The organism is Actinoplanes sp. NPDC024001, assembly GCF_040638955.1.
In the GTDB taxonomy this organism is placed as follows: domain Bacteria; phylum Actinomycetota; class Actinomycetes; order Mycobacteriales; family Micromonosporaceae; genus Actinoplanes.
Map to the genome: position 1 here is coordinate 1 of NZ_JBEZZB010000012.1, position 96,851 is coordinate 96,851.

The following is a 96,851-nucleotide window of genomic DNA, read 5'->3' on the forward strand; positions in this document are numbered from 1 at the left end:
GGTGGCGCCGGCGGTGGCGGCGTCTACGGCGGCCAGGGTGGTGGCGGCCCGCAGCAGGGCCGCGGTCCGCAGCGCCCGCCGGGCGCCTACGGCGGCGGGCGACCGCGCTAGTTCCTCATCGAGAAAAGGTCGGCCCCTCCCACGGGGCCGACCTTTTTCGTAGCCGGATGCTCAGACGCGGCGGAGGACCGCCACCACCCGTCCCATGATCGTCGCGTCGTCGCCGGGGATCGGGTCGAAGGCCGGGTTGGCCGGCATGAGCCAGACGTGCCCGTCGCGCTGGCGGTAGCTCTTCACGGTCGCCTCGCCGTCGATCATGGCCGCGACGATGTCCCCGGCCTCGGCGTTCGGCTGCTGGCGCACCACCACCCAGTCGCCGTTGCAGATCGCCGCGTCGATCATCGAGTCGCCCTTGACCTCGAGCATGAAGACCTCGCCCTCGCCGACCAGCTCGCGGGGCAGCGGGAAGAAGTCCTCCACGGCCTGCTCGGCCAGGATCGGCCCGCCGGCGGCGATCCGGCCGACCAGCGGCACGTAGGCCGGCTGCGGCCGGGCCGCCCGCATCGCCTCGTCGTCGACCAGGTCACCGGGCGCCCGGACGTCCACGGCACGCGGCCGGTTCGGGTCGCGGCGCAGGTAGCCCTTGGTCTCCAGGGCCTTCAACTGGTACGCCACGCTGGAGGGCGAGACCAGTCCGACCGCCTCGCCGATCTCCCGGACGCTGGGCGGGTATCCGTACCGCTCCACCCAGTCGCGGATGAACTCGAGGATCCGGCGCTGCCGGGCGGTGAGGTCGGTGGCGACCGCCTCCGGCAGGTGGCCGACCGGTGTCACCGAGCGCAGCTGTGGCGCGTCCGCACCGCGGGAGCGGCTGGGGGTGCGGCGCCGCATGGCCGCCGAGGCGCCGACCGCCTCGGGTTTCCCGGTCTGTTGCTGTCGGCTAGTCCGGTCGTCGGTCGACACGTCCGCCCTCCCTGTCGGCCAGTGCCTTGCCGGCACGTGCTGCGTCGCGGAGCCGGACCGACGCCGTGGGGATGGCGTTTGTCCGGCTGACCCCTCTTGACGGAAAACCTAATAGGCGAGTGCGACATATTCAAACATCTGTACGACATTCTTCCGGCGTGTCGCTCTCAAGTGCTCGACTTCCGTACCTGTGTTCTGATAGACCGTCGTACGGGCGTTCTATCGAACGGGTGTCCGAGAAGGGGGATGACCGTCATGGTGACCAGTGGTGCGCGACACGCCGAACCGCCGCTGCGGCTCACCCGCCGGGGCCGGGTCGTGTTGCTCAGTCTGTTCTTCATGATGTCGGCGCTCGCGAGTGTCGTGTTGTTCACGACCGCCTCTCAGGGCTGACGATTGTCCTGAAGTGGTCGCCGATCGGCGCGTCGAGCCTCGTTTGCGGGCGCTCCGCGTGATCGTGACATCACCCCTGGTGGTGAGGCGCAAAATACGGCGCGTCGGCACGCCGCTGAACTTGCGTCGGCGTCCGCCGGGGCATAGCGTCTACCCCAACATCTAGTGGTTACACGGATGTAAGTCATCCACAGGTTGGGTTTCCCTCTCCCCGGTTATCCACATGTCGTCCACAGCGGCGCGATGGTCGTGACCATGGCGAAGCTGCGCTTCTGCATGTCCGGATTCCGTGGAGCGGGTGTCCGGAAGGGGTCGCGGTGCGTTGCCCGTACTGTCGTCACGCCGATTCGCGCGTGGTCGACTCCCGCGAGGCCGACGACGGTCAGCTGATTCGTCGCCGGCGGGCATGCCCCGAGTGCGGCAAGCGGTTCACCACGGTCGAGGAGGCGGTTCTCGCCGTGGTCAAGCGCAGTGGCGTCACCGAGCCCTTCAGCCGGACCAAGATCATGAGTGGCGTCCGGAAGGCCTGTCAGGGCCGTCCCGTCGACGAGGACTCGATCGCGCTGCTCGCGCAGCGGGTGGAGGAGACCGTCCGGGCCCGGGGCGCCGCCGAGATCCCCAGTCACGAGGTGGGCCTGGCGATTCTCACGCCGTTGCGTGAGCTGGACCAGGTGGCATATCTCCGGTTCGCCAGTGTCTACAAGTCGTTCGACTCTCTCGACGAATTCGAGAAGGAGATCGCGGCACTGCGCGACGCGGCGGTCGTGCGGGAACCCGGGACGCGACACGCCGTCGCGCCGCGGTCCAGCGGTCGCGCACCAAAGCTCAACGGCTGAGTACTGCCGTAATCAAGCTGGGTACTACGAGGGGGAGCACGTTCATATGGCCGGAGACGGCATCACTGCAGGTCGCCAGCGCAGCCGGACCAGCGGCGGCAACGGCGCGGCGGCCGGGGGGCTGCGTGTGGAACGGGTGTGGACGACCGAGGGTGTCCACCCGTACGACGAGGTGGAGTGGGAACGCCGCGACGTCGTCATGACCAACTGGCGTGACGGCTCGATCAACTTCGAGCAGCGCGGCGTGGAGTACCCGGCGTTCTGGAGCGTGAACGCGGCGAACATCGTCACGACCAAGTACTTCCGGGGTGCGGTGGGGACCCCGGAGCGTGAGTGGTCGCTCAAGCAGCTCATCGACCGCGTGGTCAAGACGTACCGCAAGGCGGGCGAGGAGCACGGCTACTTCGCCTCCCCGGCCGACGCCGAGCTGTTCGACCACGAGCTGACCTGGATGCTGCTGCACCAGGTGTTCAGCTTCAACTCGCCGGTCTGGTTCAACGTCGGCACCAAGTCGCCGCAGCAGGTCAGCGCCTGCTTCATCCTCTCGGTCGACGACTCGATGGACTCGATCCTCGACTGGTACAAGGAAGAGGGCCTGATCTTCAAGGGCGGCTCCGGCTCGGGTGTCAACCTGTCCCGGATCCGGTCCTCGAAGGAGCTGCTCACCTCCGGTGGCACGGCCAGCGGCCCGGTCAGCTTCATGCGCGGCGCCGACGCCAGCGCGGGCACCATCAAGTCCGGCGGCGCCACCCGGCGTGCCGCGAAGATGGTCATCCTCGACGTCGACCACCCGGACATCGAGGAGTTCGTCTGGACCAAGGCGCGCGAGGAGAACAAGATCCGCGCGCTGCGGGACGCCGGATTCGACATGGACCTGGGCGGCGCCGACATCGTCTCGGTGCAGTACCAGAACGCCAACAACTCGGTGCGGGTCAGTGACGAGTTCATGCAGGCGTACGAGGCGGGCACCGAGTTCGGTCTCCGTGGCCGGCTCAACGGCGAGGTCATCGCGACCATCGACGCCAAGAAGCTGTTCCGTGACATCGCCACTGCCGCGTGGGAGTGCGCCGACCCCGGCCTGCAGTACGACGACACCATCAACGACTGGCACACCAACCCCGAGACCGGCCGGATCACCGCGTCCAACCCGTGCTCGGAGTACATGTCGCTGGACGACTCGTCCTGCAACCTGGCCTCGCTGAACCTGATGAAGTTCCTCAAGGCCGACGGCGGCTTCGAGGTGGAGAAGTTCGTCAAGAGCGTCGAGTTCATCATCACCGCGATGGACATCTCGATCTGCTTCGCCGACTTCCCGACCGAGAAGATCGGGGTCACCACCCGCGCCTACCGCCAGCTCGGCATCGGGTACGCGAACATCGGCGCCCTGCTGATGGCGTCGGGCCTGCCGTACGACTCGGAGGCCGGCCGCGGCGTGGCCGCCGCCATCACCTCGCTGATGACCGGTACGGCGTACCGGCGCTCGGCCGAGCTGGCCGGCGTCGTCGGCGCGTACGAGGGCTACGCCCGCAACGCCGAGGCGCACCAGCGGGTCATGCGCAAGCACGCCGCCGCGAACGACGAGATCCGTCCCCAGGGCGCCGTCGCCACCGAGATCGTCAAAGAGGCGACCCGGCAGTGGCAGAGCGGCAACAAGATCGGTGCGAAGAACGGCTGGCGCAACGCGCAGGCGTCGGTGCTCGCCCCGACCGGCACCATCGGCCTGATGATGGACTGCGACACCACCGGCATCGAGCCTGACCTGGCTCTGGTCAAGTTCAAGAAGCTGGTCGGCGGCGGCTCCATGCAGATCGTCAACCAGACGGTTCCGCGCGCGCTGCGCAGCCTCGGCTACCCCGAGGAGCAGGTCGAGGCGATCGTCGAGCACATCTCCGAGTACGGCAACGTGATCGACGCCCCCGGCCTGAAGCCCGAGCACTACGCGGTCTTCGACTGCGCCATGGGCGAGCGGGCCATCGCGCCGATCGGCCACGTCCGGATGATGGCCGCGGTGCAGCCGTTCATCTCGGGTGCCATCTCGAAGACGGTCAACATGCCCGAGACGGCGACCGTCGAGGAGATCGAGGAGATCCACTACCAGGGCTGGAAGCTCGGCCTGAAAGCGCTCGCGATCTACCGCGACAACTGCAAGGTCGGTCAGCCGCTCTCGGCCGCCAAGAAGGAGAAGCCCTCCACCGAGGTCGCCGAGAAGGCACCGGAGCCGGTCGTCGAGAAGGTCATCGAGTACCGGCCGATCCGCAAGCGCCTGCCGAAGAAGCGCCCGTCGGAGACGGTGTCCTTCTCGGTCGGTGGCGCCGAGGGTTACCTCACCGCGTCGTCCTACCCGGACGACGGCCTCGGCGAGGTCTTCCTGAAGATGTCGAAGCAGGGCTCCACCCTGGCCGGCGTCATGGACGCCTTCTCGGTGGCGATCTCGATAGGCCTTCAGTACGGCGTCCCGCTGGAGACGTTCGTCAGCAAGTTCACCAACATGCGTTTCGAGCCGGCCGGCATGACCGACGACCCGGACGTGCGCATGGCGTCCTCGGTGATGGACTACATCTTCCGTCGCCTGGCGCTGGACTTCCTGCCCTACGACACGCGCTCCGAGCTGGGCATCTTCACCGCGAAGGAGCGTACCGCCCAGGCGCAGGCCGAAGCGGCCGCCGAGGCCGCGGCGGTGGATCTGGCCGGCATGGCCGCGTCCGCACCGGTCTCCGCTCCGGTCGGGGCGGCGAGCGCGCCGGCTGAGGAGAAGGCGCCGATCGTCCAGGAGCGGGAGGCCCCGTCCCCGGCGGGTTCCTCCACCGAGCTGCTGGAGATCGTCACCGGCCAGTCCGCCGACGCGCCGCTCTGCTTCACCTGCGGCACCAAGATGCGCCGCGCCGGCAGCTGCTACGTCTGCGAGGGCTGCGGCTCGACCTCCGGCTGCAGCTGATCCGAACGAAAGGCGACCGCCCGGCCCCTTCCAGGGTCCGGGCGGTCGCCCGTTTCAGCGCGACTCGCGCAGCCAGACCCCGAACTCCACCGCTGTCCGTACGCCGTGCTCCAGCACCGCCGTGTAGATGTCGATGCCGCCGACCTCGTCCGGGTACTCCGGGCGCTGGTGCCACACGGTCTTGATGGCCAGGATCGCCTGCCGTTCCTCGTCGGTCAGACGTCCGGCGAGTTCCCGGTGCCACTCGCTGACGTTGGCGTGGTCGTCGTAGAGCCAGATCGACAGGTCGACGCGCCACTCGTCGAGGGTGAGCGTCACGTGGTACCGCTCGTCCCGTTTCTCCCCGGTGGGGGACCGGGAGCCGCGCTCGTCCGCGTAGGCGAAGCCGGTCACGCCGGGGATCGTCAGTGCGCGGCCGAGCAGCGCCACCACGTCGTCCGGCGTGAAGTCGGGGCCACCGAGCAGCATCACGTCGAGGTCGCGCCAGACCATGAGCCCCGAGACATAGCTGCCCGTCGGGGTCAGTGAACCCAGGGGCTCCAGCAGCGCGAGCACCGAGCGCGCCTCCGCCTGTAGATCCTCGGGCCGGCCCATCTCGCTCTCCTCTCCGGTCGCGGACACGCGATGCCGCCGGTCCCCATTGTCGGATGTGGCCGGTCGGCGCCCGGTGACCGGTACTGCTTTAACGTGTAAGTTGAGGCGGTGGCCTCCCTCGACGTCGACCGATCACGCCTGAACTCCGCCAAGATCGCCGTCGGCGTCGCTTTCGCGATGAACGGCTTCGCGTACGCCGGCTGGCTCTCCCGCGCACCCGCCGCCCGGGAGGCTCTGGAGGTCTCCGCCGCCGGTTTCGGCCTGCTGCTGCTCTGTATGTCCGCGTCGGCGGTCGCCGCGATCCCGCTGGCCGGCCCGATCGTGCAGCGCCTGGGCCCGTCCCGCACGGTCCTGTTCAGCTGTCTCTCGCTGGTGTTCGGCATGGTCGTGCTGGCCACCGGAGTCCTCGCCGGCGAGCCTCTGCTGGCCGGCGCCGGTCTGCTCTTCGCCGGCGTGGCGACCAGCACGTGGGACGTCGCCATGAACGTCGAGGGCGCCGACGTGGAGCGCCGCCTGGGCCGCACCCTGATGCCCCGCTTTCATGCCGGCTTCAGCCTCGGCACCGTCTCCGGCGCCGCCTGCGGCGCCGCGGCAGCCGCCACCGGCCTGCCCCTCTCGGCCCAGCTCTACCTTTCCGCCGCCCTCACCGCAGTCGTCATGATCTTCGTCGTACGTGGCTTCCTGCCGCACGTGGCTCTGGAGCCGGGTGAGCGCCCCGCCATGACCATCGGCCAGGCCTGGCGCGAACCCCGCACCCTCCTGATCGGCCTGATCATGCTCGGTTTCGGCTTCACCGAGGGCACCGCGAACGACTGGCTGGCCATCAGCCTGGTGGACGGTTACGGCACGAGCGAAACCATCGGCGCGATCGGTTTCGGCGTCTTCGTCACCGCGATGACCCTGGCCCGGCTGGTCGGCGGCCACGCCATCGAACGCTGGGGCCGCGTCCTGGTCCTGCGCCTGACCGCCGCCACCGCCGCCGCCGGCCTCCTGCTGGTCGTCTTTGGCGACACCGTCCCGGTGGCCCTGCTCGGCGCCCTCCTCTGGGGCGTGGGCGCCTCCCTCGGTTTCCCCATCGGCATGAGCTCCGCCGCCGACGACCCGGCCCGAGCCGCCATCCGCGTCTCCGTAGCCGGCTCCGTCGGCTACGGCGCCTTCCTCGCGGGCCCCCCACTGATCGGTTTCGCCGCCGAACACTACGGCGTCCTCAACTCCATCCTCTGCGTCCTGGCCGCCCTCACCATCGGCCTCGCCGCCTCCCACGCCGCAAAGCCCCTACCGTCCCCCTCCCGCTAACCCATCCCAGTACACCGCCCCACCGCCGCCACCGCTTGCACCGCCACCAACACCACCGCCGTCGCCCCCACCGCCAACACCGCCGCCGCCCTCACCGCCAACACCGCCGCCGCCCCCGCCGCTACCGCCACCGCCGCCACTGCCGCCGCCACAGCCACCACCGCCGCCGATGCGCGCACCGTGTCGACTTCCCTGGCTTCCCCCTGTCAGCCGCGCAATGTGCGCCAGAAAGTGTCCGCTCGCGTTCGCAAACCGACTAGCGCCGACCTCGGTCAGCGGGCCCCTCAGTGCTGCTCAAGCGCGCACCGAGAGCCCCCGCAGCCAGCCAGTCACTCCAGCCGCACCCAAGAGTCGCCCTCGGCCGCCCCTATTCGGCGCTGATCGTCAGCCGGCCCACGCGGCCGCGCTTGAGGGTTGCTTCGGCCGCCCCGATCCGGCACTGATCGTCTGCCGGTTCGCCCGGCTGTGCCTGAGGGTCGTTTCGGCCGTGCCTATTCGGCGCTGATCGTCAGCCGGCCCACGCGGCCGCGCTTGAGGGTTGCTGCGGTCGGCGCGACTTCGACGCTGACCCTCTGCCGGTTCGCCCGGCTGCGCCTGACGGTCGTTTCGGCCGGGCCGATCCGACGCTGATCGTCAGCTGGCCCGCGCGGCTGCGCCTGGGGGTTGCTTCGGCCGGGCCGATTCGACGCTGAGCGTCAGCCGCCCCGCCCGGCTGCGCCTGAGAGTTGCCTCGGCCGGGCCGAGACGACACTGACCGCCAGCCGCCAGCCGCCAGCCGCCAGCCGCCAGCCGCCAGCCGCCAGCCGCCAGCCGCCAGCCGCCAGCCGCCAGCCGCCAGCCGCCAGCCGCCTGCCCGGCTGTGCCTGGGGCTTGCTTCGGCCGGCCCGAATCGACGCTGACGGTCAGCTGGTCCACGCGGCTGTGCCTGGGAGTTGTTTCGGCCGGCCTGAGACGGCATCGATCGTCAGCCGGTTCGTGCGGCTGTGCCTGAGGGTTGTCTCGGCCGGCCCGAACCGGCACTTACCGTCAGCTGGCCCGCCGGGCTGCACTTAGGAGTTGCTTCGGCCGGGCCGATCCGACGCTGATCGTTAGCCGCGCCGCCCGGCTGCGCCTGAGAGTTGTCTCGGCTGGGCCGAGACGACGCTGACCGCCGGCCGCCCGCCCCGGCTGTGCCTGAGAGTTGTCTCGGCTGGGCCGAGACGACGCTGACCGCCGGCCGCCCGCCCCGGCTGTGCCTGAGAGTTGCCTCGGCTGGGCCGAGACGACGCTGACCGCCGGCCGCCCGCCCCGGCTGCGCCTGAGAGTTGCCTCGGCCCGGCCGAGACGACGCTGACCGCCGGCCGCCCGCCCGGCTGCGCCTGAGAGTTGTTTCGGCTGGGCCGAGACGACGCTGACGGTCAGCCAGGCGGGTTCCACATTCGCCGACAAGCAAATGCCCCGCCGCAGCCATAGCGGTCGACCCGACCGTGACCAGCCCGGCGAGGACCGCTCGGCGTGCGATTACCGATGCTCGGCCAGGAAGTCGCCGATCACTGAGGCCAGCAGGGTCGGCTGCTCGATCACCATCGCATGCGAGGCATCCTCCAACGCCAGGTAACGCAAGTGCGGCACCGACCGGGCCTGCTGCACCAGGAAGCGACGATGCGCCTCATAAAGCTCAGCGAACGGCTCCTGCTCCGGCAGATTCCGGGTGGGTAGGACCACCAGCTCGGGACAGCTGGTCGCGGCATAGACCGGCGCCAGGTCGAGGCTGTTCATCAGGGCTCGCAGCTGGGCTGTCGTCCCGGCTGACGGGCGGATCGAGGTCTCGCCCCTCTCGTGGACCAGGTTGCGCCGGAAGCCCTCGATCCACACCTTCTCGTTGGCGCCCATGTCGCGGGCCGCCATCTGCTGGCGCTCCACCAGGTCGGGCAGCTTGGTGGCCTCGATGACCTGGCCCGCCGCGGCCTCCATGGCGTCGAAGACGGCGTGCAGCCGGGCCAACTCGGTCTCGGCTTTCTCCGGGTCGAGGCCGGGCAGGTGCTCGGGGCGGGTGGGCGGCGGGTTGCCGTCGAGGCTGATCACGCCGGGCGACTCGGGGTGGCGCTGACCCCACAGGGCGGCCAGCATGCCGCCGAGGGAGTGCCCGACCACCGCGGGCCGGTCCAGCTCGAGCTGCACGCAGACCGAGGCCAGGTCGCCGAGTGCGGCGTCCCACGTCCAGTCGCCCTCGCCGGAACGGCCGTGGCCGCGCAGGTCGACGGTGATGACCCGGTGGCGTGGTCGCAGGGCGCGCGCCAGCGTCGTCATGTGGGCCAGGTTGCCGCCGGCGCCGTGCAGGAGGATCAGCGGCGGCTCGTTGCCGCCGAAGTCGCGGACGGCGAGCGGCAGGTCGCCGGCGTCGACGAGACGGTCGTTGATCATGTGGGCTCCTCAGCCGTCGCTTGACGCAAGAGTCGGTCGCGGATGGCGGCGACCGGCACGCCACCGTCCTCGTGGCGGGGCAGCCGGCCCCGGCGCACCAGGTCGTGCACGCCCTGCCGGCTGATGCCGAGCATCGCTCCGGCCGTCGCCAGCGAGACCGACTCGGTGAAGGGATGGCCGACGCGGCGGACCACGGCCTGCCCGAGCGGCGCGCGCCACCAGTCGACCGGCGGGGCGAACGCGTGATCGTCGGGATAGAGGGTGCCGATCAGCCGGGCGATCGTGTGGACGGCGGCCGGCTCGCTCCCGTTCTCAATCGTGTCGGCCCAGTCGGCGGCCCGTTGCCGCAGCTGCTCGCGGACCGCCCCGACGGCACGGTCGTCGTCGAGCAGGATCTCGAGCGGGTCGAGCAGGCGCTGGTCGAGCAGCCGGACCAGCTGCTCCCTCAACTCACCACTCCCACCCACGCTCACATCCTTCCGCCACTTGACGCGCCCCGTCAAGTCCCATACGCACGGTAGTCGAAGCAGACATCTTTCGCTCGCGCCCTCCGGCCAGTACGGTGTGCCCGGTCACCCAGGAGGATCACGAGTGCGTACGCGTTTCGCCATGCTGGCCGCCGCGGCCGCGCTGCTGGCCGTGCCGGGCTGCAGCAAGCCGGCCGAGTCGAGCCCGCCGGTGCCTCCGGTGAAGGTCGTCGAGCCCCCGGCCGCCTCGGCGGGCGGCGCCTGCATCCTCTGGGACTGGGACTTCATCGAGGAGAAGGTCGGCATCCGGTTCTCGGTGGCCGCCTCCGACCAGATCGACGACACGTCCACCTGCGTTGTGCAGAACGTCAACGAGCCGTGGCCCGACCTGTCGCTCTCCGTGGTCGAGACGACGAAGGCGGACCCCGCGCTGTTCGTCGCCGAGCGCATGCCGGCGAAGGCGACCAAGCTCAAGGGTCTGGGCAGGGCCGCCTACCGGCTGAACTCCAAGGCGACGGGCGAGCACGGGCCGACCGTCGAGATCGGCTGGCTCAGTGAGGCGAAGCAGCTGCAGACGCTGCGCTTCACCTTCGCCAAAGGTGCCCGGGCCGACGCCGTCAAAGCCATGAACGCGAAGCTTTTCGAGCTGGCCAAGGCCATGGACACCACGAACGGCTAGCGAGCCGCGACGAACACCCGGGACGCCACCTCACGCGGCAGGCGGATCTTGTCGCCGGACCGGTCTATGGTCACCCCGTCCCGCTCCTGCGCCACGGTCACCGTGGTGCCCGGGTCGATCCCGGCGGCGTGCAGCTGCCGCAGCACGTCGGCGTTGGTCTGCACGCTCTCGCAGATCCGCCGGACCACCACGTCGCCGCTCAGGCCGGGGAAGACCAGGTTGCGCTCCCCGTTGTCGGCGGTCTCGGTGCTGTCGTCGGTCGCGCCGAGCTGCTCCAGCCCGGGGATCGGGTTCCCGTACGGCGAGCGGGTCGGCTTGTTGAGCAGCTCGTACACCCGCTTCTCCACCGCGTCGCTCATCACGTGCTCCCAGCGGCAGGCCTCCTCGTGGGCCTCCTCGTAGGGCATGCCGATGACGTTGACCAGCAGCAGCTCGGCCAGCCGGTGCTTGCGCATGACGCCGACCGCGGTGTTGCGGCCTAGCTCGGTCAGGACCAGGTGACGGTCACCCTCGACGGTGAGGAGCCCGTCACGCTCCATCCGGGCGACGGTCTGACTGACCGTGGGACCGCTCTGGTGCAGGCGCTCGGCGATCCGGGCGCGGAGGGCCGGAACGCCCTCCTCCTCGAGCTCGAGGATGGTCTTCAGATACATCTCAGTGGTATCGACGAGATCATTCACGATGCGGTCCTCCCAGCAGCGATAATACCGCGCGGCGGGGGGTTGACATCCGCCCCGAGCAAGTGCCAAGGAACCTTACCCGACCATGGACTTCGGCCGGGGGAGGGCGACGCATGGCAGCATGTCGAGCATGGCCGATGACGCGACGGCAGTGGTGTGGGACAGCGCTCTTCTCGACTACGACATGGGTGATCATCCGCTGGATCCGGTGCGGGTGGAGCTGACCATGGCGCTGGCGCGTGAGCTCGGCGTGCTCGATCGTCCGGGCGTTCAGATGATCACGCCACGGCCGGCGAGTGAAACGGATCTCACCCGGGTGCACCGTCCCGACTACCTGGACGCGGTCCGTCTGGCGCCGATCGATCCGTTCTTCACCGGCTGGGGTCTGAACACTCCGGACAATCCGGTCTTCGACGGCATGCACGACTCGGCGGCGCGGATCTGCGGCGCCACGCTCGCCGCGGCGCAGGCGGTCTGGCAGGGGTCGGCCCGCCGCGCCGTGAACGTGTCCGGTGGGCTGCATCACGCCATGCCGGCGCGGGCCGCCGGGTTCTGTGTCTACAACGATCCGGCGGTGGCGATCGCCTGGCTGCTGGAGCAGGGCGCCCAGCGGGTGGCCTATCTCGACATCGACGTGCACCACGGCGACGGCGTGCAGTGCGCGTTCTACGACGACCCGCGGGTGCTCACGGTGAGCCTGCACGAGACGCCGCTGGCGCTCTTCCCGGGGACCGGGTTCGCCGACGAGGTGGGCGGCCCGAACGCGGAGGGCACCGCGGTGAACGTGCCGCTGCCGCCGAACACCGACGACGCCGGCTGGCTGCGCGCCTTCCACGCGGTCGTCCCGTCGGTGGTCCGGGCCTTCGCCCCCGAGATCATCATCAGCCAGTGCGGCGCCGACGCCCACCACCTCGATCCGCTGGCCGATCTGCGGCTCTCGGTCGACGGGCAGCGCGCGGCGTACATCGCGATCCGTGAGCTGGCCGACGAGGTCTGCGACGGGCGCTGGGTGGCCACCGGCGGCGGCGGTTACGCCCTGGTCGAGGTGGTGCCCCGGGCCTGGACGCATCTGCTCGCCGTGGCGACCGGGGAACCGCTGGCGCCCGAGACCCGCACCCCGCCGGGCTGGCGTGCGCTCGCCGCCGAGCGGCGCCCGGACGCGAAGGTTCCGGAGACGATGACCGACGGCACCCCACCGCAGACGCAGCAGTGGTCGCCGGGCACCACGGATCCGATCGACCGGGCGATCCTCGCCACCCGTACGGCGGTGTTCCCGCTGCACGGCCTCGACCCGCACGACCCCCGGGACTGAGGCGATGGAGCGCAGCGCTGACGTCCTGCTGGCCGACGGTTCCGCCGCGCACCTGCGGCAGATCCGTCCCGAGGACGCGCCGGCCATCGTGGACTTCCACTCGCGGATGAGCGACCGCACCCGCTACCTGCGCTACTTCTCGCCCTACCCGCGGATCCCGGAACGCGACCTGCACCGGTTCGTCAACGTGGACCATCGCGACCGGGAGGCGTTCGTCACCGTCTCCGACGGCAGGATCACCTCGGTCGGCCGCTACGAACGTCTCGGCCCCGACTCCCCGGAGGCCGAGGTCGCCTTCGTGGTCGAGGACGCGCTGCAGGGCCGGGGCATCGGTTCGGTGCTGCTGGAGCATCTCGCCGACGCGGCCCGGGAGAACGGCATCACCCGTTTCGTCGCCGAGGTGCTGCCGGAGAACAGCGGCATGCTGCGCGTCTTCGGCGACACCGGTTATCAGGTGCAGCGCCGCTACGCCGACGGCGTCGTGCACCTGAGTTTCCCGATCGCGCCGACCGAGAAGTCCCGCGAGGTCCAGGAGTCCCGCGAGCATCTGACCGAGGCCCGCTCGATCGCCCGCCTGCTCGCACCGCGCGGCATCGCCATCTACGGCGCGAGCGCGACCGGCCACGGCATCGGCGCGGCGATGCTGGGCAATCTGCGCGACGGCGGCTTCACCGGCTCGATCGTGCCGGTGCACCCCACGGCCGACCGGGTCGCCGGGCTCCCCGCGTACCCGACGGCCTCTGCAGCCGGCGTCCCGATCGACCTCGCGCTGATCGCTGTGCCGGCGGAGGCCGTCCCGGAGGCCGAGGCGGACGCCGCCCGGGCCGGGGCCGGCGGCGTCGTGGTGGTCTCGACCGGATTCGCCGAGAGCGGCCGCGAGGGCGCCGCGCAGCAGCGCGGCCTGATCGAGCGGGCCCGCGCGGTCGGTCTGCGGGTGGTCGGCCCGGGCAGTTTCGGGATCGCGAACACCGACGCCGGGGTCCGCCTGAACGCCACCCTCTCGCCGCGCCTGCCCACCGCCGGCCGGGTGGGCTTCTTCAGCCAGAGCGGCGCGCTCGGCGTGGCGCTGCTGGCCGAGGCGGACCGCCGGGGTCTGGGCCTGTCCAGTTTCGTGTCGGCCGGCAACCGGGCCGACGTCTCCGGCAACGACCTGCTGCAGTACTGGCAGGACGACCCCGGCACCGACGTCGTCCTGCTCTATCTGGAGACCTTCGGCAACCCGCGCAAGTTCGCCCGGCTGGCCCGCCGGATGAGCCGGATCAAGCCGGTGGTGGCGGTCGCCTCGGCGACCCGGCCGCCGGGACTGGCCGGTGATCTGCCCGGCCCGGACGCGAACGCGGTCACCGCGCTCTTCGCCCGCTCCGGCGTCATCCGGGTGGACACCGTGCAGGAGCTCTTCGACGTCGGCATGCTGCTGGCCCATCAGCCGCTGCCGGCCGGGCGCCGGGTGGCCGTGGTGGGCAACTCGTCCGCGCTGGCCGAGCTGGCCGTGGGCGCCTGCCGCGCCGCCGGGCTGGTGGTGGCCGAGGGTTACCCCCGCGACGCGGGTCCGGCGGCCACCGCGCACGATCTCGCCGACGCGCTGGCCGACGCGGCGGTGGACGACGGAGTGGACGCGCTGATCGCGGTCTGCGCCCCGCCGGTGCCCGGGCAGCTCTCCGAGGAGGACGCCGATTTCGCCTCGGCGCTGGCGAGTGTCGCGCTGGCCGGGGAGAAGCCGACGGTGGCCACGCTGGTGTTCGGCCGGGTGCCGGCCCGGGTCCCGGTCTATCCGTCGGTGGAGGAGTCGGTGCGGGCGCTGGCCCGGGTGGTCAATTACGCCGACTGGCTGCGCCGCCCGCCCGGCGTCATGCCGGAGCTGTCCGGCATCGACGCGGCCGCCGCGGACACGGCGGAGACCGCCGAGCAGCTGCTGGCCGCCTACGGCATCCCGGTGGTGCCCTCGACCCTGGCGGCGTCCGCCGACGCCGCGGTCGCTGCGGCGGCTGAGCTGGGCTATCCCGTCGCGCTCAAGGCAGCCGGCGGCGCCTTGCGCCACCGGATCGATCTCGGCGCGGTGCGCCTCGCGCTTGCCGACGAGCATGGCGTACGAGACGCGTACGGCGAACTGTCCGCCGCCTTCGGCCCGGAGGTGCTGGTGCAGACCATGGTGCCGCCCGGTGTGGCGTGCACCGTCGAGGTCGTGGAGGATCCGGCGTTCGGCCCGGTCGTCGGGTTCGGGCTGGGCGGCGTGGCCAGCGAACTGCTCGGCGACCTGGCCTGGCGGGCCGCGCCGCTGACCGACCGGGCCGCCGAGGCGCTGGTCGACGAGCCGCGGGCGGCGCCGCTGCTGCACGGTTACCGCGGGTCCACGCCGGTGGACCGGGCCGCGCTGATCGATCTGCTGCTGCGGGTGGGCCGGCTGGCCGACGAGCACCCGCGGGTCCGCTCGCTCACCCTGAACCCGGTGCTGGCGCGCCCGGACGGGTTCACGGTGCTGCACGCGGCGGTCGAGTTCGGCGACGCCGGTGTCCGTCCGGACACCGGCCCACGGAGGTTGCGCAGCGTGTGACGCCGCGCAACCGCAAGGATCAGACCGCGTACGCCTCGAGGCGGGAGGCCCGCTCGGGGTCGCGCAGCTTGAGCATCGTGACCTTCTCGATCTGGCGGATGCGCTCGCGGCTGAGGCCGAACTCGCGGCCCACCTCGTCCAGCGTGCGCTGCCGGCCGTCGTCGAGGCCGAAGCGGAGGCGGATCACCGCGGACTCCCGCTCGGAGAGGGTGGCCAGCACGATCTCGACCTCGCTGCGCAGCTCGCCCTGGCCGGTGCCCTCGCCGGGCTGGTTCGGGTCGACCGCGGCGACGAAGTCACCGAGGGCGCTCTCGCCGTCCTCGCCGACCGCCTGGTCCAGGCTGACCGGCTCCCGGTCGTAGGAGATCAGCTCGATGACCTGGAACTCGGGCACGTCCATCGCCTTGGCGATCTCGGCGATGCTGGGCTCCCGGCCGAGCGTGGCGGCCAGGTCGCGGCGGCTGCGCACCATGCGGTTGACCTGCTCGACCATGTGCACCGGGATGCGGATGGTGCGGGCCTGGTCGGCCATGGCGCGGGTGATGGCCTGCCGGATCCACCAGGTGGCGTACGTCGAGAACTTGTAGCCCTTGGTGTAGTCGAACTTCTCGACCGCGCGGATCAGGCCGAGGTTGCCCTCCTGGATCAGGTCCAGGAACGCCATGCCGCGGCCGGTGTAGCGCTTCGCGATGCTCACCACGAGGCGCAGGTTGGCCTCGAGCAGGTGATTCTTCGCGGCCTTGCCCTCGGCGACGATGATGTGGAGCAGGGGCGCGAGGTCGGCGCCGGCGGTCGGGAGCTTCTCCTCCGCGTACAGCCCGGCCTCGATGCGCTTCGAGAGGGTGACCTCCTCGACCGCCGTGAGCAGGCGGGTCCGGCCGATACCGTTGAGATAGGCACGGACCAGGTCGGCGGAGACGCCCCGCTCGTCAGTGGCGTCCAGGTCGGCGAGCGTCTCGACTTCGTCGGGCATGCTGTCCTCGACGACGACCTTGGACTCCGACGCCTTCATGTTCAGGACCACTTTGAGTCCCCTCCCCGCGATAACGTCTCGTGCGTACCAGCCGCATCCGTGCCGGTGATGGCTAGCTTGGTCCGCGGCGCGTTAAGCGGAGGTGAGGCCAGCGTCCAGGTGGCATGAATCGGGGAGAACCCTGACGTCGCCAAGTCGACAACCCGGACGCTTGATCACTCTCCGCGGTTGTGACACCTCGATAATGTGCTTTCCCGAGGAAGGGATTGGTCTCGTGGTCTTCAAACGCATGATGCAGGCGCTCGGTGTGGGTGGCCCGTCGGTGGACACCGTCCTGGCGAACCCGAACACGTACCCGGGCGGTTTCCTGGAGGGCCAGGTGCACATCGTCGGCGGCGACCACGCCGTCGACATCGAGTACCTGGCGATCGGCCTGACCACCCGGGTCGAGGTGGAGAGCGGGGACAGCGAGTACCAGACGAACCAGGAGTTCCACCGGCAGCGCCTGACCGGCTCGTTCCGGCTGGAGCCGGGTGTTCGGCACGACGTGCCGTTCCGTTTCGACGTGCCGTGGCAGACGCCGATCACCGTGGTGAACGGCCAGCACCTGCACGGCATGACGATGGGCCTGAGCACCGAGCTGGAGGTGGCCCGCGCGGTCGACAAGTCCGACCTGGACGCGGTGTCGGTGCACCCGCTGCCGGCCCAGGAGCGGATCCTGGAGGCCCTGCTGCGGCTCGGCTTCCGGTTCAGCAAGGCCGACGTCGAGAAGGGCCGGGTCTACGGCGTCGAGCAGGAGCTGCCGTTCTATCAGGAGATCGAGTTCTACCCGCCGGCGCAGTTCGCGAGCGGCATCAACCAGCTGGAGCTGACCTTCCTGCCCACGCCGCGCAAGCTGCAGGTGGTGCTGGAGCTGGACAAGCGCGGTGGGCTGTTCACCGAGGGCCATGACGCGTTCGGCAGCTTCGACGTGGACTACGCCACCGTGGACCAGGTCGACTGGACCGCCCGGCTGGACCAGTGGCTGCGGCAGTCGGCTCAGCGCCGGGGGATGTTCTTCTAGAGTTCCAAGAGGACCGTCCGCGGTCCGACATTGACGCTTTCGACCAGCATGTGGGCCCGGAAGCGACCGGTCGCCACGGTCGCTCCCCGGGCCCGCAGTGCCTCCACGAAGGCGGTCACCAACGGTTCCGCGACCTCGGCCGGGGCGGCGGCGTTCCAGGTGGGACGGCGGCCCTTGCGGGCGTCGCCGTACAGGGTGAACTGGCTGACCACCAGCACCGGTGCGTCCTCGTCGGAGGCCGACCGTTCCTCGTCGAGGATGCGCAGCTCCCACGTCTTGCGGGCCAGCTCGGCCGCTTTCGCCGGGGTGTCGTCGTGGGTCACGCCCACCAGGACGAGCAAGCCGTCCTTGATCTCGCCGACGACGTCGTCGTCCACCCGCACGCTGGCCCGGCTGACCGTCTGAATCAATGCCCGCATCGGCTCCCCGCCGTCGACGTGGCGGCGCCGGTCGCGCCACCCGGACCTGGGACGTTAGCCGACGTGCCGGACCGGCGAAGCCGGGGGCCGTGGGGCGCGGGTGGGTGGCCGGCCAATCTCGGGCGGGTGCACCTCCGGCTGCATCGGTATGACTGGATATCGCCTCGTCGTGCTGCGGTCGATGCCAGGATTTGCCTGGTCGAGGGGAGCTCGCCGACCTACGAACTCCGGCACGGCCGGACGGCGCGTTTCCCGCTCACGGTGACCTGATGCGCACCCGCGTGCGCCGGATCCCGGAATCAGATGGGAGATCACCCATGCCCCTGACCAGTACCACTAGCGGGCGTGCCACCGACGGTTCCCGGACGGCTCGCCCGGCCGCCGCAGCAGCGCGCCCGGCGCGAGGGCCGGACTCGGACGCCACACGCAGACAGGCACGATCGGTGGCGAAACAGCAGCAGGCGGCCGAGCGGATCGCCACCGCCACCGCCGAGATCTCGGCGCAGAACGCCGAGGCGGCCGAGGCATCGCGGCAGCTCACTGATTCGATGCAGCAGATCGCCGCTGGTGCTGAGCAGGCCTCGGGCGCCACTCAGCAGAGCCTGGCCGCGATGAACCAGGTGGAGGAACGGGTCAGCCGCCAGCAGGACACCACCCGCCAGGTGGCCGACCTCAGCCAGGCCCTGCAGAACCTGCTGAACGAGACCCGCAACGGGATCAGCAACCTGCTCGCCAACGTCGACAGCGCGTCCACCCGGCAGACCAACTCGGTGGCCACCATCACTGAGCTGGAGAAACAGGCCGACGAGATCGGCGAGATCGTCAAGACGGTCGCGCACATCGCCGACCAGACCAACCTGCTGGCCCTGAATGCCGCGATCGAGGCGGCCCGAGCCCGCCAGCACGGCAAAGGCTTCGCGGTGGTCGCCGACGAGGTGCGGACCCTCGCCGAGACCAGCGAGCGCAGCGCCCGGCAGATCCGGGACCTGATCGACGAGGTGCGCAACAGCGTCACCGACATCGCCGGTGCTGTGCAGACCTCGGCCGAGACGGCCCGGGGCGAGGTGGAGAAGGGCAAGACGATCACCTCGCAGCTGGAGACCATCCGAGCCGACATGGGCACCATCATGGCCGGCGCCATGGAGATGGCGGCTTCGGCGGAGCAGGCGAAGCGGGCCGCAGCCGGTGCCAAGCAGCGGTCCGAGGAGATCGCCGCGGCGGCTGAGCAGCAGTCCGCGGCCTGCGAGGAGTCGTTGCAGACGGTCGGCCAGCAGACCCAGGCGCTGCGGCAGAGCGAGCAGGCCGCGGAGTCGCTGGCCGAGGTCGCCGAGACGCTGCGGAGCAGCACGGACATCGCGAAGAGCGCGGAGGAGGTGGCTTCGGCGGCCGAGGAGCTCTCGGCCGCGGTGGAGGAGATCAACCGGGCGGCGACCCAGATCAACGTCGCGATCAACGAGATCAACACGGGCGCGCGTACGGCGGCGGAGAAGGGCCAGCAGACCGCGGAGGCGGTCAATCAGATCGAGCAGGGCGCGCAGCTGTCGGCGAGCCGGGGAAGCTCCGCGGTGGAGCGGGCCGACGTGATCCTGGAACTGCTCGGGACCAACAAGGAAGCCGTCGACTCGATGATCCAGGCGATCGCCACGGCCGCGCGTGAGGGCATCGAGAACGTCCGCAAGGTCACCGAGCTGGAGCAGATCTCCCGGCGGATCGACAAGATCGTGGACGCCATCGCGAACGTCTCGATCCAGACCAACATGCTCGCGGTCAACGGCTCGGTCGAGTCGGCCCGGGCCGGTGAGTTCGGCAAGGGCTTCGCCGTCGTCTCCACCGACATCCGCAACCTGGCACGCGACTCGGCGGACAACGCCGACCGGATCAAGGACCTGGTGAAGTCGGTGCAGGACCGGATCGTCGAGGTCCGGGCCGACTTGGAGGAGACCAGCCGGCTCTCGCTTGCCGAGGTGGATGCGGCCAAGGCCACCACCGCGCGGCTCGAGGAGATCGAGCGCGACATGCAGCAGGTCCGCGGCGGCAACGACGAGGTACGCGAGTCGGCGGAGCAGATCGCGAGCGTGCTCGGCGAGGTGAAGGTCGGACTGGAGCAGATTGCGTCCTCCGCCAACCAGGCCGAGCAACTGGCCGGTCAGTGCTCGACCGCGGCCCGGGAACAGGCCCAGGGCGCCGAGGAGCTCGCCGCCGCGGTGGAGGAGATCGCCGCGCTCGCCGACGAGCTGCAGAACGCCGCCTGACCGCCGGGAAGGGGAGGACAGCCATGGACCTCGACGAGAGCCCGGCCGCGGACGAGCCGGACGACGACAACGCGGACTACGTCACCTTCGACATGGCGGGGGAGCGGTACGCCTTCCCGATGCGCCGGGTGCAGGAGATCATCCGCATGCCGGCCGTGGTCAAGGTGCCGCTCGGGCCGCCGTCGCTGGAGGGCCTGGCCAACCTGCGCGGCCGGGTGCTGCCGGTGGTGAGCCTGCGCCGGTGCTGCGCGATGGACCAGACCGGCCACGACGAGACCACCCGGGTGATCGTCGTCGACGGCGGTGTGCCGCTGGGTTTCGTCGTCGACCGGGTGTCCAGCGTGATCAGCATCGACCCGCAGGCCCTGGAGCCGGCCGAGTCGGTGCAGGCCACGGTCCGCTCCGACGTGCTGGTCGGAGTGATCAAGTCCGACGGCGGCGACATGACCACGGTGCTGGACGTGGACCAGCTGATCGGCACGCAGTTCTCCCGGCTCACCGAGCGGCGGGGCAACCGCGACACCACGACGGCGACCCGGATGGCGGCCGAGGCCGACGGCGAGGGCGAGCTGGACGACACGCTGGAGCTGGTCAGTTTCGCGGTGGAGGGTCAGGAGTACGCCCTCCCCATCGACCAGGTGCAGGAGATCGTGCAGGCGCCCGAGTCGGTCAGCCACGTGCCCAACGCCGGCAGCCGGGTCCTCGGCGTGATCGACCTGCGCGGCCGGCTGCTGCCGGTGGTGAGCATGCGCCGGGTCTTCGGGCTGCCGGTGACACCGCTCGAGCCACAGAACCGGATCGTCGTCGTCTCGATCGACGGCGGTGTGGTCGGCGTGGTCATGGACACCGTGCGCGAGGTGCTCCGGGTGCCGCATCAACTGGTCGCCCCGCTGCCCAGCGTGGTCACCGGCGACGGCCGCAAGACCGAGGTCGAGTCGGTGTGCCGGCTGGAGGACGGCAAGCGGCTGGTGTCGGTGCTGAGCGTGAACCGGATGTTCGACTCGCCGGAGGTACGCAACGAGATCGCCGAGTACCGGGAGGACGAGCCGGAGATGATCGACGAACGAACGGATCCCGCCGACGACGGGCGCGGCGGTGAGGAGCTCTTCGTCGTGTTCCGCCTCGACGACGAGGAGTACGCCGTCGACGTGGACGCGGTGCAGGAGATCATCCGGGTGCCGGAGGCGCTGATCCGGGTGCCGAAGTCCTTCGACTTCGTGGAGGGCCTGGTCAACCTGCGCGGCACCGTGCTGCCGGTGGTGGACCTGCGGACCCGGCTGGGCCTCGGGCGTACCGAGCGGGACGAGCGGCAGCGCATCGTCGTGCTGATCATCGGCGGGGTACGGACCGGCTTCATCGTCGACTCGGTGGCGGAGGTGGCGCGGGTCGGCCGCAACGTGCTGGAGCCGGCGCCGGAGCTCTCCGCCGAGCAGGCCCGGGTCGTCTCAAGGGTGGCGAACCTGCCGGACCAGCAACGGATGCTCCTGCTCGTACAAGTGGACCAGCTGCTCGCGGCCGAGCAGGCCGATCAGGCCGCGGAGCTCTGCGAGGCCCTCGTCGACGAGGCCCTCGCCGCCGTCTGATCGGAGTTCCCGGTGCCCCCCACCTCCGTGCTGGTAGTCGACGACTCGGCGCTGATGCGCCGCGCGCTCAAGGGCATCCTCGCCGACGCGGGTGACTTCGAGGTGCACACCGCCCGTAACGGCGTGGACGCGCTCGAGCAGCTGGACCGGGTCCGGCCCGACGTGGTGACGCTCGACGTCAACATGCCGGAGATGGACGGGCTGACCTGCCTGGCGCAGATCATGGAGCGGCAGCCCACGCCGGTGGTCATGGTCTCCTCGCTGACCGAGCACAACGCACTGGTCACGCTGGAGGCCATGCAACTGGGCGCGGTGGATTACGTGCCGAAGCCCGGCGGAACCGTCTCGCTCAACATCGAGGAGGTCTCCACCGAGCTGGTGGCCAAGGTCCGCCAGGCAGCGTCCGCGCGGCTGAAGCGGGCCGGTGGGCTGAGCGCCCGGCTGCGGGCGCAGACCGAGCGGGCGACGGCCACCGCCCCGCCGCGCCGGGAACTCGGCCGGGTCGGCGCGGTGGACCTGGTCCTGATCGGCTCGTCGACCGGGGGCCCCGCGCTCCTGTCCGACCTGCTTCCGCAACTGCCGGCGTCGCTCGGTGCGCCGGTCGTGGTGGCGCAGCACATCCCGGCCTCGTTCACCGCCGCGCTGGCCCGGCGGCTCGACGAGATCTGCGCCCTGCGGGTCCACGAGGTGGACCGGATCATGAACCTGCAGCGGGGCAACATCTACATCGGCCGGGGCAACGCCGACGTGGTGGTGGCCCGGCGTACCGAGGGGCTGATCGTCAAGACGGTGCCGGCCGCGGCGGAGTACCGGTGGCATCCGAGCGTGGACCGGCTGGTCGGGTCCGCGCGCCGCTACATCGACCCGCAGCGGCTGGTCTGCGCGCTGCTGACCGGGATGGGCGACGACGGCGCCACCGAGATGGCCGCGGTCAAGGAGGGCGGTGGCCGGACCATCGCCGAGGCCGAGGAGACCGCGGTGGTCTGGGGCATGCCGGGCGAGTTGGCCCGGCGCGGCGGCGCCACAGCGGTGCTGCCGTCGTACGAGATCGCCGAGCGCCTGGCCGACTGGGTCCGCTGACGCAAGGAGGAGGGATCACGATGGGACTCGTCCGCAAGCAGGCCCCGCAGCAGCCCGAGGAGGTGCTGCCACCGGAGAAGCCGTCCGTCGAGTCGCTGCTGCGACAGCTCGACGACGCCGATCCGGACTGCCGGCGGGAGGCGGCACTGGGCCTGGTCGGCGTGGCCGAGGCGGTGCCGGCGCTGCTCGCCCGGGTCGCCGTGGAGACCGAGACCAACGTGCGCGACGCCGTGCTCACCACGCTGGCCGCGCACGACACCGAGACCGTGGCCGGCGGGCTCGCGGTGCACCTGGCCAGCGACGACGCCGCGCTGCGGACCTCGGTGGCGGAGGCGCTGGCCACCATGCGCGGCTCGGTCCTGTCCTTGATGCCCAGCCTGCTGGCCGCTCCCGATCACGACGTCCGCGTGATGACCGCGATGGTCCTGGCCGACCTCGCCCACCCGGACGCGCCGGTCTGGCTGACCCGGATGATCGCCGAGGACCCGCATCCCAACGTGGTGACCGCGGCGATCGACGCGCTGCTGCCGGCGGCGACCGCGGAACACGCGGCGGTGCTGGAGGCGGCGGTGCAACGGTTCCCGGACGACCCGTTCCTGCGCTTCACCGTGCAGGCGGCCCTGCCCCGGCTGACCGGGACGGCGTGATGGCGAGCGCGCCCGCCACCGGTGCCGGCCTCTCGGACGCGGACTTCACCCGCTTCTGCGAGTACTTCTACAAACGGACCGGGATCCACTTCACCCCGGGGAAGCGGTACTTCGTCGACAAGCGGATCGAGAACTGCATCCGCGACTCCCCGTACGACACGTTCGGGAGCTGGTTCGCCGCCCTGCGGATGAGCGACAAGTCCGCGATGCTGCAGGACCTGATCAACCAGCTGACCGTCAACGAGACCTATTTCCTGCGTGAGGACTACCAGTTCGACGCGATGCTCAGCACGGTGCTGCCGAACGTGCTGAAGGATCGCGGCGGGCTGGGCCGGATCGTCGGCCCCGTCAAGATCCTTTCGCTGCCCTGCTCGACCGGCGAGGAGCCGTACTCGATCGCGCTGCGCCTGCTGGAGGAGTGGGAGCAGATCGACCACGTGGACGTGGAGATCCACGGGGCCGACATCGACAGCGAGGTCCTCGCCAAGGCGGCCCACGCCAGCTACGGCGAGCGGTCCCTGCAGCGGGTGCCGAAGCCGTGGATCAACAAGTACTTCAATCCGGTGGGCTCCGGCCGCTACCAGGTCGACGAGGGCATCCGCAGCGCCGTCACGCTGCACCGGGTGAACGTCTGCGACACCGCCGCGATGCGGGCGTTCCGCGACTTCGACGTGATCTTCTGCCGCAACGTGCTCATCTACTTCGACGAGCTGTCCAGCCGCCGTGCGGCCGAGAACCTGTACGGCGCCATGCGCCCCGGCGGCTACCTCTTCCTCGGGCACTCCGAGTCGATGAGCCGGATCTCACCGATCTTCACCCCGACCCGCCTGCCGGAGGGCATCGTCTACCAGCGACCGACCGGAGCCAAGTGATGACCGCGGATACCAGACCTCGGGTGCTCGTCGTCGACGACGCCGCCACGGTGCGGCTCTACCACACCAGCCTGCTCACCGAAGCCGGCTTCGAGGTGGCCGAGGCCGCGAACGGGCTGGAGGCCGTGGAAGCGGCTCTCAGCACGGAGTTCGACCTGTTCGTCGTGGACGTCAACATGCCGAAGATGAACGGCTACACCTGCGTGGAGACGCTGCGCTCGGAGACCGTCGGCACCGCGGCGCCGGTGCTGATGATCAGCACCGAGGACCGGCCCGGTGACGCGGACCGGGCGTACCAGGCCGGCGCCAACCTCTACCTGGTCAAACCGGTGGCCGGGGACCGGCTCGTGCGGATCGCCACCATGCTGACCACGGGCAAGGAAGAGTAAGCATGAATCCGTTGCTCGCCCAGTTCCTCGCCGAGGCGAACGACCTGCTCGCCCAGGTCGACGAGGGTCTGCTGCAGCTGGAACGCGACCCCGGCGACCCGGAGCTGGTCAACGAGGTGTTCCGGGCCGCGCACACCTTCAAGGGCTCGTCCGGGCTGTTCGACTTCCCCGAGCTGACCCGGCTGACCCACGCGGCCGAGGATCTGCTGGACGCGGTCCGTGGCGGCCGGCTGGGTCTCGACTCGCAGATGGCCGACGACCTGCTTGCCTCCTTCGACCTGATCCGTGGCTGGCTGGCGCACGTCACCGCGCACGAGCGGCTCCCGGCCAGCGCCGGCAACGACGCGGCCGGGCTGATCACCAAGCTGCGGGCCCCGCTCGGCGGCGAGGCGGCGACCGCGACCCAGACGGTCGCCGGCCCGGCCCGGACGATCGACGCGGCCCCGGAGTGGCTCGCGTGGTTCGATGCCGAGTGGCTGACCGAGACCGCCTCGTGGCTGGCCACCACCTCGTCGACGATGCGGTTCGTCCGGTACGCCCCGGACTCCGACTGTTTCTTCCGGGCCGAGGATCCGCTGCACCTGGTTCGCCAGGTGCCCGGCCTGGACCGGTTCAACGTCGTGCAGCCCGAGCAGTGGCCCGCACCCGACGAGTACGACGAATACGTCTGCCTGCTCTCCTTCGTAGTGGCCACCCGGGCCGCGACCGGGGAACTGGAGTACCTGTTCCGCTACGTTCCCGACCAGGTGCAGATCGTCGAGCTGGACGCCGACGCGATCACCCGGCACCTGAGCGGGGAGCCGCCGCTGCACGCCGATGAACCGGTCACCGTCGCCGTCACCGAGGTGGTCGACTCCGCGATCGCCGCCGACGCCCGGGCGGTCCTGACGGCGGCGGAACGCTCCCTCGCCGTCAACACCGGGGAGGGTGCCCAGCTGCGGGCGGTCGCCCGTACCGTGGCTGCGGCGGCGCAGGCGCTCGGCGTACCGATGGATTTTGAAGAGGGTGATCGGGCGGCGATCGCCGCGGCTGTCGAACGGCTGCTCGCCGAGGCCGCGCCCGCACCGGTCGGATTCGTGCCGGAGCCGGCGTCGCGGCCGGCGGCACCGGCGGCACCGGCCGCCCCGGCCGAACCCACCGGGCGGGCCGACGACCCGGGCGGGCAGGTCGGCACCCGGGTTCTCAAGGTCGACCAGGAGAAGGTGGACCGGCTGATGGAGCTGGTCGGCGAGCTGAACGTGGCGAAGAACGGGCTCACCTTCCTGGCCGACTCGGCCGAGGAGGAGTTCGGCAGCCGGGTGCTCAGCCGGCGGATCAAGGATCAGTACGCCGGCCTGCACCGCATCGCCGAGGAACTGCAGGCCGCGGTGATGGACGTCCGGATGCTCCCGCTGTCGGTGGCCTTCGGCCGGTTCCCGCGCCTGGTCCGGGACCTGAGCCGGCGGCTCGGCAAGACCATCGAGCTGGTCACCGAGGGCGAGGACACGATGGCCGACAAGGACGTCATCGAGGCGCTCGGCGACCCCCTGGTGCACCTGGTGCGCAACAGCCTGGACCACGGCATCGAACCGTCCGACGAGCGCACCGCGGCCGGCAAGCCGCCGGCGGCGAAGCTCACCCTGGCGGCCGTCGCGGACGGCGACGCGGTGATCGTCGAGGTCTCCGACGACGGCCGCGGCGTCGACCCGGAACGGGTCAAGCGCAAGGCGTACGAGAAGGGCCTGATCACCGAGGAGGAGCTGGAGACGCTCTCCGACAACGACGCCGTCGACCTGGTCTTCCGTCCCGGATTCTCCACCGCCGACCAGGTTTCCGATCTCTCCGGGCGGGGAGTCGGCATGGACGCCGTCCGGGCCAGCGTGGAGAAGCTCGGCGGCAGCGTGACCATGCGGTCCCGGCTCGGCCACGGCACCTCCACCCGCCTGCGGCTGCCGCTCTCGATGGCGGTCACCCAGGTGATGGTGGTCAGCGTGGCCGGCCAGCGGTTCGGCATCCCGGTCGACCTGGTGGTCGAGACGGTACGCGTGCCCGCCGCCGAGATGGGCCACGTGCTGCACCAGGAGGTGGTGGTGATGCGCGGTGAGGTGGTGCCGGTGATCGACCTGGCCCGGGCGCTGGACATGCCCTGGTCGCCGGAACCCGGCGCGGATCGTGCTGTCCTCGTGGCGAACGTGAACGGCCAGCGCGTCGGACTGCTAGTCGAGCAGTTCCACCGGGAGGTCGACGTGATCCTGAAACCGATGGAGGGTCTGCTCGCCTACGCCGACGAGTTCTCCGGAACCGCCCTGCTCGGCGACGGCCTGGTCCTGCTCGTGCTCAACATGAAGGAGGTGCTGGGTCTTGCCGCTCGAGTTGCATGACGACAGCGCCACGCTGATCGGCGTGGTCACCGTCGACGAGGTGGAACAGCTGACCGGCTGGCTGCGGGCCGCCCAGAAACCCAAGGTCAGCCTGCGGCGATGCAACCATCTGCACACCGGCGCGCTCCAGGCTCTGCTGCTTTTCCGGCCGAAGATTTCTTCAGCACCGAAAGACACCTTCCTGGCGTCCCAGGTGCTGCCACTGCTCAACGGGAGCAGCGGCCTTGCCAGCCGACAGGGAAGCGAACCTCCATGACCACTGTGATGCTCGTCGACGACTCCGCCACCATGCTCATGAGCCTCAAGTCGATCCTCACCAAGGCCGGATACGCGGTCGAGACCGCGGGCCACGGCAAGGAGGCCCTCGACAAGCTGAGCAAGGGCGTCAAGCCCAACCTGATCATCAGCGACGTCAACATGCCGCAGATGGACGGGATCACCTTCGCCCGCGAGGCGCGCAAGGCCCCCGGCATGCGGTTCACCCCGATCCTCATGCTGACCACCGAGTCGGAGCAGAGCAAGCGCACCGAGGCGAAGAACGCCGGCGCCACCGGCTGGCTCGTCAAGCCGGTCGGACCGGACCAGCTGCTCGGTGTGATCAAGCAGGTGCTGCCCGGCGCCTGACGCAGTCGAAGTAACGGAGGTTTCGCATGCCCAGGCTTCTCCGCAAGGTCTCGCTGTCCCCGGTCGAGCCGGACGGCGGGGCGGTGCGCGGGGACGTCGTGGCCGATGCGCTGGAGCCGATCCCGTCGTTCTGCGAGGTGATCGACGGGCACGTCCGTGACGTCATCGACCAGACCGGGGAGGCCGCGCAGGCGATCGTCCAGCAGCTCGTCAAGGTCGACTCATTGGCGGAGGTGATGGCCGGCGACGTGTCACAGCTCGCCGGCACCCTCAGCCGCACCGAGTCCGAGCTGAGCCAGGTCAGCACCTCCAACGACCAGCTCGTCGGGCGCCTGATCGCCTACTTCCTGCACCGCGACTCCCAGATCCGGACCCTGGTCGACCAGATGCGCGAGCTGGACCAGCACGTCAAACAGATCGAGGAGGTCAGCCGCGCCACCAACATCCTCGCCCTGAACGCGATGATCGAGGCGGTCCGGGCCGGCGACGCGGGCGAGGGCTTCTCGGTGGTCGCCGACGAGGTACGCAAGCTCGCGCACCGCTCGGCGGAGGCGGCGCAGGGCATCGGCAGCAGCATCACCGACCTGACCAGCCGGCTCGACTCGGTGCTCTCCGACGACACCCAGTTCGACCGGGGCGGGGACTTCCCGGAGATGACCGAGGAGACCGCGATGACCCGCCGGCTCGGCGGCATCGCCAACGCACAGCGGGAGATGTCGGCGATGGTGTCCGGCATCCTCAAGGACACCGTCAACGCCGCCGAACAGGTGCAGCGCAGTTCCGACGCGCTCATCTCGGAGACCACCGGCGCGGTCGGGCACGTGCAGTTCCAGGACATCAGCCGGCAGATGCTGGAGCACGTGGCGGAGGCGGTCGCCGACGTCCGCCGCCAGTCGGAGAACGTCGCCGCGTACGCCCGGGGCGAGCGCGGCGAACAGGAACTCACCGCGGACTCCATCAGGGTGGAGGATCTGCGGGCCAAGCACGTGATGTCCCGCCAGCGGTCCACGCACGCCCAGCAGACGGGCGGGGACGTCCAGGCCGCCAGCGAACCTCTCATCGAACTGTTCTGAACAACCCACATCGCCACCCGAGAGGGGCCTGGATGGCCAGGATCGAAGAGTTCGGCCAGGACGTGCCGACCGAGAAGGACGCGGTGAAGGCACTCGCCGATCTGATCGGCCCGCAGATGGCCGAGGGCCTCTGGGGCCTGTCGGTGCAGGCACTCGGCCTGCACCGGCCGGTGACGGCGCCGTCGGACCTGCGCCGGGTCGCCGAGCACGTGATGGAGGTCGGTGAGCTGAGCCGGGTGGCCGGACGGTCGCTCAAGGTCCGCATCATCACCTATGAGGCACTGGCCCGGACGGTCCAGGCGTGAGGCTGCCGGCATATCCGCAGCTCCACGATCCCGGGCGGCTGCGGGAGGTGGCCCGGCTCGGCGTCGACCGGGAAGTGGAACGGGCCTACCTGGCCGACATCGTGGACACCGTCGCGGACCGGCTCGACGCCCCGTTCGCCATCGTGACCGGGCTGCTCAGCGACGCGCAGGTGTTCCTGGCCGGCCGTGGACCGGTGCCGGCCTGGATCGCCGAGGTCGGCGGCACCCCGATCGAGTGGGCGTTCTGCTGCCCGCTGCTCAGCGAGCGTGCCGCCCGCACGGTCAGCGACTTCACCACCGAGCCGGAGTTCCGCGACAACCCGCTGGTGACGGTGGAGGGGATCCGGTCGTACGCCGGCGCCCCGCTGATCTCCGGCTCGGGACTGGTCCTCGGCGGCCTCTGCGCCCTGGACGTCCGGCCCCGCCAGTTCGGCACCCACCTGGCCGAACTCCAGGAGCTGGCGGACGAGGTGGTCCGCCGCATCGAGGCCGAGGCCGAGGCGTCCGCCGCCTGACCGGGCATGGGACCATGCAGCCATGGGCTTCCAGATCGCCAACGAGCCAGAGGCTGACAAAGTCCTCGATCAGTACCCGTTCGCTGTCGTGGTCGGCATGATGCTGGACCAGCAGTACGGGATGGAACACGCTTTCCGGGGCGGCTGGAAGGTGCTGAGCCGGTTCGGCACGCTCGAACCGGCCGCCATCGCGGCCGCCGAGCCGGAAGCCTTCAAGGAGCTCTGCAGCCGGCCTCCGGCGATCCACCGGTTCCCCGGTTCGATGGCCGCCCGGCTGCAGGAGCTCGCCGCCCTGGTCGACTCCAGGTACGCCGGTGACGTCACCCGGCTGTGGACCGAGCCGGCCACCGGCAAGGAGCTGTTCAAGCGGGTCCAGGAGCTGCCCGGCTTCGGCAAGCAGAAGGCGCAGATCTTCGTGGCGCTGCTGGCCAAGCAGCTCGGGGTCCGCCCGGAGGGCTGGGAGGCGGTCGCCGGGGACTACGCGCTGGACGGCTACCGCTCGGTCGCCGACGTCGTCGACGCCGCGTCCTTGCAGAAGGTCCGCGAGTTCAAGCAGCAGAAGAAAGCGGCTGCAAAAGGCGCCTAGGTGGGCATGACCCCCTTGACGGTGCGAGGATGGCGGGGTCGATCGGAGACCTCGCGTGAAGAAGCAGCCGGAACGCCCGGTGTTGATCACCGACGCCGCTCGCAGCCAGGACGATCAGCTCCGCAGCAGGCAGATCCGCTACGTCACGATGATGAGTGTCCGTGCGGGCTGTCTGATCCTCGGCGGGGTGCTGATCAGCGCGAAGGTGCCGTTGCTGCCGCTGTGGCTGGCCCTGTGCGCTCTCGGCATGGTGCTGCTGCCGTGGATGGCGGTGCTGATCGCCAACGACCGCCCACCCAAGACCAAGGCCGAGCGCGCCGCCGATCAGGCGGCGCGCGAGGACACGCGGCGGGCACTGAGCCAGCAGGCTCCCGCCGAGCCGGAATACATCACCATCGACTCCGAGGTGGTCGACGAACCGGCCGAGGCGCGCCGCCAGGGTCAGTGACCCGGGCGGGCGCCGATCCGTGCCACGGCGGCGGCGCCCAGCGCGGCCCCGGCGGCCAGGGCCGCCTCCGGCCCGTTGCCGGAACACCATGCGGCGAGCAGGCCGGCAGCGAAGGCGTCACCCGCGCCGGTCGGATCCTTGACGGGTACGCGTGCGGACGCCCATGACGCCACCACCCCGTCCCGCCCGCTCCACCGGGCGCCGGCCGCCCCCTGCTTCACCACCGCGTTGCGGACGTGCGCGGTCAACCGGCTCGCCTGATCCTCCGCGGCGCCCGGTCCGGCGAGCACGTCCGCCTCGTCCTGGTTGCACAGGAGCAGGTCGGCGTCGCGTACCCAATCCAGGAAGGCCGGCGCACCGGCGGCGCGCAACGGGGCCGCCGAGGCCGCGTCGACGCTGACCGTGAGTCCCCGGCGGGCCGCGGCCGCGAGGGCCGCGAGGCCCGCCGGGCGCGACCCGGCGTGCAGCAGCGGATAGCCGGACAGGTGCACGTGCCCGCCGGCCGGAGCGGCGGAGATCACCTCGGTCACGTGCTCCGGGTCGAGCAGCAGCGAGGCGCCCCGATCCGTGATCATGGTCCGCTCGTCCGGGCTGGTGAGGACCACCACGCTGCCGGTGGCGACGTCCGGGTGGACGCGCACCGCGCAGCGCACGCCGGACGCCTCTAGCTCGGCCACCCGGTCCCGGCCGGCCACGTCGTCGCCGATCGCCGCGATCAGCGTCACCTGCCGCCCGGTGTGGGCGAGCCAGGCCGCGGTGTTCGCGGCCTGGCCCCCGCCGGCGATCCGGATCGCCGCGCCGGTGTCCGACCCGACCTGGATCGGGCCGTTCTGCTCGACCAGGACGTCGGTGACCAGATCCCCGACGACGATCACGCCGGTACGGCGAACCCGACCGGCGCCCCCGAACCGGCGGTGGTGGCCGCCGCGATCCTGGCCGCCAGCGCCGAGTTGCGCAGGATGATCCGGATGTTGACGTCCAGGCTCCGGCCCTCGGTGCTGGAGTGGAAGTGCGACAGCAGGAACGGGGTGACCGCCTTGCCGGTGATGTTCTGCTCGGCCAGCAGGTCCAGGCCGGTCGCCAGGGTCCGGTCGTGCAGCGCCGGGTCGAGCTGCTCGTCGGTGGGCAGCGGGTTCGCCAGCACCAGCGCGCCCTCGCTCACGCCCTGCTCGGAGCGGGCCTTGATGAAGTCGGCCACCTGCTCCGGCGAGTCCAGCTGCCAGTCGACGTCGAAGCCGCCGTCGGTGATGAAGAAGCCGGGGAACCGCCGGGTCTGATAGCCGGCCACCGACACCCCCAGCGTCTCCAGCCGCTCCAGGGTGGCGCCCACGTCGAGGATCGACTTGACACCGGCGCAGACCACCACGATCGGCGTGCGGGCCAGCGCGGTCAGGTCGGCCGACTCGTCGAAGGTGACGTTTGCCTCGCGGTGCACACCGCCGAGGCCGCCGGTGGCGAACACCCCGATGCCCGCGGCGGCGGCGATCGCGCTGGTGGCGGCGACCGTGGTGGCTCCGTCGGCGCGCCGGGCCGCGGCGATCGCGAGATCACGGACCGAGAGCTTGGCCACGTCGCCGGCGAGCGCCAGATGCTCGATCTGGGTGTCGTCCAGACCGACGACCACCTCTCCACCGATCATGCCGATGGTGGCCGGCACGGCCCCGTTGTCCCGGACGGTCTGCTCGATCTCCCGGGCCACCCGCAGGTTGTCGGGGTGCGGCAGGCCGTGCGAGATGATCGTGCTCTCCAGGGCCACCACCGGACGGCCGTCCCGGCGGGCGCGGGTCACGTGCTCGCCATAACGAATTGCGAAGTCAGTCACGCCCCTTAACGTACGGCGCTCACCGGCTGCGTTGCCGTTGGACCGACCAGGCGTGAGCTGTCAGACTTGTGGGCTGGAGCCTCGCCCCACCACTGGAAACTTTCTGAAGGGCAGATAAACGTGAGCACCCAGATCCTGGAGCGTCCGGAAACCAAGGATGCCGACACCGGTCCGGAGATGTTCCACTACGTTCGCAAGGAGAAGATCGCGGAGAGCGCGGTCATGGGCACGTACGTCGTGGCCCTCTGCGGCGAGAAGTTCCCGGTGACCAAGGCGCCCAAGCCGGGCTCGCCGGTCTGCCCGCAGTGCAAGGAGATCTACGAAGCCATGAAGGCCTGATCGGCGCGTGACGGGCGGATATCCCCTGCTCGTCGCGGACCTGATCGGCGTGGCGGTCTTTGCCGCCTCCGGCGCCTCGGCCGGCGTCGCGAAACGCCTCGACCTGTTCGGGGTCGCGTTCGTCGGCTTCGTGGCCGCGCTCGGTGGCGGCATTCTGCGTGACCTGGCCATCGGCGCCGTGCCGCCGCTGGCGTTCGCGGACTGGCGATACGCGGTGACCGCGGTGCTCGCCTCGGTCGCGGTCTTCTGGCTGCATCCGACGCTGAACCGGGTCCGCCGGACCGTGCTGCTCCTGGACGCGGCCGGCCTGGGCCTGTTCACCGCGACCGGCACCCTGAAGGCGCTCGACGCCGGCGTGCCGCCGGTCGGCGCCTGCCTGCTCGGCATGCTCACCGCGATCGGCGGTGGGGTGGCCCGCGACCTGCTCACCGGGGAGATCCCGGTGGTGCTGCGGCGCGAGATCTACGCGGTGATCGCGCTGGGCGGTGCGGTTCTCGTCACCATTCTGGCCAAGCTGGGTTTCACCGGCATTGTTCCGCTGGTCAGCGCCGCGGCCCTGATGACCGGGGTGCGATTGATCGCGCTGTACCGCCGCTGGTCGGCTCCGGTGGCGGTGCCGTAACCCCGCTTCGCAACCGTCCGCGGCTATGCTGGGTTCCGCCTCCGCGCCGGGAAATCGCGGGGGTTTTGTCTTGAATGAGCACTGCCATGGACGAAGGGATCACCGGAGCTTGAGCCCGCCTGTGCCGAACCTGGAGATCTTCCCCCCGCTGCGGGACTGGCAGCGCAAGGCGATGGTGACGTACCTGCGTCGCCGTTCCGAGGACTTCATGGCGGTGGCGACACCCGGCGCCGGTAAGACCACCTTCGCGCTGCGGATCGCCGCCGAGATGCTCAATGACGGCACCTGTGACGCGGTCACCGTGGTCTGCCCCACCGAGCACCTCAAGACCCAGTGGGCGCTCGCCGCGGCCCGGGTCGGCATCCAGCTAGACCCGAAGTTCCGCAACTCTGACGTGCACTCGTCGCGCGACTTCCACGGCGCGGTCCTCACCTACGCGCAGGTCGGCATGGCGCCCGCGGTGCACAAGCGGCGGACCATCACCCGGCGCACCTTCGTCATCCTCGACGAGATCCACCACGCCGGTGACTCGCGGACCTGGGGTGACGGGGTCAAGGACGCCTTCGAGCCGGCCGTGCGCCGCCTGCTGCTGACCGGTACGCCGTTCCGCTCCGACGAGAACCCGATCCCGTTCGTGACGTACGAGCGGGGCCAGGACGGTGTGCAACGGTCGAGGGCCGACTCGGTCTACGGCTACGCCGACGCGCTGCGCGACCGGGTCGTGCGCCCGGTGCTCTTCATGGCCTACTCCGGTGAGACCCGGTGGCGGACCAACGCCGGTGACGAGCTGGCGGCCCGGCTCGGCGAGCCGATGACCAAGGATCTGATCGCCCAGGCGTGGCGAACCGCGCTGGACCACCGCGGCGAGTGGATGCCGCAGGTCATGCGGGCCGCCGACGCCCGCCTCACCAAGATCCGCGAGCACGGCATGCCGGACGCCGGGGGCCTGGTCATCGCGAGCGACCAGACCGCCGCCCGGGCGTACGCGAAACTGCTCCACGAGCTGACCGGCGAGCCGGCCACCGTCGTCCTCTCCGACGACGAGGGCGCCTCCGGCCGGATCGCCGAGTTCGCCGCCTCGGAGAAGCGCTGGATGGTCGCGGTGCGGATGGTGTCCGAGGGCGTCGACATCCCGCGGCTGGCCGTCGGGGTCTATGCGACCAGCGCCTCCACTCCGCTCTATTTCGCCCAGGCGATCGGCCGGTTCGTCCGGGCCCGGCGCGAGGGTGAGACGGCGACGGTGTTCCTGCCCAGCGTCCCGCACCTGCTCGGGCTGGCCAGCGAGATGGAGGCTCAGCGCAACCACGTGCTCGGCGCCCCCAAGGAGAAGGACGGGCTGGACGACGACGTCCTGGAGCGCGCCCAGAAGACCGAGGACGCCCTCGGTGAGCTGGACAAGATGTTCGAGGCGCTCTCCGCCACCGCCGAGCTGGACCAGGTGATCTACGACGGCACCTCGTTCGGGATGGCCGCGCGGACCGGGACGCCCGAGGAGGCGGACTACCTGGGCCTGCCCGGCCTGCTCACCCCGGACCAGGTGACCACCCTGCTGAACAAGCGCCAGGCCGAGCAGATGGCCGCGCAGAAGCGCCAGCAGCAGGAGGACTCCCGCAACCAGGTGCCCGAGCAGCGCGAGCCGGTCGTGCCGATGAGCGCGGGGGAGCGGCGCAACAGCCTGCGCCGTCAGCTGAACACCCTGGTGGCGGCCCATCACCACCGCACCAACCTGCCGCACGGCAAGATCCACGCCGAGCTGCGCCGGCTGTGCGGCGGGCCGCCGAGCGCGCAGGCCACGATCGAGCAGCTGGAGGAGCGGATCGCCACGATCCAAACGTTCTGATGTTAAGTCCACTTGACGTCAAGTCGACTTAACATCAAGATGGACACATGACGACGACGATGCTCGATCGGGTGGTGCGCTGGAACCTGGACCTCGACGGCGACATCTACGGCGACGAGCGCGAGCGCTTCCGGTGGTATGAGGGGATCGTCACCGCCGCGTCGGTGCAGCTGCTCGTGGTGCCGTGGGCCGCGGTGATTCTGGTCTGGACCCTGGGCCGGCCGGCGGTCCTGCCGCTGGCCGTCATGCTGGCCGCCTTCCAGCTGCCGATGCTGCTCTGCACGGCCTACATCCGCAGTCGCCGGGTCGAGGTGGTGCAGCGCCGCACCCGCAAGCGGGCCCTCGCCTCGGTCCTCAGCGGCCTGCCCATCGTGCTCTTCGTCCTCGGGGCGGTGTACTCCTACGGCAGCCCCGGCAATCGCGGCATGGGCGGTGCCCTGATCGGCGCCCTCGTCGGCGGATCCGTCGCCTACGGCGTCGTGGCTTGGCGGACCAGCCGTCGCCGGGGCCGGGAAAGCGCCGTCATCGAGGACGAGGACGACGTGGTGACGGCATGACGGCGCGCGGAAGGGCGGGCTGATGGCCCCGGCCTCCGGCCCGGTGCGGGCCCCTGAGGCGGGCGGCGCGGCCGGCGCCCGGATCCGCAGCGCCCGCAAGGAAGCCGGCCTGACCCAGCAGGGGCTGGCCACGGCAGTCGAGGTGAGCCGGCAGACCATCATCGCGATGGAGACCGGCGATTACGCCCCCTCGGTGTATCTGGCCATCAGGGTGGCCCGGACCCTGCACCGGCCGGTCGAGGACCTCTGGGGCTGACTGAGGGCACGCAGAAGGGGCGCTCCTGGAGGGAGCGCCCCTTCTTTTCACGCGTCAGTCGGGGGACCGCTGCTACTGCTAGTTGGTGGAGTTCATCTTGACCGCACCGCGCCAGGTGAAGTCCGGGTCAGCTGCATACTGAACCGCGATCTTGACCAGGTCGTCGGCATAACGGTTGGCGTGGTGGCCGCAGAACACGAGCTCGCCACCGCCTGCCAGGGTCAAACGGAGCTTCCCTGCTGCATTGCAGCGGTCGCACCGTTCATCGGCTGCTAGGCCGGCCAGGCTACCCGCCGGCGGCGTGAGGGTCGGGGTCATCGCCTTCCTCCTCTGTTCGTCACCGATGAACATGTTCCTCGGCTACTGCTCACACATCGTGCAACACCCTGCACCGTTGCAGCCTTCCCAACGTGCCCCGGGGGGACCGAAGTCACACGTTGGTCTGGCTAGTGTGCCGTGATCCAAGGGTGCCACGTCAACGATCACTTCTGCACAACGGTCTGATCACCACCCGTTGATGTACGGGTGGTGACCATTTGGACACGTAATGTTGACTTACTGTCCTAGTCCAGGTAGTCGCGGAGCACCTGGGACCGGGACGGGTGTCGCAACTTCGACATCGTCTTCGACTCGATCTGCCGGATCCGCTCACGGGTCACCCCGTAAACCTGGCCGATCTCGTCGAGGGTGCGGGGCTGGCCGTCGGTCAGACCGAAGCGCAGCCGGACCACGCCCGCCTCACGCTCGGAGAGCGTCTGCAGAACCTGCTGGAGCTGGTCCTGCAGCAGCGAGAACGACACCGCGTCGACCGCGACGACCGCCTCGGAGTCCTCGATGAAGTCACCGAGCTGGCTGTCGCCCTCGTCGCCGATCGTCTGGTCCAGGGAGATCGGCTCACGCGCGTACTGCTGGATCTCCAGCACCTTCTCCGGCGTGATGTCCATCTCCTTGGCCAGCTCCTCCGGGGTGGGCTCACGGCCCAGGTCCTGGAGCAGCTCGCGCTGGATGCGGCCGAGCTTGTTGATGACCTCGACCATGTGCACCGGGATGCGGATGGTGCGGGCCTGGTCGGCCATGGCGCGGGTGATGGCCTGCCGGATCCACCAGGTGGCGTACGTCGAGAACTTGTAGCCCTTGGTGTAGTCGAACTTCTCGACCGCGCGGATCAGGCCGAGGTTGCCCTCCTGGATCAGGTCCAGGAACGCCATGCCGCGGCCGGTGTAGCGCTTGGCCAGCGAGACCACGAGCCGCAGGTTCGCCTCGAGCAGGTGGTTCTTGGCCCGCTCGCCGTCCCGGTTGATCCACTTCAGGTCACGCTCGAAGTTGCGCTCGAGCGTCTCCTCGCCCTCGTCGGCGGCGCGCAGCCGCTCAGCGGCGTAGAGGCCGGCCTCGATCCGCTTGGCGAGCTCGACCTCCTGCTCCGCGTTGAGCAGCGGGACCTTGCCGATCTGCTTGAGGTAGGCGCGGACCGAGTCGGCCGACGCGGTCAGCTCCGCGTCCCGACGGGCCTGCTTGAGCGCCTCGGACTCCTCGTCGTCCCACTCGAAGTCGCCCTCGGTGGCCGAGCTGGCGGCGTCGGTCGCCGCGGCGGCGACCATCGCGGCCGGCTCCTCGACCACCACGTCCTCGATCTCGGCGGCGAGCTCCTCGGGATCGATCTCCTCGCCGGGGCCCTCCTCGCCGGGCTTCGCGGCCTTGGCCGGCGTGGCCTTGGCAGCCGCGGTGGCCTTGCGGGCCGGGGTGGCCTTGGCGGCGGCCACCGCTGCCTTGCGGACCGGAGCGGCCTTCTTCGCCGCGCCGGGCACGTCGCCCTCGGCGGCCGGAGCGGCCTGCTTCGGAGCGGGCGCCGCCTTCTTGACCGGAGCGGTCTTGGCGGTGGTCGCCTTGGACGCGGGCGTGGCGGACCGGGCCGCGGCGACCTTGCGACGGGTACTGGCGGAACCGTCGACGACGACGGTGATGCCGGCGTCCACCAGCCCGCGCAGGATCTTCTTGGCCTGCGCCGGGTTCACCGCGGCGGACTCGAGCGTGTGCGCGACCTGCGCCGATGTGAGTTGCCCGCCCGCACCCTGGGCATGGGTGATCAAGGCCTCGGTGAGAGAGCGAACGTCGGCACCGTTCTGGTGGGCTTCTGTCACGAATGACCTTCCGGAGGCGATGTGGTTGGGCACGGCCAGGATCCAGCGCAGCACGCGGGGGCGAGGCTCGCTGGAGTCGGTTTGGGAGCCCTCGGGACACGGACCGTCCCGCAGGTGAGAGTCCGTGAAGCGTGGGCAGGGGTGAATTGTAGCGCCGCTGACCGAGATCCTCCGCCTCCAGCACGCCGCGAGGGCCCGACGACCTCGTCAGAGACGCTCGGCGCAAGAATGCTAACGGTGGAAAGGACCCATACGTGAGCGAGTTTTCGACGGTATCGACGCCGGACGAGTTGCTGGCGGTCGCCGTGCGGGTGGCCCGGGAGGCGGCGGCGACCGCGCGGCGGATGCGTGACGAGGCGATCGGCGACGTGCAGACCAAGAGCACCGACACCGACGTGGTCACCGCGGCCGACAAGGCGGTCGAGCGGCAGGTGGTGGACGCGCTGCTGGCCGAACGGCCTGGTGACGGCGTGCTGGGGGAGGAGTACGGGGACTCCGTGACGGTCGCCCCCGGCGCCGTGCGCTGGATCCTGGACCCGATCGACGGCACCGTGAACTACCTCTACGGCCTGCCCCAGTACGCGGTCTCGCTGGCCGCTGAGCGCGACGGCGTGGTGGTGGCCGGAGTGGTCGTCAACGCCGCCACCGGCGACGAGTGGACGGCGACCCTGGGCGGCGGGGCGTGGCGGGACGGCCGCCGCCTGACCGGCTCGGCGCGGACCACCCTGGACCAGACGCTGGTCGGCACCGGGTTCGGTTACGACCCGCGGCGCCGGGCACATCAGGGTGCGGTGCTGGCCCGATTGATCACCCGGGTGCGTGACATCCGCCGGCTCGGCGCGGCGGCCCTCGACCTCTGCCTGGTCGCGGAGGGCACGCTGGACGCCTACTACGAGAAGGGGCTCAACCTGTGGGACCACGCGGCCGGGGGCCTGATCGCGGCGGAGGCGGGACTCACCGTCGCCGGCCTCTCCGGGGAGCCGGCCGGCAAGCCGATGCTCGTGGCGGCGCCCCCGGCGATCTTCCCCGCGCTGCACGACGCGCTGGTGGAGCTGGACGCGGCGGGCGGGCCGTAGGCTCAGCCCGCGTCCTCGGTCTTCTCGGCCTTCGCCTCGACCGGCTTGAGGCAGGCACCCGGCGGCAGGGTCGGCTCGCCGACCTGGACCAGCGACTGGTTGACCTCGGTCGTGGTGGCCAGCTGCTGGAACTCGTTGCCGAGCACGATCTCGATCGTGGCGCCCTTGCGCTTCGGGCTGTAGACCATCTCGGACTGGGCCAGGAAGTACGCCCGCAGCAGCTGAGCCTTGCCGACCGCCTCCGGGCCGAACCGGATCTCCGCGACGCCCTTGAACTTGGTCTTGCTCTTGGCCGGCTCCTCGACCGTGAACCGGCGGTTGCGGAACTGCTCGGTGACCTGCTCGGCGAGCCCCGACTTGCTGGTGCCGTTGAGGACCTTGACGGTGACCTCGGCCGGGTCGTCCGGGAGCCGCACGTCGGCGAGCGGCGCGCCGGCCGGGCAGTCGCTGCCACTGGCGAGATCGCGCTGGGAGTCGCGGACGAGCGCCACGACGACGAAGACCAGCGCGGCGACGGCGAGCACTCCGACGACGACGAGCGCTCGGACGCGCGCAAAGCTCATGGGGCTGGCTCCAGGATTCCGACGGAGGGCCCGGGTAGCGTCGCCGGGCTTGTCGAGAGGTTAGCGTCTGTCCGCCAGCCGCGCGGAAACAGGGAATGCTTCCGGCGCGTTGACGATGATCCAGACGCTGGTGCCCCTACTTTGATGTCGCCTCAATCACATCGGGAACAATGTGCCGCCAGAACGCGTACAACCCTGCCGCAGCGGCGGTAAGGTTCCGCGCTCGCCGGGGTAGTTCCTGGTGTCAGAAATCGTCCAGCGGAACCGGGAACCGAAACCTTGTCGCAAGCGTTACTAACGCCAAGCGACACATCGATACAGGAGAGTGAAGACCGATGGCCACCGACTACGACGCCCCGCGTCGCGATGAGGTCGACCTCGGCGAGGACAGCCTCGAGGAGCTCAAGGCCCGTCGCGCCGACTCGCAGTCGGGCGCAGTGGACGTCGACGAGGTCGAGGTGGCGGAGAGCTTCGAGCTGCCCGGCGCCGACCTGGCCGACGAGGAGCTGACCGTCAAGGTGCTGCCGATGCAGACCGACGAGTTCCGTTGCGCCCGCTGTTTCCTGGTGCATCACCGCAGCCAGCTGGCGGTGGAGCGCAATGGGGAACTGATCTGCCGCGAGTGCGCCTGAGCGCACTCGCGCGCAGCGCGCCACACCCGATCGCGGCTGACGCGGTCGGGCGTACGGCGTTCGCCACGGGGGTTTGACACGGGGTTTGACCCTGGGGCGTGACCGGGCACAGGTACCGGTAACGGCCGAAGGGGAGGACGACGATGAACCACGCGGATCGTGCGACCGAACCCGTCGACGGGTCCGGTGCCGGCACCGAGTTCGACCCTGCCCGGACCACACCTGCCCAGGAGCCGGGGACCGACGTCGAGCTCGGCCGGACGGCCGCGGCACTCGCCGACGACGACCTGGAGCCGGCCGGCCGGCGACGGCTGATGGGCCGGCTCATCGGCGACATCCGGGCGCGTGGCGTCGGCCAGCTGTTCCGCCCCAAGGCGGCGCTGCGCTGGATGGCCGACATGGTCGCCGACGTGGCACCGCACGTCCCGGTCCGCGACCGGGTGACCCTGCAGCGGCACTTTCCCGGCATGGACGACGAGGAGCTGGCGGAGCGGCTGATCCGCAACGCCACCCGGGCCACCGCCGGGGTCGGCGCGGCCGGCGGCGGGATCGCCTCGGTCGAGTGGGTGGCGACGCCGACGCTGCTGTCCGCGCCGGTGCTGCTCGCCGCCGAGACGGTCGCCGTGGTGGCGATCGAGATCAAGCTGCTCGGAGAGCTGCACGAGGTGTACGGGCAGCCGATCACCGGCGGCGCCCCGGAACGCGCCCTGAAGCTGATCGAGTCCTGGTCCGGGCAGCGCGGGGTGAACCCACTGATCCCGGGTGTGGGGGTGGCGACCGTGCTGGGCACGGCCACCCGCAAGGAACTCCAGCGCACCCTGCTCAAGCGGTTCGGCCGCAACCTCACCACGTTCGGGCCGATGCTCACCGGCGCGGCGGTGGCGAGTTACCTCAACCGCCGGGCCACCCGGGCGATGGGCGACAAGGTCCGCGAGGACCTGCGCAAGGAGCGCGGCAAGCTCAGCTCGGCTGCCCGGCCCGCTCTCGACGGCTGACCTCGAGCAGCGCGGTCGCCAGCTCGACCGGGTGCCGGGTGCTGACCACCCAGTACGGCGTGGGGTCCGCGGGGTCGTCGAGCAGGACCTGGACGGCCGGGCCGATCCACGCCCGCTGCACCACGAAGGCCAGCGGATGCGCACCGACGCCGAGCGCCTCCTTCTTGCCGGCGGTGTCGAGCGCGACCACGTCGGAGATCACCGAGACCGGCAGCCGGGCGTCGTCGACCTGGAACTCGTCGGCGGTGACCGCCACCCGGATCCGGCCGGCCGGGACGAGCAGCAGCAGCGACAGCGGCAGAACCACCGCGTACGGCAGCCAGCCGGGCAGGCCGGGCAGGCCCAGGGCCAGCTCGGTGGCGACGATCGCGCCGGTGGTGAGGGCGGCCGGCCACGCCCACCAGGGCAGGCGGAGCCGTTCTCGGTAGGCCGGGAGCGTGCGGGCGCCAGACTCGGGTGTCACCCTCGAAGGGTACGGCGCGCCTCCGTTGCCCGGCGCGGCAGGATGGCAGGGTAGGTGCCGCCCGCTGTACCCGTACCCGTACCCGTGAGGATTCCTCGTTGTGAGCGATGTGGTCATCCAGGTCCGCCGGATCGATCCGGACCTGCCCCTGCCGGCGTACGCCCATCCTGGTGACGCCGGTGCGGACCTGGTCGCGGCCGAGGAGGTGGAGATCGCCCCGGGCGGGCGGGCCAAGGTCCGTACCGGGCTGGCGATCGCGCTGCCGGAGGGCTACGTGGGCCTGGTGCATCCCCGCTCCGGGCTGGCCGCTCGCCTCGGCGTGACGGTGCTCAACGCGCCCGGTACGGTCGACGCCGGTTACCGTGGTGAGATTCTGGTGATCCTGATCAATCACGATCCGGAGAACACCGTCAAGATCTCTCGTGGCGACCGGATCGCCCAGCTCGTCGTCCAGCGGGTGGAGCGGGCCGTGTTCCACGTGGTGGAGACGCTCGACGACACCTCCCGCGGAGCCGGTGGGCACGGTTCGACCGGCGGCCACGCAGCGCTGCCCGGGCAGTAGACGCAGGACTGAAAGACGGAAGGTGGAGTTGATGTTCTCCCGTAAGCGCGGTGGCGCGAAGCACGTTCGTGCGGCCGACGCGCCGCCCTCCAAGGCGCTCGCCGACAGCCTGGCCGCCGACGGTGAGGCGCCGGCGCCCGAGTCCGGCCCGTGGGACGTCAAGCACGCGCCGGGCGGGGTGCAGCGCCTCGACCTGGGCAGTCTGCAGATCCCGGCGGTCGAGGGCGTCGAGGTGCGGGTGCAGGCCAACCCGGACGGCGGCGTCGAGCAGATCGTGCTGGTGGACGGCGAGAGCGCCCTGCAGCTGGGCGTCTTCGCGGCGCCCAAGACCGAGGGCATCTGGGACGAGGTGCGCGCCGAGATCGCCGAGGCGATGGCCTCCGACGGGGTGACCCCGCAGGAGATCGACGGGAAGTACGGGATCGAGCTGGCGGCCCGGGTCAACACCCCGGACGGCCCGGCCGACGTGCGTTTCGTCGGGGTGGACGGGCCGCGCTGGATGGTCCGTGCGCTCTACCAGGGCGCGGCGGCCTCCGACCCGGCACGTGAGGGCGTGCTCGGCGAGGTGCTGTCCGGGCTGGTCGTGGTCCGGGACAACGAGCCCCGCCCGGTGCGCGAACCGCTGCCGATGCGGCTGCCGCGGGAGATGGCTCAGCAGGGTCCGGGCGAACAGGCCGAATAGTCAGGCAGTGATCCATGTCACCCCAAGGTCTCGGGCGTACCGTGGACCTCGGGCACGCGAGCACACTGTGCCGTCCGAGACCCATGCGGCGTCGAGGAAGGGTGACAGCGACGTCATGACTACCGAGGAACGCACCGGGCTGCGCAAGCTTCTCAGTCGGTTGACCGCGACCGAGGAGGAGCTCGACGCGCAGGAGCTGCAGCGGGACAGCGCCAAGTGCGGCGCCGTCCCGGCCGGGCAGTGTCAGCGGGGACAGGTCGTTTCGGTGTCGGGCCGACTGCGGACCGTGGCGTACACTCCTCGCACCAACCTGCCGACGCTGGAGGCCGACCTCTACGACGGCAGCGACGTGGTCACGCTCGTCTTCCTGGGACGCCGGTCGATCGCCGGCATCGAGCCCGGGCGACAGCTCACGGCACGTGGCCGGATCGCGATCCGGGACGACCGTAAGGTGATCTACAACCCGTACTACGAGCTGGAGGCGCCCCGGTGAGTGGCAGCGAGCCGCGCCACGCCGCGCACGAGTCGGTCGAGGAGCGGATCGCCGAGGAGGTCGTCGAGGAGCTCGAGCTGCACCCGGTCCGCAAGGACGACGAGGAGGAGCCGCTCCCGTCGATGAGCGAGCAGATCGCCGAGCAACTCGGCGGTGTGCGCGGCCTCATCGAGTCGAGCCTGCCGGTGCTGGCCTTCGTCCTGCTCAACGTGCTGCTCGGCGACGTGCTGGAGCTGGCGAAGCGGGAGGCCCTGCTCTGGGCGATCATCGGGTCGGTCGGCTCGGCGGTCGCCATCGGCGCGGTCCGCCTGATCCGCCGGCAGCCGATCCGGCACGCGGTGAACGGCCTGTTCGGCATCGCGATCGGCGCCTGGCTGGCGTGGCGCACCGGCGAGGCCAAGAACTTCTACCTCCCGGGCATCCTGCTCACCTTCGGGCAGGCCGCGGTGCTGCTGCTGTCGGTGGTGTTCCGCAAGCCGCTGATCGGTTACGCCTGGGGCATCATGGCGAACAAGGGCCGCCAGGACTGGTTCGGCAACTCCCGGCTGTTCCGGACCTTCCAGTGGCTGACCCTGCTCTGGGTCGCCTCGCTGAGCCTGCGCGCCGGCATCCAGGCGTACCTTTACGCGATCGGGGACGCCAACGCCATCGGCGTGGTGCGGATCCTGGTGAGCTGGCCGGTCTACGCGGCCACCTTCGCCTTCACGGCGTGGGCGATCCACCGGGTGACGTCAGCCCAGCGTCGAGAGGCCACCGTCGCCTAGCACCACGGCGCGGATCTGCTCCTCCACGTCACTGGTGCACACGAAGATCAGCTCGTCGCCGGCCTCCAGCGGGTCGTCCGGGGTCGGCACGAGGACCCGCTTGCCCCGCAGGATGGCGACCAGGGCGGCGTCGCGGGGCATCGGCACGGAGCGCAGGGGCTTTCCCTCGTACGGGGCGTCGCGCGGCAGGGTGATCTCGACGAGGTTCGCCTCGCCCTGCCGGAAGGTCATCAGCCGGACCAGGTCGCCGACCGTCACCGCCTCCTCGACCAGGGCGGCCATCAGGCGGGGCTTGCTGACCGCGACGTCGACGCCCCACTGCTCGGTGAAGAGCCACTCGTTCTCGGCGCGGTTCACCCGGGCCACCACCCGGGCCACCGCGAACTCGGTCTTGGCGAGCAGCGAGACCACCAGGTTGGCCTTGTCGTCGCCGGTGGCGGCCACCACCACGTCGCAGGACGCCAGATCGGCCTCCTCCAGGCTGCTCAGCTCGCAGGCGTCGGCGAGCACCCACTGCGCCTGGGGCACCCGCTCCGGGCAGAGCTGGCGCGGCTGCCGCTCGATCAGCATCACGTCGTGCCCGTTGCCGATCAGCTCCTGCGCGATGGACCGGCCGACGTTGCCGGCCCCGGCGATGGCGATGCGCATGGTCTACAGGCCTTCCTTGTCGGCGTGCTCGGCGATGTCCAGCACGTTGCCGACGCTCTCGTCGGTCACCAGCATGAAGACCTGGTCGCCGTCCTGGAGCACGGTGGACGGCTGGGCGAGCAGGCCCATCCCGAACCGGGTGAGGTAGGCGACCCGGGCGCCGGTCCGCTCCTCCAGCGACTTCACCGTGCGGCCGATCCAGTCCCGGTGCAGCGGCGCCTCGACGATGCTGACCACGCTGGTCGGGTCCCGGAAGACCTCGACCCGGTCCTCCGGCACGAGATAGCGGAACATCCGGTCGGCGGCCCACCGGATCGTCGCGATCGTGGGGATGCCGAGCCGCTCGTAGACCTGGGCGCGCCGGGAGTCGTAGATGCGGGCCACCACGCGGGACACGCCGAACGTCTCCCGGGCCAGCCGGGCCGAGATGATGTTGGAGTTGTCGCCGCTGGAGACCGCCGCGAACGCGTCCGCCCGCTCGATGCCGGCGGCCTGCAGCACGTCCCGGTCGAAGCCGATCCCGTTGATCGTGACGCCGCCGAAGTCAGCGCCGAGCCGCCGGAACGCCTCCGCGTCCCGGTCGATCACGGCCACGTGATGACCTTGCGCGTCGAGCTTCTGGGCCAGCGTGGAACCGAGCCGCCCACACCCCATGATCACCACGTGCACGGTTCGTGCCCTCCCGAATCACTACGGACCAGTGTGAGCCTGCCATGTGCCTGTCGGCGGCCGTGTCCGGGGCGGGGTACGGGCGATGCGGTCCGCCCGTACTCTTGGCACTCGTGGCAAGTACCACCTCCCTAGCCAAACGGCTGCTCCTCGGCCGGCCGTTCCGCTCGGACAGGCTCAAGCACACGCTGCTGCCGAAGCGGATCGCCCTGCCGGTCTTCGCGAGCGACGCGCTCTCCAGCGTGGCCTACGCACCGGACGAGATCCTGCTGACCCTCTCCATCGCCGGTGCCGCCGCCTACATCTACTCGCCCTGGGTGACGCTGGCGGTCGCGGTGGTGATGGTGACGGTGGTCGCCAGCTATCGGCAGACCGTGCACGCGTACCCCTCCGGTGGCGGCGACTACGAGGTGGCCACGGTCAACCTCGGGCCGAAGGCCGGGCTGGGGGTGGCCAGCGCGCTGCTGGTCGACTACATCCTTACCGTCGCCGTCTCGGTCTCCTCCGGGGTCAGCAACCTGGGTTCCGTGGTGCCCTGGGTGGAGGAGAACAAGGTCGGCGTCGCGGTCGGCGCGGTGATCCTGCTCAGCGCCCTCAACCTGCGTGGCCTGCGCGAGTCCGGGACCGCGTTCGCGGTGCCCACCTATCTGTTCATCGTCGTCATGGTCGGGATGATCGTCACCGGCCTGATCCGGGTCTTCGTGCTCGGCGAGGACCTGCGGGCGCCGAGCGCCAGCCTGGTGATCGACGCCGAGGAGCATCACCTCACCCAGATCGGGTTCGTCTTCCTGCTGTTACGCACGTTCTCCTCGGGCTGTGCGGCGCTGACGGGCGTCGAGGCGATCTCCAACGGGGTGCCCGCGTTCAAACCGCCGAAGAGCCGCAACGCCGCCACCACGCTGATGCTGCTGGGCAGCCTCGCCATCGTGATGCTGTTCGGCATCATCACCCTGGCCCGGGCGACCCACCTGCAGTTCGTCGAGGACCCGGCCCTGCAGATCCTCTCCGGCCCGGCGAACTACGTGCAGAAGACGGTCACCACCCAGCTCGCCGAGACCGTGTTCGGTCCCGGCTCGATCATGCTCCTGGTGGTCGGCGGGGTCACCGCGATGATCCTGTTCCTGGCCGCCAACACCGCGTTCAACGGCTTCCCGGTGCTCGGCTCGATCCTCGCCCAGGACCGCTTCCTGCCCCGGCAGCTGCACACCCGCGGCGACCGGCTGGCCTTCAGCAACGGCATCCTCTTCCTGGCGGTCGCCGCGATCGTGCTGATCGTGTCCTTCCACGCCGAGGTCACCAAGCTGATCCAGCTCTACATCGTCGGCGTCTTCGTGTCGTTCACCCTGTCGCAGGCCGGCATGATCCGGCACTGGAACCGCCTGCTGCGGACCCAGCGGGACCCGGACCGGCGGCGCCGCATGATCCGTTCGCGGGCCATCAACACGTTCGGCATGGGCCTCACCGGGGCAGTACTGATCATCGTGTTGATCACGAAGTTCCTGCTCGGGGCCTGGATCGCCATCACCATGATGGTGGTCATCTACGGGCTCATGGTGGCCATCCACCGGCACTACACCCGGGTCGCCGAGGAACTCAAGCCGACCGACGAGCGGCCCGTGCTGCCCTCCCGCAACCACGCGATCGTGCTGGTCAGCAAGGTGCACATGCCGACGCTGCGGGCGATCGCCTACGCGCAGGCGACCCGGCCGGACACGCTGACCGCGGTCACCGTGAACGTGGACGACACCGACACCCGCAACATCCAGCAGGAGTGGGAGCGACGGCAGGTGCCGGTGCCGCTGACCGTGGTCGACTCGCCGTACCGGGAGATCACCCGGCCGATCATCGACTACGTGAAGAGCGTGCGCCGCTCGTCGCCGCGCGACGTGGTGACCGTCTTCGTGCCGGAGTACGTGGTCGGCCGCTGGTGGGAGAATCTGCTACACAACCAGAGCGCCCTGCGGATCAAGGGCCGCCTGCTCTTCGAGCCGGGCGTCATGGTCACCAGCGTGCCCTGGCAGCTGCGGTCCAGCCAGGACCGCGACCTGGAGCGGCTGGACCGCGGCCTGAGCCGGGCCCCGGCCCGCGGGCCGCGCAACCGCGGCGACGATGAGGAGAGCGCCGAGCGCGCCGACAGCGGAAGCGGGCAGTCATGAGCCGGCCGGTGCCGACCGGGGTCGAGGACGATCTGGTGGAGGGCGACCGGGTCGAGCTGACCGTGGGCGCCCCGGCGCACGGCGGGCACTGCGTGGCCCGCATCGACGGACCGCACGGCCGGGTGGTCTTCGTCCGGCACGCGCTGCCCGGCGAGCGGGTCACCGCCGAGATCACCGAGCGGCACCGGGGTTATCTGCGGGCCGACGCGGTCGAGATCCACGAGGCCTCCCCGGACCGGGTCACGCCGCCCTGCCCGTGGTCGCATCCGGGTGGCTGCGGCGGCTGCGACCTGCAGCACGTCGCCGACGACGCGCAGCTGCGGTGGAAGACCGCGGTGGTCCGGGAACAGCTCACCCGGTTGGCCGGGCTGAGCCCGGAAGATCAAGACCGGATCTTCGTACGGGTGGAGCCGCTGCCCGGCGTGACCGGCCCGGCCCGCCTGCTCGGCTGGCGCAGCCGAGTCCGGTACGCGGTGGACGCCGCCGACCGCCCCGGCCTGCTCCAGCACCGCTCGCACGAGGTGGTGCCGATCGACCGGTGCCGGATCGCGCACCCGGCCGTCCAGGACCTCGACCTGCTCGCCCGCACCTGGCCGGAACAGGACTCGCTGCAGGCGGTCGCCACCACCGGCGGGGACGTGGCGGTGCTGGCCCGCCCGGCCGGGAGCCAGGCGCCGGCGCTCGGGGACGAGCTGGCCGACGCGCCGTCGGCCGGGGGACTGGTCCGGCTCTCGGGGCCGCCGGAGGTCACCGAGATCACCGGGGGCCGTGCGTGGCACGTACCGGTGGAGGGTTTCTGGCAGGTGCACCCGGCCGCCGCCGACACGCTCGTCGGTGTGGTGCTGAAGATGTTGCGACCCGCCGAAGGCGAGGTCGCCTGGGACCTGTACGGCGGGGCCGGCCTCTTCGCGGCGGCCCTGGCCGCGCGCACCGGGGCCCGCACGACGGTGGTCGAGTCCTCGCCGGTCGGGGTGGCCGCGGCCCGCGCCAACCTCGGCGGCCTGCCGAACGTCGAGGTGGTGGCCGCCCGGGTGGACGCCGCGCTGAGCCGCCGGCGGGTCACCGGGCCGGTCGACCTGGTGGTGCTGGACCCGCCGCGGGCCGGCGCGGGCGCGAAGGTGGTCCGGGCGGTCGCGGCGGCCGGACCGCGGGCGATCGCCTATGTGGCGTGCGATCCGGCCGCGCTGGCGCGGGACCTGGCGACGTTCCGGTCGGTGGGCTGGGCGGCGACGGAGATCCGGGCCTTCGACTGCTTCCCGATGACCCAGCACGTCGAGTGCGTCGCCCTGCTCCTCCCCGAGCCCACGGCGTGAAGCCGGGGCGCGCGGGGCGCCCCGGCCGCACGGGGTGAATCAGGCACGCTCAGCGGCGGTTACGGCGTTGCGGAAGAGCATGGCGACCGTGGTGGGGCCCACCCCGCCGACACGCGGCGTGATGGCGCCGGCGACCTCGGCGCACGACTCCTCGACGTCCGGGAGCAGGCGGCGGCCCTCGTAGCGGACGCCGGCGCCGATCACCACCGCGCCGGGCTTGACGTGCTCGGGCTTGATGATGCCGGGGACGCCGGCGGCGGCGATCAGGATCTCGGCGCGCTGGGTGTAGCGCGGCCAGTCCTTGACCCCGGTGTGCACCACGGTGACCGCGGCGTTGGCGGTGGGGCGCTTCTGCGCCAGCAGCATCGCCAGCGGCCGGCCCAGGGTGGCGCCCCGGCCCAGGATGACCACCTCACGGCCGGAGACCGGGATCTCGTGGAAGGCGAGCAGCGCCTCGATGCCGGCCGGCGTGCAGGGCAGCGGCCCGGGCAGGCCGACGGCCAGGCGGCCCATGTTGAGCGGGTGCATGCCGTCGACGTCCTTGTCCGGGTCGAGGGTCTGCAGGGCCGCGTCGTAGTCCAGGTGGCCGGGGATCGGGTACTGGATCAGCACGCCGTGCACGTTCTTGTCGTCGTTGAACTCGGCGATCACCCGGAGCAGGTCGTCCTGGGTGATGTCGCCGCTCAGGTGCCGGTGCGGCGACTCGAAGCCGAGCTCGGCGGCCTGCTTCTGCTTGATCCGGATGTAGCCCGCGCTGGCGTCGTCGTCGCCGACCAGGATGGTGGCGAGGCTGGGCCGGACACCGCGCTCCTTGAGGGCGGCGACCCGCGCCTTGACGTCGTCGAGCACGGACTCGGCGACGGGCGCGCCGGGAAGCAAACGAGCAGACATACGCGACTCCTCAGCCGGGGAGCCCAGGCGGTCGACTCCTCGTGACGAGCTCCCCGATGGTTCGACCATCCCTGTGCCGCCAGTCGCTGCGTGCCTACCAGGATGCCCGACGCGCGGCGCGGCCGGCCAACCGGGGTGGCCGGTCGGTGGATGTGGAAATTGTGTGGAGGGATCGGCTCTGACCGTTCGCTCCAGTCGCGCTTCGGCGTGGCACGGATAGACTCCACGCTCATGAGCGACTCCCCCTCGACCCCGGCCGGCCTGCTGAGCAGCATCACCGCTCCCGGTGATCTCAAGCGACTGACCGCTGAGCAGTTGGACCTGCTCGCGGCCGAGATTCGTGACTTCCTCGTGGCCAAGGTCTCGCGTACCGGCGGGCACCTCGGTCCGAACCTCGGTGTGGTCGAGCTGACCCTCGCCCTGCACCGCGTGTTCGACTCGCCACGCGACCGGATCCTGTTCGACACCGGCCACCAGGCCTATGTGCACAAGATCGTCACCGGCCGGCAGGACGGCTTCGATCTGCTCCGCCAGCGCGGTGGCCTCACCGGCTACCCGAGCCAGGCGGAGAGCGAGCACGACCTGATCGAGAACTCGCACGCCTCCACCGCCCTGTCCTACGCGGACGGGCTGGCCAAGGCGTTCACCCTGCGGGGCGAGGACCGGCACGTGGTCGCGGTCGTCGGTGACGGCGCGCTGACCGGTGGCATGTGCTGGGAGGCGCTCAACAACATCGCCGCCACCCGCAACCGGCTGGTCATCGTGGTCAACGACAACGGCCGGTCGTATGCGCCGACCATCGGCGGGCTCGCCGACCACCTCTCCACGCTGCGCCTCAACCCGGGTTACGAGAAGGTGCTCGACCTGGTGAAGGACGCGCTGGGGCAGACCCCGGTGGTGGGCAAGCCGGTCTTCGAGGTGCTGCACGCGGTCAAGAAGGGCATCAAGGACGCGGTCAGCCCGCAGCCGATGTTCGAGGACCTGGGCCTGAAGTACATCGGGCCGGTGGACGGCCACGACCAGCAGGCGATGGAGTCCGCGCTGCGCCGGGCCAAGGGCTTCAACGCCCCGGTGATCGTGCACGCGGTCACCCGCAAGGGCTACGGCTACCGCCCCGCCGAGCAGGACGAGGCGGACTGCCTGCACGGTCCGGGCGCGTTCGACCCGCAGACCGGCGCGCTCACCGCGAAGCCGTCGCTGAAGTGGACGGCGGTGTTCTCCGACGAGCTGGTGAAGATCGCCGACGAGCGGCCGGATGTGGTCGGGATCACCGCCGCGATGGCCGAGCCGACCGGCATCGCCGCCCTGGCGGCGAAGTACCCGGAGCGCACCTACGACGTGGGCATCGCCGAGCAGCACGCGGCGACCAGCGCGGCCGGTCTGGCGATGGGCGGCCTGCACCCGGTGGTGGCGGTCTACGCCACCTTCCTGAACCGGGCGTTCGACCAGGTCCTGCTGGACGTGGCGATGCACAACCTGCCGGTCACCTTCGTGCTGGACCGGGCCGGGATCACCGGGCCGGACGGGCCGAGCCACTACGGCATGTGGGACATGAGCGTCTTCGGCGTGGTGCCCGGCCTGCGGATCGCCGCGCCGCGCGACGAGGCCACGCTGCGCGAGGAACTGCGCGAGGCGGTCGCGGTGGACGACGGCCCGACCATCGTGCGCTTCGCGACCGGCGCGGTCGCGCCGGCCACCCCGGCGCTGCGCCGGGTCGGCCAGGTGGACGTGCTGCGTGAGGACGAGCGCAAGGACGTGCTGCTGGTCGCGGTGGGCTCGTTCGTGGGCCTCGGCCTGGAGGTGGCCGAGCGGATGGCCGAGCAGGGTTACGGCGTGACCGTCGTCGACCCGCGCTGGGTCCGTCCGGTGCCGATCGAGCTGACCGGCCTGGCCGCCCAGCACCGGTTCGTGGTCACCGTCGAGGACGGGGTGCGGGCCGGCGGTGTCGGTGACGCCGTGGCGAGCGCGCTGCGCGACGCCGGTGTCACCGTGCCGCTGCGCGACTTCGGTGTCCCGGTCGGTTTCCACGCGCACGGCACCCGGGCGGAGATCCTCGCCACGCTGGGCCTGACCGCGCAGGACATCGCGCGGGACGTGACCGGCTGGGTGTCGCGGGGCGAGACCGCCGACGCGGTGACGGAGCCGCGGACCACGGTCTGAAGGTCCCACCCGCCTCACCGGGCGCTTTCGTTACGCAGTCGTTACCTTTGAGGAATGGGTGCGGACACGTACGGCGGGCCGGTCGTCATCGATCTCGGCCTGGAACGCGGGGAACCGGAGTCCTATCACCGACCAGGGCGGCGCACGACGTCACCCTGGTTCGGTCCGGCCCTCGTCGTGCTCTTCCTGCTCTTCGGTGTGACGTCCGCGGCGTCTCCGCCCGCGCCGCCGCTCACCGAGGTGCTGCGGGTGCCGATCGGGCCCGGCGATCCGTACACGATCGACGACGACGGCCGGCTGCTGATCCAGGCGGCCGGCCGGCTCAGCTCGTACCGGCTGGCCGACGGTGAGCGGCGCTGGCAGATCGACCAGAACCAGCCGGTCTACCGGCTGCGGACCGGCAGCGGGATGCTGCTGCTGCGGCCCTGGAGCGTGGGCCGCGACGAGCCCGGCACCTCGGCGATCTCCCTGGAGACCGGCGCCCGGCAGTGGTACCACGAGCGCAACGTGGTGTCGTTCCCCGGCACCGCGCTGCTCTTCGCCGTCGAGGGGGTGCGCAGCACCTCCGGCAGCGGCCGCCGGGTGCAGAACGCCGTCGAGGTGATCGACCCCGCCGTGGGCCTGGCCCGCTGGCGCGTCGCGGTGCCCAACACCGCGGTGCTGCTCAGCGTGCCCGGCGGCATGTCCCGGATCATGCTGGTCCGCGACGACCAGACCGCCGACCTGTACGACGTGCCGACCGGCGCCCACCTCGCCAGCCAGATCTTCCCGATGACCGACTACGACCCGGAGAACCCGGTGGTCGTCGGTGAGGCGGTGCTGCTGCGGCATCCCGGGCCGCTGGGCATCGAGGTGTCCGCGTACGACCCGGTGACGCTGCGCCTGCTGTGGAACGGCCCGGCCCCGGCCGTCCAGCGGGTCCGGCCGTGCGGCGAACTGGCCTGCCTGCTCGGCCCCGGCGGCGTCCGGGCGATCGAGCCCACCACCGGGATCGAGCGCTGGAGCCGGCCCGGCTGGCGGACCGTCGAGCAGTACGGGTCCCGGCTGATCGCGTACACCTCCACCGGCCCGAGCGACCCGGCGGCCGTGGTGGACCCGGCGACCGGCCGGGAGCTGACGAACCTGACCGGCTGGCGCCCGGTCGCCGGGACCACCGCCGGCGGCGAGCTGCTGGTGACCCGGGAGATCGGTCCCGGCGCGCGTACCATGGTCGCGGTCGTCGCCGAGGGCCTTGATCGCCCGCGTCTGCTGGCCGACCTCCCGGAGGGCACCGGCGACTGCCAGACCGCCCCGGAGCGGCTGGTCTGCCGGTCGATGTACGGCGAACTGCTCGTCTGGGCCTACCGGACGACCACGAGAGCGGGCTGACCGCGTACCGGTGAAGGGTGGGGCGTGACGCTGATCGACCTGGACCGCGACGCCCCGCTCGACCCGCGGCCCAGCCGGCGCCCCCCGCCGTGGCGTTACCGGCACGCCGGCCTGCTGGTGGCCGCGGTGCTGCTGCTCGCCCTCGGCGGCGCCGTCCCGGCGGGCCGCACGCTCTGGCGCGACCTGGGTTTGGTCGAGGCGGCCGGCGTCGTCGAGACGCCGCTGCGGCTGGTCGGCGGGCGGCTCTACACGGCCGCTGTGGACGGCCCGGAGCGTGAGCTGATCGCCTGGGCGCCGGAGCAGCCGCCGCGCCGCCTGTGGACCGCTCAGGTGCCGATCGGGATGAGCTACGACCCCGCCGAGGGGGTGTTCGGCGCGTTCTCGATCCGCCGCTCCGGCGATGTGGTGCTGCTCTCCGAGGGGTTCGCCGCCACCACCGCGATCGACGCCCGTGACGGCCGGGTCCGGTGGAGCTCGCCGATCTCGGTCACCCCGCTCACCAGTGGCGGGCTCGGCGTGGTGGTGGACCGGATCTTCCGGCCCGGCACCGAGTACGACCAGGCCTCCGGCGACCCGGGCCTGCTCTACTTCTCGGCCGACGGGGTGCCGCACACCGAGCCGCCGACCCGCACCGAGGTCCGCGGCATCGACCTGGCGACCGGCCGGGCACTCTGGACCTTCACCCCGCGCGGGTCGGTGACCGTCGACCCGGTCCACGGCGACCGGCCGGCCGTGCTGATCACCGCTTCCGACCGGCTGACCCTGCTCGCCGGGGCGACCGGGACGACACTCGCCGAGGCCGAGGTCCCCGAGCTGAACGGGACGGGACCGGCCACGGCGTCGGTCGTCGGGGACGTGGCCCTGGTCGGCTACCGGGATCCGGGGCAGCAGGTGGCCTATGACACGCGGACCCTGCGCCGGCTCTGGGCCCGCGCCCTCCCGGACTCCCAGGGCGACTCCCGGGCCTGCACGGACGTGCTCTGCGCGGCGACCGGCACCGATCTGTCGGTGCTGGACCCGGCGACCGGGGCGACGGCGTGGACCGCGAACGCCGGGGTGGACCTGGCCCGGCGGGCCGGGTTCGTGCTGGAGACCGACGCCGGGACCGGGCGGCCGATACGGCTCGCCGACCCGCGTACCGGGCGGGACCGGGTCGACCTGACCGGCTGGGACGAGGCGTACACCGGTGAGCCGGACGGCGCGCTGGTGCTGCGGCGCGACAGCGGGGCCGGCCGGCAGACCTTCGCGGTGGTCTTCCCGGGCCGGCCCGAGCTGCGGGTGCTGGGCGCCGCCGAGAACACCGGCGACTGCGAGGCCGACGACCACCACCTGGTCTGCCGGGAGGGCGCCGGCGTGCGAGTTCGGGCGTACCGCATCTGAGCCTCCGAACGGCAGAATGGGGGCCTGGGAGGCTCTGCGGTGAGCGGTGTCCTGATCGATCTGGGTGAGGTGTCGCGCGGTGGGTCGCGGCTGCCCGCCGCTGCCCTCCCGGTGCCGCCGGTGCCCTATCGCCTGCTGCTCGTGCTGCTCACCGCCGTGCTGCTGGCCTCGCTCGCCGGATCGGGCGCCCGCGCCGAACCGGCGTCCCCGGCGGTCATCCCGGCCGCGCTCGGCGACGCCATCCGGGTCGTCGGCGACCGGCTCTTCGTGATCGGGCGGGACGCGGCTGAGGGTGAACGGACCATCCGGGCGTATGCCTTGCCGGACGCCACCCTGCTCTCCGAGCACACCGTCGCGGTCAGCGGTGACGTGCTCAACGTCGACGTGGCCGGCGACCTGCTGCTGGTGACGGTCCAGGAGGAGCGCACCGTCAGGTTCGGCACCATCGCGCTGCGCTCCGGGATCGACCAGCCGCTCTGGCAGCGGCCGGTCCAGTTGCAGGGCGTCTCGGCGGCCGAGGGGCTGGCGCTGGTCCGGCAGGAGGGCGCCGCCTTCGGGGACGCCGAGTGGCAGGGTGTCGATCTGCGTACCGGGAAGGCGCGCTGGACGGTGCGCCAGGGCGACCGGGACGACGTGGGGGTGTCGAGCTACACCGGTGGCTATCCGAAGTGGCTCTACATCTTGACCGGGGACGGGCGGCTGGTGGCCCGGGACACGCGTACCGGGCGGGTGGTGGCCGCGGTTCCCGTGCCGGAGCGCCGGGACGTGGCCACGTCGCTCTGGCCGGCGGGCGATCTGGTCCTGATCGGCGCCGGCGGTTCCGGGACCACCGGGTACGACATCACCACCGGGCTCGAGCCGCGCTGGCACACCGGTATGAACCTGAGCTGGTACCGCGGCCCGGCCCAGTGCGGGAACCTGATCTGCGCCTTCCTGCCGCAGCGGGGGATCCTGGTGATCGATCCGGCGTCCGGGCGGGAACGCTGGTCCTCGGACCGCTGGGACTACGCCGAGCGGATCGGCGACCGGCTGCTGACCGGTATGCCGGGCACCGCGTACCCGCGGCTCTACGTCCTCGACCCGGAGACCGGCGACGTGCTCGCCGACATGGGGCTGTGGCAGAGCGCCGGACCGGGCCCGGAGCCGGGCACCGCCTACGTCCGGCGCACCACCTCCGGCGAGGACCGGCTCTGGTACGGCGTGCTGCACCTGGACCGGCTCCGGATCCGCGTTCTGGGGGCGGCCGACCGGGTCGCCGGTGACTGCCACTTCACCGCCGGTGTGCTGGTCTGCCGCCGCGTCGACGCCTCCATCGGGGTGTGGCGCCTTCGGTAGCCTTTGGCTATGCGGGTGCTGGTGGTGGAAGACGAGCGCAACCTGGCCGACGCGATCGTGCGCGGGCTGCGCCGCAAGGGCATGGCCGTCGATGTGGCGTACGACGGGCTGGAAGGTCACGAGATGGCGTACGTGACCCGGTACGACGTGGTCGTGCTCGACCGTGACCTGCCCGGCATGCACGGCGACGACATCTGCGCTGCGCTGGTCGAGTCCGGCGCCCTGACCCGGGTGCTGATGCTCACCGCGAGCAGCACGGTCGCCGACCGGGTGGAGGGGCTCGAGCTGGGCGCCGACGACTACCTGGCCAAGCCGTTCGCCTTCGAGGAGCTGGTGGCCCGGGTGCAGGCGCTGGGCCGGCGGGCCACCCCGGCCGCGCCACCGGTGCTCACCGTCGGCAACCTGGTGCTCGACCAGACCCGCCGGGTGGTGACCCGTGGCGGCGCCCCGATCGAGCTCACCAACAAGGAGTTCGGGGTGCTGGAGGAGCTGCTCAAGGCCCGTGGCGGGGTGGTCTCCAGCGAAGAGCTGCTGGAGCGGGTCTGGGACGCCAATACCGACCCGTTCACCACGACCGTGCGGGTCACCATCAACACCCTGCGCAAGAAGATCGGTGATCCGCCGCTGATCGAGACCGTGGTCGGCGCCGGATACCGGGTTCCCGAACCGGTCGTGGCCTCGTGACCGTCTATCCGGGCCGGAACCGCCGGCCGTTGCGGCTGCAGCTGCGGCCCACGTTGCGGCTGCGGCTCACGCTGCTCAACGGCATCCTGCTGGTCGGCGCCGGGGTCGCCCTGGTGCTGCTGGCCTGGCTGCTGGTCAGCGAGTCGCTGCATCCGGTCGACGAGCTGCGGGTCGGATCCACGGTCACCCTGGCCGACGGCACCACCCGCGAGGCGTTCTCCTGGCAGACCCAGATGGTCGAGCAGGCCTCCCGGGAGTTGCTCTTCACCGGCCTGAGCGCGCTGGCCGGGGTCGGCATCATCGGCATCGCCGGGGCGTACGCGGTGGCCGGCCGGGCCCTGCGGCCGCTGCACAGCGTGACCCAGACCGCCCAGCGGCTCGGCGAGGAGACGCTCGACCAGCGGATCCGCTATTCCGGGGCGGACGACGAGGTGGCCGAGCTGGCCCGCACCTTCGACGCCATGCTGGACCGGCTGGCGGCCGCGTTCGAGTCGCAGAAACGGTTCGTGGCGAACGCCTCGCACGAGCTGCGGACCCCGCTCGCGGTGATGCGGACCGAGATCGACGTGACGCTCAGCGACGACGAGGCCGACGTGGCCGAGTACCGGCGGATGGCCAAGGTGGTCCGCAACGCCTCGGAGCGGGCGAACGGGCTGGTCGACGCGCTGCTGGTGCTGGCCCGCTCGGAGGCGCAGTCCGGCCGGCGGCTGGTCCGCAAGGTGCCGGCCGACCTGGCGACCAGCGTCTACAACGCACTGTCCGCGGTGAAGGCCGAGGCCGAGCGGATGAAACTGGAGGTCAGCACCGAGCTGGAGCCGGCGCCGGTGGTCGGCGACCCGAGCCTGCTGGACCGGCTGGCCGGCAACCTGATCGAGAACGCGATCCGCTACAACCATCTGCTCGGCCGCCTCTGGCTGCGGACCGAGTCGGTGAACGGGCATGCCGTCCTGGTGGTCGGCAACACCGGTTACGAGGTGGAGCCGGGCGACGTGCCGGGGCTGTTCGAGCCGTTCCAGCGGGGCGGCTGGGAGCGGACCGGGTCACGCGGGTCGGGTCTCGGGCTGTCCATCGTCCGGGCGGTCTGCGACGCGCACGGCGGCACGGTCTCGGCGGTCGCGCTGGAGGGTGGCGGCCTGGAGGTCACCGTCTCACTGCCGGCCGCCGACACCACACCGGTGGTCGCGGCCAGCGCGAGCGTTCCCGCGAAGCGGTGATGCCCGCCCGGCAGAGCCGGACGGGCATCACACGGGGTGCTCTTCTCAGGCGCGGACGTTCGCCACGCCGCTGGGCAGGAACCGCTTGCCGGTGACCCGCTCGGCGGTGCCGCTGCGGTCCAGGTACGGCGTGATGCCACCCAGGTGGAACGGGTAGCCGGCGCCGAGGATCATGCACAGGTCGATGTCCTGCGCCTCGGCGACGACACCCTCGTCGAGCATGAGGCGGATCTCCTCGGCCAGGGCGTCGAGCGCCTTCTGGCGTACCTCGTCGGCGGTCAGCGGCGCCGAGCCGGTTTCCAGGAGCGCGACCACCTCGGGGTTGATCTCGTCGTCGACCATGACCGGCAGGCCGGCGTCGACGATCTTCTTGAGGTTGGGGCTGTCCTTGAACCGGTCCGGGAACGCCGCGTGCAGCGTCTCGCCCACGTGGTAGGCGACCGCCGGGCCGACCAGCTGGAGCAGGGCGATCGGGCGCATCGGCAGACCCAGCGGGTCCATCGCCACGTTCACCACGTCGAGCGGGGTGCCCGCGTCGACAGCCTGGAAGATCTCGCTGGTGACCCGGGTGAGCAGGCGGTTGACCACGAACGCCGGGGCGTCCTTGACCAGCACCGACGACTTCTTCAGCTGCTTGCCGACCTCGAACGCGGTAGCCAGCGTGGCGTCGTCGGTCTTCTCGCCCTTGATGATCTCCAGAAGCGGGAGGACCGCGACCGGGTTGAAGAAGTGGAAGCCGACGACCCGCTCCGGGTGCTCCAGGTCGGCCGCCATGTCGGTGATCGACAGCGAGCTGGTGTTGGTCGCGAGGATCGCCTCCGGGGAGACGATCTTCTCGAACTCGGCCCAGATCTGCTTCTTCAGCTCGAGGTTCTCGAAGACGGCCTCGATCACGAAGTCGGCGTCGGCGAAGACCGACTTGTCCACCGAGCCGCTGATCAGGCCGCGCAGCTTGGCCGCGGTGCCCTCGTCCATCCGGCGCTTGGCAACCAGCTTGTCGATCTGCTCGTTGACGTAGCCCACGCCCTTGTCGACGCGGGTCTGGTCCAGGTCGGTCAGCACGACCGGGACCTGCAGGCGGCGCAGGAACAGCAGGGCCAGCTGCGAGGCCATCAGGCCGGCGCCGACGATGCCGACCTTGGTGACCTTGCGGGCCAGCGACTTGTCCGGCACGCCCACCGGCCGCTTCGCCCGGCGCTGGACCAGGTCGAACGAGTACAGGCTGGCGCGGGACTCGTCGCCCATGATCAGGTCGGCGAGCGCCTCGGTCTCGGCCGCGGTGCCGTCCTCGAAGGACGCCTCCTTGGCCAGCGCCAGCAGCTCGATCGCCTTGTTGGCGGACGGGACCGCGCCGTGCAGCTTCTCGTCGAGCTGCTGCTTGGCGAACCAGAGCACGCCGTCCCACATGTCGCGGTCGATCTCCGGCCGCTCCACGGTGACTTCACCCTTGACCACGCCGGCGGCCCAGGCGAGCGAGCTCTCCAGGAAGTCGGCCGCCTCGAAGAGCGCGTCCGCGACGCCCATCTCCTTGGCCTGCTTCGGGCGCAGCACCTTCTGGGTCAGCGGGTTCTGCAGGATGACCTGCGCCGCGCCGGCGATGCCGATCAGGTTCGGCAGGATCTGACTTCCGCCCCAGCCGGGGATCAGGCCGATCGCGACCTCGGGCAGACCCATCGCCGCCGCGCCGGTGGAGACCGTGCGGTAGTGGCAGTGCAGGGCGACCTCGAGGCCACCGCCGAGCGCCGCGCCGTTGACGAACGCGAAGGTCGGGATCTCGCTGTTCTTCAGCCGGGCGAAGACCCGGTGGCCCAGCTCGCCCAGCGCGACGGCCTGGTCCCGCGAGGAGATCAGCGGCATGCCGGTGATGTCCGCGCCCACGCAGAAGATGTACGGCTTGCCGGTCAGCGCGATGAACGCCGGGTTCGCCTCGGTGGCCGCGGTGATCGCCTCGTCGAGGGACTTCAGCCCGGCCGGGCCGAAGCTGTTCGGCTTCTTGTGGTCGAAGCCGTTGTCCAGCGTGATGAGGGCCGCGGGCTTCTCGAGCCCGGGTACCTGGACCAGGCGGACGATCGCCTTGGTCACTACCTCGTTCGGGTTCTCGATCACTTCGCGCCTTCCCAGTACGGGTTCTCCCAGATAACGGTGCCGCCCATGCCGATGCCGATGCACATCGCGTTGATCCCGTAGCGGACGTCGGGACGCTCGGCGAACTGCCGGGCGAGCTGCGTCATCAGGCGGATGGCCGAGGACGCGAGCGGGTGACCGATGGCGATCGCGCCGCCCCACGGGTTGACCCGCGGGTCGTCGTCGGCGATGCCGTAGTGGTCGAGGAAGGCGAGCACCTGGACGGCGAAGGCCTCGTTCAGCTCGAACAGGCCGATGTCGTCGATGGTCAGGCCGGCCTTCTTCAGCGCCTTCTCGGTCGCCGGGACCGGGCCGTAGCCCATGATCTCCGGCTCGACGCCGACGAACGCGTAGGAGACCATCCGCATGGCGACCGGCAGGCCCAGCTCACGGGCGGTCGCCTCGTCGGCCAGGATGGCCGCGGTCGCGCCGTCGTTCAGGCCGGCCGCGTTGCCCGCGGTGACCCGGCCGTGCGGGCGGAACGGGGTCTTCAGGGTGGCCAGCTTCTCCAGCGAGGTCTGGCGGGGCGCCTCGTCGACCGTGGCCAGGCCCCAGCCCAGCTCGGCGCTGCGGATCGCGACCGGCACCAGGTCGGGCTGGATCTTGCCGTCGGCGTACGCCTTGGCGGTCTTGATCTGGGAGTTCAGGCCGTAACGGTCGGCCCGCTCCTTGGTGATGTGCGGCAGGCGGTCGTGCAGGTTCTCCGCGGTCGAGCCCATGACCAGGGCGGACGGGTCGACCAGCTTCTCGGCCAGGATCCGCGGGTTGGGGTCGACGCCCTCACCCATCGGGTGCCGGCCCATGTGCTCGACGCCACCGGCGATGGCGATGTCATACGCGCCCATCGCGATGCCGCCGGCCACGTTGGTGACCGCGGTCATGGCGCCCGCGCACATCCGGTCCACCGAGTAGCCCGGAGTGGTCTTGGGCAGGCCGGAGAGCAGCGCGGCGGTCCGGCCGAGGGTCAGGCCCTGGTCGCCGATCTGCGTGGTGGCCGCGATCGCGACCTCCTCCACCTTCTCCGGGGGGAGGTTGGGGTTCCGCTTGAGCAGCTCTCGCATGCAGCGGATCACCAGGTCGTCGGCGCGGGTCTCGGCGTACATGCCGCCCGCCTTGCCGAACGGGGTGCGGACGCCGTCGACGAAGACGACCTCGCGTACTTCACGGGGCACAGCAAGCCTCCTTGCGGGCGTGAACCCAAATGTGTCGGCAATGCTACTCGCCGGTAACTAGAGGCTGCCAGGGCATCCGCGAATTGGTCACATCCCCTTAAGCCGGGTCCGGCAGCACCTCGCTGAGCTGGGCGGCGAGCAGCCCGACCTGCCAGTTGCGGGCGCCGAAGCCGAGCAGGGTGCCGCTCACCGTCTGCTCGGAGATCTCGTCCGGCGGTGACCAGGCCAGCCGGCGGACGAAGTCCGGGCTGATCAGGTTCTCCGGGGGCAGGTTGTGCTTCTCGGCCGTGCCGACCACGATCTGCCGGCACCGGGCCAGCCGGGCCGCCGCGACCGGGTCACGCTCGGCCCACCGGTGCGGCGGGGGCGGGCCCTCCACCGGCTGGTTCACCGGCAGCGCGTCGTCCGGCAGGGACCGGGCCTGGTCGAGCGCGTCCAGCCAGATCTTCGCCAGCCGGCGCACCGAGCGGCCACCGAAGCCGGGGATGCCGAGCAGGGTGCGCTCGTCCTTCGGGTCGGCCTCGGCCGCCGCGACGATCGCCGAGTCGGGCAGCACCCGTCCGGGCGCGGAGTCCCGCCGGGCAGCGACGCCGTCCCGTGCGTACCAGAGGGCGCGGACCCGGGACTGGGCCCGCGCTCCGCGGACCCGGTGGATGCCCGAGGTGCGGCGCCACGGGTCGGGACGGACCCGGGGCGGCCGGTCGGCGCCGGCCACCAGCGCGGCGAACTCCTCGGCCGCCCACGCGGTCTTGCCCTGCCGCTCCAGCTCGGCGGCGAGCACGTCACGCAGGTCGGTGAGCAATTCCACATCGAGCGCGGCGTAGGTGAGCCACGACTCCGGCAGCGGCCGGGTCGACCAGTCCGCCGCCGAGTGATGCTTCTCCAGCGAGAAGCCGAGCAGCTGCTCGGTGAGCGCGGCGAGGCCCACCCGCTCGAAGCCGGCCAGCCGCGCGGCCAGCTCGGTGTCGAAGAGCCGGCGCGGTCTCATGCCGAGCTCGGCCAGGCACGGCAGGTCCTGGCTGGCGGCGTGCAGCACCCACTCGGTGTCCGCGAGCGCGGCGTCCAGGGTGCCCAGATCGTCCAGCGGGAGGGGGTCGATCAGCACCGTGCCGGACCCGGCACGGCGGAGTTGTACCAGGTAGGCGCGTTGTGTGTAGCGGTAGCCGGAGGCGCGTTCGGCGTCGACGGCGACCGGGCCGGCGCCCGCGGCCATCCGGGAGACGACGTCGGCCAGTTCGGTCGCGGTCTCCACCGGGCGCGGGGTGCCGTCGCGGGGTGCGGTGAGCGGTGTTGCCTCGGGGCCGCCAGAATTCGGGCCGGGCGGCACTGCGTGCGGTCCGTCCCCTGCTGTGTCCGGCGAGTCCCGACGGCGCAGGGGTGCTTCGTCGGTCACTCCGTAACCGTACGGGGGTGGCACCCCCGGTGTGCGCAGCCGGGGTCCGGCGCGTCATTTTGATCTTCCCTGGAGTTCATCCGCGGAGGCTTCCGCTCCGTATCACCAAGCAGCGCCGAGACCCCGGGGAGGCCGCGCCTGATGTCCGCCACCTACGAGCCCTTCACCCCTGCCAACGGATCCGATCACTACCGGTCCGCCGGGCGCAGGCGTGCGGACGAGCACTGGAACGCGGCGCCGGTAGTGGAGGAGCCGCGCTGGTCCTACTCGCAGCAGCAACAGCAGTGGCCGCAGCAGGAGTGGCCCCAACAGCAGCAGTGGTCGCAGCAGGAGTGGCCGCAACAGGAGTGGCCGCAGCAGCAGTACCAGCAATGGCAGGAACCGCCGCCTCCCGTTCCGGCGCCCGCCCCGGCGTCGCCGGCCCGGTCCGGTCGCGGCCGTACCGTGATCATCGGCCTGGTCGCGGCGCTGCTGCTGGTCTCCGCCTGGCAGGCGTTCCGGGTGGAAAGCATGATCAAGAGCAGTTCGGACCTGGCCTCGGCGGTCAGCGCGGAACAGGGCCGCAGCCAGGAGCTGGAGAAGCAGCTCGCCACGGTCTTCGACCCGGAGGGCATCTCGTCGGCCGTGCTGCCCAGCGTCTTCCGGGTCCGGGCCGGCGACTTCACCGGCACCGCCTTCGCCATCGGCAAGACCAACGGCGGGGAAACCAACCTGTTCACGAACTACCACGTGGTCGAGGAGGTCTTCGCCGGCGGCGACCGTCAGGTGTCCCTGGAACGCGGTGAGACGCGCATCAACGCCACCATCGTCCGGGTGAACGAGGACCGGGACCTGGCGCTGCTCCGTACCGAACGGGAGATCAAGGCGCTGCCGCCCGCCGCCGGTGAGGTCAAGCCGGGCCAGCAGGTGGTCGTGGTGGGCGCGCCGCTCGGCCTGGAGGACTCGGTCACCACCGGCGTGATCAGCGCGTTCCGGCCCAGCGACTCGGAGGGTCCGACCATCCAGTTCGACGCCCCGATCAACCCGGGCAACTCCGGCGGCCCGGTGGTCAACTCCAGCCGGCAGGTGGTCGGCATCGCCACCGCCAAGGCCCGCGACGCCGAGGGCATCGGCCTGGCCATCCCGATCGAGACCGCCTGCACCACCCTCAAGGTCTGCGGCGAGAACTAGCCGGCCGGGGCGCGATGCCGGTCGGTGAGCGAGGCCACGCCGGGCGGCGGCAGGCCGGCGGTCGAGGCCAGCATCACGCACCAGCCGCGCAGGTGCGCGCCGAAGTCGTCGGACGTGGGCGTCCAGGAGGCTCGCACCTCCAGGTCGGCGGTGGGCGCCGGGCCGGCCAGCTCGCCGAAGCGGGTGGACGCGGTCTGGGTGACCGTGCCGCCGATCGCCGTGTACGCCGCCGCGTGCTGATCCAGGCCGTCGGTGAGCCAGGTCCAGGCCACCGCGGGCAGCAGCGGGTCGGTGGCCAGGTCGGCCTCCAGCTCCGCGGTGACCAGGGTGACCAGTCGCAGGTCACCGCGCCAGGCCTCGTGACCGGCCGGTTCGTGCAGCAGGATCAGCCGGCCGCCGGCCACCTCGTCGCCGTCGCGCAGCACGGTGGCGCTCAACGCGAACGCGTACGGCGCGAGCCGTTGCGGCGCGGCGATCTCCTCGAGGAGGATCTCCGGTCGCGGCGATTCCGCGCGCAACCCGGCCACGGCGCGGGTGAACGCCTCGGGGGGAGCGGAGGGGGACGCCATAGGGGAAGACTATGCCGATCTACCGGCCGGTCCGTGGTCGCCGCGCCGCCGGGCTCGTTCACTCACGTGTCACCATTGCCCGGTGACCGTTCTTGAGGATTCTCCCTTTGTGCGTGCGTGCCGGCGGCTGGAAGGGCCGCACACGCCGGTGTGGTTCATGCGGCAGGCCGGGCGCTCGCTGCCGGAGTACCGCAAGATCCGGGAGGGGATCGGCATGCTGGAGTCGTGCCGGCGTCCGGACCTGGTCACCGAGATCACCCTGCAGCCGGTGCGCCGGCACGGCGTGGACGCGGCGATCCTGTTCAGCGACATCGTGGTGCCGATCGCGGCGGCCGGCATCGACCTGGACATCGTGGCCGGCACCGGGCCGGTGGTGGCCGAGCCGGTGCGCGCCGAGAGCGACCTGGCCCGGCTGCGCCCGATCACCGCGGCCGACGTCGACTTCGTCGCCGAGGCGGTCAAGCTGCTGGTCGCCGAGCTCGGCCAGACCCCGCTGATCGGTTTCGCCGGAGCGCCGTTCACGCTGGCCAGCTACCTCATCGAGGGCGGTCCGTCGCGGACCTACCTGAAGACCAAGGCCATGATGTACGGGGCGCCCGGCCTCTGGCACGCCCTGCTCTCCCGGCTCGCCGAGATCACGCTGACGTTCCTGCGCACCCAGGTGGACGCCGGGGTCAGCGCGGTCCAGCTCTTCGACTCGTGGGCCGGCGCGCTCTCCGAGGCCGACTACCGGCAGTTCGTGATGCCGCACTCGGCCACCGTCCTGCGCGGCCTGGCCGACGCCGGGGTGCCGCGGATCCACTTCGGTGTCGGCACCGCCGTGCTGCTGGAGGCGATGGGCGAGGCCGGCGCCGACGTGGTCGGCGTCGACTGGCGCACCCCGCTGGACGCCGCCACCAAGCGGATCGGGCCGGACCGCGCGGTGCAGGGCAACCTGGACCCGGCGATCCTCTTCGCCGGCTGGGACGTGGTGGAGCGCGAGGCCCGCCGGGTCGTCGAGCAGGGCCGGTCCGCTCCGGGGCACGTCTTCAACCTGGGCCACGGCGTCATGCCGGAGACCGACCCGGACGTGCTGACCCGGCTCGTCGCGCTGGTGCACGAGATCTCGGCCCGCTGATCGGGACCTCCGGCCCTGTGCGGGCAGACCCGTGTCACAGACGCTGACCCCGGTCGGTGATCATCGGTGGGGCCTGGGAGGGTGAGGGGCGTGCGGAAGCGGATCGCGGTCATCGGTGGCGGCATCGCCGGCCTGGCGGCCGCCGTGCGGCTGCGCGACCGCGCGCCCGCGGACACCGAGATCATCGTGTACGAGCAGGGCGGCGCCCTCGGCGGCAAGCTGCGCACCGGTGACCTGGCCGGGGTGCCGGTCGAGCGGGGCGCCGAGTCGTTCCTGTTCGGAGCCGCCGACGGTGGCGAGTCCGCGGCGGTGTCGCTGGCCCGGCGGCTCGGGCTGGGCGGCTCGCTGGTGCACCCGGCGGCACGCCCGGCCGCGCTGGCGATCGACGGCGGCCTGCTCCCGATCCCGGCCGGCACGCTGGTCGGCGTCCCCGGCGACCTGTCCGCGCTGGACGGTGTGGCGCTGCCGGACAGCGACGCCGACCGCGACACCGGCCGTCCCCTGCTCGCCCCGGGCGAGGACGTCGCCGTCGGTGAGCTGGTCCGCTCGCGCTACGGCGACCAGGTGGTGGACCGCCTCGTCGACCCGATGCTCGGCGGGGTCTACGCGGGCCGCGCCGACCGGCTCTCGCTGCGTGTCACGATGCCGCAGCTGGCCCGGACCGCCGAGATCGAGCACACCCTGCGGGACGCGGTCCGGTCGGCTCAGGCCCGGTCGAAACGGGTGCCGGGGCGGCCGGTCTTCGCCGCGGTGGACGGGGGGATGAGCCGTCTGGTGGCGGCGGCCGCGTCGGCCAGTGCGGCCCGGATCAGCCTCGGCCTGCCGGTGCGTGAGCTCACCCGTACGCCGAGGGGTTGGCGTTTGACGCTGGGGCCGGTCTCCTACCCGCCCGGGTTTTCCGCGCCGTCCGAAGGACCAGGCGTCGGTAACAGCGCAGTGCCGCAGACCGATGACGTGGATGCCGTGGTTCTGGCGGTGCCGGCGAAGCCGGCCGCCCGGTTGCTGGCCGACGCCGCGCCGGAGGCGGCGCAGGCGGTCGGCGCGCTGGAGTACGCGAGTGTCGCCCTGGTCGCGATGGCCCTGCCACCCGGCGCCGGACTGCCGGACCTCTCCGGTTTCCTGGTGCCGCCGGGCGAGGGCACGCTGGTCAAGGCGGCGACGTTCTTCACCGTCAAATGGCCGCACCTGGCCGGCCCGGACCGGCCGGTGATCGTGCGGGCGTCGCTGGGCCGCGCCGGCGAGGAGGCCCGTCTGCAGCCGGACGACCGGACGCTGTTCGCCCAGGCCCACGCCGAGCTGAGCAGGCTGGCCGGTGTCGCGCTGCCGGAGCCGTCCGGGTTCTGGATCCAGCGTTGGGGTGGCGGCCTGCCGCAGTATGCGCCCGGCCACGCCGACCGGGTGGTCGCGGCGCGAGCCGGTCTGCCGCCGGGGCTGGCGCTGGCCGGAGCGGCGTTCGACGGGGTCGGCATCCCGGTGTGTGTGGCCAGTGGTGAACGTGCGGCGGACGATGTGTGTGAGTACTTGGAGGGACTATGAGTGAGCAGCAGACCAACGCGGCCCGGATCAACGAGCTGAACGCGACGATCCGGTACACGATGTGGTCGGTGTTCCGGGCCTCGTCGCCGCTGCCGGCGCTCCGCGACGAGCTGGCCGGCGAGGTCGACGGGCTCTTCGAGCAGCTGGCGGGTAAGGACGTGACGATCCGCGGCACCTACGACGTGTCCGGGCTGCGGGCCGACGCCGACGTGATGGTCTGGTGGCACTCCAGCTCGTCGGACGCGCTGCAGGACGCGTACGGGCTGTTCCGCCGGACCGCGCTCGGCCGTCACCTGGAGCCGGTGTGGTCGCAGATGGCGCTGCACCGCCCGGCCGAGTTCAACCGCAGCCACCTGCCGGCCTTCCTCGCCGACGAGGAGCCCCGGCCGTACGTCTGCGTCTACCCGTTCGTCCGCTCCTACGAGTGGTACCTGCTGCCCGACGCGGAGCGCCGCGACATGCTGGCCGAGCACGGCCGCCAGGCCCGGGGGTACCCGGACGTGCGCGCCAACACGGTCGCGTCGTTCGCGCTCGGCGACTACGAGTGGATGCTGGCCTTCGAGGCGGACGAGCTGCACCGCATCGTCGACCTGATGCGTGAGCTGCGGGCGTCGCGGGCGCGGCGGCACGTGCGCGAGGAGGTGCCGTTCTACACCGGCCGGCGCCGCTCGGTCACCGAGATCGTCGCGAACTTGCCATAGGTACGTGGGGGATCCCGTCCTCCAGGTACTCCGGGCCGGTCTGCTCGAAGCCGTAACGGGCGTAATAGTCCTTCAGATGTGCCTGGGCGTGCAGGACGCTGGGCCGGTTGCCGATCACCGTGAGCGCCTCGGTGATCAGGCGGCCGGCCAGTCCCCGGCCGCGCGCGTCCGGGGCGGTGACCACACGCCCGATCCGCTCATGATCTCCGTCACGTAGAATGCGGAGATAAGCGGCGATATTTCCGTTGTTCTCTACCCAGAGGTGGCGGGTTCCGGGCTCGGTGTCGCGCCCGTCCAGATCGGGGTAGACGCAGTCCTGCTCCACCACGAACACGTCGGAACGCAGCTTGAGGATGCCGTAGAGCGTTGTGGTGTCCAGGTCACGGAACGAGGCGACTCGCATCTCGTCATGCGGTTCCGGATGCATCGACACAACATACGCGGCGTGTCCTCACCTTCGGGCGGGTCCTGCCGTTATACGGATTGAAGGCCCATTCTCGGAGGACGTCATGATCAAGCGCAGCAAGCTGTTCGGCAACAAGACCCGGGTGACCTTCAGCCTCCCGGCGGATCACCCGGCCGGGACGGTCAGCGTGGTCGGCGACTTCAACGACTGGCAGCCCGGCAAGCACGAGCTTCAGCCGCGGCGCAACGGCACGCGTACGGTGAGCGTCCCGCTCGACCCCGGCCACTACGCCTTCCGTTACCTGGCGACCGACGGGGTGTGGCTGGACGACGAGGAGGCCGACGCGGTCGGGCCGCGCGGCAGCGAACTGCGTCTATAAAGGTTTCACCGGCCCCGCCGAGGAGATTTGCTTGATCCGTCAGGTGAATCTTCTGCAAGGGGCAACCGTGACCGACGTCAAGCTGGCGATCATCTACTACTCGTCCACCGGGACCGTCCACGCCATGGCCCAGCGGCTGCGCGAGGCGGGCGAGAAGGCCGGCGCCGAGGTGCGGCTGCGCCAGGTCGCGGAACTCGCACCGCAGGAGGCGATCGCCTCGAACGCGGCCTGGAGCCAGCACTTCGACCGGACCAAGGACGAGCCGCGGGCCACCGCCGACGACGTGGTCTGGGCCGACGCGGTGCTGTTCGGCACACCGACCCGGTACGGCAACGTCGCCAGCCAGCTGAAGCAGTTCCTCGACACGCTCGGGCCGCAGTGGGCGCAGGGTCAGCTGGCGAACAAGGCGTACGCCGGGTTCACCGCCACGATGACCGAGCACGGTGGGCAGGAGTCGACGCTGCTCGCCCTGTACAACACGATCTACCACTTCGGTGGTGTGGTGGTGGCGCCCGGATACACCGATCCGCTGAAGTTCGCGGACGGCAACCCGTACGGGGTGTCGCACGTCACCGGCGGCAGCAACGACGCGCCGCTCACCGAGGTGCAGTTCGCCGCTCTCGATCACCTGGCCCGGCGGGTCGTCAACATCGGGGGGAAGCTCCGCTAACGTTCTGGCATGTCTGTCGACACCCAGTACGAGGACTTGCTCCGCAAGGTTCTGCACGAAGGCACGCCGAAGAGCGACCGCACCGGGACGGGCACGCGCAGCCTCTTCGGTGAGCGCCTGCGCTACGACCTGTCGCAGGGCTTTCCGCTGATCACCACCAAGCGGGTGCACTTCAAGTCGATCGCCGTGGAGCTGCTCTGGTTCCTGCGCGGCGAGACGAACGTGCGGTGGCTGCGCGACCAGGGCGTGACGATCTGGGACGAGTGGGCCTCCGAGTCCGGCGAGCTGGGCCCGGTCTACGGCTACCAGTGGCGCTCGTGGCCCAGTGCTCGCGGAAACGTGGACCAGATCTCCGAGGTCCTGGACACGCTGCGGCGCGACCCGGACTCGCGCCGGATGATCGTCTCCGCCTGGAACGTCTCTGACCTTCCGGACATGGCCCTCGCGCCGTGTCACGCGCTGTTCCAGTTCTACGTGGCCGACGGCAAGCTCTCCTGCCAGCTCTACCAGCGCAGCGCCGACCTCTTCCTCGGCGTGCCGTTCAACATCGCCAGCTATGCCCTGCTGACCCGGATGATCGCCGCCCAGGTCGGGCTCGCCCCGGGCGACTTCATCTGGGTCGGTGGCGACGTGCACATCTACAACAACCACGTCGAGCAGGTCACCGAGCAGCTGAGCCGCGAGGCGTACGAGTTCCCCTCGCTCGAGATCGCCGACCGGCCGAGCCTGTTCGAGTACGAGTACGGCGACTTCACCGTGGTGGACTACCAGCACCACCCGGCGCTGAAGGCCCCGGTAGCGGTATGACCGCCTGCACCGAGCGGTACCTGCCGCACCGAACGGGGATCTCGCAGGCGAGGGCCAGAAGCGCATGCCCGGAGGGCTCAGCATGACCGTGCACATGATCTGGGCGCAGGCCCGCAACGGGGTGATCGGCGCGAACGGGTCGATCCCCTGGCGCCTGCCCGGTGAGCAGCGCATGTTCAAGGAACGCACGATGGGCGCCACCGTGGTGATGGGCCGCGCCACCTGGGACTCGCTGCCTGAGCGGGTCCGCCCGCTGCCGGGCCGGCGCAACGTGGTGCTGACCCGGGATCCGCGGTGGACGGCCGAGGGCGCGGTCGTCGCCCATGCGGTCGGCGAGGTGGCCGACGACGACTTCTGGGTGATGGGGGGCGCCGAGATCTACCGCGCCTTCCTGCCCCGGGCCGGGCACATCGTCCGGACCACGGTGGACCTGGAGGTGGCGGGCGACACGTACGCCCCCGAGCTGGGGCCGGAGTGGATCGTCACCGATTCCTCGGGATGGCTGACCACCCCGGACGGCCAGCGTTACCTCATCGAGGATCTGCGTCCGGCTGCAGCCTGATCGACAGGCTGTTCACGCAGTGCCGGGTGTTCTTCGCGGTGAAGCCCTCGCCGCGGAACACGTGACCCAGGTGTGAGTCGCAGCGCGCACACCTGATCTCGACACGGACCATCCCGTGGCTGCGGTCCTCGATCTCCCTGACCGCGCCCGGGATGGCGTCGTCGAAGGAGGGCCAGCCGCAGTGACTGTCGAACTTGGCGTCGCTCGGGTAGAGCTGGGCGCCGCACGCCCGGCAGTTGTACATGCCGTCGGTCTTGGTGTTCACGTACTCGCCGCTGAACGGCGCCTCCGTGCCCGCTTCCCGCAGCACGCGGAACTCCGCCGGGGAGAGGCGGATCCGCCACTCTTCCTCGGTGGTGGGCAGGGTGGTCTCATCGGTTGCCATGCCTCAACCGTACGTCGGAGATTTGTCGCACCACGGGTGCGGCAGCGAATGTGCGGCGGCCGTTGAGCCCTCTATGGAAGCGGCATCCCCGGCTACGTTCCGGCCGACCTGGCAGCAGGTTCTCGGCCACGGTCTCTACCTCGGCGCGCTGAGCGCCGTGGCGAGTGTCACTACCGCTCTGCTGGTGACGCTCGCCTGGCCGAGGGCGGGAGGGCCGCCGGGCTGGATGGCGCCGGCGATGGTCCTGGTGCCGACGCTGATCGGCGCGGTGCTCGGGCTGGTGACCGGGCGGCGGATCGGCGTCGAGGTGGGTGCCCGCGGCATCCGTACGTCGTCGGCGCTGGGTGAGAGCGTGGCGCCGTGGCACCGGGTGGTCGACCTGCGTGCCGAGCGGCGCGGCCGGCGCAACGTGGTCTCGGTCTACCTGGATTCCGGGGCCAGTGTGCAGCTGCACGCTCCGTACAGCGGGGGACTCTTCGCCGCAGACCCGCAGTTCGAGCTCAAAGTGTTCGCTCTGTCGCATTTGTGGCGGAGTCACCGTTTTGGTGGTCTTCCGAGTTGATGACCCGCCGAGGGATGTTTCCGGGTAAAACGGGCGATTACCGTTAAGCTCCCGTGCGACCATGGAACCGTACCTTTCGCAACAGAACGGATACTCCTCATGAGCTTTTCGCGTCGGCTGGCCGCTGGACTGCCCGCGGTCGGTGTCACCGTTTTCGCTGCTCTGGCCCTCACCGGGTCCCCGGCGACTGCCGCTGAGCCCACCGGCCAGGGCGGCTACCCGGCCGTCACGACCAGCCCGGACGTGGGTGATACCCGGGGCAACGCCGGCTACGGGGGCACCGCCGCCGAGGTGCCCAGTGAGGCTCCCACTCGGGGGAACCCCGGCTACGGCGGCGAAAGCCCCACCGCCACCCCGACGCCGAGCGCCAGCGTCCCGACCGGCACCGTCAACTCGGTGCCCCCGGGCGGGGTCGCCTCGGAGTCGGTGACGCCGGCCCCGGCGATGACCACCCACGGTGCGGGCGTCAGCTCCGGCAGCACCCTCCCGGTCACCGGCGCGCCGCTCGCCGGCACGCTGGCGGCCGGTGGCCTGCTGGTCGCGGCCGGCACCGCCACCGTCTGGTACACCCGGCGGCGTCGCAGCGCCTGACACAACGGCATTCGAAGGGCCGTCCGGTTCGCCGGGCGGCCCTTCGGCGTCACAGCGCCTATCGTCAGGGCATGCCGAAAGCCGCCGCGGAAGAGATCGAGATCGCCGGCCACACCGTGCGCCTGTCCAGCCCCGACAAGATCATGTTCCCGAAGGCGGGATACACGAAGCGGGACGTCTTCGAGTACTACGTCGCGGTCGGCGACGGCATCATGCGCGCGCTGCGCGACCGCCCCACCACGCTGCAGCGCTTCCCTGACGGGATCGAGGGCGAGGCGTTCTTCCAGAAACGCATCTCCACCCGCGGCGTGCCGGACTGGATCAAATCCGCCACGATCAAATTCCCCAGCATGCGTACGGCGGACGAGCTCTGCCCCGCCGACCTGGCGCACGTGGCTTGGGCGGCCCAGATGGGCACCGTGGTCTTCCACCCCTGGCCGGTGCGCGGCGCCGCTCCCGACCACCCCGACGAGCTGCGCCTCGACCTCGACCCGCAACCCGGCCTGGCCTTCAGCGACGTGGTGTCGGCCGCCGGCGTGGTCCGTGAGGTGCTCGCCGACCTGGGCTGGACCGGGTTCCCGAAAACCTCCGGCGGGCGTGGCGTCCACGTCTACGTGCGGATCGCGCCCCGCTGGTCGTTCGTCGAGGTGCGCCGGGCGGTGATCGCGCTCGCCCGCGAGGTGGAGCGCCGCAACCCGGACGGCATCACCACCTCCTGGTGGAAGGAGGAACGCGGCGACCGGGTGTTCCTCGACTACAACCAGATGGCGCGGGACCGGACGATCGCCTGTGCGTACTCGTTGCGGGCCAACGCCCGGGCGACCGTGTCCACCCCGGTGACCTGGGACGAGCTGACCCAGGTGGAGCCGGACGACTTCGACCTGCGGACGGTGCCGGCCCGGATCGCCTCGGTGGGGGACGCGCACGCGGCCATCGACAACGTGGAGCACGACATCACGCCGCTGCTGGAGTGGTCGGAACGGGACGAGAAGGCGGGGCAGGGCGACCTGCCGTACCCGCCGGACCACCCGAAGATGCCGGGCGAGCCGAAACGGGTCCAGCCGTCCAAGGACCGCGACCTCAAGGGACAGCGTTAGAGGATCAGCTTCATGCCCTCGTGCGACGCCGTGAAGCCGAGCGCGGCGTAAAAGCGCTGCGCGTCGGTGCGGCGCTTGTCCGTGGTGAGCTGCACGATCCGGCAGCCGCGTTCGCGGGCCCGCTCGACGGTCCACCGGATCAGGTCGCCGCCGAGGCCCCGGCCGCGCTGGTCGGCGCGGATCCGGACCGCCTCGATCAGCAGCCGCTCGGCGCCGCCGCGGCTCAGGCCGGGAATGAAGGTCAGCTGGCAGGTGCCGACCACCTCGTCGCCCTCGGTCGCCACGATCAGCTCGTTGCGCTCGTCGGCGTCGATCGCCTCGAAGGCGGCGTACACCGCTTTGTCTCCGGCGGTCTCTCGCTCGCGTGTCTTTTCGGCGGTCTCTCGCTCGCGGGCAATGTCGTCATCGGCCAGGAGGGCGAGAATCGCGGGGACGTCGGCGCGGGTGGCGATCCGGATCTGCATGATCGGAAGCCTGCCACGGGCTGTCGTGCGGCGTTCGACTCGGGCACGATGACCGCATGAACGCGCTGCTCATGCTGCCTCGGTGGGTCTTCCGCCAACTGGTCTGGCTGGCCAATTCGCCGCGGACGCTGATCCTTTCGTACCTGCTCCTGATCGTGGTGTGCGGCACCCTTTACCACTATTTCGAACCGGACACGTCGGTCGGCGACGCGGTCTGGTGGGCCGTGGTCACCGCCTCCACCGTCGGTTACGGCGACATCTCCCCGGAGACCTGGCAGGCGCGGCTGGTCGCCGCGGTGCTCATCTCGGTGATGGTGCTGCTGGTGATCCCGCTGATCACCGCTCAGTTCGCCAGCCGGCTGATCGTCGACAACGACGCGTTCCACCACGACGAGCAGGAGGAGCTCAAGGCCAACCTGCGCCAGGTCCGCGAGTTGCTCGAGGAGATGGCGGCCCGTCAGGGCGTCAGCGTGCCGGACAGCGCAGGCCCTCCGCCGGCAGTTTCAGATCGATGAGATAGCCGTCCACCGCCTGGCGGATGCAGGCCGTCGTCGGATACGCGGTGTGACCCTCGCCCTCCCACGTGAGCACCTGGCCCACACCCAGCATCTTCGCCAGGTCGGCGGTGTTCTCGTACGGCGTGGCCGGGTCACCGGTCGTGCCCACCACCAGGAGATCCGGCGAACCCTTCGCCTGCCCCGCCGGGTAGGGGTCGCGCTTGCCCGTCCAATAGGTGCACGGCAGCATGCCGACCGCGAGCGCCGCCCCGAACAGCGGATACTTCTCCCGCCACTCGGACTGCAACCGCCGGATCTCCTCGACGGTCGGGGCGTCGTCGGTGTCCGCGCAGTTCACCGCGAGGTTCGCGTCGAACAGGTTGGTGTAGGTGCCGTCCGGCTTGCGCTCGGTGTACTGATCCGCCAGGTCGAAGATGCCCTTCGCGTCGCCGCCCTGCAGGTCGTCGATCGCGGCGGCCAGACTCGCCCACCCCGACTCGGTGTAGAGCGACGAGATCAGCCCGATGAAGATCCAGCCGGCGGTGGCGTCCCGCCCGTCGGCGCCGCGGACCGGCGAGACCTCCGCCTTGGCCATCGCGTCGGTGACCGCACCCCGCGCGTCCGGGGCGATCGGGCACTTCGCCGGCGCCTGCGCACACCAGTTCGTGAAGTTGGTGAACGCCCGCTCGAAGCCCTTCGCCTGCGCCTCCGACCCCTGCACATACGTCTCGGTGGGGTCGACCGCGCCGTCGAGCACCAGCGCCCGCACGTTCTGCGGGAACAGCTGGGCGTAGGTGGCGCCCAGCAGCGTGCCGTAGGAGTAGCCGAGGTAGGTGAGTTTCGGATCGCCGACCGCGGCCCGCAGCGCGTCCAGGTCACGGGCGGCCTGCTCGGTGGAGAAATAGGGCAGCTGCGGACCGTACTTCTCGGCGCAGCCGTCGGCGATCCGCTTGTTCAGCGCCGCGACCTCGTCGAAGTCGGCCTGGCTCGCCGGGTCCGGGTCGGCGGCGAAGCTGGCGTCCTGGTCCTCGGAGCTGATGCATTTCACCGGGCTGGACCGGCCGACACCGCGCGGGTCGAAACCGACGATGTCGAACCGGTCGGTGATCTCGGTGGGCAGGCCACCCAGGGCCTGCCCGAACGACAGGTAGACCGCGGTGTCGACACCGGAACCGCCCGGACCGCCCGGGTTCAGCAGCAGCGAACCGATGCGGTTCGACTGGTTCTTCGAGCGGATCCGGATCATCTCGATCTCGTAGGTCTCGCCGCTGTCCGGCGTCGCCCAGTCGCGGGGCACGGCCACGGCGGCGCACTCATACGTCATCCCGGCGGCGGCCCGGCCCACCAGTTTCTCCGGCACGTCGGGGCAGGGCGACCACTGTGCCGGTGAGCCCGCGGCCGCGGCCTTGCCCGAGCCGCTGCCCGGGTCGGCCGGCTCGTCGGCGCCGTTCGGCGCGAACGTGGGCAGGGTGCACCCGGAGGCGACCAGAAGCGTCGCGGTGACGAGGGCGGCGGCCAGACGTCTCTTCACCAGACGACCCTATCCGGTCATCCGGTCAACGACTGGTCAGCACCTCGGCCAGGTCGAACCGGACCGGCCGCTCCAGCTGCTCGTATGTGCACGTCCGAGGCTCACGGTCCGGCCGCCACCGTTCGAACTGGGCGGTGTGCCGGAACCGGATTCCCTCCATGTAGTCGTAGCGCACCTCGACGACCCGCTCCGGGCGCAGCGGGGTGAACGACAGGTCCTTGCCGTTGTTCCAGCGGCTGACCTCGTTCTTGCGGGGGGTGCGCTCGCCCTGCATGTGCGCGGCCCAGTCCCACGGGTGCCCCTCGAAGGAGGTGACCAGCGGCTGCAGCTCCTCGAACAGCTCCTCGCGTACCTTGATCGGGAACGAGCCGATCACCCCGACGCTGACCAGCACGTCCCGCTCGTCGTAGAGGCCGAGCAGCAGCGAGCCGATCCGGTTCTCCGCCGACTTGTGCACGCGGTATCCGGCCACCACGCAGTCGGCCGTCCGCTTGTGCTTGATCTTCGTCATCACCCGCTTGTCGGGCTGATAGGTCAGATCCCGGGCCTTCGCGATCAGCCCGTCCAGGCCGGCGCCCTCGAACTGGTCGAACCAGCGGCGGGCCGTCTCCAGGTCGTCGGTCGCGGGCGTGACGTACACCGGGGGTTTGGCGTCTTTGAGCACCTCGACCAGGCGGTCGCGCCGCTCGCTGAAGGGCAGCTCGGAGAGGTCCTCGTCGCCGATGGCGAGCAGGTCGAAGGCGACGAAGCTCGCCGGAGTCTGCTCGGAGAGCAGCTTGACCCGGCTGGCCGCCGGGTGGATGCGCTGCTGCAGCGCCTCGAAGTCGAGAGTGTTGCGCTCGGTGTCGGCGACGATCACCTCACCGTCGATCACCACCCGCTCCGGGAAGTTCGCCAGCACGGCCTCGACGACCTCGGGGAAATAGCGGGTCATCGGCTTCTCGTTCCGGCTGCCGATCTCCACCTCGTCCCCGTCGCGGAAGATGATCGACCGGAATCCGTCCCATTTGGGCTCGTAGACCTGGTCCGGCGGGATATCGGCGACGGGCTTGGCGAGCATCGGCTTGACCGGAGGGTTGAGCGGCAGCTGCATCCGCTCAGTCTGCCCCTTTACTCGGCCCCTGGGGGAGGCTTCACCATCGATCCATGACATCGCGGGGGATCGAGTCGATGACGATCGGCGAGTTCGGGCGGCGCTCCGGGCTCTCCATCAAGGCGCTCCGGCTTTATGACGTCTCAGGGCTGCTGCCACCGGCCGAGGTCGACGCCGCCAGCAACTACCGGCGCTACACGGCGGCCCAGCTGGAGCGGGCCGGCCGGATCAGCCTGCTGCGCAGGCTCGACATGCCGCTGTCCGTCATCACCGAGATCATCGACCTTCCCGACAGCGAGGCAGGCCGGCGCCTGGATCGCTGGTGGGCCACCGAGGAGGCGGCTTTCGCCGCCCGGCGCGAGAGCTACACCTGGTTGCGCACCAGGTTGGCGCACGGTGGCGAGCCCGACCACCGCTATTCGGTACGGGTGAGGCACCACCCCGCGCGCAAGGTGGCCACCATTACCACCGTCGTCGACCAGCAGAGCCTCGTCACCGCCATGGGCGCCACCGAGTGGGACATCCGCCGCCACCTGGAGGATCAGGGTGCGACGACCACCGGCGAGCACTGGGTGATCTATCCGGCTCCGGTCACACCCGACGGTGAGAGCCCCATCGAGGTCTGCGTGCCCTATGCGGGTTCCGTCGAGCCGGTCGAGCGCATGACGCTGCGGGTCGAGCCCGAGCAGCTGATGGCGTTCGCCACCGTGACCCGCGACGACTGCTTCTTTCCCCGCATCACCCAGGCCTATGACGCGGTGTGGGAGTTCGTCACCGCCGGCGGCCACCTGATCACCGGCGACCCCCGCGAGATCTATCTCGACTCGTGGGACCGGCTCGCCGGCACCGACCCGTTCGCGCACGTCGCACAGCCGATCGAGGGATGACGCTCATGGACTACACACGACAGACCGCCTTCTCCGACCCCCGTCACCATCTCGACCGCCTCGCCGCCCTGCCGGCCGACGTGCCCGCCATCGCCGCGGTGGTCCGCAACCTGGTCGTGCACTACCGCGCCTCCGGGCTGGAGTTCCCGCCCGCCCGCCTCGCCGAGATCGACAGCCGCTGGGCCGACCGCCTGCTCGACGCGGACGCCTCCCGCTTCACCGAGCCGCTCGACGTGCCCCGGCCGGTCGAGCAGCGCATCGTCGGCTGCTGCCGCGACTTCACCCTGCTCACCGTCGCGGCGCTGCGGGCGAAAGGCATCCCGGCCCGCAGCCGCGTCGGCTTCGCCGACTACCTCGACGACGGTTTCCACACCGACCACGTCATCGTGGAGTTCCACGACGGCCACCGGTGGATCGCCGTCGACGCCCAGCTCGACCCGGCGGCCGGCTTCCCGATCGACGTCCAGGACGTCCCGCTGGCCCCCGGCGGCCTGCGCACAGCCGCCCAGGCCTGGCAGAGCTGGCGAGCCGGCGACGACCCCGACACCTACGGCGTCGCCCCCGGCCATCCCGTCCGCGGCTCCCGCATGATCGCCAAATATGTGCTGACCGAGCTCTCCCACCGCATGGGCGACGAACTGCTCCTCTGGGATTCCTGGGGTTATGCCGCCGACCTGGCCGAGCACATGGCCGGCCGCCCTCTCGCCGAGGCCTGGTCCCAGCTGCCGCCCTGGCAGCCCGGCGAACTCGCCCTGGTCGACGAGCTGGCCGACCTCCTGCTGTCCGCAGACGCCGGCGACCGCGCCGCCGAGGACAAGCTGGCGGGCCGCTATGCCGAGGACCCGCGCCTGCATCCCGGGAGCACGATCCTCTGCTGGTCTCCCCGAGGCCTCAACTCCCAGGCCAACCTCGAGCGGCGGTCCTCAGTCATGCTCTAAAGGCCGCCCATCCACCCGCCTCCCGCCCGGCCGGCTGTCGGCCCTGCCAGCTACCGGCCCTGCGGTCCTGCCAGCTATCGGCCCTGCGGTCCTGCCAGCTATCGGCCTGGCCGCTCGCCGCCCTGCCGGCTCTGCGGTCCTTGCTGGCTACCGGCGCTGGTGCTCGCCGTCCTGCCTGCTGCCGGCTCTGCGGTCCTTGCTGGCTACCGGCGCTGCTGCTCGCCGTCCTGCCTGCTGCCGGCTCTGCGGCCCTTGCTGCCTACCGGCGCTACTGCTCGCCGACCTGCCTGCTGCCGGCTCTGCGGTCCTTGCTGGCTACCGGCGCTGCCGCTCCCCGTCCTGCTGGCTACCGGCCCGGCCGCTTGCTGCGCTGCGGGCTACCGGCGCTGCTGTACTGCTGGCTACCGGCCCCTGCCGCGTGCTGCCCTGTCGGCTACCGGCCTGCGGCTCCTGCTGGCCACCGGCTCCTGCCGGCTACCGGCCCTGCGGCTCCTGTCGGCTACCGGCCCTGCGGCTCCTGCCGGCTACCGGCGCTGCCAGCGGCCGGTTCTCCTGGCCGTCGGACAGCGCGGTGGCCTTGCGGGTTCGTCTCGGATGGGGCGTGCGGTGGCGCTGTGCGGCTTGCCGAGTTACCGGACCAGCAAGTCGGCGAGCCTTTCCAGCTCGGCGGCTGGGTCGGCGGCCAGGCCCATGTGGACCGGTCCGGCCCGCAGGATCGTGCTGCGCGGGGCGACCAGCCAGCGGAAGCGTTCGCCGAGGCGCATCTGCTCGGAGGCGCCGCCGCCGGTGCAGGTCTTGTTCCACGAGTTGAGGGCTGTCCGGATCGCCGCTACATCGGCTGCCGGGTCCAGCGCGCGCAGGCGGTCCTCGTCCAGGTGGGTGCGGGCGGCGAGGAAGTCGTGGCGCTGGCAGTAGAGCAGCACGCCCACGTTGATCAGCTCGCCGCGCTCGATTCGCGGGACGGCCTGGATGATCGCGTATTCGTACGGGGTCAGCACGGCAACCACGCCTCGGGCTGAGCCGCGCGCTGCGACAGGTGGTTGAGGTATGCGTCCCGGTCGCCCTCGTCGAGCCACTCGTCCGGCACTTCGGCGAGCACCTCGGCGATCAGCTCCGGGGTGATCTTCGCGGCCAGGGCCGGCCCTTCCTCCGCCAGCCTGGTGGCATAGGGCTTCAGCACGTGATCGTCCCAGCTGTAGGGCCGGTGCACGACGTTCGCGGCTCGCGCCCAGTTGTGATGGAAGTAGAGCGTCGCGCCATGATCGATCAGCCAGAGCCCGCCGTGCCAGATCAGCAGGTTCGGATTGCGCCAGCTGCGGTCCACGTTCTCCACGAACGCGTCGAACACCAGCACCCGGCTGGCCAGGCCCGCTTCAATCGGATGCGCGATCGGGTCGTAGCCGAGTGCACCCGGCAGGAAATCCATCCCCAGGTTCCCGCCGGCGCTGGCCTTGATCAGCTCCTGGACCTCTTCGTCCGGCTCGGCCCGGGCCACCACCGGGTCAAGCTCCACCCGGGTCAGCTCCGGCACCGGCAGCCCGAGACGCCGCGCCAGCTCCCCGGCGATCACCTCAGCGACGAGCGCCCGCGGCCCCTGGCCGGCTCCACGAAACTTCACCACGTAGGTCCCGAGGTCGTCAGCCTCGACGACGCCCGGCAGCGAACCACCCTCCCGTAGCGGGGTGACATATCGGATGGCAGTGACCTCACGCAGCACGTAGATCACCCTACGGCCGCCCGGCAGCCCACCCGTCGCCGGTGCCGCTCCGCGTGCCGCCATGCCAGCCGTTCCGCCACCACCCAACGCCGATCTATCCCGACATCGGCGCGACTGACCTCTGTCCGTGGCCGAATCCCAGGCCGTCCGCCCGCCTGGCCGTCCGCCCGCCTGGCCGTCCGCCCGCCTGGCCGCCTGGCCGCCTGGCCGCCACCTGTGGCATCGCCGCACGCCGAGCTGGCCTGCGTGACGATGGCCTTCGCCATCGCCCCGGCTCGCGGCCGCTGCTGGTCGCGAGCCGCCGGTTGGTGGCCGCGCGTTGCTGCGTATCGGCGGCTGGCCGACGTGGTCGGGAGCCGGTGCGGGCGTCTACGGGTCAGGTGTTCGGGCCCTGCTTGCGTAGCTCGTCGACGCGGGTCATGGCCGTGCGCAGCTCGCCGAGCCAGTCCTCGGTGTGGCGGCCGACCAGTTTCACGCACCAGGCCAGCGCCTCGGAGCGGGAGCGGGCCACGCCGGCGTCGACCAGGGTGTCGAGGACCTGGCGTTCCGGTTGGCGCAGCCGGGTCATCACCGGCGCGGAGAGGTGGGTGAAAAGCTCGGAAGTGTCGCCGCACCGCATGCCCCAGGCGACCTTGCGCTGGTAGCGGTGCTCGACCTGACGGGCGACCCGGATCCGGGCGTCGCGGGTGTCCTCCCGGAACTGGGCGATCCGCCCGGCCTGCCCGGCTGCGTGGTCGGCTTCGGTCGCCTCGGCGGCCAGTTCGGGCCGCGGCAGACGGCCCCAGATGATGATCTCGTCGCGGTCGACGACGACCTCGGGCGGTTCGGTGAACCACCCGTCCGGGACAGCGCCGGTGATCCAGGCGGCCGCGTCGTCAGCGTTGGGCGGCTCGGTCCGCCCACCAGGCGGCGTAACTCGAAGACGCATCCTCGATCCCTCCTCGAACCTTACTTACTTGATTACATGCTTACACCCTTACAGCCTCATGGCGACAGGGCTGTTCGCGATGCGCGAACTGAACGGTGGGCAGAGCAGGCTCATCGGCGGCGGGTTCCGGGCGCATGACGGTCACCCGAGCAGGAGGGGCGCGACCCGAAGGTGATGGGTCGTCGTCACCGCAGTGCCGTGAGCGTGTTGCTCCTGCGACCCGGGCGTGAAGCCGCGGCGCTGGCCGGGCGCATAGAACCCCACTGTGTGCCTATCGTCGCGGCGACGGTTGAAAGCGCGGGGTGGGTTCGGGTGCCCCTGCGTGCTCATTCGTTCGCGGTGACAGGGGAAGGCACTCGTGGGTTCGGGCCACTTGCGTGCTCATTCGTTCGCGTCGACGGGGGAAGGCGCTCGTGGGTTCGGGTGGCCCTGCGTGCTCATCCGTTCACGGCGACGGGGAAGGCGCGCGTGGTTCGGGCCACTTGCGTGCTCATTCGTTCGCGGAGACAGGAGGAGGCACGCGTGGGTTCGGACGCCCCTGCATGCTCATCCGTTCGCAGCCACCGGGAAATCGCGCGTGGGTGACTGTCGCCTCATAGGGCCGAGCGCCACGTCGTTCCCGCGCGGGCGGGACAGTCGGCAGCCTCCGGACCGACCCGCTGGGCCTGTTGTTCGGTCCGGGCGCGGGCGGCGAAAGGCGCCGCCCCACCTCGCACATTGACGAGTCTGAAAAGCAGTCACCACCTGCAATTGCGACATGCCAGAACGCACAATTTGCATTGGATACCGCTAACCCGCCAGAATGAATACGACGACGACCATTCGCGGCCGAGAACTCCGCGCGGGCGCAACTGTCACCCGAATGACATCGCTGTAGGAGCGACACACATGGCCAAGCAGATAATTACCCTTCTCACCGACGACCTCGACGGCGGCGAAGCCGACCGCACCGTTGAATTCGGGCTCGACGGCGTGAACTACACCATCGACCTGTCCGAGAAGAACGCCGGCAAGCTGCGCAAGGCTCTGGAGCCGTTCCTGTCGGCCGCGACCCGGCTCGGGCGCAACGGCAACGTCGCGTCTGCCGCCCGGCGCGCCGCCCCGGCCGCGACGAGCCGGTCCAGCCGGGACCAGAACCAGGCCATCCGCGAGTGGGCCAACAAGAACGGTTACACCGTGTCCGAGCGGGGCCGGATCCCGAGCGACGTGGTGGAGGCTTACCACAACAAGCGCTAGATCGTCGCGCACGCCTGACGGCGCCGCCCGGGTTTCGCCGGCGGCGCCGTCGGCGTCCGAGGCGGAAAGCTAGGGCATCGGTAAAGTGCCAGGCGGCGGAAACGGGCCTGGCAGCGCAAGACAGCTGGGCGACGGAAACGGGCCTCGCAGTGCAAGGCGGCCGGACGGCGGAAACGGACCAGGCAGCAAAACGGTCCAGGCGGCGGAAACCGGCCTGGCAGCGCAAACCGGCCGGCGACGGAAACCAGGCTGGTCCGGCAGCGCAAACCCGCGGGCGGCGGAAACCGGCCCGGCGGCGGAAACCGGCCCGGCAGCCGAAAACGACCGAGCGGCAGAAAGCGGCCGCACAGCCGAAAGCCCGCCGCCGAACCGGGAAGCCGCCAAAATACGACCGGCCGCGCGGCACCCGGCGTTCCCGCAGCCGAAAGCAGCCGAAAGCAGCCGGACTCAGCGACCCCCGCCGCGCGGACGGCACCGCCAAGGCAATTCAGCCCACGGTGCGCGGGGCCAGGGCAGCCCGTCCGGCGCGAGCGAATGAGACGGCCCATTCCGCCGCCGCGGGCTCCCGGCAAAACCCCGGCCCGGCCCACAAGCGGGAAACGCTTGGAGAGGCCGCTTCCACCACCGGCATCTCGATGTCCGTGGTTCAACCCCACCCTGCTGGGTACGCGAAAACCATGCGTGTAGTGATCGTGGGAGCCAGCGGCAACGCCGGCACCGCCCTTCTGCGCCGCCTCCGTACCGAATCCGACATCGACGTGGTGGGCATCTCCCGCCGGGTGCCGCCGAACGCCGACGTGGCCTGGCATTCCGTCGACGTCGGCGAGGACGGCGCCACCGAGACGCTGACCGGGATCTTCGAGGGCGCCGACGCCGTGGTGAACCTGGCCTGGCAGATCCAGCCCAGCCACGACCCCCGCCGGCTCTACCGGACGAACGTCCTCGGCAGCCGCTCGGTGTTCCGGGCGGCGCTGCGGGCGGGCGTGCCGTCGCTGGTGCACGCGTCGTCGGTGGGTGTCTACGCGCCCGGCCCGAAGCAGGCGTTCGTCAAGGAGACCTGGCTGCGCACCGGTGTGCCGGAGTCGTCCTACAGCCGGCACAAGGCGCTGGTGGAGCGGATGCTCGACGAGATCGAGGCGGATCACCCGACGTTGCGGGTGGTCCGGCTGCGCCCCGGGTTGATCTTCCAGCGGGACGCCGGCACCGAGATCGGCCGCTACTTCGCCGGCCCGCTGCTGCCCGCCCGGCTGCTGAGCTTCGGCTGGATCCCGGTGTTGCCCCAGCATCCCGGCTTGCGGATGCAGGCGGTGCACGCCGACGACGTCGCCGAGGCCTACCTGCTGGCACTTCGCGCTGACGTGCGCGGCGCCTTCAACATCGCCGCCGGCCCGGTACTCGATCCTCAGGTGGCGGCCCGCGCGTTTCACGGCGTACCCGTGCCGGTCCCGGGTTTGATCCTGGAGGGCGCCGCCGCGCTCACCTGGTGGCTGCGTCTGCAGCCGGTGGATCGGGGCTGGGTCCGGCTGGCGCTGAAAGCGCCGCTGATGAGCTGCGACCGCGCCGCGTCCGAGCTGGGCTGGCGCCCGCGGGTCGACGCGGTGAGCGCCCTGCGCGAGCTGGTCGCCGGCCTGGCCAGCCGGGCGCACACCGACAGCCCGCCGCTGCGCGCCGACCCCGACATGCCCGGCCGCCTGGGCGGCCTCCTGCGAGGCCGTCTCCCCGGCACTGAAAACCCCTATTAGGCCCAACTGCGAGGTACGGGCTACACCGCCCCAGAAGCAGCTACCACGCCCGGACCAAGCGCGATCACCCACCCGGTCCAGGCCCCAGCGCGACCGCCGGGAAACACCACGGCGAGATCACCGTGTGGATCTGCCCCGCGCTGCGGACAGGGGACGCGCGATCGGTCAGACGGCGATCGGCTGGGCGTTGCGCATCCAGGCGAGCACCTCGGTCGGGCCGAGCGGGCTGGAGAACAGATAGCCCTGTCCCAGCGGGCACCCCATCCGGACCAGCAACTCCCGATGGGTAGCGCTCTCGATGCCCTCCGCCACCACCGTGAGACCCAGCGACTGCGCCAGGCTGACGATGCCACTCACCAACGCCAACGGCTGCTGGCTGGTGATCATGTCGTCGATGAACGTCTTGTCGATCTTCACCACGTCGATCGGGCGCTGGCGCAGGTAGCCCAGCGACGAGTAGCCGGTCCCGAAGTCGTCGATGGCGATCCGGATGCCCATGTCGCGCAGCGTGCCGAGGTTCGCCCAGACCTCCTCGTCGTCCTTGACCAGCAGCGTCTCGGTGATCTCCAGCATCAGGCCCTGCGGCGGCACCCCGGTGTGCTGCAGCGCCGTCCGCACCTGGTCGACGAAGCCGCTCTCCCGGAACTGCCGGACCGACACGTTGACGCTGACATACGGAGCCTGGCCGGGCGGCAGGATGCGCCGCCACTCGGCGACCGTGCGCAGCGCCTCCTCCAGCACCCAGCGGCCCATCGGCAGGATCAGCCCGCTCTCCTCGGCCACCTCGATGAACTGGTCCGGCGTGATCACCCCACGCCGCGGGTGGTGCCACCGGACCAGCGCCTCGAAGCCGGTCGCCACGCCCGCCGCCAGGTCCACGATCGGCTGGTAGTGCAGCAGGAAATGCCCCTCGTTGACCGCGTGGTCCAGCGCCGAGCGCAGCTCCAGACGTTCCACCATCTCGTTGTGCAGGTGCGCCTGATAGCGCCGCCACTGGTTCTTGCCGGCACCCTTGGCCACGTAGAGCGCGAGGTCGGCCTGGCGCAGCAGCTCGTCGGCGTCGTTCGCCTCGGGGGTGGTGGTGATGCCGATGCTGGCCGCCGCGTACAGGGGTTTGGCGTCGGTCTCGATCGGCTCGGCGAGAGCGGCGAAGATGCGGTTGGCGGTCTCCTCGACGGCGCCGGGGTCGTTCACGTTCTCCACCAGCGCGGCGAACTCGTCACCGCCGAGGCGGGCCGCGGTGTCGTCGGCGCGCAGCGAGCCGGCGATCCGGTGGGCGACCGCGATCAGCAGCTGGTCGCCGACCGCGTGCCCGAGGGTGTCGTTCACGATCTTGAAGTCGTCCAGGTCGATGAAGAGCACACCGACCACCGAGCCGTCCCGGGCGCCGCGGGCCAGCGCGTGCTGGAGCCGGTCGTTGAAGAGCACCCGGTTCGCCAGGCCGGTCATCGCGTCGTGGAACGCCTGGTGGGTGAGTTCCTGTTCGAGGCGGCGCTGCTCGGTGACGTCCCGCATGGTGACCACCAGACCGGCCACGGTCGGCTCGGCACGCAGGTCACGGCAATGCAGTTCCAGCAACACTTCGGTACGACGGTTCCCGCGCGCCCGGAAGTCGAGTTGCCGCTGCGACTGGTCGCCGCCCCGGACCGCGGTGAGCACGTCGGCGAGCCGGTTCCGCTCACCGGGATGGATCACCTCGGGCAGCTGGGCGCCGGTCGGGTCACCGCCGAACACCCCGACGGCGGACGGGCTCGCGTACCGGATCCGGTCCTGCTCGTCGAGGATCACGATGACGTCGGCGGTGTTCTGGATCAGCGTGCGGAAGTAGGTCTCGCTGTTGCGCCGGGCCACCTCCTGCCCGAGCGCGATCCGTTCCAGCGCCAGCGCGACCTGGCCGGCCAGCACCTCCACGGACCGCTGGAGTTCCAGCAGCGCCCAGGTCGGCGCCCCCACGTGCAGGACACCGACCAGCGGGTCGCCGCCGGGCCGGTCGGTGAGCACCATCGGGCAGCGCAACGTCTGGGTGAACTGGGTGAGCCGTACCGCGACGGCCCAGTCGACGTCACGGGTGGTGACCAGGCGGGCGGCGGTGCCGGTGGCCCGGTCCACGGCGGCCTGCGCGGCGGCTTCCGGCGACTGCGGCTCCGCCTGGGTGATCGCGATCGCCAGCACCACACCGTGCGGTACGTCGCCGGGGAGCAGTTGGGCGACCGCGGTGCGTACCGCGAGACCGACGGCCTCGGCGTCGACCGCGGAGACCAGCGCCGCCGAGGCTTCGCGCAGGGCCCGTTCGCGGGTCATCGCCTGCCGGTGGCTCGTCATGATGCCGGCCATCCGGGCCAGGACCAGCAGCATCATCAGCATGCTCAGCGCGGCCACCATGGTCAGGCCGGCGACCTGCCCGTCCCGGAACATCTTGACCACGAGCACGGTCGGCGCGACGAGGGCCGCCACGGCGAGCAGGGCCAGTCGTCCCCGGCCGGTCTCGCTGGGCGGCACCTCGGACGGGCGGGTCAGCTCCGCCATCGACGGGATCAGCGCGGCCAGGCCGGCCGCGGCGTAGAACGCGAGGTGGCCGAGCGTGCCGTCGCCGGCCACGTCGGCGACCAGCATCGCGAACACGCCGGCGCCGAGCCAGTGCCCGGGCGCGACCAGCCGGCCGGGCATGGTGGCCAGCCGGATCAGCAGGCCGAGGCAGAGCAGGTCGGCCACCGGCATGGCCAGGCCGATCCAGCCGTCGCCGGGGGAGCCCTCCACCCGGGGCCCGATCACGAAAGTCCAGATCAGCAGCGCCACCCCGGAGGTGACGGTGAGGGCGTCCAGCAGTCCGGCGCGGTCGCGGGCGGCGTTGGTCCGGCGGCGTACGAAACCGGCCAGCGCCACGGCCAGCACCGGATAGGCGAGCAGCAGCAGCGCGGTGCCGGCCGGCTCCAGCCAGCCCAGCCAGTTGGTGATGAACGACGGCGCCCCGGCCGCCGAACCGCCGACCGCGGAGAGGGCGATCGCGGCCGCGAGCAGCCACCACGGCCGTACGTCGTCGGGCCGGCTGCGGCGGATCCCGAACGCCACCACGGCGACCGCGGAGAGCCCGGCCACCAGGCGCAGCGGGATCTCCAGGCCAGGCTGTACGGCCGCGGCGACGGCGAGCACCACCATGCAGGCACCGAAGAGAGCGGCGGGCCACCGTGTCGGCATCCTGCTCTGCTCCCTCCCGAGCCATCCCGATATCGGACTGATCGGCCCGGGAGCCGGTGATCTGAGCGAAAGCGGCACAATCAGGAGGTGCCTCTAGAGTTCGTGCGCGCCCACACTGTTCCGGCGCCGGTCCCGTTCATCCCGGAGATCACCCTTCGGCAGGCCGAGGAGCCGATCGCGCTCTGGGAGGTTACCGAGGCGGACGGGACTTCGCAGCCGCCGCCGTTCTGGGCGTTCGCCTGGGCCGGTGGTCAGGCCCTGGCCCGGCACATCCTCGACGAGCCGGACCTGGTCGCCGGGCGCAGCGTGCTCGACCTGGCGACCGGATCCGGCCTGGTCGCGGTGGCCGCGGCCCGGGCCGGCGCGCACCCGGTCACGGCCAACGACATCGACCCGTTCTCGCTGGCCGCGGCCGAGGCCAACGCGGAGGCCAACGGGGTGCGGGTCGAGCTGGTCGAGGGCGACCTGCTCGACGGCGACGACCGCTACGGGGTGGTGCTGGCCGGCGACGTCTTCTACAGCCGGGAGATGGCCGGCCGTGTCCTGCCGTTCCTGCGGCGTGCGGCCGGCCGCGGCTCGCTGGTGCTGGTCGGCGACCCGGGCCGGGCCTACCTGCCGGAGGGCCTGATCCAGCGTGCCGTCTACGACGTGCCGGTCTCCGAGGCCCTGGAGAGCGTTCCGGTCCGCCGCACGACCGTCTGGCAGGTCACCACCTGAGAGCGGCGGATCCTATGCTCGGCACATGCCGATCCTCTTCGATCGAGATCGTGATTCGCTGACGGATTTCCTGACCCGGTGGTACGGCCCACCGCAACGGGAACCGGTCATCGGCTCCCCGGCCGGCGCTCTCGTCCCGGCGGAGCTGGTGGAATGGCATCGCGCCGTCTCCGCCTGGGAAGATCCGGTCACGTTCCAGGACTATCCGCTGCCGTTCGAGGAGCTCAGCCCGGAGGACGACCAGAAGATGATCTTTTGGGTCGAGAATCAGGGCGGCTACGTCTGGGCCGTGGATCTCGCTACCGGCAAGCACGAGGTGTTCGTGGGCGACCCGGTGCGCCGCGATTGGGAGACCACCGGACTGTCGCTCGGCGATTTCCTGGTTCAGGCCACGCTGACCGAGGCGATCCTGGGTTCCGGCAACAGCGCCTTCGTGCCCAGCGTGCCGGTCGATCAGGCGCATGCCGTCCTGCGTGAGTTCACCGCGCTGGGCATCTTCTCCGCCGCGGATCCGGATCCGGGGGCCCGCCTCTACATCGGCTCGGACGCGCTCGCGCAGGTCGCCACCCCGCCCGGCGGCTACCCCGCCGGCGACCAGCACGTGCGGCTGAACATCGCCGGCCTCGACCACGATGCCCTGCAGCGGCATCTCTCCGCGATCGATCCGGATCTTCTGGTGTGGGGAGGCACCGCGGACGCCTGGTGACTTCATGGAGACGGGCGGCGCGACCGCACTTCGGTCACACCGCCCGTCTCCCGTCAACTCAGTTTGCGTTCCCCACGAATGTCAGCGGTGTGCGCCCGGGGAACACCACGGTCAACCGTGCCCCCTGGGGTAGCAGATCCGCGATGGGACCGACATTCAGCGGTGTGTTCGGGCCGCCGCCCCGGCAGAGCGGGCACACCGTGGGCTGTTGCCCGCCCATGTGCAGCGTTCCGCGAGATATGCCGTTCAGCCGCATGAAGGCAGCCGCCTGCATCTCCACGTGGTGGTAGTTGCTCGGGGTCTGGCCGGGTAGTTGCGAGCGACCCCACCTGAGGTAGTCGACGAAGCCGCCCAGTCGCTGGGTGACGTCCCTCGGCGAGGGCCCGCTGACGAACGGGATCTCGTCGACCCCGATGTCGAGGATTCCGGTGGAGCGCCGGGGGTAGTCCACCGGCAGGCTCGCCGCGTCGCCGCAACCGACGTTGTGGACGAGGACCGGAGCGGCGCCGACCAGCACGAAGTAGGTGTGCAGGTCGTCGACGGTCAGGTCGTAGGTGCGAGCGCTGTGCTGGTAGGACCGGACCGCCGAGAGCTGGACGTAGGTGCCGGCCGAGGTCCGCAGCAACTCGCCCGTGCGCAGCTCGCCGGCGTCGACCCACTTCCCGCGGCTCTCGGACCAGAACGGGTGCGTCTCGGTGGTGGTGACGGTGTCCTTCGCACCGTCGTCGCCGGTGACGGTCAGGTCGACGAACTTCTTGTCGTCGTCGGTACGGATGGTGTGGGTGACCTGCCGTGCGCCGGACTCACCGGTCTCCGGGTCGGTCGCCTGAACCGTGTCGCCCGGTTCGATCTCCTCGATCGGCTTGGTCGATCCGTCGGCGAGCAGCACCGAGGTGCCGGCCACGAAGCTGTGCGGCTCCTCACCCGTACAGCCGCTCTTCTTGGTCTTTGCCTTTTTCTTGGCGGCGAGCGCTTTCGCCTTGGCCGCGGCCTCGGCGGCGGCCTTCTTGGCCGCTCGTTCCGCGGCCGCCTTGACCGCCGCGGCCTTCTCCGCTGCCGCCTTGGCGGCTGCCGCCGCTGCTGCCTTGGCCGCCTCGGCCGCCTTCTCCGCGCCCTGGATGATCGCCCGGGCCCACTTCAGCTCCTGGAAGAAGGTGACCACGGCCTTGCCGGCCCGGTAGATCGCCTCGGCGATCTTCTTGGCCTTGAAGATCTTGCCCCAGGGCAGGGCGCCGATGACCATCGAGACGCAGGCGCCCAGGTCACCCTTGAGGCAGTTGAGGATGTCGTTGATCCCGAGGAACTCCATCAGGATCTGACCGCCGGCCTCGAGGATCACATCGAGGGTGCTCTTGGACTGGATCTGCTGCGCCCGGGCCAGTTCCTCCGGTGACGGGCCGGCCGGCACCGGGTCGGCTGCCGGCGCGGCGGTCGAACCGGGTTCCGGAACCATGCCGGTCGGGTCGGTGAACGCCAGCGGGTTGTTGGCCGCGTAGGTGTAGTCCGACGTCGCGCCCTGCCCGGTAGGCATCGGGTCGCGGCTGCCGAACCGGCCGGTGCCCGGGTCGTAGTTGCGGGCCCTCAGGTAGTAGTTGCCCGCACCGGACGTGGAGTCCTGGTACGCCCCGGTGTACTGCATCGGGTTCTCGATGCTCTCGGCCGGGGTCTGCTGACCGGCCAGGCTCTCGCCGACCCGCGGGTTGCCGAACGGGTCGTAGTCGTAGCCCTTCTCCACCGTGCCGGTCGGCGACAGCATGTTCGCCGTGCCGCCCAGCCAGTCGTGGGTGTAGGCGTGCACCCCGCTCGCCGGGTCGAGCAGTGCCAGCGGTTCGTCGTCCGGACCGTACGTGAAGCCACGCTTCTCGACGGTTGCCCCGGCGCTGTTCTCGACGGTGTCGACGGCGATCTGCGGCAGGGTTCCGGCGACGTCCCACGACCAGCGCTGGGTCTCGGACCTGTTCTGGAAGACCGAGGTGGACGAGACCCGCAACCCGGTGGCGTCGTAGTTGAACGTGGTGCTGTGCCCCGACGCGAGGGTCGCCTTCGCCAGGCTGTTGTCCAGGTTGTACTCGAACCGGTCACCGCCGGCCTTGATCTGGTTGCCGCGGGCGTCGTACGCGTACTCGGTCTCCCGCTCGTGTCCGGGGCCCTCGACCTCCTCCTCGACGAGCTGGTTGGCGTCGTCGTACTCGTACTCGGTGACGTCGTTGCCGGCCGTGCCGGTGCGGATCTGCTTGGTCCGGTTACCGACCAGGTCGTACCGGTAGTCGATCCGGCCGGCCGGCTTGGCGTTCCTGTCGGTGCAGGACGCGACGGCGTAGCAGGCCGACGTGATCTGGTCCGCCTCGTCGTACGCGTAAGCCACCGACTCGGCGACACCGCCCCGCGTGGTGATCACCCGGCTGGGGTTGCCGACCGGGTCGAGGGTCAGGTCGTAGCGGGAGACCGGGTCCTGCACCCCGGGCACCGGATCGCCGGTGCGCTCGGTGCCGATCGCGACCAGCCGTCCGGCGTCGTCGTAGCTGCGGTTCTCGGTCAGGCCGGTGGCCGCGGGCAGCGTGGTCGTGGTCCGGCGGCCGGCCACGTCGTAGCCGAAGCTCCACGACGCCCCGTTCGCGCCGGCCGAGCCGCCCTGCGCGGTGAGCGAGGTGATCCGGCTCGCCGCGTCGTAGCCGTACGACACGACGGTGCCGTCCGGGTACTTCCGGTCGGTGACGTTGCCCCGCTTGTCGTAGTCGTACGCGAAGACCTCGTTCGGCCGGCCGGCTTCCCTCCGGGTGACCGTCTTGATCTGGTCCTCGTCGTCGTAGGTGACGTCCCGGGCGCCGGTCGGGTCACCGTACGAGGCGACCCGGTCCTTGGCGTCGTAGGTCCACTGGTGGACCGGGCCGCCGGTGCCGAGTGTCCGCTTCGACAGCCGGCCGACGATGTCGTACTCGTCGACGATGGTGCGCTTGGCGAGCTCCTTGTCGCTCAGGTCGTCGAGCTCGTCGTCGTCGCCGAGGGTGAACGTGTGCGTGCGGTTGCCGTCCGCGTCGTACTTCGCGTAGGTGGTGCGCTCGTTCGGGTCGGTGCTGCGGATCAGCCGACCGGCCTCGTCGTACTCGATGACGGTTCGGTTGCCACGCGGGTCCCGGATCGAGGTGAGCGCGCCGTCCTCGCCGTACGTGTAGAGGGTGGACTGCTCCTCCGGGTCGTCGGCGTCGAACTCGGCGTTCGGAGCCGTCACCGTCCGGGCCTGGTCGTCGTCGTTGTAGGTGTAGTGGGTGGTGTGCTTGTTCGCGTCGGTGCTCGACACCAGCCGGTTCAGCGCGTCGTATCTCGCTGTGCTGACGTTGTTCAGCGCGTCGATGCTCTTCACCTGGTTGCCGGCGAGGTCGTACTCGAAGTGCGCGGTGAAGCGCTCCTTGTCGGCCCCGGCGACGTTGCCGCGCGGTTCGGTCACCGAGGCGAGGAATCCGTCGTCGGTGTACTCGTAGGTGGTGATCCCACCGGTCGCCGAGATCTGCTTGATCTTGTTACCGGCCGGGTCGTACTCGGTCTTGGTCTGCGCGCCGCCGGCGTCGGTGATCCCGGTCTGCCGTCCGGCCTTGTCGTACGACATTCCGGTGGTCCGGCCGAGATTGTCACTGGTGCCGCGGACCAGGCCGCTGTTCTGGCGGTCGAACCGGGAGGTGCCGCCGAGCTCGTCCACCTTCTCGACGGTGCGGTCCAGGTCGTCGACCTTGACATCGCGGACCAGCACCTGGCCGCCCGGATAGGGCCGGCGGATCTGGATCACGTTGTCGTTGTTGTCGTAGATGAAGCTGGTGGTGAAGTCGGCCTTGGTGGCGCCCGGCACGTTGCCGCGCGGCGAGGTGGTCGACTCGACCAGGCCCTTGGCGTTGTACGCCCAGCTGGTGACCAGGTCGGGCTGGTGCTTCATGTCGACCGCCGCGGTCAACCGGCGGCCGGCGGCGGTGTACGTGAACACCATCGTGCGGCGCGCCTCGTAGGTCGCCCTCAGCAGTCCGTTGTTCAGGTAGGCGTGCGTGACACTGACCCCGCCCGGGGTGGTGGTCTTCCGGAGGCGGCCGGCCAGGTCGTACTCACTCGTCTGCGGCCGGCTCTTACCCGGGAAGTACACCGCGACGGGACGGTCCAGCTCGTCGTACGCGGTGCGGGTGGTGTAGTTCTGCGGCTTCGCGCCGGCCACCGTCCCGCGCGGATCGGTCACCGTGACCTTCCGGCCGACCCTGTCGTAGCCGTACTCGACCCGCCGGCCCTCCGCGGAGACGACCGCCTTGGGCAGGCCCGCGTTGAGCTGGCCGTCCGGGATGTTCTCGTAACGCGTCACCTTGCCGCGCTGGTCGGTGACGGTCAGCGGCAGCCCGCGGCTGTCGTAGGCGTAAGTGATCGAGTGACCCTCGGGGTCGGTCGACTTCACCAGCTCGTCGAACTCGTTGTACTCGTCCTTCCACGTCTGGCCGTCGGCGTCGACGTGGGTGGTCGGGTTGTTGCGCGCGTCGTACTGGGTCTTCTCGCTGAACTTGCGGCCCGGGGCGACCTGCTCGATCAGGTTGCCGGCCGCGTCGTAGCGGGACTCGTGCTGGTTCTGGTTGCCGTTGACCACCAGGTTGCGGTTCAGGGTGCCGTCGTACCGGTGGCTGTTGGTGTCGCCGTTGCCGCGCTGCGAGTAGAGCAGCACGTTGCCCTTGTAGCCGTCCCAGACGATCACGTTGTCCGCGTCGGTGGTCGCCGTCTCCTGCTTGGCGGCGTCCCACACGAACGTCGTGGCGGCACCGAGCGCGTCGAGCTGGCGGGCGACCCGGCCGTTCGCGGCGTACTCGTTGGTCAGCGTGGTCACCAGGTACGGGTCGATCACCTTGGTGAGCAGCCCGGCCGCGTCGTACCGGTACTGCCAGAACGCGCCGGTCGCGTCCGCGACCTTGGTGAGCCGGCCGTCGGTGTAGAAGTACAGGGTCTTGCGGCCGTCCGGCAGCGAGATCGACTGGATCAGCCCGCCGGCGAGCTTGACCAGCGCCGAGTGGCCGGACGCGTCGGTCACCGTGATCGCCGTGTCGGTGTGGGCGAACCGTAGACCCACTCCACGCGGGTTGAGGATCGAGGTGAGCCGGCCCTGCGCGTCGAACGCGTACACGATGTTCTTCTGGGTGACCAGCTCCCAGCCGGCACCCGCCTTGCGCAGCGTGGACCGTACGCCCGGCGGGCGGACGTATCCGTCGCCGTCGGCCTTGAACAGCGTGTCCGAACCGTCCTCGGCCCGGACCAGGACACCGCCGTCCACGGCGGTGATCTTCATGTCGTAGATCCAGGCCCAGCCCGGGCCGAACGCCGACGCGCCGGTGTTGAGCGACGAGTACGCCCGGCTCGACATGAACGGGACGCCGAACGACGGCATCCCGAGGTCCTGCTCGGTCCGGGTGAAGGCGCCGGTGCCGGTGTTCACCCCGATCGCCCGGGTCGCCTGGCTGGCGCCGGTCATGCCGAGCGCGACGCTGCACCCGCAGCCGGCCGCCTGCCGGTCCGGGATCGCCGGCGGGTCGATCGTGGTACGCGGCTGCGCGTCCTCGGAGTTCGCCGACGGCACCTCGCCGTCCGGGTAGAGCGCGGTGATCGTGACGAAGTAGCTCTTCGCCAGGTCGAGCTGCCAGCCCTCGGCCGCACCCAGCGACTTGCAGAACGAGCGCACCTTGCCGCAGTTGCTGTTCTGCAGCTGGTCGCGGCCCAGTTCGACGGACTCCTGCCGGGTCTGTGAGCCGGTCTCGTAGAGATCGACCCGCCACCGCTCGAAGCTCTGGTCCTTCAGGTTGAAGTAGGTCACCAGCGAGGTGTCGCCGACCACGAAACCGGGACGCAGCAGGAGGTCGGTGAAGGCCTCGCCCGGCGCGGCGGCCGCGGCGCGGGCGACCTCGGCCTTGCCGACCTTCTCGGCTTTACCGCCGGCGGTCACCGCGGGCGGCACGACCGGCGGTCGCTGGTCGGCGCGCACCGCGGTGTTCGGCGCCGCTTCGGCCGGGATCGGCCGGGCCTGCGGGGCCTGGCCGGCGGTTACCTTCGGGACTTCGGCGGGCTCGGCGCGGGCCGGCACATCGGCCGGCGGCGCCAGAGTCCCGACCAGGAGAACCGCGCAGAACCCGGCAAGCCACCGGGCGCGCGCAAGGGCATGGGCGGATGACATGATCGTAGACCTCCCCCGTGAGTGGATCTCACGCAGCGAAGCATCTACATGTATGGATTAGTTGGCCCTGTCGTGCACCCGACAGGCCGATGGGCCCAACGGGGGATCAGATCCTGGCTGATCGACTCATTTGCGACGGCCCAGCGTCCACGCGCGGACGCCACCGACGATGCCCGCCGTGTTCGGGACCACCACGACGTCGTCGCCCATCCGGGCCAGCTGCGTCGGGGTGATCAGCCGCGAGTTGCCGCCGCCCAGATAGACACGGTCCCAGAGGAAGACCGGCCGCAGCCCCTCGATGACGTTGCGGACCCGGCGGGACCAGAGCGCGTCGCCGAGGCGGCGGCGCTCGTGCTCCCCGATGTACGTGTCGTAGGACATCCCCCAGCGCACCGGGGCCTGCGACATCTCCAGGTGCGGGGCGAGCTCACCACCGTCGAAGAGCGCGCAGCCCAGCCCGGTGCCGAGGGTCAGCACCAGCTCGCAGCCGGTGCCCGCGACCACCCCGGCGCCGTGCACCTCGGCGTCGTTGAGCACCAGGGTCGGCAGGCCGAACGCCTCGGCCAGCGCGGTCCGCGCGTCGAACCCGCGCCACGCCTCCACCAGGTCCGGGTCGACCTTGGTCCGCGGCCCGCTGCGGGTCACGTAGTGCGGGGTCGCCACCACCACCCCGTGCCGGATCATCCCCGGCATGCCGACCGTGACGCGGTCGGCGTTCGGCAACTGTTCACCGAGACTCACCAGCGTCTTGACGAACAGGTCAGGTGGCAACGGGTACGGTGTCGGCACCCGGATCGGGTGCGCCCGCATCGTGCCGGCCTCGTCGAGCACCGAACCCTTGATGCCGCCGCCGCCGCAATCGATCGTCAGGGTGAAAGCCACGCCGCCAGTCTGCATGTGGACCACCTCCCGGCACAGTAATTGTGCCGGGCGTGGCGTCAGCCCGCCTCTTCTGCCCAGACGCGCCAATTGTCCAGAACGCCGTGCAGGGCCGGGGTGAGCCAGCCCGGCGCGGACCGGCGGAACACTCCCGGGTCCATCGATCCGGCGCCGGCGGGCAGGGCTCCGACCAGGTGCGGGACCAGCTCGCCGAGGTTGGCCCAGTGCACCAGCTCGGGCTCGGCCGGCCAGGCGCCGAGAATCACCCGGGCCGGGACCCCGCGGCGGTTCAGCGCTTCCAGAGTGAGCGCGGTGTGATTGAGCGTGCCGAGACCGGCGCGGGCCACCACGATCATGTGGGCGCCGAGTGTGGTGGCCAGGTCGGCGAAGGTCCACGGCTCGCCGGAGGGCCGCAGACCCATCGGCACGAGCAGCCCGCCGGCGCCCTCCACCAGCACCAGATCGTGTTTCTCGGCCTCGGCCCGGATCGCGTCGACCACGTCGAACAGGTCCAGCGCGGGCAGCCCGGCCACCTTGGCGGCGGCGAGCGGGGCGAGCGGCTCGGGGTATTCCGCCAGGGTGCGGACGGTGGCCGGCCCGGCCAGCCGGGTGACCACCTCGGCGTCGGTGGGGGCGCCGGTGGCGATCCCGGTCTGACCCGGCTTGATCACGGCGACGCGCAGGCCAGCGCCCTGCGCGGCGGCGGCCATGGCGGCGGTGGCGATGGTCTTGCCGACCTCGGTGTCGGTGCCGGTGACCAGCACGATCCCGTGCCACTCGTCGTGCTCGGCGCGGCTCGGCGCGGCCTGGGTGGTGGTGGCGGCCTGCGCGGCGAGCTCGGTGTCGATCTCGTCGGCGAGCGCCTCGCCGTCGACCTCGGCCTCGGTGAGGGGAGCGGCCGGCTCAGCGGGTGCGGCCGGCTCAGCGGGTGGCTCAGCCGGCGGCGCCGGCTCGGTGGGCGTGGCCGCCTGCCCGCCGC

92 protein-coding genes and 1 riboswitch are annotated in these 96,851 nt (G+C 71.1%); of the genes, 60 read left to right on the forward strand and 32 right to left on the reverse strand.

The window, feature by feature from the left end:
• Nucleotides 1-171: 171 nt before the first annotated feature.
• The gene (lexA, locus tag AB0F81_RS06885) at nt 172-891 is read right to left on the reverse strand and encodes a transcriptional repressor LexA (RefSeq protein ID WP_360192414.1); all 720 of its coding nucleotides are present in this window, start codon (nt 889-891) and stop codon (nt 172-174) included.
• Between the two features lie 318 nt (nt 892-1,209).
• On the opposite strand from lexA, the gene AB0F81_RS06890 reads away from it, so the two are divergent.
• From AB0F81_RS06890 to AB0F81_RS06900, 3 genes are all read left to right on the forward strand, one after another.
• Nucleotides 1,210-1,356, forward strand: a complete 147-nt coding sequence (locus tag AB0F81_RS06890) for a hypothetical protein (protein WP_360192183.1) — start codon at nt 1,210-1,212, stop codon at nt 1,354-1,356.
• A 317-nt stretch (nt 1,357-1,673) separates the two neighbouring features.
• Complete coding sequence (nrdR, locus tag AB0F81_RS06895) at nt 1,674-2,192, forward strand: transcriptional regulator NrdR (protein ID WP_360192186.1); 519 nt, start codon at nt 1,674-1,676, stop codon at nt 2,190-2,192.
• Nucleotides 2,193-2,238: 46 nt separating this feature from the next.
• Nucleotides 2,239-5,127, forward strand: coding sequence for a vitamin B12-dependent ribonucleotide reductase (locus tag AB0F81_RS06900; RefSeq protein ID WP_360192188.1), 2,889 nt, complete (start codon nt 2,239-2,241; stop codon nt 5,125-5,127).
• 54 nt (nt 5,128-5,181) lie between these two features.
• Here AB0F81_RS06900 and AB0F81_RS06905 read toward each other — a convergent pair whose 3' ends face one another.
• The gene (locus tag AB0F81_RS06905) at nt 5,182-5,721 is read right to left on the reverse strand and encodes a hypothetical protein (protein ID WP_360192190.1); all 540 of its coding nucleotides are present in this window, start codon (nt 5,719-5,721) and stop codon (nt 5,182-5,184) included.
• A gap of 108 nt (nt 5,722-5,829) precedes the next feature.
• On the opposite strand from AB0F81_RS06905, the gene AB0F81_RS06910 reads away from it, so the two are divergent.
• Entirely contained in the window at nt 5,830-7,017 is a 1,188-nt protein-coding gene (locus AB0F81_RS06910) for an MFS transporter (RefSeq protein WP_360192192.1), read from the forward strand.
• Between the two features lie 1,500 nt (nt 7,018-8,517).
• Here the strand turns inward: AB0F81_RS06910 and AB0F81_RS06915 are convergent.
• Nucleotides 8,518-9,420: an alpha/beta hydrolase gene (locus AB0F81_RS06915; protein ID WP_360192195.1), complete on the reverse strand. Its 903-nt coding sequence runs from the start codon at nt 9,418-9,420 to the stop codon at nt 8,518-8,520.
• Nucleotides 9,417-9,887, reverse strand: a complete 471-nt coding sequence (locus tag AB0F81_RS06920; protein ID WP_360192198.1) for a hypothetical protein — start codon at nt 9,885-9,887, stop codon at nt 9,417-9,419. Before AB0F81_RS06920 ends, AB0F81_RS06915 begins: the two co-directional genes overlap by 4 nt.
• Nucleotides 9,888-10,011: 124 nt before the next feature.
• Between AB0F81_RS06920 and AB0F81_RS06925 the strand changes: the two genes are divergently transcribed.
• The gene (locus tag AB0F81_RS06925; RefSeq protein ID WP_360192200.1) at nt 10,012-10,566 is read left to right on the forward strand and encodes a hypothetical protein; all 555 of its coding nucleotides are present in this window, start codon (nt 10,012-10,014) and stop codon (nt 10,564-10,566) included.
• On the opposite strand, the gene AB0F81_RS06930 is transcribed toward AB0F81_RS06925, so the two are convergent.
• Entirely contained in the window at nt 10,563-11,249 is a 687-nt protein-coding gene (locus AB0F81_RS06930; protein ID WP_360192417.1) for a metal-dependent transcriptional regulator, read from the reverse strand. The genes AB0F81_RS06925 and AB0F81_RS06930 overlap by 4 nt on opposite strands.
• A 127-nt stretch (nt 11,250-11,376) precedes the next feature.
• Between AB0F81_RS06930 and AB0F81_RS06935 the strand changes: the two genes are divergently transcribed.
• Both AB0F81_RS06935 and AB0F81_RS06940 read left to right on the forward strand, forming a co-directional pair.
• A complete protein-coding gene (locus AB0F81_RS06935) occupies nt 11,377-12,558 on the forward strand; it encodes an acetoin utilization protein AcuC (protein WP_360192203.1) in 1,182 nt (393 codons plus the stop codon).
• A 4-nt stretch (nt 12,559-12,562) separates the two neighbouring features.
• A complete protein-coding gene (locus AB0F81_RS06940; RefSeq protein WP_360192206.1) occupies nt 12,563-15,109 on the forward strand; it encodes a GNAT family N-acetyltransferase in 2,547 nt (848 codons plus the stop codon).
• Nucleotides 15,110-15,128: 19 nt separating this feature from the next.
• Here the strand turns inward: AB0F81_RS06940 and sigB are convergent, their stop codons facing one another.
• Nucleotides 15,129-16,121 (reverse strand): RNA polymerase sigma factor SigB, encoded by a 993-nt coding sequence (sigB, locus tag AB0F81_RS06945; RefSeq protein ID WP_360192208.1) that lies wholly within the window; start codon nt 16,119-16,121, stop codon nt 15,129-15,131.
• 235 nt (nt 16,122-16,356) lie between these two features.
• On the opposite strand from sigB, the gene AB0F81_RS06950 reads away from it, so the two are divergent.
• Nucleotides 16,357-17,145 (forward strand): sporulation protein, encoded by a 789-nt coding sequence (locus AB0F81_RS06950; RefSeq protein ID WP_360192211.1) that lies wholly within the window; start codon nt 16,357-16,359, stop codon nt 17,143-17,145.
• Here AB0F81_RS06950 and dtd read toward each other — a convergent pair.
• Nucleotides 17,142-17,564 (reverse strand): D-aminoacyl-tRNA deacylase, encoded by a 423-nt coding sequence (dtd, locus tag AB0F81_RS06955; protein ID WP_360192214.1) that lies wholly within the window; start codon nt 17,562-17,564, stop codon nt 17,142-17,144. The genes AB0F81_RS06950 and dtd overlap by 4 nt on opposite strands.
• A gap of 443 nt (nt 17,565-18,007) precedes the next feature.
• On the opposite strand from dtd, the gene AB0F81_RS06960 reads away from it, so the two are divergent.
• The 14 genes from AB0F81_RS06960 to AB0F81_RS07025 are packed head-to-tail and all read left to right on the forward strand — an operon-like array spanning nt 18,008 to nt 30,298.
• Nucleotides 18,008-19,816 (forward strand): methyl-accepting chemotaxis protein, encoded by a 1,809-nt coding sequence (locus tag AB0F81_RS06960; RefSeq protein WP_360192216.1) that lies wholly within the window; start codon nt 18,008-18,010, stop codon nt 19,814-19,816.
• Between the two features lie 23 nt (nt 19,817-19,839).
• A complete protein-coding gene (locus AB0F81_RS06965) occupies nt 19,840-21,399 on the forward strand; it encodes a chemotaxis protein CheW (RefSeq protein WP_360192218.1) in 1,560 nt (519 codons plus the stop codon).
• Nucleotides 21,400-21,411: 12 nt separating this feature from the next.
• Entirely contained in the window at nt 21,412-22,479 is a 1,068-nt protein-coding gene (gene cheB, locus AB0F81_RS06970) for a chemotaxis-specific protein-glutamate methyltransferase CheB (RefSeq protein WP_360192221.1), read from the forward strand.
• Between the two features lie 20 nt (nt 22,480-22,499).
• The gene (locus tag AB0F81_RS06975; RefSeq protein WP_360192224.1) at nt 22,500-23,126 is read left to right on the forward strand and encodes a HEAT repeat domain-containing protein; all 627 of its coding nucleotides are present in this window, start codon (nt 22,500-22,502) and stop codon (nt 23,124-23,126) included.
• Nucleotides 23,126-23,998, forward strand: coding sequence for a protein-glutamate O-methyltransferase CheR (locus AB0F81_RS06980; protein ID WP_360192226.1), 873 nt, complete (start codon nt 23,126-23,128; stop codon nt 23,996-23,998). Before AB0F81_RS06975 ends, AB0F81_RS06980 begins: the two co-directional genes overlap by 1 nt.
• Entirely contained in the window at nt 23,998-24,387 is a 390-nt protein-coding gene (locus AB0F81_RS06985; protein ID WP_360192229.1) for a response regulator, read from the forward strand. The genes AB0F81_RS06980 and AB0F81_RS06985 overlap by 1 nt, the downstream gene beginning before the upstream one ends.
• Before the next feature lie 2 nt (nt 24,388-24,389).
• Nucleotides 24,390-26,747, forward strand: a complete 2,358-nt coding sequence (locus AB0F81_RS06990; protein WP_360192232.1) for a chemotaxis protein CheA — start codon at nt 24,390-24,392, stop codon at nt 26,745-26,747.
• Nucleotides 26,728-27,003, forward strand: a complete 276-nt coding sequence (locus AB0F81_RS06995) for a hypothetical protein (RefSeq protein ID WP_360192234.1) — start codon at nt 26,728-26,730, stop codon at nt 27,001-27,003. Before AB0F81_RS06990 ends, AB0F81_RS06995 begins: the two co-directional genes overlap by 20 nt.
• Complete coding sequence (locus AB0F81_RS07000) at nt 27,000-27,371, forward strand: response regulator (protein WP_360192237.1); 372 nt, start codon at nt 27,000-27,002, stop codon at nt 27,369-27,371. The genes AB0F81_RS06995 and AB0F81_RS07000 overlap by 4 nt, the downstream gene beginning before the upstream one ends.
• A gap of 26 nt (nt 27,372-27,397) precedes the next feature.
• Entirely contained in the window at nt 27,398-28,444 is a 1,047-nt protein-coding gene (locus AB0F81_RS07005; RefSeq protein ID WP_360192239.1) for a methyl-accepting chemotaxis protein, read from the forward strand.
• Nucleotides 28,445-28,476: 32 nt separating this feature from the next.
• The gene (locus AB0F81_RS07010) at nt 28,477-28,749 is read left to right on the forward strand and encodes a hypothetical protein (RefSeq protein WP_360192241.1); all 273 of its coding nucleotides are present in this window, start codon (nt 28,477-28,479) and stop codon (nt 28,747-28,749) included.
• Nucleotides 28,746-29,264 carry a GAF domain-containing protein gene (locus AB0F81_RS07015; RefSeq protein ID WP_360192244.1) on the forward strand — a complete coding sequence of 173 codons (519 nt, stop codon included), beginning with the start codon at nt 28,746-28,748 and terminating at the stop codon, nt 29,262-29,264. Before AB0F81_RS07010 ends, AB0F81_RS07015 begins: the two co-directional genes overlap by 4 nt.
• A gap of 22 nt (nt 29,265-29,286) precedes the next feature.
• Nucleotides 29,287-29,850 carry an HhH-GPD-type base excision DNA repair protein gene (locus AB0F81_RS07020; protein WP_360192247.1) on the forward strand — a complete coding sequence of 188 codons (564 nt, stop codon included), beginning with the start codon at nt 29,287-29,289 and terminating at the stop codon, nt 29,848-29,850.
• A gap of 55 nt (nt 29,851-29,905) precedes the next feature.
• Nucleotides 29,906-30,298, forward strand: coding sequence for a DUF3099 domain-containing protein (locus AB0F81_RS07025; RefSeq protein ID WP_360192250.1), 393 nt, complete (start codon nt 29,906-29,908; stop codon nt 30,296-30,298).
• Here AB0F81_RS07025 and AB0F81_RS07030 read toward each other — a convergent pair.
• Both AB0F81_RS07030 and AB0F81_RS07035 read right to left on the reverse strand, forming a co-directional pair.
• Nucleotides 30,292-31,173 (reverse strand): PfkB family carbohydrate kinase, encoded by an 882-nt coding sequence (locus AB0F81_RS07030; RefSeq protein WP_360192253.1) that lies wholly within the window; start codon nt 31,171-31,173, stop codon nt 30,292-30,294. The two genes, AB0F81_RS07025 and AB0F81_RS07030, sit on opposite strands and share 7 nt — an antisense overlap.
• Nucleotides 31,170-32,120 carry a pseudouridine-5'-phosphate glycosidase gene (locus AB0F81_RS07035; protein ID WP_360192255.1) on the reverse strand — a complete coding sequence of 317 codons (951 nt, stop codon included), beginning with the start codon at nt 32,118-32,120 and terminating at the stop codon, nt 31,170-31,172. The genes AB0F81_RS07030 and AB0F81_RS07035 overlap by 4 nt, the downstream gene beginning before the upstream one ends.
• Before the next feature lie 114 nt (nt 32,121-32,234).
• Here AB0F81_RS07035 and AB0F81_RS07040 point away from each other — a divergent pair, with 114 nt between their 5' ends.
• The 5 genes from AB0F81_RS07040 to AB0F81_RS07060 all read left to right on the forward strand — a co-directional run bounded on the left by AB0F81_RS07040 (nt 32,235) and on the right by AB0F81_RS07060 (nt 35,734).
• Nucleotides 32,235-32,459: a DUF3039 domain-containing protein gene (locus AB0F81_RS07040; RefSeq protein ID WP_360192419.1), complete on the forward strand. Its 225-nt coding sequence runs from the start codon at nt 32,235-32,237 to the stop codon at nt 32,457-32,459.
• A 7-nt stretch (nt 32,460-32,466) separates the two neighbouring features.
• Nucleotides 32,467-33,081 (forward strand): TRIC cation channel family protein, encoded by a 615-nt coding sequence (locus AB0F81_RS07045; RefSeq protein WP_360192258.1) that lies wholly within the window; start codon nt 32,467-32,469, stop codon nt 33,079-33,081.
• Between the two features lie 109 nt (nt 33,082-33,190).
• Nucleotides 33,191-34,921, forward strand: a complete 1,731-nt coding sequence (locus AB0F81_RS07050; RefSeq protein ID WP_360192261.1) for a DEAD/DEAH box helicase — start codon at nt 33,191-33,193, stop codon at nt 34,919-34,921.
• 47 nt (nt 34,922-34,968) lie between these two features.
• Nucleotides 34,969-35,478 carry a hypothetical protein gene (locus AB0F81_RS07055; protein ID WP_360192263.1) on the forward strand — a complete coding sequence of 170 codons (510 nt, stop codon included), beginning with the start codon at nt 34,969-34,971 and terminating at the stop codon, nt 35,476-35,478.
• Nucleotides 35,479-35,500: 22 nt separating this feature from the next.
• The gene (locus AB0F81_RS07060) at nt 35,501-35,734 is read left to right on the forward strand and encodes a helix-turn-helix transcriptional regulator (protein WP_360192266.1); all 234 of its coding nucleotides are present in this window, start codon (nt 35,501-35,503) and stop codon (nt 35,732-35,734) included.
• A 78-nt stretch (nt 35,735-35,812) separates the two neighbouring features.
• Here the strand turns inward: AB0F81_RS07060 and AB0F81_RS07065 are convergent, their stop codons facing one another.
• Together AB0F81_RS07065 and AB0F81_RS07070 are read right to left on the reverse strand one after the other, a co-directional pair.
• Nucleotides 35,813-36,052: a hypothetical protein gene (locus tag AB0F81_RS07065; RefSeq protein ID WP_360192422.1), complete on the reverse strand. Its 240-nt coding sequence runs from the start codon at nt 36,050-36,052 to the stop codon at nt 35,813-35,815.
• Nucleotides 36,053-36,297: 245 nt separating this feature from the next.
• A complete protein-coding gene (locus tag AB0F81_RS07070; protein ID WP_360192268.1) occupies nt 36,298-37,872 on the reverse strand; it encodes an RNA polymerase sigma factor in 1,575 nt (524 codons plus the stop codon).
• Nucleotides 37,873-38,126: 254 nt separating this feature from the next.
• Here AB0F81_RS07070 and AB0F81_RS07075 point away from each other — a divergent pair, with 254 nt between their 5' ends.
• Nucleotides 38,127-38,948, forward strand: coding sequence for an inositol monophosphatase family protein (locus tag AB0F81_RS07075; protein ID WP_360192270.1), 822 nt, complete (start codon nt 38,127-38,129; stop codon nt 38,946-38,948).
• 2 nt (nt 38,949-38,950) lie between these two features.
• Here AB0F81_RS07075 and AB0F81_RS07080 read toward each other — a convergent pair whose 3' ends face one another.
• Nucleotides 38,951-39,511, reverse strand: coding sequence for a LytR C-terminal domain-containing protein (locus AB0F81_RS07080; RefSeq protein ID WP_360192272.1), 561 nt, complete (start codon nt 39,509-39,511; stop codon nt 38,951-38,953).
• 335 nt (nt 39,512-39,846) lie between these two features.
• Between AB0F81_RS07080 and AB0F81_RS07085 the strand changes: the two genes are divergently transcribed.
• A complete protein-coding gene (locus AB0F81_RS07085) occupies nt 39,847-40,143 on the forward strand; it encodes a DUF4193 domain-containing protein (protein WP_023561654.1) in 297 nt (98 codons plus the stop codon).
• Nucleotides 40,144-40,286: 143 nt separating this feature from the next.
• Nucleotides 40,287-41,138 carry a hypothetical protein gene (locus AB0F81_RS07090; protein WP_360192276.1) on the forward strand — a complete coding sequence of 284 codons (852 nt, stop codon included), beginning with the start codon at nt 40,287-40,289 and terminating at the stop codon, nt 41,136-41,138.
• On the opposite strand, the gene AB0F81_RS07095 is transcribed toward AB0F81_RS07090, so the two are convergent.
• Entirely contained in the window at nt 41,104-41,601 is a 498-nt protein-coding gene (locus AB0F81_RS07095; RefSeq protein WP_360192279.1) for a DUF3093 domain-containing protein, read from the reverse strand. The genes AB0F81_RS07090 and AB0F81_RS07095 overlap by 35 nt on opposite strands.
• A 100-nt stretch (nt 41,602-41,701) precedes the next feature.
• Between AB0F81_RS07095 and dut the strand changes: the two genes are divergently transcribed.
• The 4 genes from dut to AB0F81_RS07115 all read left to right on the forward strand — a co-directional run bounded on the left by dut (nt 41,702) and on the right by AB0F81_RS07115 (nt 44,102).
• Nucleotides 41,702-42,163 carry a dUTP diphosphatase gene (dut, locus tag AB0F81_RS07100; protein WP_360192281.1) on the forward strand — a complete coding sequence of 154 codons (462 nt, stop codon included), beginning with the start codon at nt 41,702-41,704 and terminating at the stop codon, nt 42,161-42,163.
• 31 nt (nt 42,164-42,194) lie between these two features.
• On the forward strand, nt 42,195-42,845 hold the full coding sequence (locus AB0F81_RS07105) for a DUF3710 domain-containing protein (protein WP_360192283.1): 651 nt from the start codon (nt 42,195-42,197) through the stop codon (nt 42,843-42,845).
• A 115-nt stretch (nt 42,846-42,960) separates the two neighbouring features.
• Nucleotides 42,961-43,338 carry an OB-fold nucleic acid binding domain-containing protein gene (locus AB0F81_RS07110; RefSeq protein ID WP_360192286.1) on the forward strand — a complete coding sequence of 126 codons (378 nt, stop codon included), beginning with the start codon at nt 42,961-42,963 and terminating at the stop codon, nt 43,336-43,338.
• Nucleotides 43,335-44,102, forward strand: a complete 768-nt coding sequence (locus AB0F81_RS07115) for a DUF3159 domain-containing protein (RefSeq protein ID WP_360192288.1) — start codon at nt 43,335-43,337, stop codon at nt 44,100-44,102. The genes AB0F81_RS07110 and AB0F81_RS07115 overlap by 4 nt, the downstream gene beginning before the upstream one ends.
• Here the strand turns inward: AB0F81_RS07115 and AB0F81_RS07120 are convergent.
• Entirely contained in the window at nt 44,070-44,750 is a 681-nt protein-coding gene (locus AB0F81_RS07120; RefSeq protein ID WP_360192290.1) for a TrkA family potassium uptake protein, read from the reverse strand. The genes AB0F81_RS07115 and AB0F81_RS07120 overlap by 33 nt on opposite strands.
• Nucleotides 44,751-44,753: 3 nt before the next feature.
• On the reverse strand, nt 44,754-45,419 hold the full coding sequence (locus AB0F81_RS07125) for a TrkA family potassium uptake protein (protein WP_360192292.1): 666 nt from the start codon (nt 45,417-45,419) through the stop codon (nt 44,754-44,756).
• Between the two features lie 113 nt (nt 45,420-45,532).
• Here AB0F81_RS07125 and AB0F81_RS07130 point away from each other — a divergent pair, with 113 nt between their 5' ends.
• Both AB0F81_RS07130 and AB0F81_RS07135 read left to right on the forward strand, forming a co-directional pair.
• On the forward strand, nt 45,533-47,575 hold the full coding sequence (locus tag AB0F81_RS07130; RefSeq protein ID WP_360192295.1) for an APC family permease: 2,043 nt from the start codon (nt 45,533-45,535) through the stop codon (nt 47,573-47,575).
• Nucleotides 47,572-48,888 carry a TRAM domain-containing protein gene (locus AB0F81_RS07135; protein ID WP_360192298.1) on the forward strand — a complete coding sequence of 439 codons (1,317 nt, stop codon included), beginning with the start codon at nt 47,572-47,574 and terminating at the stop codon, nt 48,886-48,888. The genes AB0F81_RS07130 and AB0F81_RS07135 overlap by 4 nt, the downstream gene beginning before the upstream one ends.
• 39 nt (nt 48,889-48,927) lie before the next feature.
• Here the strand turns inward: AB0F81_RS07135 and AB0F81_RS07140 are convergent, their stop codons facing one another.
• The gene (locus AB0F81_RS07140; RefSeq protein ID WP_360192301.1) at nt 48,928-49,779 is read right to left on the reverse strand and encodes a bifunctional 5,10-methylenetetrahydrofolate dehydrogenase/5,10-methenyltetrahydrofolate cyclohydrolase; all 852 of its coding nucleotides are present in this window, start codon (nt 49,777-49,779) and stop codon (nt 48,928-48,930) included.
• Between the two features lie 14 nt (nt 49,780-49,793).
• Nucleotides 49,794-49,876, reverse strand: a riboswitch (ZMP/ZTP riboswitch).
• 134 nt (nt 49,877-50,010) lie between these two features.
• Between AB0F81_RS07140 and dxs the strand changes: the two genes are divergently transcribed.
• Genes dxs through AB0F81_RS07170 form a run of 6 tightly spaced genes read left to right on the forward strand, consistent with a single transcriptional unit; the run spans nt 50,011 to nt 57,920 of the window.
• Nucleotides 50,011-51,939, forward strand: a complete 1,929-nt coding sequence (dxs, locus tag AB0F81_RS07145; protein ID WP_360192304.1) for a 1-deoxy-D-xylulose-5-phosphate synthase — start codon at nt 50,011-50,013, stop codon at nt 51,937-51,939.
• Between the two features lie 54 nt (nt 51,940-51,993).
• Complete coding sequence (locus AB0F81_RS07150; RefSeq protein WP_360192307.1) at nt 51,994-53,307, forward strand: hypothetical protein; 1,314 nt, start codon at nt 51,994-51,996, stop codon at nt 53,305-53,307.
• A 24-nt stretch (nt 53,308-53,331) separates the two neighbouring features.
• Nucleotides 53,332-54,687 (forward strand): PQQ-binding-like beta-propeller repeat protein, encoded by a 1,356-nt coding sequence (locus AB0F81_RS07155; RefSeq protein WP_360192310.1) that lies wholly within the window; start codon nt 53,332-53,334, stop codon nt 54,685-54,687.
• A 39-nt stretch (nt 54,688-54,726) separates the two neighbouring features.
• Entirely contained in the window at nt 54,727-56,022 is a 1,296-nt protein-coding gene (locus AB0F81_RS07160; RefSeq protein ID WP_360192312.1) for a PQQ-binding-like beta-propeller repeat protein, read from the forward strand.
• A gap of 9 nt (nt 56,023-56,031) precedes the next feature.
• The gene (locus tag AB0F81_RS07165; RefSeq protein ID WP_360192315.1) at nt 56,032-56,706 is read left to right on the forward strand and encodes a response regulator transcription factor; all 675 of its coding nucleotides are present in this window, start codon (nt 56,032-56,034) and stop codon (nt 56,704-56,706) included.
• The gene (locus tag AB0F81_RS07170; RefSeq protein WP_360192318.1) at nt 56,703-57,920 is read left to right on the forward strand and encodes a HAMP domain-containing sensor histidine kinase; all 1,218 of its coding nucleotides are present in this window, start codon (nt 56,703-56,705) and stop codon (nt 57,918-57,920) included. The genes AB0F81_RS07165 and AB0F81_RS07170 overlap by 4 nt, the downstream gene beginning before the upstream one ends.
• A gap of 45 nt (nt 57,921-57,965) precedes the next feature.
• Here AB0F81_RS07170 and AB0F81_RS07175 read toward each other — a convergent pair whose 3' ends face one another.
• The 3 genes from AB0F81_RS07175 to AB0F81_RS07185 all read right to left on the reverse strand — a co-directional run bounded on the left by AB0F81_RS07175 (nt 57,966) and on the right by AB0F81_RS07185 (nt 62,609).
• Nucleotides 57,966-60,026 carry a 3-hydroxyacyl-CoA dehydrogenase NAD-binding domain-containing protein gene (locus tag AB0F81_RS07175; protein ID WP_360192321.1) on the reverse strand — a complete coding sequence of 687 codons (2,061 nt, stop codon included), beginning with the start codon at nt 60,024-60,026 and terminating at the stop codon, nt 57,966-57,968.
• On the reverse strand, nt 60,023-61,216 hold the full coding sequence (locus tag AB0F81_RS07180; RefSeq protein WP_360192324.1) for a thiolase family protein: 1,194 nt from the start codon (nt 61,214-61,216) through the stop codon (nt 60,023-60,025). The genes AB0F81_RS07175 and AB0F81_RS07180 overlap by 4 nt, the downstream gene beginning before the upstream one ends.
• A gap of 97 nt (nt 61,217-61,313) precedes the next feature.
• Nucleotides 61,314-62,609 (reverse strand): ribonuclease D, encoded by a 1,296-nt coding sequence (locus AB0F81_RS07185; RefSeq protein WP_360192327.1) that lies wholly within the window; start codon nt 62,607-62,609, stop codon nt 61,314-61,316.
• Between the two features lie 141 nt (nt 62,610-62,750).
• Between AB0F81_RS07185 and AB0F81_RS07190 the strand changes: the two genes are divergently transcribed.
• Nucleotides 62,751-63,779, forward strand: coding sequence for a trypsin-like peptidase domain-containing protein (locus tag AB0F81_RS07190; RefSeq protein ID WP_360192330.1), 1,029 nt, complete (start codon nt 62,751-62,753; stop codon nt 63,777-63,779).
• On the opposite strand, the gene AB0F81_RS07195 is transcribed toward AB0F81_RS07190, so the two are convergent.
• Nucleotides 63,776-64,348, reverse strand: coding sequence for a DUF3000 domain-containing protein (locus AB0F81_RS07195; protein ID WP_360192333.1), 573 nt, complete (start codon nt 64,346-64,348; stop codon nt 63,776-63,778). The genes AB0F81_RS07190 and AB0F81_RS07195 overlap by 4 nt on opposite strands.
• Nucleotides 64,349-64,430: 82 nt before the next feature.
• Here AB0F81_RS07195 and hemE point away from each other — a divergent pair, with 82 nt between their 5' ends.
• From hemE to hemQ, 3 genes are all read left to right on the forward strand, one after another.
• Nucleotides 64,431-65,465 (forward strand): uroporphyrinogen decarboxylase, encoded by a 1,035-nt coding sequence (gene hemE / locus AB0F81_RS07200; protein ID WP_360192336.1) that lies wholly within the window; start codon nt 64,431-64,433, stop codon nt 65,463-65,465.
• A 90-nt stretch (nt 65,466-65,555) separates the two neighbouring features.
• Entirely contained in the window at nt 65,556-67,001 is a 1,446-nt protein-coding gene (locus tag AB0F81_RS07205; protein ID WP_360192338.1) for an FAD-dependent oxidoreductase, read from the forward strand.
• On the forward strand, nt 66,998-67,702 hold the full coding sequence (gene hemQ, locus AB0F81_RS07210; protein WP_360192341.1) for a hydrogen peroxide-dependent heme synthase: 705 nt from the start codon (nt 66,998-67,000) through the stop codon (nt 67,700-67,702). The genes AB0F81_RS07205 and hemQ overlap by 4 nt, the downstream gene beginning before the upstream one ends.
• On the opposite strand, the gene AB0F81_RS07215 is transcribed toward hemQ, so the two are convergent.
• Complete coding sequence (locus AB0F81_RS07215; protein ID WP_360192344.1) at nt 67,674-68,129, reverse strand: GNAT family N-acetyltransferase; 456 nt, start codon at nt 68,127-68,129, stop codon at nt 67,674-67,676. The two genes, hemQ and AB0F81_RS07215, sit on opposite strands and share 29 nt — an antisense overlap.
• Nucleotides 68,130-68,211: 82 nt before the next feature.
• On the opposite strand from AB0F81_RS07215, the gene AB0F81_RS07220 reads away from it, so the two are divergent.
• The 4 genes from AB0F81_RS07220 to AB0F81_RS07235 all read left to right on the forward strand — a co-directional run bounded on the left by AB0F81_RS07220 (nt 68,212) and on the right by AB0F81_RS07235 (nt 70,526).
• Nucleotides 68,212-68,487 carry an isoamylase early set domain-containing protein gene (locus tag AB0F81_RS07220; RefSeq protein WP_360192347.1) on the forward strand — a complete coding sequence of 92 codons (276 nt, stop codon included), beginning with the start codon at nt 68,212-68,214 and terminating at the stop codon, nt 68,485-68,487.
• 67 nt (nt 68,488-68,554) lie between these two features.
• The gene (gene wrbA / locus AB0F81_RS07225) at nt 68,555-69,157 is read left to right on the forward strand and encodes an NAD(P)H:quinone oxidoreductase (RefSeq protein WP_360192350.1); all 603 of its coding nucleotides are present in this window, start codon (nt 68,555-68,557) and stop codon (nt 69,155-69,157) included.
• Nucleotides 69,158-69,166: 9 nt separating this feature from the next.
• Nucleotides 69,167-69,964, forward strand: coding sequence for a thymidylate synthase (locus AB0F81_RS07230; RefSeq protein ID WP_360192353.1), 798 nt, complete (start codon nt 69,167-69,169; stop codon nt 69,962-69,964).
• An 82-nt stretch (nt 69,965-70,046) separates the two neighbouring features.
• A complete protein-coding gene (locus tag AB0F81_RS07235) occupies nt 70,047-70,526 on the forward strand; it encodes a dihydrofolate reductase (RefSeq protein WP_360192356.1) in 480 nt (159 codons plus the stop codon).
• On the opposite strand, the gene msrB is transcribed toward AB0F81_RS07235, so the two are convergent.
• Nucleotides 70,495-70,911, reverse strand: a complete 417-nt coding sequence (msrB, locus tag AB0F81_RS07240; RefSeq protein WP_360192359.1) for a peptide-methionine (R)-S-oxide reductase MsrB — start codon at nt 70,909-70,911, stop codon at nt 70,495-70,497. The two genes, AB0F81_RS07235 and msrB, sit on opposite strands and share 32 nt — an antisense overlap.
• A gap of 73 nt (nt 70,912-70,984) precedes the next feature.
• Between msrB and AB0F81_RS07245 the strand changes: the two genes are divergently transcribed.
• The 3 genes from AB0F81_RS07245 (at nt 70,985) to ligD (ending at nt 73,161) form a co-directional block, all read left to right on the forward strand.
• Nucleotides 70,985-71,473 (forward strand): hypothetical protein, encoded by a 489-nt coding sequence (locus tag AB0F81_RS07245; protein WP_360192361.1) that lies wholly within the window; start codon nt 70,985-70,987, stop codon nt 71,471-71,473.
• Between the two features lie 99 nt (nt 71,474-71,572).
• A complete protein-coding gene (locus AB0F81_RS07250) occupies nt 71,573-72,064 on the forward strand; it encodes a hypothetical protein (protein WP_360192364.1) in 492 nt (163 codons plus the stop codon).
• A gap of 71 nt (nt 72,065-72,135) precedes the next feature.
• Complete coding sequence (gene ligD / locus AB0F81_RS07255) at nt 72,136-73,161, forward strand: non-homologous end-joining DNA ligase (RefSeq protein ID WP_360192367.1); 1,026 nt, start codon at nt 72,136-72,138, stop codon at nt 73,159-73,161.
• Here ligD and AB0F81_RS07260 read toward each other — a convergent pair.
• On the reverse strand, nt 73,158-73,625 hold the full coding sequence (locus AB0F81_RS07260) for a GNAT family N-acetyltransferase (protein ID WP_360192370.1): 468 nt from the start codon (nt 73,623-73,625) through the stop codon (nt 73,158-73,160). The two genes, ligD and AB0F81_RS07260, sit on opposite strands and share 4 nt — an antisense overlap.
• A 56-nt stretch (nt 73,626-73,681) precedes the next feature.
• Between AB0F81_RS07260 and AB0F81_RS07265 the strand changes: the two genes are divergently transcribed.
• Complete coding sequence (locus AB0F81_RS07265) at nt 73,682-74,140, forward strand: potassium channel family protein (protein ID WP_360192373.1); 459 nt, start codon at nt 73,682-73,684, stop codon at nt 74,138-74,140.
• Here the strand turns inward: AB0F81_RS07265 and AB0F81_RS07270 are convergent.
• Nucleotides 74,091-75,656 (reverse strand): alpha/beta hydrolase, encoded by a 1,566-nt coding sequence (locus AB0F81_RS07270; RefSeq protein ID WP_360192424.1) that lies wholly within the window; start codon nt 75,654-75,656, stop codon nt 74,091-74,093. The two genes, AB0F81_RS07265 and AB0F81_RS07270, sit on opposite strands and share 50 nt — an antisense overlap.
• A 22-nt stretch (nt 75,657-75,678) precedes the next feature.
• Nucleotides 75,679-76,746, reverse strand: a complete 1,068-nt coding sequence (locus AB0F81_RS07275) for an ATP-dependent DNA ligase (protein ID WP_360192376.1) — start codon at nt 76,744-76,746, stop codon at nt 75,679-75,681.
• Between the two features lie 53 nt (nt 76,747-76,799).
• Between AB0F81_RS07275 and AB0F81_RS07280 the strand changes: the two genes are divergently transcribed.
• A complete protein-coding gene (locus tag AB0F81_RS07280; protein WP_360192379.1) occupies nt 76,800-77,633 on the forward strand; it encodes a MerR family transcriptional regulator in 834 nt (277 codons plus the stop codon).
• Nucleotides 77,634-77,638: 5 nt separating this feature from the next.
• The gene (locus tag AB0F81_RS07285; RefSeq protein ID WP_360192382.1) at nt 77,639-78,571 is read left to right on the forward strand and encodes a transglutaminase domain-containing protein; all 933 of its coding nucleotides are present in this window, start codon (nt 77,639-77,641) and stop codon (nt 78,569-78,571) included.
• 629 nt (nt 78,572-79,200) lie between these two features.
• On the opposite strand, the gene AB0F81_RS07290 is transcribed toward AB0F81_RS07285, so the two are convergent.
• The 3 genes from AB0F81_RS07290 to AB0F81_RS07300 form a co-directional block, all read right to left on the reverse strand.
• Nucleotides 79,201-79,569 (reverse strand): DUF3037 domain-containing protein, encoded by a 369-nt coding sequence (locus AB0F81_RS07290; RefSeq protein ID WP_360192385.1) that lies wholly within the window; start codon nt 79,567-79,569, stop codon nt 79,201-79,203.
• Nucleotides 79,563-80,351 carry a HipA family kinase gene (locus AB0F81_RS07295; protein ID WP_360192388.1) on the reverse strand — a complete coding sequence of 263 codons (789 nt, stop codon included), beginning with the start codon at nt 80,349-80,351 and terminating at the stop codon, nt 79,563-79,565. Before AB0F81_RS07295 ends, AB0F81_RS07290 begins: the two co-directional genes overlap by 7 nt.
• Before the next feature lie 313 nt (nt 80,352-80,664).
• A complete protein-coding gene (locus tag AB0F81_RS07300) occupies nt 80,665-81,216 on the reverse strand; it encodes a hypothetical protein (protein ID WP_360192391.1) in 552 nt (183 codons plus the stop codon).
• Nucleotides 81,217-82,104: 888 nt separating this feature from the next.
• Here AB0F81_RS07300 and AB0F81_RS07305 point away from each other — a divergent pair.
• Both AB0F81_RS07305 and AB0F81_RS07310 read left to right on the forward strand, forming a co-directional pair.
• On the forward strand, nt 82,105-82,452 hold the full coding sequence (locus AB0F81_RS07305; RefSeq protein WP_360192394.1) for an Lsr2 family protein: 348 nt from the start codon (nt 82,105-82,107) through the stop codon (nt 82,450-82,452).
• Between the two features lie 677 nt (nt 82,453-83,129).
• The gene (locus tag AB0F81_RS07310) at nt 83,130-84,194 is read left to right on the forward strand and encodes an NAD-dependent epimerase/dehydratase family protein (RefSeq protein ID WP_360192397.1); all 1,065 of its coding nucleotides are present in this window, start codon (nt 83,130-83,132) and stop codon (nt 84,192-84,194) included.
• Between the two features lie 165 nt (nt 84,195-84,359).
• Here the strand turns inward: AB0F81_RS07310 and AB0F81_RS07315 are convergent, their stop codons facing one another.
• Entirely contained in the window at nt 84,360-87,389 is a 3,030-nt protein-coding gene (locus AB0F81_RS07315) for an EAL domain-containing protein (RefSeq protein WP_360192400.1), read from the reverse strand.
• A gap of 87 nt (nt 87,390-87,476) precedes the next feature.
• Between AB0F81_RS07315 and AB0F81_RS07320 the strand changes: the two genes are divergently transcribed.
• Nucleotides 87,477-88,106 (forward strand): 50S ribosomal protein L11 methyltransferase, encoded by a 630-nt coding sequence (locus tag AB0F81_RS07320; RefSeq protein ID WP_360192403.1) that lies wholly within the window; start codon nt 87,477-87,479, stop codon nt 88,104-88,106.
• Nucleotides 88,107-88,131: 25 nt separating this feature from the next.
• Nucleotides 88,132-88,812, forward strand: coding sequence for a hypothetical protein (locus AB0F81_RS07325; RefSeq protein ID WP_360192406.1), 681 nt, complete (start codon nt 88,132-88,134; stop codon nt 88,810-88,812).
• 58 nt (nt 88,813-88,870) lie between these two features.
• Here the strand turns inward: AB0F81_RS07325 and AB0F81_RS07330 are convergent, their stop codons facing one another.
• The 3 genes from AB0F81_RS07330 to bioD form a co-directional block, all read right to left on the reverse strand.
• The gene (locus AB0F81_RS07330; RefSeq protein ID WP_360192409.1) at nt 88,871-94,993 is read right to left on the reverse strand and encodes a polymorphic toxin-type HINT domain-containing protein; all 6,123 of its coding nucleotides are present in this window, start codon (nt 94,991-94,993) and stop codon (nt 88,871-88,873) included.
• A gap of 126 nt (nt 94,994-95,119) precedes the next feature.
• Nucleotides 95,120-95,875 carry an ROK family protein gene (locus AB0F81_RS07335; RefSeq protein WP_360192411.1) on the reverse strand — a complete coding sequence of 252 codons (756 nt, stop codon included), beginning with the start codon at nt 95,873-95,875 and terminating at the stop codon, nt 95,120-95,122.
• Between the two features lie 56 nt (nt 95,876-95,931).
• Nucleotides 95,932-96,639: a dethiobiotin synthase gene (gene bioD / locus AB0F81_RS07340; RefSeq protein ID WP_360192427.1), complete on the reverse strand. Its 708-nt coding sequence runs from the start codon at nt 96,637-96,639 to the stop codon at nt 95,932-95,934.
• Between the last annotated feature and the right edge of the window lie 212 nt (nt 96,640-96,851).

What these genes read in the sequence shown, in the direction of transcription:
- lexA (WP_360192414.1), bottom strand. Translation starts at nt 891, where the DNA reads ATGCGGCGCCGCACCCCCAGCCGCTCCCGCGGTGCGGACGCGCCACAG.
- AB0F81_RS06890 (WP_360192183.1), top strand. Translation starts at nt 1,210, where the DNA reads ATGACCGTCATGGTGACCAGTGGTGCGCGACACGCCGAACCGCCGCTG.
- AB0F81_RS06900 (WP_360192188.1), top strand. Translation starts at nt 2,239, where the DNA reads ATGGCCGGAGACGGCATCACTGCAGGTCGCCAGCGCAGCCGGACCAGC.
- AB0F81_RS06905 (WP_360192190.1), bottom strand. Translation starts at nt 5,721, where the DNA reads ATGGGCCGGCCCGAGGATCTACAGGCGGAGGCGCGCTCGGTGCTCGCG.
- AB0F81_RS06915 (WP_360192195.1), bottom strand. Translation starts at nt 9,420, where the DNA reads ATGATCAACGACCGTCTCGTCGACGCCGGCGACCTGCCGCTCGCCGTC.
- AB0F81_RS06935 (WP_360192203.1), top strand. Translation starts at nt 11,377, where the DNA reads ATGGCCGATGACGCGACGGCAGTGGTGTGGGACAGCGCTCTTCTCGAC.
- AB0F81_RS06940 (WP_360192206.1), top strand. Translation starts at nt 12,563, where the DNA reads ATGGAGCGCAGCGCTGACGTCCTGCTGGCCGACGGTTCCGCCGCGCAC.
- sigB (WP_360192208.1), bottom strand. Translation starts at nt 16,121, where the DNA reads ATGAAGGCGTCGGAGTCCAAGGTCGTCGTCGAGGACAGCATGCCCGAC.
- dtd (WP_360192214.1), bottom strand. Translation starts at nt 17,564, where the DNA reads ATGCGGGCATTGATTCAGACGGTCAGCCGGGCCAGCGTGCGGGTGGAC.
- AB0F81_RS06965 (WP_360192218.1), top strand. Translation starts at nt 19,840, where the DNA reads ATGGACCTCGACGAGAGCCCGGCCGCGGACGAGCCGGACGACGACAAC.
- AB0F81_RS06975 (WP_360192224.1), top strand. Translation starts at nt 22,500, where the DNA reads ATGGGACTCGTCCGCAAGCAGGCCCCGCAGCAGCCCGAGGAGGTGCTG.
- AB0F81_RS06980 (WP_360192226.1), top strand. Translation starts at nt 23,126, where the DNA reads ATGGCGAGCGCGCCCGCCACCGGTGCCGGCCTCTCGGACGCGGACTTC.
- AB0F81_RS06985 (WP_360192229.1), top strand. Translation starts at nt 23,998, where the DNA reads ATGACCGCGGATACCAGACCTCGGGTGCTCGTCGTCGACGACGCCGCC.
- AB0F81_RS06990 (WP_360192232.1), top strand. Translation starts at nt 24,390, where the DNA reads ATGAATCCGTTGCTCGCCCAGTTCCTCGCCGAGGCGAACGACCTGCTC.
- AB0F81_RS07000 (WP_360192237.1), top strand. Translation starts at nt 27,000, where the DNA reads ATGACCACTGTGATGCTCGTCGACGACTCCGCCACCATGCTCATGAGC.
- AB0F81_RS07005 (WP_360192239.1), top strand. Translation starts at nt 27,398, where the DNA reads ATGCCCAGGCTTCTCCGCAAGGTCTCGCTGTCCCCGGTCGAGCCGGAC.
- AB0F81_RS07010 (WP_360192241.1), top strand. Translation starts at nt 28,477, where the DNA reads ATGGCCAGGATCGAAGAGTTCGGCCAGGACGTGCCGACCGAGAAGGAC.
- AB0F81_RS07020 (WP_360192247.1), top strand. Translation starts at nt 29,287, where the DNA reads ATGGGCTTCCAGATCGCCAACGAGCCAGAGGCTGACAAAGTCCTCGAT.
- AB0F81_RS07055 (WP_360192263.1), top strand. Translation starts at nt 34,969, where the DNA reads ATGACGACGACGATGCTCGATCGGGTGGTGCGCTGGAACCTGGACCTC.
- AB0F81_RS07060 (WP_360192266.1), top strand. Translation starts at nt 35,501, where the DNA reads ATGGCCCCGGCCTCCGGCCCGGTGCGGGCCCCTGAGGCGGGCGGCGCG.
- AB0F81_RS07065 (WP_360192422.1), bottom strand. Translation starts at nt 36,052, where the DNA reads ATGACCCCGACCCTCACGCCGCCGGCGGGTAGCCTGGCCGGCCTAGCA.
- AB0F81_RS07080 (WP_360192272.1), bottom strand. Translation starts at nt 39,511, where the DNA reads ATGAGCTTTGCGCGCGTCCGAGCGCTCGTCGTCGTCGGAGTGCTCGCC.
- AB0F81_RS07085 (WP_023561654.1), top strand. Translation starts at nt 39,847, where the DNA reads ATGGCCACCGACTACGACGCCCCGCGTCGCGATGAGGTCGACCTCGGC.
- AB0F81_RS07090 (WP_360192276.1), top strand. Translation starts at nt 40,287, where the DNA reads ATGAACCACGCGGATCGTGCGACCGAACCCGTCGACGGGTCCGGTGCC.
- AB0F81_RS07105 (WP_360192283.1), top strand. Translation starts at nt 42,195, where the DNA reads ATGTTCTCCCGTAAGCGCGGTGGCGCGAAGCACGTTCGTGCGGCCGAC.
- AB0F81_RS07110 (WP_360192286.1), top strand. Translation starts at nt 42,961, where the DNA reads ATGACTACCGAGGAACGCACCGGGCTGCGCAAGCTTCTCAGTCGGTTG.
- AB0F81_RS07120 (WP_360192290.1), bottom strand. Translation starts at nt 44,750, where the DNA reads ATGCGCATCGCCATCGCCGGGGCCGGCAACGTCGGCCGGTCCATCGCG.
- AB0F81_RS07135 (WP_360192298.1), top strand. Translation starts at nt 47,572, where the DNA reads ATGAGCCGGCCGGTGCCGACCGGGGTCGAGGACGATCTGGTGGAGGGC.
- AB0F81_RS07140 (WP_360192301.1), bottom strand. Translation starts at nt 49,779, where the DNA reads ATGTCTGCTCGTTTGCTTCCCGGCGCGCCCGTCGCCGAGTCCGTGCTC.
- dxs (WP_360192304.1), top strand. Translation starts at nt 50,011, where the DNA reads ATGAGCGACTCCCCCTCGACCCCGGCCGGCCTGCTGAGCAGCATCACC.
- AB0F81_RS07150 (WP_360192307.1), top strand. Translation starts at nt 51,994, where the DNA reads ATGGGTGCGGACACGTACGGCGGGCCGGTCGTCATCGATCTCGGCCTG.
- AB0F81_RS07165 (WP_360192315.1), top strand. Translation starts at nt 56,032, where the DNA reads ATGCGGGTGCTGGTGGTGGAAGACGAGCGCAACCTGGCCGACGCGATC.
- AB0F81_RS07190 (WP_360192330.1), top strand. Translation starts at nt 62,751, where the DNA reads ATGTCCGCCACCTACGAGCCCTTCACCCCTGCCAACGGATCCGATCAC.
- AB0F81_RS07195 (WP_360192333.1), bottom strand. Translation starts at nt 64,348, where the DNA reads ATGGCGTCCCCCTCCGCTCCCCCCGAGGCGTTCACCCGCGCCGTGGCC.
- hemQ (WP_360192341.1), top strand. Translation starts at nt 66,998, where the DNA reads ATGAGTGAGCAGCAGACCAACGCGGCCCGGATCAACGAGCTGAACGCG.
- AB0F81_RS07215 (WP_360192344.1), bottom strand. Translation starts at nt 68,129, where the DNA reads ATGCATCCGGAACCGCATGACGAGATGCGAGTCGCCTCGTTCCGTGAC.
- AB0F81_RS07220 (WP_360192347.1), top strand. Translation starts at nt 68,212, where the DNA reads ATGATCAAGCGCAGCAAGCTGTTCGGCAACAAGACCCGGGTGACCTTC.
- AB0F81_RS07230 (WP_360192353.1), top strand. Translation starts at nt 69,167, where the DNA reads ATGTCTGTCGACACCCAGTACGAGGACTTGCTCCGCAAGGTTCTGCAC.
- AB0F81_RS07235 (WP_360192356.1), top strand. Translation starts at nt 70,047, where the DNA reads ATGACCGTGCACATGATCTGGGCGCAGGCCCGCAACGGGGTGATCGGC.
- msrB (WP_360192359.1), bottom strand. Translation starts at nt 70,911, where the DNA reads ATGGCAACCGATGAGACCACCCTGCCCACCACCGAGGAAGAGTGGCGG.
- AB0F81_RS07245 (WP_360192361.1), top strand. Translation starts at nt 70,985, where the DNA reads ATGGAAGCGGCATCCCCGGCTACGTTCCGGCCGACCTGGCAGCAGGTT.
- AB0F81_RS07250 (WP_360192364.1), top strand. Translation starts at nt 71,573, where the DNA reads ATGAGCTTTTCGCGTCGGCTGGCCGCTGGACTGCCCGCGGTCGGTGTC.
- ligD (WP_360192367.1), top strand. Translation starts at nt 72,136, where the DNA reads ATGCCGAAAGCCGCCGCGGAAGAGATCGAGATCGCCGGCCACACCGTG.
- AB0F81_RS07260 (WP_360192370.1), bottom strand. Translation starts at nt 73,625, where the DNA reads ATGCAGATCCGGATCGCCACCCGCGCCGACGTCCCCGCGATTCTCGCC.
- AB0F81_RS07265 (WP_360192373.1), top strand. Translation starts at nt 73,682, where the DNA reads ATGAACGCGCTGCTCATGCTGCCTCGGTGGGTCTTCCGCCAACTGGTC.
- AB0F81_RS07275 (WP_360192376.1), bottom strand. Translation starts at nt 76,746, where the DNA reads ATGCAGCTGCCGCTCAACCCTCCGGTCAAGCCGATGCTCGCCAAGCCC.
- AB0F81_RS07280 (WP_360192379.1), top strand. Translation starts at nt 76,800, where the DNA reads ATGACATCGCGGGGGATCGAGTCGATGACGATCGGCGAGTTCGGGCGG.
- AB0F81_RS07285 (WP_360192382.1), top strand. Translation starts at nt 77,639, where the DNA reads ATGGACTACACACGACAGACCGCCTTCTCCGACCCCCGTCACCATCTC.
- AB0F81_RS07295 (WP_360192388.1), bottom strand. Translation starts at nt 80,351, where the DNA reads ATGGCGGCACGCGGAGCGGCACCGGCGACGGGTGGGCTGCCGGGCGGC.
- AB0F81_RS07300 (WP_360192391.1), bottom strand. Translation starts at nt 81,216, where the DNA reads ATGCGTCTTCGAGTTACGCCGCCTGGTGGGCGGACCGAGCCGCCCAAC.
- AB0F81_RS07305 (WP_360192394.1), top strand. Translation starts at nt 82,105, where the DNA reads ATGGCCAAGCAGATAATTACCCTTCTCACCGACGACCTCGACGGCGGC.
- AB0F81_RS07310 (WP_360192397.1), top strand. Translation starts at nt 83,130, where the DNA reads ATGCGTGTAGTGATCGTGGGAGCCAGCGGCAACGCCGGCACCGCCCTT.
- AB0F81_RS07315 (WP_360192400.1), bottom strand. Translation starts at nt 87,389, where the DNA reads ATGCCGACACGGTGGCCCGCCGCTCTCTTCGGTGCCTGCATGGTGGTG.
- AB0F81_RS07325 (WP_360192406.1), top strand. Translation starts at nt 88,132, where the DNA reads ATGCCGATCCTCTTCGATCGAGATCGTGATTCGCTGACGGATTTCCTG.
- AB0F81_RS07330 (WP_360192409.1), bottom strand. Translation starts at nt 94,993, where the DNA reads ATGTCATCCGCCCATGCCCTTGCGCGCGCCCGGTGGCTTGCCGGGTTC.